Source organism: Brevundimonas lutea (assembly GCF_003704105.1).
In the GTDB taxonomy this organism is placed as follows: Bacteria; Pseudomonadota; Alphaproteobacteria; order Caulobacterales; family Caulobacteraceae; genus Brevundimonas; species Brevundimonas lutea.
The window spans coordinates 282,416-393,555 of record NZ_QUOQ01000003.1 but is presented as its reverse complement, the minus strand read 5'-3'; the positions used below and the strand labels follow the sequence as shown (position 1 = coordinate 393,555).

At 67.9% G+C, this 111,140-nt stretch carries 104 protein-coding genes, 6 tRNA genes and 1 other RNA gene (2 of these 111 running past the window's edge); 57 read left to right on the top strand and 54 right to left on the bottom strand.

Annotation, left to right across the window (positions count from 1 at the left end):
* On the bottom strand, positions 1 to 1,074 hold the 5' portion of the coding sequence (locus tag EES48_RS05890; RefSeq protein WP_240623236.1) for a DUF2336 domain-containing protein. 18 nt of this gene lie to the left of the window's left edge; only the first 1,074 of its 1,092 coding nucleotides appear in the window; the start codon lies at positions 1,072 to 1,074; its stop codon lies beyond the left edge, outside the window.
* A gap of 167 nt (positions 1,075 to 1,241) precedes the next feature.
* Between EES48_RS05890 and EES48_RS05885 the strand changes: the two genes are divergently transcribed.
* The 4 genes from EES48_RS05885 to EES48_RS05870 all read left to right on the top strand — a co-directional run bounded on the left by EES48_RS05885 (position 1,242) and on the right by EES48_RS05870 (position 7,249).
* A complete protein-coding gene (locus EES48_RS05885; protein ID WP_122465446.1) occupies positions 1,242 to 2,006 on the top strand; it encodes a class II aldolase/adducin family protein in 765 nt (254 codons plus the stop codon).
* Positions 2,007 to 2,043: 37 nt separating this feature from the next.
* On the top strand, positions 2,044 to 2,799 hold the full coding sequence (locus EES48_RS05880; RefSeq protein ID WP_122465445.1) for a hypothetical protein: 756 nt from the start codon (positions 2,044 to 2,046) through the stop codon (positions 2,797 to 2,799).
* Between the two features lie 110 nt (positions 2,800 to 2,909).
* Positions 2,910 to 4,052: an efflux RND transporter periplasmic adaptor subunit gene (locus tag EES48_RS05875; protein WP_122465444.1), complete on the top strand. Its 1,143-nt coding sequence runs from the start codon at positions 2,910 to 2,912 to the stop codon at positions 4,050 to 4,052.
* The gene (locus EES48_RS05870; protein ID WP_205679389.1) at positions 4,052 to 7,249 is read left to right on the top strand and encodes an efflux RND transporter permease subunit; all 3,198 of its coding nucleotides are present in this window, start codon (positions 4,052 to 4,054) and stop codon (positions 7,247 to 7,249) included. Before EES48_RS05875 ends, EES48_RS05870 begins: the two co-directional genes overlap by 1 nt.
* A gap of 3 nt (positions 7,250 to 7,252) precedes the next feature.
* Here the strand turns inward: EES48_RS05870 and EES48_RS05865 are convergent, their stop codons facing one another.
* The gene (locus EES48_RS05865; protein WP_122465442.1) at positions 7,253 to 7,810 is read right to left on the bottom strand and encodes a c-type cytochrome; all 558 of its coding nucleotides are present in this window, start codon (positions 7,808 to 7,810) and stop codon (positions 7,253 to 7,255) included.
* Positions 7,811 to 7,884: 74 nt separating this feature from the next.
* Between EES48_RS05865 and EES48_RS05860 the strand changes: the two genes are divergently transcribed.
* Positions 7,885 to 9,684 (top strand): hypothetical protein, encoded by a 1,800-nt coding sequence (locus EES48_RS05860; protein ID WP_122465441.1) that lies wholly within the window; start codon positions 7,885 to 7,887, stop codon positions 9,682 to 9,684.
* Between the two features lie 4 nt (positions 9,685 to 9,688).
* Here the strand turns inward: EES48_RS05860 and fumC are convergent, their stop codons facing one another.
* A complete protein-coding gene (gene fumC, locus EES48_RS05855; protein WP_122465440.1) occupies positions 9,689 to 11,080 on the bottom strand; it encodes a class II fumarate hydratase in 1,392 nt (463 codons plus the stop codon).
* A gap of 78 nt (positions 11,081 to 11,158) precedes the next feature.
* Here fumC and EES48_RS05850 point away from each other — a divergent pair, with 78 nt between their 5' ends.
* Positions 11,159 to 11,527, top strand: coding sequence for a RusA family crossover junction endodeoxyribonuclease (locus EES48_RS05850; RefSeq protein ID WP_122465439.1), 369 nt, complete (start codon positions 11,159 to 11,161; stop codon positions 11,525 to 11,527).
* Here the strand turns inward: EES48_RS05850 and EES48_RS05845 are convergent.
* The 6 genes from EES48_RS05845 to miaA form a co-directional block, all read right to left on the bottom strand.
* Positions 11,509 to 11,925, bottom strand: a complete 417-nt coding sequence (locus EES48_RS05845; protein WP_205679372.1) for a GFA family protein — start codon at positions 11,923 to 11,925, stop codon at positions 11,509 to 11,511. The two genes, EES48_RS05850 and EES48_RS05845, sit on opposite strands and share 19 nt — an antisense overlap.
* 76 nt (positions 11,926 to 12,001) lie before the next feature.
* The gene (locus EES48_RS05840; protein ID WP_122465438.1) at positions 12,002 to 13,036 is read right to left on the bottom strand and encodes an endonuclease/exonuclease/phosphatase family protein; all 1,035 of its coding nucleotides are present in this window, start codon (positions 13,034 to 13,036) and stop codon (positions 12,002 to 12,004) included.
* On the bottom strand, positions 13,033 to 14,304 hold the full coding sequence (locus tag EES48_RS05835; RefSeq protein WP_122465437.1) for a hypothetical protein: 1,272 nt from the start codon (positions 14,302 to 14,304) through the stop codon (positions 13,033 to 13,035). The genes EES48_RS05840 and EES48_RS05835 overlap by 4 nt, the downstream gene beginning before the upstream one ends.
* A 38-nt stretch (positions 14,305 to 14,342) precedes the next feature.
* The gene (locus tag EES48_RS05830) at positions 14,343 to 14,825 is read right to left on the bottom strand and encodes an SspB family protein (RefSeq protein ID WP_122465436.1); all 483 of its coding nucleotides are present in this window, start codon (positions 14,823 to 14,825) and stop codon (positions 14,343 to 14,345) included.
* A 102-nt stretch (positions 14,826 to 14,927) separates the two neighbouring features.
* Positions 14,928 to 15,292: a transfer-messenger RNA gene (gene ssrA, locus EES48_RS05825) on the bottom strand.
* Positions 15,281 to 16,195, bottom strand: coding sequence for a tRNA (adenosine(37)-N6)-dimethylallyltransferase MiaA (gene miaA, locus EES48_RS05820; protein ID WP_162998042.1), 915 nt, complete (start codon positions 16,193 to 16,195; stop codon positions 15,281 to 15,283). The genes ssrA and miaA overlap by 12 nt, the downstream gene beginning before the upstream one ends.
* A gap of 51 nt (positions 16,196 to 16,246) precedes the next feature.
* Here miaA and EES48_RS05815 point away from each other — a divergent pair, with 51 nt between their 5' ends.
* Complete coding sequence (locus EES48_RS05815) at positions 16,247 to 17,347, top strand: Mrp/NBP35 family ATP-binding protein (protein ID WP_122465435.1); 1,101 nt, start codon at positions 16,247 to 16,249, stop codon at positions 17,345 to 17,347.
* Here EES48_RS05815 and EES48_RS05810 read toward each other — a convergent pair.
* The 3 genes from EES48_RS05810 to EES48_RS05800 are packed head-to-tail and all read right to left on the bottom strand — an operon-like array spanning position 17,314 to position 19,034.
* A complete protein-coding gene (locus EES48_RS05810; protein WP_122465434.1) occupies positions 17,314 to 17,634 on the bottom strand; it encodes a YbjQ family protein in 321 nt (106 codons plus the stop codon). The two genes, EES48_RS05815 and EES48_RS05810, sit on opposite strands and share 34 nt — an antisense overlap.
* Before the next feature lie 15 nt (positions 17,635 to 17,649).
* Positions 17,650 to 18,165, bottom strand: a complete 516-nt coding sequence (locus EES48_RS05805) for a dihydrofolate reductase (protein ID WP_122465433.1) — start codon at positions 18,163 to 18,165, stop codon at positions 17,650 to 17,652.
* A gap of 2 nt (positions 18,166 to 18,167) precedes the next feature.
* Positions 18,168 to 19,034, bottom strand: coding sequence for a thymidylate synthase (locus tag EES48_RS05800; RefSeq protein ID WP_122465432.1), 867 nt, complete (start codon positions 19,032 to 19,034; stop codon positions 18,168 to 18,170).
* Between the two features lie 111 nt (positions 19,035 to 19,145).
* Between EES48_RS05800 and EES48_RS05795 the strand changes: the two genes are divergently transcribed.
* Entirely contained in the window at positions 19,146 to 19,484 is a 339-nt protein-coding gene (locus EES48_RS05795; RefSeq protein ID WP_122465431.1) for a hypothetical protein, read from the top strand.
* Here EES48_RS05795 and EES48_RS05790 read toward each other — a convergent pair.
* Both EES48_RS05790 and EES48_RS05785 read right to left on the bottom strand, forming a co-directional pair.
* Positions 19,481 to 20,035, bottom strand: a complete 555-nt coding sequence (locus EES48_RS05790) for a DUF924 family protein (protein WP_162998041.1) — start codon at positions 20,033 to 20,035, stop codon at positions 19,481 to 19,483. The two genes, EES48_RS05795 and EES48_RS05790, sit on opposite strands and share 4 nt — an antisense overlap.
* Positions 20,036 to 20,126: 91 nt before the next feature.
* Positions 20,127 to 20,203 (bottom strand) — tRNA-Pro (locus EES48_RS05785).
* Positions 20,204 to 20,357: 154 nt separating this feature from the next.
* Here EES48_RS05785 and EES48_RS05780 point away from each other — a divergent pair.
* Together EES48_RS05780 and EES48_RS05775 are read left to right on the top strand one after the other, a co-directional pair.
* Positions 20,358 to 20,431, top strand: a tRNA-Gln gene (locus EES48_RS05780).
* 216 nt (positions 20,432 to 20,647) lie between these two features.
* Positions 20,648 to 23,887, top strand: a complete 3,240-nt coding sequence (locus tag EES48_RS05775; RefSeq protein ID WP_122465429.1) for a M10 family metallopeptidase C-terminal domain-containing protein — start codon at positions 20,648 to 20,650, stop codon at positions 23,885 to 23,887.
* 62 nt (positions 23,888 to 23,949) lie between these two features.
* On the opposite strand, the gene EES48_RS05770 is transcribed toward EES48_RS05775, so the two are convergent.
* A tRNA-Ser gene (locus tag EES48_RS05770) sits at positions 23,950 to 24,041 on the bottom strand.
* 60 nt (positions 24,042 to 24,101) lie between these two features.
* Positions 24,102 to 27,365, bottom strand: a complete 3,264-nt coding sequence (locus tag EES48_RS05765; RefSeq protein ID WP_122465428.1) for an autotransporter outer membrane beta-barrel domain-containing protein — start codon at positions 27,363 to 27,365, stop codon at positions 24,102 to 24,104.
* Positions 27,366 to 27,627: 262 nt separating this feature from the next.
* On the opposite strand from EES48_RS05765, the gene EES48_RS05760 reads away from it, so the two are divergent.
* The 3 genes from EES48_RS05760 to EES48_RS05750 are packed head-to-tail and all read left to right on the top strand — an operon-like array spanning position 27,628 to position 29,877.
* Positions 27,628 to 28,869 carry a glycosyltransferase gene (locus EES48_RS05760; protein ID WP_122465427.1) on the top strand — a complete coding sequence of 414 codons (1,242 nt, stop codon included), beginning with the start codon at positions 27,628 to 27,630 and terminating at the stop codon, positions 28,867 to 28,869.
* Between the two features lie 40 nt (positions 28,870 to 28,909).
* Positions 28,910 to 29,431 (top strand): SixA phosphatase family protein, encoded by a 522-nt coding sequence (locus tag EES48_RS05755; RefSeq protein WP_122465426.1) that lies wholly within the window; start codon positions 28,910 to 28,912, stop codon positions 29,429 to 29,431.
* Complete coding sequence (locus EES48_RS05750; protein ID WP_122465425.1) at positions 29,416 to 29,877, top strand: hypothetical protein; 462 nt, start codon at positions 29,416 to 29,418, stop codon at positions 29,875 to 29,877. The genes EES48_RS05755 and EES48_RS05750 overlap by 16 nt, the downstream gene beginning before the upstream one ends.
* A gap of 59 nt (positions 29,878 to 29,936) precedes the next feature.
* Here the strand turns inward: EES48_RS05750 and EES48_RS05745 are convergent.
* Positions 29,937 to 30,013: transfer RNA gene (locus tag EES48_RS05745), tRNA-Asp, on the bottom strand.
* 274 nt (positions 30,014 to 30,287) lie between these two features.
* Here EES48_RS05745 and dnaG point away from each other — a divergent pair.
* Positions 30,288 to 32,171, top strand: a complete 1,884-nt coding sequence (dnaG, locus tag EES48_RS05740; protein ID WP_122465424.1) for a DNA primase — start codon at positions 30,288 to 30,290, stop codon at positions 32,169 to 32,171.
* 383 nt (positions 32,172 to 32,554) lie between these two features.
* Complete coding sequence (rpoD, locus tag EES48_RS05735) at positions 32,555 to 34,492, top strand: RNA polymerase sigma factor RpoD (RefSeq protein WP_122465423.1); 1,938 nt, start codon at positions 32,555 to 32,557, stop codon at positions 34,490 to 34,492.
* A 24-nt stretch (positions 34,493 to 34,516) separates the two neighbouring features.
* Here rpoD and EES48_RS05730 read toward each other — a convergent pair whose 3' ends face one another.
* Positions 34,517 to 34,726 carry a flagellar basal body rod C-terminal domain-containing protein gene (locus tag EES48_RS05730; RefSeq protein WP_122465422.1) on the bottom strand — a complete coding sequence of 70 codons (210 nt, stop codon included), beginning with the start codon at positions 34,724 to 34,726 and terminating at the stop codon, positions 34,517 to 34,519.
* Between the two features lie 340 nt (positions 34,727 to 35,066).
* Here EES48_RS05730 and EES48_RS05725 point away from each other — a divergent pair, with 340 nt between their 5' ends.
* Positions 35,067 to 35,624 (top strand): 3D domain-containing protein, encoded by a 558-nt coding sequence (locus tag EES48_RS05725; protein WP_122465421.1) that lies wholly within the window; start codon positions 35,067 to 35,069, stop codon positions 35,622 to 35,624.
* Between the two features lie 2 nt (positions 35,625 to 35,626).
* Here the strand turns inward: EES48_RS05725 and EES48_RS14790 are convergent, their stop codons facing one another.
* Complete coding sequence (locus EES48_RS14790; RefSeq protein ID WP_162998040.1) at positions 35,627 to 35,797, bottom strand: hypothetical protein; 171 nt, start codon at positions 35,795 to 35,797, stop codon at positions 35,627 to 35,629.
* 79 nt (positions 35,798 to 35,876) lie between these two features.
* Between EES48_RS14790 and EES48_RS15250 the strand changes: the two genes are divergently transcribed.
* Entirely contained in the window at positions 35,877 to 36,008 is a 132-nt protein-coding gene (locus EES48_RS15250; protein WP_276309596.1) for a hypothetical protein, read from the top strand.
* A 1-nt stretch (position 36,009) separates the two neighbouring features.
* On the opposite strand, the gene EES48_RS05720 is transcribed toward EES48_RS15250, so the two are convergent.
* Entirely contained in the window at positions 36,010 to 37,611 is a 1,602-nt protein-coding gene (locus EES48_RS05720) for an ABC-F family ATP-binding cassette domain-containing protein (protein WP_122465420.1), read from the bottom strand.
* Between EES48_RS05720 and EES48_RS14785 the strand changes: the two genes are divergently transcribed.
* The 7 genes from EES48_RS14785 to hflX all read left to right on the top strand — a co-directional run bounded on the left by EES48_RS14785 (position 37,610) and on the right by hflX (position 42,949).
* Complete coding sequence (locus tag EES48_RS14785; RefSeq protein ID WP_162998039.1) at positions 37,610 to 37,783, top strand: hypothetical protein; 174 nt, start codon at positions 37,610 to 37,612, stop codon at positions 37,781 to 37,783. The two genes, EES48_RS05720 and EES48_RS14785, sit on opposite strands and share 2 nt — an antisense overlap.
* Positions 37,784 to 37,832: 49 nt before the next feature.
* Positions 37,833 to 38,276: a hypothetical protein gene (locus EES48_RS05715; protein WP_122465419.1), complete on the top strand. Its 444-nt coding sequence runs from the start codon at positions 37,833 to 37,835 to the stop codon at positions 38,274 to 38,276.
* A gap of 132 nt (positions 38,277 to 38,408) precedes the next feature.
* The gene (dksA, locus tag EES48_RS05710) at positions 38,409 to 38,831 is read left to right on the top strand and encodes an RNA polymerase-binding protein DksA (protein ID WP_122465418.1); all 423 of its coding nucleotides are present in this window, start codon (positions 38,409 to 38,411) and stop codon (positions 38,829 to 38,831) included.
* A 105-nt stretch (positions 38,832 to 38,936) separates the two neighbouring features.
* Entirely contained in the window at positions 38,937 to 39,680 is a 744-nt protein-coding gene (locus tag EES48_RS05705) for an alpha/beta hydrolase (protein ID WP_205679370.1), read from the top strand.
* A gap of 200 nt (positions 39,681 to 39,880) precedes the next feature.
* Positions 39,881 to 41,230: a glutamate--tRNA ligase gene (gltX, locus tag EES48_RS05700; protein WP_122465416.1), complete on the top strand. Its 1,350-nt coding sequence runs from the start codon at positions 39,881 to 39,883 to the stop codon at positions 41,228 to 41,230.
* Positions 41,231 to 41,334: 104 nt separating this feature from the next.
* On the top strand, positions 41,335 to 41,583 hold the full coding sequence (gene hfq, locus EES48_RS05695) for an RNA chaperone Hfq (RefSeq protein WP_122465415.1): 249 nt from the start codon (positions 41,335 to 41,337) through the stop codon (positions 41,581 to 41,583).
* Between the two features lie 49 nt (positions 41,584 to 41,632).
* Complete coding sequence (gene hflX, locus EES48_RS05690; RefSeq protein ID WP_122465414.1) at positions 41,633 to 42,949, top strand: GTPase HflX; 1,317 nt, start codon at positions 41,633 to 41,635, stop codon at positions 42,947 to 42,949.
* Positions 42,950 to 42,952: 3 nt separating this feature from the next.
* Here the strand turns inward: hflX and EES48_RS05685 are convergent, their stop codons facing one another.
* Entirely contained in the window at positions 42,953 to 44,092 is a 1,140-nt protein-coding gene (locus tag EES48_RS05685; RefSeq protein WP_122465413.1) for a bifunctional 2-C-methyl-D-erythritol 4-phosphate cytidylyltransferase/2-C-methyl-D-erythritol 2,4-cyclodiphosphate synthase, read from the bottom strand.
* A gap of 43 nt (positions 44,093 to 44,135) precedes the next feature.
* Between EES48_RS05685 and dusB the strand changes: the two genes are divergently transcribed.
* The 4 genes from dusB to dat are packed head-to-tail and all read left to right on the top strand — an operon-like array spanning position 44,136 to position 49,743.
* Positions 44,136 to 45,197 (top strand): tRNA dihydrouridine synthase DusB, encoded by a 1,062-nt coding sequence (dusB, locus tag EES48_RS05680; RefSeq protein ID WP_122465412.1) that lies wholly within the window; start codon positions 44,136 to 44,138, stop codon positions 45,195 to 45,197.
* Positions 45,194 to 47,461, top strand: a complete 2,268-nt coding sequence (locus EES48_RS05675; RefSeq protein WP_122465411.1) for a sensor histidine kinase NtrY-like — start codon at positions 45,194 to 45,196, stop codon at positions 47,459 to 47,461. Before dusB ends, EES48_RS05675 begins: the two co-directional genes overlap by 4 nt.
* A 9-nt stretch (positions 47,462 to 47,470) precedes the next feature.
* Positions 47,471 to 48,880: a nitrogen assimilation response regulator NtrX gene (gene ntrX / locus EES48_RS05670; RefSeq protein ID WP_122465410.1), complete on the top strand. Its 1,410-nt coding sequence runs from the start codon at positions 47,471 to 47,473 to the stop codon at positions 48,878 to 48,880.
* Positions 48,880 to 49,743, top strand: a complete 864-nt coding sequence (gene dat / locus EES48_RS05665; protein ID WP_122465409.1) for a D-amino-acid transaminase — start codon at positions 48,880 to 48,882, stop codon at positions 49,741 to 49,743. Before ntrX ends, dat begins: the two co-directional genes overlap by 1 nt.
* 19 nt (positions 49,744 to 49,762) lie before the next feature.
* Here the strand turns inward: dat and EES48_RS05660 are convergent, their stop codons facing one another.
* Positions 49,763 to 50,059: a CC_3452 family protein gene (locus EES48_RS05660; protein ID WP_122465408.1), complete on the bottom strand. Its 297-nt coding sequence runs from the start codon at positions 50,057 to 50,059 to the stop codon at positions 49,763 to 49,765.
* Between the two features lie 82 nt (positions 50,060 to 50,141).
* Positions 50,142 to 50,732, bottom strand: a complete 591-nt coding sequence (locus tag EES48_RS05655; RefSeq protein WP_122465407.1) for an LOG family protein — start codon at positions 50,730 to 50,732, stop codon at positions 50,142 to 50,144.
* Positions 50,733 to 50,862: 130 nt separating this feature from the next.
* Between EES48_RS05655 and EES48_RS05650 the strand changes: the two genes are divergently transcribed.
* Positions 50,863 to 51,591 (top strand): hypothetical protein, encoded by a 729-nt coding sequence (locus EES48_RS05650; protein ID WP_162998038.1) that lies wholly within the window; start codon positions 50,863 to 50,865, stop codon positions 51,589 to 51,591.
* Between the two features lie 60 nt (positions 51,592 to 51,651).
* Positions 51,652 to 51,726: transfer RNA gene (locus EES48_RS05645), tRNA-Asn, on the top strand.
* A 21-nt stretch (positions 51,727 to 51,747) separates the two neighbouring features.
* Here the strand turns inward: EES48_RS05645 and neuB are convergent.
* A complete protein-coding gene (neuB, locus tag EES48_RS05640; protein WP_122465405.1) occupies positions 51,748 to 52,761 on the bottom strand; it encodes an N-acetylneuraminate synthase in 1,014 nt (337 codons plus the stop codon).
* Positions 52,748 to 53,932 (bottom strand): UDP-N-acetylglucosamine 2-epimerase, encoded by a 1,185-nt coding sequence (neuC, locus tag EES48_RS05635; protein ID WP_122465404.1) that lies wholly within the window; start codon positions 53,930 to 53,932, stop codon positions 52,748 to 52,750. The genes neuB and neuC overlap by 14 nt, the downstream gene beginning before the upstream one ends.
* Positions 53,933 to 54,060: 128 nt before the next feature.
* Between neuC and EES48_RS05630 the strand changes: the two genes are divergently transcribed.
* Genes EES48_RS05630 through EES48_RS05615 form a run of 4 tightly spaced genes read left to right on the top strand, consistent with a single transcriptional unit; the run spans position 54,061 to position 57,963 of the window.
* Entirely contained in the window at positions 54,061 to 55,146 is a 1,086-nt protein-coding gene (locus EES48_RS05630) for a nucleotidyltransferase family protein (RefSeq protein WP_122465403.1), read from the top strand.
* The gene (locus tag EES48_RS05625) at positions 55,143 to 56,126 is read left to right on the top strand and encodes a GDP-mannose 4,6-dehydratase (RefSeq protein ID WP_122465402.1); all 984 of its coding nucleotides are present in this window, start codon (positions 55,143 to 55,145) and stop codon (positions 56,124 to 56,126) included. The genes EES48_RS05630 and EES48_RS05625 overlap by 4 nt, the downstream gene beginning before the upstream one ends.
* Entirely contained in the window at positions 56,123 to 57,274 is a 1,152-nt protein-coding gene (locus EES48_RS05620) for an aminotransferase class I/II-fold pyridoxal phosphate-dependent enzyme (RefSeq protein WP_122465401.1), read from the top strand. Before EES48_RS05625 ends, EES48_RS05620 begins: the two co-directional genes overlap by 4 nt.
* A complete protein-coding gene (locus EES48_RS05615) occupies positions 57,271 to 57,963 on the top strand; it encodes an acylneuraminate cytidylyltransferase family protein (protein WP_122465400.1) in 693 nt (230 codons plus the stop codon). The genes EES48_RS05620 and EES48_RS05615 overlap by 4 nt, the downstream gene beginning before the upstream one ends.
* A 3-nt stretch (positions 57,964 to 57,966) precedes the next feature.
* Here the strand turns inward: EES48_RS05615 and EES48_RS05610 are convergent, their stop codons facing one another.
* Positions 57,967 to 59,538, bottom strand: a complete 1,572-nt coding sequence (locus tag EES48_RS05610) for an alkaline phosphatase D family protein (protein WP_420807942.1) — start codon at positions 59,536 to 59,538, stop codon at positions 57,967 to 57,969.
* A 216-nt stretch (positions 59,539 to 59,754) separates the two neighbouring features.
* On the opposite strand from EES48_RS05610, the gene wrbA reads away from it, so the two are divergent.
* Both wrbA and ygiD read left to right on the top strand, forming a co-directional pair.
* A complete protein-coding gene (wrbA, locus tag EES48_RS05605; RefSeq protein ID WP_122465399.1) occupies positions 59,755 to 60,357 on the top strand; it encodes an NAD(P)H:quinone oxidoreductase in 603 nt (200 codons plus the stop codon).
* A 3-nt stretch (positions 60,358 to 60,360) separates the two neighbouring features.
* The gene (ygiD, locus tag EES48_RS05600; protein WP_122465398.1) at positions 60,361 to 61,116 is read left to right on the top strand and encodes a 4,5-DOPA-extradiol-dioxygenase; all 756 of its coding nucleotides are present in this window, start codon (positions 60,361 to 60,363) and stop codon (positions 61,114 to 61,116) included.
* On the opposite strand, the gene EES48_RS05595 is transcribed toward ygiD, so the two are convergent.
* The 3 genes from EES48_RS05595 to EES48_RS05585 form a co-directional block, all read right to left on the bottom strand.
* A complete protein-coding gene (locus tag EES48_RS05595; RefSeq protein WP_122465397.1) occupies positions 61,070 to 61,840 on the bottom strand; it encodes a hypothetical protein in 771 nt (256 codons plus the stop codon). The genes ygiD and EES48_RS05595 overlap by 47 nt on opposite strands.
* Positions 61,841 to 61,983: 143 nt before the next feature.
* The gene (locus EES48_RS05590) at positions 61,984 to 63,576 is read right to left on the bottom strand and encodes a carboxyl transferase domain-containing protein (RefSeq protein ID WP_122465396.1); all 1,593 of its coding nucleotides are present in this window, start codon (positions 63,574 to 63,576) and stop codon (positions 61,984 to 61,986) included.
* A gap of 188 nt (positions 63,577 to 63,764) precedes the next feature.
* Positions 63,765 to 65,243: a hypothetical protein gene (locus tag EES48_RS05585; RefSeq protein ID WP_122465709.1), complete on the bottom strand. Its 1,479-nt coding sequence runs from the start codon at positions 65,241 to 65,243 to the stop codon at positions 63,765 to 63,767.
* A gap of 187 nt (positions 65,244 to 65,430) precedes the next feature.
* Between EES48_RS05585 and EES48_RS05580 the strand changes: the two genes are divergently transcribed.
* Both EES48_RS05580 and EES48_RS05575 read left to right on the top strand, forming a co-directional pair.
* Positions 65,431 to 67,413, top strand: coding sequence for an acetyl-CoA carboxylase biotin carboxylase subunit (locus tag EES48_RS05580; RefSeq protein WP_122465395.1), 1,983 nt, complete (start codon positions 65,431 to 65,433; stop codon positions 67,411 to 67,413).
* A 253-nt stretch (positions 67,414 to 67,666) separates the two neighbouring features.
* On the top strand, positions 67,667 to 69,877 hold the full coding sequence (locus EES48_RS05575) for a TonB-dependent receptor (RefSeq protein WP_122465394.1): 2,211 nt from the start codon (positions 67,667 to 67,669) through the stop codon (positions 69,875 to 69,877).
* On the opposite strand, the gene EES48_RS05570 is transcribed toward EES48_RS05575, so the two are convergent.
* Together EES48_RS05570 and EES48_RS05565 are read right to left on the bottom strand one after the other, a co-directional pair.
* Entirely contained in the window at positions 69,874 to 70,992 is a 1,119-nt protein-coding gene (locus tag EES48_RS05570; RefSeq protein ID WP_122465393.1) for a PepSY-associated TM helix domain-containing protein, read from the bottom strand. The two genes, EES48_RS05575 and EES48_RS05570, sit on opposite strands and share 4 nt — an antisense overlap.
* On the bottom strand, positions 70,992 to 73,046 hold the full coding sequence (locus EES48_RS05565; protein ID WP_122465392.1) for a TonB-dependent receptor domain-containing protein: 2,055 nt from the start codon (positions 73,044 to 73,046) through the stop codon (positions 70,992 to 70,994). Before EES48_RS05565 ends, EES48_RS05570 begins: the two co-directional genes overlap by 1 nt.
* Before the next feature lie 179 nt (positions 73,047 to 73,225).
* Here EES48_RS05565 and EES48_RS05560 point away from each other — a divergent pair, with 179 nt between their 5' ends.
* Both EES48_RS05560 and EES48_RS05555 read left to right on the top strand, forming a co-directional pair.
* Positions 73,226 to 73,603, top strand: a complete 378-nt coding sequence (locus EES48_RS05560; RefSeq protein ID WP_122465391.1) for a BlaI/MecI/CopY family transcriptional regulator — start codon at positions 73,226 to 73,228, stop codon at positions 73,601 to 73,603.
* Positions 73,603 to 75,234, top strand: coding sequence for a M56 family metallopeptidase (locus EES48_RS05555; protein ID WP_122465390.1), 1,632 nt, complete (start codon positions 73,603 to 73,605; stop codon positions 75,232 to 75,234). The genes EES48_RS05560 and EES48_RS05555 overlap by 1 nt, the downstream gene beginning before the upstream one ends.
* 15 nt (positions 75,235 to 75,249) lie before the next feature.
* Here the strand turns inward: EES48_RS05555 and EES48_RS05550 are convergent, their stop codons facing one another.
* The 5 genes from EES48_RS05550 to EES48_RS05530 all read right to left on the bottom strand — a co-directional run bounded on the left by EES48_RS05550 (position 75,250) and on the right by EES48_RS05530 (position 80,432).
* Positions 75,250 to 76,332: a flavodoxin family protein gene (locus EES48_RS05550; RefSeq protein WP_240623235.1), complete on the bottom strand. Its 1,083-nt coding sequence runs from the start codon at positions 76,330 to 76,332 to the stop codon at positions 75,250 to 75,252.
* The gene (egtD, locus tag EES48_RS15110) at positions 76,329 to 77,321 is read right to left on the bottom strand and encodes an L-histidine N(alpha)-methyltransferase (RefSeq protein WP_122465389.1); all 993 of its coding nucleotides are present in this window, start codon (positions 77,319 to 77,321) and stop codon (positions 76,329 to 76,331) included. The genes EES48_RS05550 and egtD overlap by 4 nt, the downstream gene beginning before the upstream one ends.
* Positions 77,314 to 78,576 (bottom strand): ergothioneine biosynthesis protein EgtB, encoded by a 1,263-nt coding sequence (egtB, locus tag EES48_RS15105; RefSeq protein ID WP_240623234.1) that lies wholly within the window; start codon positions 78,574 to 78,576, stop codon positions 77,314 to 77,316. The genes egtD and egtB overlap by 8 nt, the downstream gene beginning before the upstream one ends.
* A 100-nt stretch (positions 78,577 to 78,676) precedes the next feature.
* A complete protein-coding gene (locus EES48_RS05535) occupies positions 78,677 to 79,432 on the bottom strand; it encodes an arginyltransferase (RefSeq protein WP_122465388.1) in 756 nt (251 codons plus the stop codon).
* 97 nt (positions 79,433 to 79,529) lie between these two features.
* Positions 79,530 to 80,432 (bottom strand): flagellar motor protein MotB, encoded by a 903-nt coding sequence (locus tag EES48_RS05530; RefSeq protein WP_122465387.1) that lies wholly within the window; start codon positions 80,430 to 80,432, stop codon positions 79,530 to 79,532.
* Between the two features lie 119 nt (positions 80,433 to 80,551).
* On the opposite strand from EES48_RS05530, the gene EES48_RS05525 reads away from it, so the two are divergent.
* From EES48_RS05525 to EES48_RS05510, 4 genes are all read left to right on the top strand, one after another.
* Positions 80,552 to 81,082, top strand: coding sequence for a DUF922 domain-containing protein (locus EES48_RS05525; protein ID WP_122465386.1), 531 nt, complete (start codon positions 80,552 to 80,554; stop codon positions 81,080 to 81,082).
* 60 nt (positions 81,083 to 81,142) lie between these two features.
* A complete protein-coding gene (locus tag EES48_RS05520) occupies positions 81,143 to 81,646 on the top strand; it encodes a flavin reductase family protein (RefSeq protein WP_122465385.1) in 504 nt (167 codons plus the stop codon).
* Complete coding sequence (locus tag EES48_RS05515) at positions 81,643 to 82,521, top strand: NAD(P)-dependent oxidoreductase (protein WP_122465384.1); 879 nt, start codon at positions 81,643 to 81,645, stop codon at positions 82,519 to 82,521. Before EES48_RS05520 ends, EES48_RS05515 begins: the two co-directional genes overlap by 4 nt.
* Before the next feature lie 74 nt (positions 82,522 to 82,595).
* Complete coding sequence (locus EES48_RS05510) at positions 82,596 to 83,039, top strand: hypothetical protein (protein WP_162998037.1); 444 nt, start codon at positions 82,596 to 82,598, stop codon at positions 83,037 to 83,039.
* Here EES48_RS05510 and EES48_RS05505 read toward each other — a convergent pair.
* From EES48_RS05505 to hemB, 6 genes are all read right to left on the bottom strand, one after another.
* Positions 83,002 to 83,397: a DoxX family protein gene (locus tag EES48_RS05505; RefSeq protein WP_122465706.1), complete on the bottom strand. Its 396-nt coding sequence runs from the start codon at positions 83,395 to 83,397 to the stop codon at positions 83,002 to 83,004. The two genes, EES48_RS05510 and EES48_RS05505, sit on opposite strands and share 38 nt — an antisense overlap.
* An 11-nt stretch (positions 83,398 to 83,408) precedes the next feature.
* Positions 83,409 to 83,837, bottom strand: coding sequence for a VOC family protein (locus EES48_RS05500; RefSeq protein ID WP_122465382.1), 429 nt, complete (start codon positions 83,835 to 83,837; stop codon positions 83,409 to 83,411).
* The gene (locus tag EES48_RS05495) at positions 83,834 to 84,331 is read right to left on the bottom strand and encodes an SRPBCC family protein (RefSeq protein WP_122465381.1); all 498 of its coding nucleotides are present in this window, start codon (positions 84,329 to 84,331) and stop codon (positions 83,834 to 83,836) included. The genes EES48_RS05500 and EES48_RS05495 overlap by 4 nt, the downstream gene beginning before the upstream one ends.
* Positions 84,332 to 84,506: 175 nt before the next feature.
* Positions 84,507 to 85,010 (bottom strand): SRPBCC family protein, encoded by a 504-nt coding sequence (locus EES48_RS05490; protein WP_122465380.1) that lies wholly within the window; start codon positions 85,008 to 85,010, stop codon positions 84,507 to 84,509.
* A complete protein-coding gene (locus EES48_RS05485; RefSeq protein WP_122465379.1) occupies positions 84,994 to 85,347 on the bottom strand; it encodes an ArsR/SmtB family transcription factor in 354 nt (117 codons plus the stop codon). Before EES48_RS05485 ends, EES48_RS05490 begins: the two co-directional genes overlap by 17 nt.
* 69 nt (positions 85,348 to 85,416) lie before the next feature.
* Positions 85,417 to 86,421, bottom strand: a complete 1,005-nt coding sequence (hemB, locus tag EES48_RS05480; protein WP_122465378.1) for a porphobilinogen synthase — start codon at positions 86,419 to 86,421, stop codon at positions 85,417 to 85,419.
* 79 nt (positions 86,422 to 86,500) lie between these two features.
* Here hemB and EES48_RS05475 point away from each other — a divergent pair, with 79 nt between their 5' ends.
* The 5 genes from EES48_RS05475 (at position 86,501) to EES48_RS05455 (ending at position 91,601) form a co-directional block, all read left to right on the top strand.
* Positions 86,501 to 87,640 (top strand): acyl-CoA dehydrogenase family protein, encoded by a 1,140-nt coding sequence (locus EES48_RS05475; protein WP_122465377.1) that lies wholly within the window; start codon positions 86,501 to 86,503, stop codon positions 87,638 to 87,640.
* Positions 87,637 to 89,142, top strand: a complete 1,506-nt coding sequence (locus tag EES48_RS05470; protein ID WP_205679368.1) for a tryptophan halogenase family protein — start codon at positions 87,637 to 87,639, stop codon at positions 89,140 to 89,142. The genes EES48_RS05475 and EES48_RS05470 overlap by 4 nt, the downstream gene beginning before the upstream one ends.
* 60 nt (positions 89,143 to 89,202) lie before the next feature.
* Positions 89,203 to 90,249, top strand: coding sequence for an enoyl-CoA hydratase/isomerase family protein (locus tag EES48_RS05465; RefSeq protein ID WP_122465376.1), 1,047 nt, complete (start codon positions 89,203 to 89,205; stop codon positions 90,247 to 90,249).
* A 58-nt stretch (positions 90,250 to 90,307) separates the two neighbouring features.
* Complete coding sequence (locus tag EES48_RS05460; RefSeq protein ID WP_122465375.1) at positions 90,308 to 91,096, top strand: class I SAM-dependent methyltransferase; 789 nt, start codon at positions 90,308 to 90,310, stop codon at positions 91,094 to 91,096.
* Between the two features lie 67 nt (positions 91,097 to 91,163).
* Positions 91,164 to 91,601 (top strand): HIT family protein, encoded by a 438-nt coding sequence (locus EES48_RS05455; RefSeq protein WP_122465374.1) that lies wholly within the window; start codon positions 91,164 to 91,166, stop codon positions 91,599 to 91,601.
* Here the strand turns inward: EES48_RS05455 and EES48_RS05450 are convergent.
* Together EES48_RS05450 and EES48_RS05445 are read right to left on the bottom strand one after the other, a co-directional pair.
* Positions 91,598 to 92,836 (bottom strand): MFS transporter, encoded by a 1,239-nt coding sequence (locus tag EES48_RS05450; RefSeq protein ID WP_122465373.1) that lies wholly within the window; start codon positions 92,834 to 92,836, stop codon positions 91,598 to 91,600. The genes EES48_RS05455 and EES48_RS05450 overlap by 4 nt on opposite strands.
* A complete protein-coding gene (locus tag EES48_RS05445; protein ID WP_162998036.1) occupies positions 92,833 to 93,189 on the bottom strand; it encodes a DMT family protein in 357 nt (118 codons plus the stop codon). Before EES48_RS05445 ends, EES48_RS05450 begins: the two co-directional genes overlap by 4 nt.
* 155 nt (positions 93,190 to 93,344) lie before the next feature.
* On the opposite strand from EES48_RS05445, the gene EES48_RS05440 reads away from it, so the two are divergent.
* Together EES48_RS05440 and EES48_RS05435 are read left to right on the top strand one after the other, a co-directional pair.
* Positions 93,345 to 93,420 (top strand) — tRNA-Thr (locus tag EES48_RS05440).
* Between the two features lie 18 nt (positions 93,421 to 93,438).
* The gene (locus EES48_RS05435) at positions 93,439 to 93,627 is read left to right on the top strand and encodes a DUF4169 family protein (RefSeq protein WP_122465371.1); all 189 of its coding nucleotides are present in this window, start codon (positions 93,439 to 93,441) and stop codon (positions 93,625 to 93,627) included.
* Here the strand turns inward: EES48_RS05435 and EES48_RS05430 are convergent.
* Genes EES48_RS05430 through dapA form a run of 5 tightly spaced genes read right to left on the bottom strand, consistent with a single transcriptional unit; the run spans position 93,624 to position 98,573 of the window.
* On the bottom strand, positions 93,624 to 94,322 hold the full coding sequence (locus EES48_RS05430) for an NUDIX hydrolase (protein ID WP_122465370.1): 699 nt from the start codon (positions 94,320 to 94,322) through the stop codon (positions 93,624 to 93,626). The genes EES48_RS05435 and EES48_RS05430 overlap by 4 nt on opposite strands.
* Positions 94,322 to 96,682, bottom strand: a complete 2,361-nt coding sequence (gene rnr, locus EES48_RS05425; protein ID WP_122465369.1) for a ribonuclease R — start codon at positions 96,680 to 96,682, stop codon at positions 94,322 to 94,324. Before rnr ends, EES48_RS05430 begins: the two co-directional genes overlap by 1 nt.
* Positions 96,683 to 96,725: 43 nt before the next feature.
* Entirely contained in the window at positions 96,726 to 97,169 is a 444-nt protein-coding gene (locus EES48_RS05420) for a DUF1622 domain-containing protein (protein ID WP_122465368.1), read from the bottom strand.
* Between the two features lie 49 nt (positions 97,170 to 97,218).
* On the bottom strand, positions 97,219 to 97,689 hold the full coding sequence (gene smpB / locus EES48_RS05415) for an SsrA-binding protein SmpB (RefSeq protein ID WP_122465367.1): 471 nt from the start codon (positions 97,687 to 97,689) through the stop codon (positions 97,219 to 97,221).
* The gene (gene dapA, locus EES48_RS05410; RefSeq protein WP_122465366.1) at positions 97,689 to 98,573 is read right to left on the bottom strand and encodes a 4-hydroxy-tetrahydrodipicolinate synthase; all 885 of its coding nucleotides are present in this window, start codon (positions 98,571 to 98,573) and stop codon (positions 97,689 to 97,691) included. Before dapA ends, smpB begins: the two co-directional genes overlap by 1 nt.
* Positions 98,574 to 98,692: 119 nt before the next feature.
* On the opposite strand from dapA, the gene EES48_RS05405 reads away from it, so the two are divergent.
* Both EES48_RS05405 and EES48_RS05400 read left to right on the top strand, forming a co-directional pair.
* Entirely contained in the window at positions 98,693 to 100,756 is a 2,064-nt protein-coding gene (locus tag EES48_RS05405) for a lytic transglycosylase domain-containing protein (protein WP_240623233.1), read from the top strand.
* A 110-nt stretch (positions 100,757 to 100,866) separates the two neighbouring features.
* Positions 100,867 to 101,508, top strand: a complete 642-nt coding sequence (locus EES48_RS05400) for an ATP-dependent Clp protease proteolytic subunit (RefSeq protein ID WP_122465364.1) — start codon at positions 100,867 to 100,869, stop codon at positions 101,506 to 101,508.
* A 6-nt stretch (positions 101,509 to 101,514) separates the two neighbouring features.
* Here the strand turns inward: EES48_RS05400 and EES48_RS05395 are convergent, their stop codons facing one another.
* Positions 101,515 to 102,165 carry an HAD-IB family hydrolase gene (locus EES48_RS05395; RefSeq protein ID WP_122465363.1) on the bottom strand — a complete coding sequence of 217 codons (651 nt, stop codon included), beginning with the start codon at positions 102,163 to 102,165 and terminating at the stop codon, positions 101,515 to 101,517.
* Between the two features lie 200 nt (positions 102,166 to 102,365).
* Between EES48_RS05395 and clpX the strand changes: the two genes are divergently transcribed.
* A complete protein-coding gene (clpX, locus tag EES48_RS05390) occupies positions 102,366 to 103,634 on the top strand; it encodes an ATP-dependent Clp protease ATP-binding subunit ClpX (RefSeq protein ID WP_122465362.1) in 1,269 nt (422 codons plus the stop codon).
* A 70-nt stretch (positions 103,635 to 103,704) separates the two neighbouring features.
* Here clpX and EES48_RS05385 read toward each other — a convergent pair whose 3' ends face one another.
* Positions 103,705 to 104,016 (bottom strand): hypothetical protein, encoded by a 312-nt coding sequence (locus EES48_RS05385; protein WP_122465361.1) that lies wholly within the window; start codon positions 104,014 to 104,016, stop codon positions 103,705 to 103,707.
* 363 nt (positions 104,017 to 104,379) lie between these two features.
* Between EES48_RS05385 and lon the strand changes: the two genes are divergently transcribed.
* From lon to EES48_RS05370, 3 genes are all read left to right on the top strand, one after another.
* Positions 104,380 to 106,776 carry an endopeptidase La gene (gene lon / locus EES48_RS05380; protein ID WP_122465360.1) on the top strand — a complete coding sequence of 799 codons (2,397 nt, stop codon included), beginning with the start codon at positions 104,380 to 104,382 and terminating at the stop codon, positions 106,774 to 106,776.
* A 109-nt stretch (positions 106,777 to 106,885) separates the two neighbouring features.
* Positions 106,886 to 107,878, top strand: coding sequence for a cupin-like domain-containing protein (locus EES48_RS05375; protein WP_240623232.1), 993 nt, complete (start codon positions 106,886 to 106,888; stop codon positions 107,876 to 107,878).
* A gap of 85 nt (positions 107,879 to 107,963) precedes the next feature.
* Positions 107,964 to 108,563: a fasciclin domain-containing protein gene (locus tag EES48_RS05370; RefSeq protein WP_122465358.1), complete on the top strand. Its 600-nt coding sequence runs from the start codon at positions 107,964 to 107,966 to the stop codon at positions 108,561 to 108,563.
* Between the two features lie 101 nt (positions 108,564 to 108,664).
* Here EES48_RS05370 and EES48_RS05365 read toward each other — a convergent pair whose 3' ends face one another.
* The 3 genes in view from EES48_RS05365 to EES48_RS05355 are tightly spaced (at most 54 nt apart) and all read right to left on the bottom strand, a layout consistent with a single transcriptional unit that may run on beyond the window.
* Entirely contained in the window at positions 108,665 to 109,906 is a 1,242-nt protein-coding gene (locus EES48_RS05365) for a mechanosensitive ion channel family protein (protein WP_122465357.1), read from the bottom strand.
* 54 nt (positions 109,907 to 109,960) lie between these two features.
* Entirely contained in the window at positions 109,961 to 111,124 is a 1,164-nt protein-coding gene (locus tag EES48_RS05360; RefSeq protein ID WP_122465356.1) for a cystathionine gamma-synthase, read from the bottom strand.
* Positions 111,125 to 111,132: 8 nt separating this feature from the next.
* A protein-coding gene (locus tag EES48_RS05355; protein WP_162998035.1) for a dienelactone hydrolase family protein crosses the window boundary here: on the bottom strand, positions 111,133 to 111,140 show its end. The gene runs 610 nt beyond the window's last position; 8 of the gene's 618 nt are visible here — the last part of the coding sequence; its start codon lies off the right edge, out of view; the stop codon is at positions 111,133 to 111,135.

Sequence of the window (111,140 nt, the reverse complement as noted above, 5' to 3'; positions counted from 1 at the left end):
CGCGGCGGCGCCGAGGCCTCGGGTCAGGACGGACGCCGGCAGATCGCCCTTGGGCAGACCGTTGTTGAGACGGCGGATTTCCTGAAGCAGGGCCGGAAACACCGCCCGGTCGATGCCCACGGAGGCGCAGGCCAGGAGCAGCGGATTAGCGGATTCTGAGTGCATCGCCCGGCGCACCTGTTCGGCGCTGAAGCCGCCCAATTCGGCCAGGGCATGTTGAAACAGACTGAGCCGGCCCTCGCGGATCGCGCGGATCAGATAGCCGGGGCGCAGTTGATTGGAGGCCTTGAGCTTGGCGACGAGGCGGCGGTCCATCTCCTGACGCTCGGCGTCGGTGATCGGGGGGGCGGCGTGGGCTTCGGGCGGAGCCGGCGTCGCCTGGCGCGCGGCGTGGGCGACAGCCGAGGCCAGGTCCGGGTCGTCGACCCTGAAACGCTCGCCGATGCTCTGGCGCAGGGCGTCGCCGACATAGGCGTAGAGGCGCTCGGCCATGGCGGCGTTCAGACGGGGATGGCGGGCGAGCGGAGACCGCAGGGCGGCGATCTTCTCCGACGCCTCGATCAGCCGGTGGAGGGCGTTGTCGCCGATGCGCGCCGTTGGGTTCGAGGCCAGGGCGCTGAGGACCGCCATCTGGCCCAGATCGACGACCGCTTCGCAGACGTCATTGGGCAGATCCGGCCGGCGGGCGACCTCGATCTGGTGATCCAGCGTGGTCTCGATCAGCACACGCAGAAGGGCCGGGGCGTCGAGCACCGGACTGCGCGCGATGATCGGCCGGGCGATCTCGATCTCGTCCAGCGCCAGCATGTTGATGAGGGCCGGCGGCGCCCAGGCGGCTTCGGCCAGACATTCGGACAGGGTGCGGCGGATGTCGCGCTCGGCCTGGCCGGCCAGCAGCAGGAAGATTTCGCCCAGGACCGCGTGGCCGGGATCGCCGGGCGTCGGCGGCGCGGCGTCGCACAGGGCGGCGACGCCGAGCAGCAGGCGCTGGCGGTCCGGCAGGGCGCGGCTGCGGGCCAGGGCCACGAGCTCGGTCGGCGAGGGCGGCGCGGCGAGATGGACCGGGGCGTTCACGCGGAGCTTTCCTGACGCGGGCGCGTCGAGTCGCGACGCTGAGAAGGATGAGGCCAGAGGGAAGTGAATCGCCGGTTAACCATGTTCGGCCAATGCGACGCGCGCTTGACCCTCTGACGCGGCGGGGAGAAGGTCAGGGAAGTCTGCAAGCTGCACGGGAGGCGATCATGGCCGATGGATCGACGGTGTCCCTCAAGAATCGGGTGTCCGAGGCTGAGTGGAAGACGCGGGTCGAGTTGGCTGCGCTGTACCGGCTGGTCGCGCTGCAGGGGTGGGATGACATGATCTTCACCCACATCTCGGCCCGGGTGCCGGGGCCGGAGCATCACTTTCTGATCAATCCCTACGGCTGGTACTTCGAGGAGATGACGGCCTCGGCCCTGGTCAAGGTCGATCTGGAGGGGAACATCGTCCAGGAGACGTCGAGCTTCATCAATCCGGCGGGCTTCACCATCCATTCGGCGATCCATGCGGCGCGCGAGGATGCGAAGTTCGTCATCCATCTGCACACCGTGGCCGGTGTGGGCGTGGCGGCGCAGCAGGAGGGGTTGCTGCCGATCGGCCAGAACGCCTGCCTGCTGCAGCATCAGGTGGCCTATCACGGCTATGAGGGGCTGGCGCTGAACCACGACGAGCGCGAACGGCTGGTGGCGGACCTGGGCGACAAGCCGCTGATGCTGCTCAGGAACCACGGCACGCTGGCGGTGGGGGAGACGGCCGCGGCGGCCTGGGTCGCGATGTTCTTCCTGGAGCGCGCCTGTGCCCAGCAGATCGCCGCGCTTTCGGTCGGTCGGGACCACGTGCTGATGGCGCCCGACGCGGCGCAGGAAGAGACCCGCGAGCAGGGCAAGGGGATCGGCTTCGTGTCGTCCCTCGCCTGGCCGGGCGCGCTGAGACAGCTGGATCGGCGGTCGCCCGGCTACGACGCCTAGGATTGCGCCGTTGGGGGGTTGGGCGCGGATAGGGCCGATGATGGCGGGCGCGCTTCTGGCGACGCCGGCGACGGCCGGCCCGTGGGCCATCGGTGACGGCGAGGCCCAGGTCATTCTCAAGGCCGAGCACATGACCGCCGATCAGGGCTTTGATCCAGACGGCGTGCGGCGCGATCTGCCGGCGGACCGTCGCGACAGTTCGGTCGGCGTGTTTGCGGAATACGGCGTGACCGACCGGCTGACCCTGCAGATCAAGGGCGACTGGCAGTGGGGCGACGACGCCTTCGTCGACTATGAGGGGCGCGGGCCGATCGAGGTCGGGGTGTGGTGGCAGGCCTGGCGTGACGATCGCTGGGCGGTCAGCGGCTACGTCGGCTACGCGGACGGCGGCGAGGGGCGCAACGCCGGCTATGCGGCACCGGGGCAGGGCGACGAGGATGTCGAGGTCCGGGTTGGCGTGGGGCGCTCGTTCGGCGAATCGGACGGCGGAGGCTGGCGGCCGCAAAGATCCTTTGCGGATGTGCAGCTGGCGCGGCGGATGCGCGCAGGCCTGCCCGATGAGGTGCGGCTGGACGCGACCCTGGGCGGACATTTCGGCGAGGATTGGATGATCTTGGGCCAGGCCTTTGCGGGCCAGGCGGATGATGGCGGCCCGCGCTGGCTAAACCTGGAAACCTCGGTTGTCAGGCGCTTTGGCGACTGGAGCGTGCAGGCCGGATGGCGCGAAACCGTGGCGGGCCGCGAGACGCCGGCGGCCTCTGGACCCCTGATCGCGGTGTGGCGCCGTTTCTGATTGTCGCAGGGCGACGGAAACCGGAACGGTCTACGTTACATAGACTTTATTTGCGTCGGGCCGTGCTCGGCGCATAGCGGTGCGCGCCCATTCCTCTGTCGAGTCCTCCCTTGCTGAAACGCCACTTTTTCCTCGTCGCCGCAGCCGGCGTGCTCGCCCTGATGGTGCTCGCCGTGGTGTTGAGAATGGCGTTCGCCGGCGACGGAGAGAGTGGCGGCGGCGGACCGGGCGGGCCCGGCGGCCGAGCTCAGCTGGTGTCGGTGACCACGGCGTCCGAACGCGCGTTCAGCGACCCGATCTCGGTGCTGGGCGTGGCGCGGGGACGCCGTTCCGTCGACATCACCTCGGCGACCACCGAACTGATCACGCGGGTGATGTTCGCCGACGGCCAGACGGTCGGCGCGGGCGCGGCGCTGGTCGAGCTTCAGGCCGACGAGGAAGACGCCGACATCATCCAGGCCCGGGCGGCGGTGGCCCAGGCCCAGCGCAACTATGAACGCTATGCCGAGCTGGCCGAGCGGGGCATCGCGCCGCGCGTCACCGCCGAACTGGCCGAAACGGAGCTGGACACCGCCCGCGCGCAACTGAACGCGGCCGAGGCGCGCCGTGGCGACCGGATGATCCGCGCGCCCTTCGCCGGTGTCCTGGGCCTCAGCGACGTGACGGCCGGCACGCTGATCAATCCGGGCACGACCATCGCCACGCTGGACGACATTTCGGTGATCCGCGTCGACTTTCCGGTGCCGGAGCGGTTTGTGTCGCTGCTGAGCCCCGGCGTGCCGATCACGGCCACAGCCGACGCCTATCCGGGTCAGACGTTCACAGGCCGCATCGCCCTCATCGACACGCGCATCGACCCACAGACCCGGGCCCTGACGGCGCGGGCGGAGTTCGCCAATCCCGGAATGCGCATCCGGCCCGGAATGATGATGCGTGTGCAGGTCGAGCAAGGCCGTCGCCAGGCCGTCGCCGTGCCCGAGGCCGCCGTCCAGTATGAGGGCGACGGCGCCTTCGTCTATCAGATCGCCCGTAACGGCGAGGCCGCGACGGCGCAGCGCATGGAAGTCCAGGCCGGCGCGGTGTCCGACGGCTTCGTCGAGATCAGTTCTGGTCTCGACGCCGGTGACCAGGTGGTCGCGGCGGGTCTGAACCGGATCCAGCCCGGCGCGGCCGTGACCGTAGGCCAGCCGCCCGCCGCCGGTCAGACGCGCACGGCGCAGACCGCGGCGCCCCAGAAGGCCGCCGCGTCATGATGATTTCCGATCTCGCTGTCCGGCGTCCGGTGTTCGCGGCCGTGGCCGCGATCGCCATCTGCGTGATCGGCTTCGCGTCCTTCTTCTTCTTGCCGGTGCGCGAGCTGCCGGACGTCGATCCGCCGGTGGTTTCGGTCAGCACCAACTACGCCGGCGCCTCGGCCGAGGTGATCGAGAGCCGCATCACCGAGCCGGTCGAGCAGCAGGTCGCCGGCATCCAGGGCATCGAGCGGATCACCTCGTCCAGCCGTGACGGACGATCCAGCGTCAACATCGAGTTTTCGCTGGACCGCAACATCGACGACGCCGCCAACGACGTCCGCGACCGGGTCAGCCGCGTGGTCGGGAACCTGCCTGATCAGGCCGACCCGCCCGAGGTGTCGAAGTCTGACTCCGACAGCTCGCCGATCATCATCCTGTTCCTGCGCTCGACGGTTATGGATCGGCTGGAGCTGACCGACTACGCCGACCGCTACATGCTGGACCGCCTGGCCACCGTGCCGGGCGTGGCGGCTGTGAACATCTATGGCGACCAGACCTACGCCATGCGCATCTGGCTGGATCCGGCGGCCATGGCGGCGCGCGGTCTGACCGTGACGGATGTCGAGAGCGCCCTGACCCGCCAGAACGTGGAGTTGCCGGCCGGCGCCCTCGATTCCGGACCCAAGAACTACACGGTTCGCGTGGCGCGGGCCTATTCGACGCCCCAGGACTTCGCCAGCCTGCCCGTGTCGTCGACCGGCATCGGCGGCATGACGTCAGGCGACCAGGCGATGGGTTCCGGCGGCATGATGACCACCGGGGGCGCCGGCGGCTATGTCACGCGTCTGGGCGATGTCGCCCGGGTTGAGGAGGCGCCGGAGGAAGATCGACGGACCTTCCGCGGCAACGGCATGGACCAGATCGGCCTGGCCATCACCCGTCAGGCCCAGGCCAACGACCTGGAGATCTCCGACGGCGTGCGCGAGCTAATGGAGGAGATCCAGCCGACCCTGCCGGAGGGGACGACCCTTGAGGTCGGCTCGGACAACTCTGTGTTCACTTCCCACGCCATCGACGAGGTGTGGATCACCATCGGCATCTCGCTGGTTCTCGTGGCGCTGGTGAACTTCATTTTCCTGGGCACGCTCAGGGCGGCGCTGATCCCCTCGATCGTGGCCCCGATCTGTCTGTTGGCGACCTTCATCGTGCTGGCCCCCATGGGCTTTTCGCTGAACCTGCTCACCTTGCTTGCGCTCGTTCTCGCCATTGGCCTGGTGGTCGATGACGCCATCGTGGTGACCGAGAACATCCAGCGTCGCATTGACTTGGGCGAGCCGCCACTGGTCGCCGCCGAACGCGGGGCGCGCCAGGTATTCTTCGCGGTGGTGGCGACGACCGTCGTGCTGATCTCGGTGTTCGCGCCGCTGATGTTCCTGCCGGGCTATGTCGGACGGCTGTTCGTCGAGCTGGCGGCCGCCATCGCCGCGGCGATCTTCTTCTCGGCCTTCCTGGCCCTGACCCTGTCGCCGATGATGGCGTCCAAGATCCTGAGGCCGGCGTCAGGCTCGGGCTGGGTGGCTCGCCGTGTCGACAAGGCGATGGATGCGCTCAAGAATTCTTATCAGGACAGCCTGAACGCCATGGTCGGCGCGCGTGTTGCGGTGATCGGCGTGGCGGTGCTGACCCTGGTGGTGGCGCTGGGCGCTGTCGGGATGTTCATGACCCTGCCCAACGAACTGGTGCCCCAGGAGGACAGGGGCCGCGTCATGGTCCGGGTGCAGGGGCCGGAAGGCGCAGGATATGACTACACCCGCGAGATCATGCTGGGGCTCGAACCCCTGCTGGCCGAATATCGCGAGAGCGGAGAGGCCGACAGCACCATGATCTCGGCGCCCGGCTGGGGCGGCGGGTTCAGCAGCGGCAACGCCATCATCACCCTGGCCGACTGGAGCGAGCGGGAGCGCTCCGCCGACGAGATCGCCCAGGAGCTGAACCAGCGCCTGCGCGATCAGACCTCGGCACAGGTCAACGCCTCGACGCCCGGCGCCTTCCGCGGCGGGGGCGGCGGCAATTCGGTCGACATGATCGTCACCGGCTCGGATTACGAGGCGATGTTCCGGTGGCTTCAGCCGATCCTGAACGCCTCGCTGCAGAATCCCGGCTTTTCGCGGCCACGCCTGAACTATGAGCCGAACTCACCGCGCCTGCTGGTCGACGTCGACCCGCAGCAGGCGGCGGCCGCGGGCGTGTCTTCACAGGACATCGGGCGCACGCTGGAGACCATGTTCGGGTCGCGCCGCGCCACCACCTACATCAAGGGCGGCCAGGAGTACGACGTCATCCTGCAGACCGATCTTGAGGACCGCCGCAGCGTTCAGGACCTGGAGCGCCTTTACGTCGGCACCGGTACGGGCGCTCTGGTGCCGCTGTCGTCGGTCACGACCACTCAGACCACGGGCGACACGCCGGACCGCCGGCGCCTCGATCGGGCCCGCGCCATCACCCTGCAGGCCGACCTGAACCCGGGCTACACCATCACCGAGGCGGTGGATTTCCTGACCGAGCAGGCGGCGCAACAGCCCCAGGGCGTGGCCACGCTGCGTTGGGGTGGGGCGGCCCGCGACCAGCGCGAGGCCGGCGGCGCCGTGCTGGCGGCGTTCGGTTTCGCCCTGCTGCTGGTGTTCCTGGTGCTGGCGGCGCAGTTCGAGAGCTGGATCACTCCCGCGGTGATCATGCTGACCGTGCCCCTGGCGGCGGCGGGCGGGCTGTTCGGCCTGTTGATGGCGGGCTCCAGCCTGAACATCTATTCCCAGATCGGGCTGATCATCCTGATCGGGGTGGCGGCCAAGAACGGCATCCTGATCGTGGAGTTCGCAAACCAGCTGCGCGATCAGGGCCGATCGATCAAGGAGGCCATCGTTGAGAGCTCGGCGCTGCGCCTGCGGCCCATCATCATGACCTCGATCGCCACCGCCTTCGGCGCCCTGCCTCTGGTGCTGTGGCAGGGGGCGGGCGCGGCCAGCCGCCAGACCATCGGCGTGGTGATCTTTGGCGGGGCGCTGTTCGCCACCCTGCTGACCCTTTTCATCGTGCCGGTGATCTATGGCGCCCTGGCGCGGTTCACCAAGTCGCCGGAATTCACGGCCCGCAAGATCGAGGAGTGGGAAGCCAAGGAGCAGACCGCCAACGATCCGCTTCCCCAGGCGGCCGAGTAGAGCTCAAGTCGCCGGGGCGTCGGCTTCGGCGATGGGCGTTTCGGCGGGCATCGGCGCATAGCCGGTTTCGACCTTGAGATAGGCGATCAGGTCGCGGCGCTCGTCCGGCATGGGAATGCCGGCGAAGCTCATCTTGTTGCCGGGCAGGAAGTCGCGCGGGCGTGTCAGCCACTGATCCAGCCGCTCGGCGTCCCAGCCGAATCCGGCCTGCCGCACGGCGTTCGAGTAGGTGTAGCCGGGGTGGGTCCCGGCGGTTCGGCCGAAGACGCCGAACAGATTGGGTCCGGTCATGTTCGGGCCCCCTTCGACAATCGTGTGGCAGGACCGGCAGCGGGCGAACACGCGACGCCCGTTCTCCAGATCGCCGGCGCTGTAGGGCGCGGGCAGGGAGGCCAGTAGCGCCTGCCGCTCGGCATCCGTTTTCTCACGCGCGGGCTGCGGCGGGGCGGCGGAGGACTCGTCGCTGGGGCCGGAACAGGCGGCCAAGGTGAATACCAGCCCTGCGGCCGCGACACGGCGCAGGGTTGCTGTGTGCCATGAGGGCGGGAGACGCTTCCACATAACGGCGGCTTTCAAGCTAGGCATGAGACTCAGCGCGAGATAAGGTCCGAGCCAACGGGGCAGGGGTCAAGCCGATGATGTCGTGGACGGTTCGCGGGGGCGGCCTGTTGCTGGCTCTCGTCGTGGCTCTGACCGCCCTGCCGGCGGCCGCGCAGTTGCCGGCCATGCGGGACCGCCCGCTGTCGGCGGCGGAGCGGACGCGACTGCAGGCGCTGGAAGGCGACATCCAGAGGATCTCGCGCGCGAGGAACACCTCGGCCGCCGCGGTAAGGACGATCGCCGGCAAGCTCGGCGCCCGGCTGACCACCACCGATCCCGCCCAGATCATTCGCCTGATCGACGAACGCGCCGGGGAGCTGGCCGAAGCCAAGGCCCGGATCGGGGCGCTCGAGGAGCAATTGGTTCAGCTGGATTCGATGCGGTTGGCGCGAGCGGTATCGCCGCTGCTGGAGGCCGCGCAGACGGCGATCGACGAAGGCGATCTCGACCTCGCCGAAGCCAAGCTGGCGGCGGCGGCGGACCAGTTCGGGTCCGCACGCGCCAATCTGGAAGGGCAGCTGGAGGCGGTCTCCACGCAGGAGGCCAATGTTCTGGCTCAGCGGGCGGTCGTGCGGCGGGCCTCGTTCGACGCCTTGGGCGCCGCGGAACTTTACGCCCAGGCGGCGGCCCTGATCCCTGCCGAGAACCGAGAGCTGCGCTGGCGCTATTTGAAGGGACAGGGTGATTCCCTGACCGAAGCCGGAGGGGACGCGGGGGATGCGGCGATTCTGACGCGCGCCGTGGCGGTTCTTCGAGACGAGGCTCTCCCGCTCGTGTCGAGGGAGGAGCGGCTGGACGACTGGCTGGATACGCAGGACGACCTCTCGCATGCCCTCCGTCGTCTGGGCGGCGTCAGCAACGACCCGGTCATCGTGGCGGAAGCGGCAGCCGTGGCGCGTGCGGCGGCCGATGCGACGCCATCCGGAGATGAGCGCCAGAACGCTCGGCGCTTCCAGCTGGCCGCGGCGCTGTCAGACCAAGCGGCCGTGGGCAGCGACATGGGCGCGCGCGACGAGGCCCTGGCCATATACAGCGACCTGCTGCCGCGCGTGGAAGCGCCGTCCGCGGCGATCGTGTTGAACTACGGCGTCATCCTGGCCCGCACGGCGTCCGTCAAACGGGATGCGGCGCTGGCGCGACTGGGCGCCGACACCATGGCCCAGGCAGCGGCCAGTATCGATCGCGAGGCGGAGCCCCGGCTGTGGCGACAGGCTCAGAGCAATCGCGCGCTTGCCCTCGGTCTTGTGGCCAGCCTGACCAATGACGCGGCCGCGCGACGCGAAGGCATCGCCGTGCTGGAACAGACGCTCGCCGCCATCGACCGCGATCAGTTCAACGACGCCTGGATCCGCCTGCATGGCGAACTGGCCAGCGCCTATGGTCAGTTGGCGGCGGCCGAGGATGCCGAGGGCCGAGCGTCGGCTGAAAAGGCCGTGGAGCACGCCCGCACCGCGACCCAGGCCGTCGATGCAGCGGCCAGCCCGGCGCTGTACACGCGCAGCCTCTATTTCGAAGGCCAGGCCATCCGGATCGCCGCTGATCTGCAACCGGACCTGTCGAACTACGACCTGGCGCTGGCCACGTTCGAGCGGGCGAGGGCCATCTCCACGGCCGATCGCAATCTGGGCGAATGGGCCGAGCTGACCGTGTGCATGGCTGAAACCTGGTTGCAGAAGGCCGTGCGTCTGTCAGGCGCCGAGCGTGAGGCGGCCCTGGCCGCGGCCGAGGGTCACCTGAAGGAGCTGGAGCCGCGACTGGCCACGATCAATGACGCGGGCATGGGACCGCGTATCGCCAACGCCCGGGAGGCCGCTCGCATCATCGCGGCAAGCTGACTTCTCAGCCCGGCGAGATCATCTTCTCGGGCCGCACCGCCTCGTCGAACTCCGCGTCGGTCAGATAGCCGCCGCCGACCGCTTCTTCGCGCAGGGTGGTGCCGTTCTTGTGGGCGGTCTTGGCGATCTTGGCGCAGGCGTCGTAGCCCAGCTTGCCGTTCAGGGCGGTGACCAGCATCAGCGAATTGTTCAGGCCGCGCTCGATGTTGTCGCGGCGCGGCTCGATGCCGACGACGCAGTTGTCAGTGAAGCTGACCGCCGCGTCGGCCATCAGCCGCACGGACTGCAGGAAGTTGTAGGCCATCACCGGGTTGAAGACGTTCAGTTCAAAATGCCCCTGTGACCCGGCGAAGGTTATGGCGGCGTGGTTGCCGAACACCTGGACGCAGACCTGGGTCAGGGCTTCGCACTGGGTCGGATTGACCTTGCCCGGCATGATGGAGCTGCCGGGCTCATTCTCCGGCAGGGCCAGTTCGCCCAGACCCGAACGGGGGCCGGAGCCCAAAAACCGGATGTCATTGGCGATCTTGAACAGCGAGGCGGCGACCGTGTTGATCGCGCCGTGGCTCATGACCATGGCGTCGTGGGCGGCCAGGGCCTCGAACTTGTTCGGCGCGGTGGTGAAGGGCAGGCCGGTGATCTGGGCGATCTTGTCGGCCACGCCCTCAGCAAAGCCAATCGGCGCGTTCAGGCCGGTGCCGACGGCGGTGCCGCCCTGGGCCAGCTGCATCAGGTCGGGCAGGGTGCTCTCGATCCGCTCGATGCCCTTGGTGACCTGCTGGACGTAGCCGCCGAACTCCTGGCCGAGCGTCAGGGGGGTGGCGTCCTGGGTGTGGGTGCGGCCGATCTTGATGATGTCTTTCCACGCCTCCGCCTTGTCGTTCAGGGCGTTGCGCAGGGTCTGCAGCGCCGGCAGCAGACGGTGAACGACCTCCTCGGCGCAGGCGACGTGCATGGCCGTCGGATAGGTGTCGTTGGACGACTGGCTCATATTGACGTGGTCATTGGGATGGACCGGCTTCTTGGACCCCATCTCGCCGCCCAGCATCTCGATGGCCCGGTTCGAGATCACCTCATTGGCGTTCATGTTCGACTGGGTGCCCGAGCCGGTCTGCCAGACCACCAGCGGGAAGTGGTCGTTCAGCTTGCCCTCGATCACCTCGTCGGCGGCGCGGACGATGGCGTCGCCGATGGCGGCGTCCAGCTTGCCGAGCGACATGTTGGTTTCGGCCGCCGCGCGCTTGACGATGCCGAGGGCGCGGACGACTGGCAGGGGCTGCTTCTCCCAGCCGATCTTGAAATTGCCGAGGCTGCGCTGCGCCTGGGCGCCCCAATAGCGATCCGCCGGAACTTCGATGGGGCCGAAGGTGTCGGATTCGGTGCGGACGTCGGTCATGGCGAACTCATGAGGCGTGGCGAACAGAGGTGCGGCCGTGTAGCACGCGAGGATGAGGCTTCAAGGCGAGCACCCGAAATGACCACCGGCTGGGTCGGGACCGGCAAGGTGCGGGCGCGCGAGGATGGCAAGGCGGTCGAGATCGTCATCGACGGCCTGACCACCCAGGCCAAATACTACAAGCCCCTGGTCTATGAGTTCATGCGCAAGGAGTGGCGCGGCGCCCGTCCGTCATGGGGCGACCATGTGGTCGAGATTCGCATGGAGCATGTCGGCGATCCGCCGTGGATGGATCTGGACAATCTGGCCAAGGCGCTGCTGGACGCCATCAAGGGCTATCTGTTCCACGACGACGCCCAGGTGGCGCGGCTGCTGGTCGAGCGGCACGAAGGCGAGCGCGAGCGGATCGTGATCCGCGCCTATCCGCGTCAGCCCGCGGGCGGATAGCGCTCGAAACTGGGCAAGTCGTCCAGCCGCGTCATCCAGCCGATGCGATCGGCGGTCTGGATCTGGGCCTGAAGGGGCAGGGCGTCGGGGTCGTTCAGCGTCGCCGACTGGATGTCGATCATGCCGGGGAAGATCGCCTCGTTCGTATAGAACAGCCCGGCGCCGCAATTTCCGCAGAAGTGCCGGCGCCCATGCTCCGATGAGGCATAGACGTGCGGTTCACCCTCGATCTCGATCTGCTCCTGGGCCAGCAACGCCCAGGCCACCGCCGGAGCGCCGGCCGCGCGCCGACAGTCCTGGCAGTGACAGAGCGCGTGCCGCGCCTCGCCGGTGATCCGATAGACGATGGCTCCACAATGGCAGCGGCCTTCCAGCATGTACGCCTCCTCCAGGTTCATGAAATGTTCCGCTTCGGATGGCGCCCTGTCAACGCATTCGTCGGCGCTTCCCCATCTTTCGGAAATGACAGAGGTGTCAGCGAGGGCGGAGCTCGACACGGACGGGCTGGTGGTCGCTATGCTCGAACGCCAGATCGGTCCCGGCGACACGCACGACCTCGACATCGGGCGCGAGAAGGAAGCCGTCGATCACGGTGGTGTAGTTCTCGGCGGGTCGATAGGGGCGTTCATTGGTGCGAACCGTTGCCACCGTGGAATCGGCCGCGATCGTCCAGCCTTCGGGAAGCAGATCGGCCGGAAAGTCGTGCACCCAGAACAGGTACCGGGCCTCGGTCGTGTGCGGATTGTCGGTCTGGGCCAGACGCAGATTCCAGTCGCCTCCGATGACGACACGTCGCCCGAGCGCGCGCTCGGCCTGGGCGTGTTGGAGCAGGGTCGAGATCTGTCTCCTGCGCAGGGCCGCGCCCTCGTCGAACGCGGCCAGGTGGACATTGATGACCGTCCAGCCGCCGCCCGGGCCGTCGATGCGGGCGGCGACGGCGGCGTAATGCCGTCTCAGCGCACCGTCATAGGGATCGCCATCGTTCGGCAGGGGCCATAGCTGAACGTCCGTAACGCCCAGGCGTGAGTAGGTGGCCAGGCCATTGCGGATACGCAGGGGCGGCGGCAGCCATCGCGTCCGGAAGTCGGCGTAGAAGGCCTGGGTATGGTCGGGCAGGCGTGAGGCGATGGCGCCCTTCAGATCGACCCACCAGTTGACCACGCTGGCCGAGGCGTTCTCCTGGGTCAGGATCACATCGGCGTCCGAGGCCGCCAGCCACGCGGCGATGGCGTCGCGATTGGCTTTCGTGTCGGCGCGGCCAGGCGGCAGATAGGCCTTGCCGCCGTCGGCGAAGAAGTCCGCGTTCCGGCCCAGCCCCGCATAGCCCAGATTCCATGTGACGATGGACAGGGTGTCGGTCGGGGAAGCGGGGGCTGTCGTGGGGCGAACGATGCTGAGATCGGTGGCGGTCGAGGGGGTCGCTCCCGTGGCTTGGATCGAGGCGCAGGCATAGGCGCCGCGGATCAGAAACAGCGCCAGAGCGGCGATGATGCGGCGCCGCGCCTTCACCAGAGTTTGCTGATGTCGGGAAAGAGCCGCGCGAGACGCTCATTCTCCTGCGGCGATCGGCGCAGCCTGGCCAATTTGAATTTCAGCCGACGCCAGGCCGTGACCGGCCGTTGCGCCTTGGGCGTGCGACGCCGCTGGGCCCGCTCCTCGCGCTTGAGCGTCCAGGCATACCGTCCGTCGTGCGGCCTGAACTTGCGCAACGGCATGTGAACGGGCTCCTTGTCACCGGTGTCGCCGATTTTCTCCAGCGCGGTCTGGACGCCCCAGGCCAGGATGGCGAAGCCGCCGCCTTCGCCGGCCACGGTGGTGGCGAAGCCGAAGATGTTGCGGGCGTTGGACAACTCGGTGACCATCTCGGCGTGACGATTGGACATCTGCCAATCGGCCAGGCTCGCCGGCGGCGTGAAGGCCTGGAGCGAGGTCAGGGAAGCGGTCAGCATCGTCTCATAGTGGTTGAGATAGACCCACAGACCCACCGCCCCGATGATCACCAGGGGGCCGTAGGTGAAGATCGCCGTCATGCTGACGGCGCCGCCGGTGAACATCGCCTTCAGGCTGGTCATGTTGATGGCGATGTTGATCATGATCAGGGTGCCGGCGAACACGAACATCGGGTTGAACTGGTTCTGTAGCGCCTTGCCGGACAGGGCGATGCCGCTGAAGCCCTGCTCGGCCGTGGCGATGGCCTGGGCGTAGGCTTCGGGAGTAGCCGCTGATGCAATCAGTCGGGCCGTTTCGAAGTTTTCGGTGATGCGGCGAGATTCGGCCGCGAAGATCGCTCCGTCATGCATAAACTGGGCGATCAGCATCATCACGATCATCGCGCCCATGCCGAAAAGACAGATGCTGTAGATGTTGTAGATGCGGTAGGTGCCGGCCAGCCGACCGCAGTAGATGGGCGGTCGCCCTGACAGTTTGGCGCGGGCGACCTCCAGGCGGCAGTGCAGCACAACCCAGAACGACACGAACGCCAGGAAGGCCAGCGCGCCCAGCGGCCACATGGCCAGCATGCCGACCAGGGTGACGTCGTTGGTGAAGAAGATCACGACCCAGGCTGACATCATGGCCAGGGTGACGATGACCAGTTCGCCGAACTCGCCCGGCCAGACGTCGCGGTGGCCGTCGGCATTGTTGCTGATGACGCCATGGCGCAGCAGCCACAGACGTCCCGCATGACCATAGGCCCAGACCAGAGCGGTGGCCGCGATCAGGTAGACGCCGAGCACCAATCCGGCGTCGATGAGGAATTCGGCAAGCTTGTCGTCCATCGAGCCCTCCCCAGAGCGCGAACGACGTTAGCCGAAATCTATTTCTTTCGGAACTGGTCGAGCGAGACCACCTTGGGACCGTCCGAGACCGGCTCCGGCGTAGTGTGCTGCGCGGACCGTTCGGTCTCGGGCTCCGGTTCAGGGGCCAGGGCAGGCGGATCGAACTGCAGCAGGAAGCCCACGGAGGGGTCGTAGAAGCGGGTGACGGCCGAATAGGCCACGGCCAGAACCTTGGGCACGCCGCCGAATTTGAGCATCACGGAAAAACCGTCGACGCCGACGTCGAGGTCCCAGAACTGATGCTGGAGAACGATGGTCATCTCATCGGGATATTTGGCCACCACATCCGGCGGACAGGTGACGCCGACGCCTCGAGTCTTGAACGTCACATAGAAATGGTGGGCGCCGGGCATTCCCTCCTCGGCGATGCGCGACAGGGCCGAGCGCACAACGCCGCGCAGGGCTTCCTGCGCAAGGCGTTCGTAGCCCATCTCGTCCTTGGACGGCGTGTCGTCGGTCATCGGATCCCCGTCGGCCTGATCGCGACTGATAGCGGGGCGGTGGGCCGGGCGTAAAGGCGCGTTCGGTTCGAGAACCGAACAAACCGGCGTCATGTGAGGAAAAGCGCCGGGATTCTGTTGGCAGGCTCCCGGACAGGCCCCGCCCGAGGATCTGAACCCCCGGGACTTAGGTCGGAATTACCGGAACCGCATTACGCGGCGACGGCGAATTCCTCAGCGAAGTTATCGTTCGCAGGTAGTTTAAAGGCCCGATGCGCTGGGCCAACACGAGCGAAAGCAATCCTCTTTACACGTCCGTCGATGCTGGTCGGCCCCGCACAGTCCCGCCGATAACGCGGAAGAGATTGGTGGAGCCGCCGGGAATCGCACCCGGGTCCGGTCCGCTTATTACAGGCGCGTTTATCGCCATAGTCCGGGCGAACCCGGACGCGTGGAATATAGGCGAAAGCCAGGCATTATTGAAGAGCTTGGACGCGAAGCCAGTTGGGGGTTTGATTTCGGAACCAGGTGAGCTGGCGCTTGGCGTACCGCCGCGTGGCTTGGGACAGCGCGGTCAGTGTGGTGGCTCGGTCTGTCAGGTCCCCGAGAAAGCCTCTGATCTCGCGCACGCCGACAGCCTTCATGGCCGGGAGATCAGGAGACAGATCGCGATCGAGAAGGCGCCGCACCTCCTCAATCGCGCCCTCGTTCAGCATCTGACCCGCCCGGCGATCGCACGCCGCGTAGAGCGCGACGCGATCCGGTTCGAGCAGATGGGCGTCATGAAGCTCGGGACCGATAGCGGGGCGGGTAGCCGCCTGCCAGTCGCCGAGCGTCCGTCCGGTCGTGGTCGCCACCGAATAGGCGCGGATCAGGCGCTGGCGGTCGCCTGGGGCGATACGGGTGGCGGAGGCCGCGTCCAGCGTCGCCAGCCGCGCGCGAAAATCGGGTTCGCCCTTGGCGTCGAACAGCGCCGAGGCGGCGTCGCGGTCCGATGCGGGGATCGCGGGAATGTCGGCGAGCCCCTCGGTCAGCGCACGAAAATACAGACCCGTGCCGCCGACGACGATGGCGGGGCGGCCTTCTCGGGTAAGGGCCGCGAGTTCGGCCTCGATGGCCCGGAGCCATCGCCCCACCGACCAGGCGTCGGCGGCGTCGGCGACGCCGTAGAGGCGGTGCTCGGCCAGGACCTCGTCCTCGATGCTGGGCCGGGCGGTCAGCACGCGCAGGTCGGCGTAGAGCTGCTGGCTGTCGGCGTTCAGGATCACCGCGTCTCGGCGCCGCGCCAGCTCCAGCGCCAGGCGCGACTTGCCCGACGCCGTCGGCCCCGCCAGCAGCAGGATCGGCCTGGTCCACTCAATGCTGTCGGCGCGGGGGTCGCTCTCGGCCATGGGCGGGGATAGAAGGCGCCCGACGCCTTTTCGCAACCGGAGTTTCCTCGCGTGATCGATCGCGCCGCCGTCGAAGCCGTGCTGGACGGGATCCCTGACCCCAAGTCGGGGCGGGGTCTGGTAAGCGCCGGACTGGTCCAGGGACTGGTCGTGGGTGAGGACCGCGCCGGCTTCGCCATGGAGGTTCCGGCGGCCGAGGCGGCCCTCTATGCGCCCGTGCGCGACGCCGCCGAGGCCGCTCTGAAGGCCATGCCGGGCATGGCGCGGGTGTCGGTGGTGCTGAGCGCCGAAGCCGCGCCGGACCGTCCGCGCCGCACTGCCGGCCTGTCGCCCGCCGCCCAGGACCAGACCCGCGCCAAGGCCCCGGTCCCGACCGATCGTCCCGCCCATGTGCGCCGGGTGATCGCCGTGGCCAGCGGCAAGGGCGGGGTCGGCAAGTCGACCGTGGCGACCAATCTGGCGGTGGCCCTGGCCCATGCCGGCTGGCGCGCGGGCCTGCTGGACGCCGATGTCTATGGGCCGTCGACTCCGACCATGCTGGGGATCGCCGGCAAGCCTGCCTATGAGGACGGGACCATGGTCCCGGCAGAGGCCTGGGGGATCACCGCGATGTCAGTCGGCCTGCTGACTGGCGCGTCGGACGCCATGGTATGGCGCGGGCCCATGGCCAGCCAGGCCCTGACCCAGATGCTGACCCAGACCCGTTGGGGGACGGAGGCCGCGCCGCTGGACGTGCTGGTGGTCGACATGCCGCCCGGCACGGGTGACGTGGCCCTGACCCTGATCCAGAAGACGCCACTGGATGGAGCGGTGATCGTCTCGACGCCGCAGGAGGTCGCCCTGGCCGACGCGCGCCGCGCCCACGCCCTGTTCGCCCGGGTCGGCACGCCGGTGCTGGGCCTGGTGGAGAATATGTCGGGCGAGGTGTTCGGTCGCGGCGGCGCGCGGCGCGAGGCCGAGCGTCTGGGCGTTCCGGTGCTGGGCGAACTGCCGCTGGACGCCGCTCTGCGCGAGGGCGGCGACGCCGGACGGCCATTGATGGCGAGCGACCCCGACAGCGAGGCGGGCCAGGTGTTTGCAACGATCGCGGCCGAGGTGGCGCGGGCGCTGGGCCTGGATCAGGCCGGCTCGACCACCACGGCGGTGCCGTAGGCTAGGACCTCGGTGACGCCGGGCATGATCTCGGTGGCGTCGTAACGCATGGCCAGGATGGCGTTGGCGCCGATCGACTGGGCGTGGGCGACCAGCTCGACATAGGCCTCCTGGCGACCGGCCTCGGCCAGCTTCACATAGGCGCCGACGCGGCCGCCGATCATCGACTGGACCCCGCCGATGGCGTCGGAGACGACATTGCGCGAGCGCACGGTGACGCCGCGCACCAGGCCAAGCTGGCGGGTGATGCGATGGCCGGGCAGGTCGTTGGTGGTGACGACGATCATCGGGGGCTCCGGGGCTCAGCGTCGCTCAAGGACGCGGAAGGTGAAGGCGTGATCGTCCTTGTCGCTCGCCGGGTGGCGTTCGGCCAGGGTTTCTTCGAACGCGGTTTCGTCGAAGGCGGGGAACAGGGCGTCGCCCCCGGGTTCGGCTTCGACCTCGGTGATATACAGCCGCCGCGCGCGGGGCATTGCGGCGGCGTACAACTGGGCTCCGCCGATCACGCAGACCTCGTCGACGCCGTCCTCGACCGCCGTCTCCTTGGCGATGGACAGGGCCTCGGCCAGGCTCTCGCACACCACCGCGCCCCTGGCCTCGTAGGACAGGTCGCGGGTCAGCACCAGATTGAGACGGCCGGGCAGGGGCCGCAGCGGCAGGCTGTCCCAGGTCTTGCGGCCCATCAGGCAGGGCTTGCCCAGGGTGATGGCCTTGAACCGCTGCATATCCGAGCGGAGATGCCAGGGCAGATCGCCATCCCGGCCGATGACGCCGTTGCGGGCGCGGGCGACGACGAGGGCTATGTGGGGCTGAGCCAACGCTAGACCGCCACCGAGGCCTTGATGTGCGGCCAGGGGTCGTATCCATCAAGCAGGAAGTCGGACAGCTCGAAGGCATGCAGGTCGGGCTTGTCGGCGACGGTCATGGTGGGCAGGGGGCGGGGGTCGCGGGCCAGCTGTTCGCGGGCCTGGTCGAGGTGGTTCAGATACAGGTGGGCGTCGCCCAGGGTGTGGACGAAGTCGCCGGGCTGAAGTCCCGTCACCTTGCACAGCATCAGGGTCAGCAGGGCGTAGCTGGCGATGTTGAAGGGCACGCCCAGGAACACGTCGGCCGAGCGCTGATAAAGCTGGCAGCTCAGCTTGCCGTCGGCGACGAAGAACTGGAACAGGCAGTGGCAGGGCGGCAGGGCCATGTCCTCGACATCGGCCGGGTTCCAGGCCGAGACGATGTGGCGGCGGCTGTTGGGGTTGGTGCGCAGCCCCTCGACCAGACGGTCGATCTGGTCGATCACCCGGCCGTCCGGCGCGGCCCAGGAGCGCCACTGCTTGCCATAGACCGGGCCCAGGTCGCCCTTGTCGTCGGCCCATTCGTCCCAGATGCGGACGCCGTTCTCCTTGAGCCAGCCGATGTTGGTGTCGCCACGCAGGAACCACAGCAGCTCGATGATGATCGAGCGCAGGTGCAGTTTCTTGGTGGTCAGCAGCGGAAAGCCCTGGGACAGGTCGAACCGCATCTGGCGGCCGAACAGGCCCAGGGTGCCGGTGCCGGTGCGGTCCTCGCGCCGGGCGCCGCGTTCCAGAATGTCGCGCAGCAGGCCGAGGTACTGAAGCTCGGGATGGTCCGGGCCGACCGGCGCGCGCGGGGCCTCGGTGTCATAGGCGTCGACGAGGGCGGCGAGGGCGGTCATGGCGGACGGACTGATTCGCTGGTTTCGATCTGAGGCGACAGGGTCGCTCCGGACTGGCCTCGCGACAACCGCCGGGGTTAAGGTCGGACAGCAATAGCTGGGGAGCGATCGATGGACGTCAGCATCTGGACCGGACTGGCCGCGCTGGTGGTGTTCGCCGCGGGCTATCTGCTGGGCCGCAGCCAGTCGCGGGGCGAGCCGTCCCGGATGGGCCGCCGCCGACGCCGGGACCGGGCCGACAACACCGTAGTGCGCCGTCCTCAGCCCAAGCGAGAGAGCAACCAGACCTATGGCTACATCAAGCCGGCCACGGACCAGAACGCCGAGGTCAAGGCGCTGCTGGCCGAGGGCAAGACGCTGGAAGCGGTCAAGGCGCTGCGTCGGGCCAATCCGGAGATGACGCTGGAGGCCGCGACGCGGGCGGTTCGGGCCTATCTGACCCCGCGCTAGCCCTTGAAGCCGTCCTGGTCGAGGAAGGCCTGCTCCTCGGGCGTGGTTTCGCGCCCCAGGGCGCGATTGCGGTGAGGGAAGCGGCCGAAGCGAACGATGACCGCGTGGTGGTGTTCGGCCCAACGGTCGTCGTTGTCCCGGTCCAGCGACTGAAACAGCGCCAGAGCCCGGTCCTGATCGGCCCGATCCTCGGAATGCTGGAACGGCAGATAGATGAAGCGGCGCAGGGCGTTGTCGATCATCCCGTCCAGGCCCTGATCCACGGCCAGGGTGGCGAAGTGCCGGGCCAGGGGATCGGTGGCGAAGGCGTGGCCCGTGCCCCGCCAGACGTTGCGTGGAAACTGGTCCAGCAGGATCAGCAGCGCCAGCATGCCGTCGGCGCTCTCGGCCCAATGATCCAGTTCGCGGCGGGCGGCCATCAGGTGAGCGGTCTCGAAACGGCGACGGAATTCAGCGTCGAACGCCTCGTCCTTGGCGAACCACTTGGCAGGGCCGGCGTCGCGCCAGAAGTCCAGGACGGCGATCGGGGAGGGGGCGGTGTGATCGGTCATGGCGGCACAACGCCGGGGCTGCGGCCGCGGATGCATCAGCCGGCGCGGTTGGCGCCGCCCGCTCAGGGCATTTCGAGTTTCGGGAAAGGAATGGTCGGAGTGGCAGGATTCGAACCTGCGACCCCCGCGTCCCGAACGCGGTGCTCTACCAGACTGAGCCACACTCCGACGTGAGGCGCGGCTTATAGCTAGGCGATTCCGCCGCCGCAAGCGGCGTTTCGCACCTTGTCGCGACGCCTTCCAGATGGTGTTGCAAGGCCCGCGAGGTTGAGCTATTCGACCGCCTCCCCGGGCCCCGGCCCTGGGACAGCGCCGGACCTGCTGGGGAATGGTGTAATGGTAACACTCCGGTTTTTGGTACCGTCATTCTAGGTTCGAGTCCTAGTTCCCCAGCCACCGTCGCTCCATCAATATTTCAGGCAGAAGTCACGTGCGTAGTCAGGGCGACGAGCCCCGGCTGTGCAAATGCGCCACACCACGCAACTGTAGCGCGTTGCAATCTCGCCCGGAGATTGGAGTTTCGCGTGAGCGGCAGTACGGAGGCCTTCGGGGCTCTAACATCCGGCATGCCGTCGATCACGACAAGCGAGCCGGCGATCGGGAAACCGTGACATGTGCATCGTTTGCGCCGGCGTCGACAGCGGTCTTGGCGAGGGGCTGGCCGCCGCGGCCAAGCCCAGTTTTGCCATCGCTCAGATCATTGCGCAGCTTGATCGCTGGAATGTCGGCTGGACCAATGGCGTGGTCACCTATGCCTTCTTCCAGAACCTCACTGGCGAGAACGCCAATGATCCCGACTATGCGGGGTTCGAGCCCTTCACCATTCTGCAGAAGCAGGCGGTTGAGCAGATTTTCGCCCTGTTTGGCGATGTGGCGAATCTGACTTTCGTGGCGGCGAGCGACAACGGAAGCTCCGCCAACCGCCTGACCTTCGCCAATTCCGACACCATGCCTGACTATGTCTGGGGACATGCAGTTGTCAGCCATCAGGACCAGCCGGGCGAGGGGCGCGATCCGCTGACCGGCGCCGAAGTGTGGGTCAATTCGAGTGGCTACTTCGGCACCTATGCGCCGGGCAGCTACAACTTCATGGCCCTGATGCACGAAGTCATGCACGGGCTCGGCGTGCCACATCCCGGTGACTACAACGCGACTGGCAGTGGCGGCATCAAGTACGAGAGCCATGCAGAGTACCGGCAGGATTCACGCCAATATACGGTGATGTCATACTTTTCGGAGACGAAGACAGGCGCCGCGCACAGCGGAGAATACGCGCGCACTCCTCTGCTGCACGACATCCTGATTTTGCAGCACATCTACGGCGTCAACACCACGACGCGTGTGGGGGACACGGTCTACGGCTTCAACTCTAACGCCGGAGCAACCTACACCTTCGCCGCCGATGACGAGCCGGTTCTCGCCATCTGGGATGCAGGTGGCGTCGATACCATCGACCTGTCCGGTTACATGCGCGACGCAGTGCTTGATCTGCGGGAGGGAAGCTTCTCGAGCTTCAATGGCTTGAAGGACAACATGGCCATTGCGCACGGCGCGGTCATCGAGAACGGCTCCGGCGGGCTAGGCAACGACAGCATTATCGGCAACGGCGTGGCCAACGTGCTGTGGGGCGGCGGCGGCCATGACGAGATGAGGGGCGGAGCCGGGGACGATACCTACCATGTGAGCGCCGGCGGTAGCGCCTACATCACCGAAACCACAGGCCAGGGCGATGACATCGTCTATTCCGCAGGTGATGTCGGACTGAACGGCGAGATCGAGAAAGTCGTCCTGACAGGGACCGCGGACGCATCAGTTTCCGGCACGGCGGGCGTCATCGAAGTCATCGGCAACGCGGGCGACAATGTCTTTTACATCACCGCCCAGTCGCTTCGGGTTGTGGGCGGCGCGGGTGACGACACCTACCATCTGGTGTCCGGCGCCATTGAGATTGTGGAGCTCGCAAATGGGGGCTCGGATACCCTTGTCGCCTATGCTGACTACTCGCTTGAGGGGACCGATTTCGAGAATCTCGTCCTCGACGATGTCCTTGCGGCGGGTTTGCGCGCGACCGGCAACCACCTGAGCAACACGATTACCGGCAACACGCGCAACAATGTCCTGGACGGCCGCAGCGGCGCCGATGTCATGCGCGGCATGGGCGGAAATGACGTCTATATCGTCGATCACGCCGGGGACGTGGTCGATGAAACCTCAGGAGATGGCCTCGACCACGTTCTCGCCTCGGTCAGTTTCGTCCTGTCCCACGGGGTCGAGTGGCTGACCCTGACCGGCAGCGCCGACATCAATGCGACCGGCAATTGGATGAACAATCTGCTGACCGGAAACGCCGGCCGAAACGTGCTCGTTGGCGGCGCTGGCAATGACACCTACCGGATTCAGAGCCTGGACGACCGCGTGGTCGAGGTAGACGGCGAAGGCATTGACACCATCGAGGTGGCCATCAGCTACTCCCTCTCCGGCATCTACGTCGAAAACCTGACCCTAACGGGAACGGCGAGGGTCGACGGAACCGGAAACACTCTGAACAACCTGCTTACTGGAAATGCCGGCGTAAACCTTCTGACCGGGGGGCGCGGCGACGACACCTACGTAATCCAAACGGTCGGCGATCGTGTGGTGGAGAAGGCGGGAGAAGGGTACGATCACATCTTGAGTTCGGTCAGCTTCGATTTGGCCGGAGCCTATGTCGAGGCTCTCACCCTGACCGGGACGGCCGATCTCGACGCGGTCGGCAACAGTCTCGCCAACAGGCTGACGGGGAATTCAGGGCGGAACGTTCTGGATGGGCGCGGCGGCGCGGATCTGATGCTCGGCGGGTTGGGGGACGACACCTATTACGTCGATCATATTGAAGACCAGGTCGTCGAACTGTCGGGCGAGGGCGCCGATCGGGTCTTCGCCTCGGTGACCTTTTCCATCGCGGGCGCTCAGGTCGAACGGCTGACGCTCGCGGGAGTCGCCGACATCGACGCGACAGGGAATGAACTCGACAACGCCCTGGTGGGCAACAGTGGAGACAACGAGCTGCGCGGCGGTCGTGGGGCCGACGACATGGCTGGCGGGCTCGGGGACGATATCTATTTCGTCGACGACATTCGCGACCGTGTCTTCGAAAGCTCGGGCCAGGGTCGCGACGAGGTGCGATCCTCGGTCAGTTACAGCCTCGGCGGTCGCTTCGTGGAAGTCCTGACGCTGACGGGATCGGCGGATATCGACGGGACTGGCAACAGCCTTGCCAACGTCCTGACGGGCAACTCGGGCGTGAACCGGCTGATTGGCGGGGGCGGCAACGACATCTACTACGTCCAGACAGAGGGCGACGTAGCAGTGGAGCATAACGGCCAGGGCTCCGATCACGTCTACTCTTCCGTGAGCTACGATCTGCGGGGCCAGTATGTCGAGCATCTGACCTTGGTCGGCGAGGCGGATTTGACGGCGGTCGGCAACAGCCTGGCGAACTTCCTTGCGGGCAATGCGGGCGACAACCGCATCTGGGGCGCGGGTGGCCAAGACAGGCTCACCGGCGGCGGTGGCGCAGACACCTTCGTTTACCTGAGCGTCGGAGAGTCAACAGCGGCTCTCTCAGACCGCATCACCGACCTTTCGTGGAATGACTCCATCGATCTAAGCCGCATCGATGCTGACACCACCCGCGACGGCGATCAGGCGTTCGATCTGGTGGACGTCTTTTCGGGGGCAGCCGGGCAGGCGACCCTGACCTTGCAGGGCGGCGTCACTTTCCTGAACCTGGATATCGACGGCGACGGGAGCTCGGACTTCCTGCTGCGGCTGCAGGGCGATCATCGGGATCACGACAACTGGGCCTGGTAGGCGGCTAAGGCCCCCGGCATCGGCGCTCGTCCGCGATGCACACCGGCCGAGAGCGAAGAGGCTGGCGGAGACGGAGGGATTCGAACCCTCGGTACCCCTTACAGGGTACGACGATTTAGCAAACCGTTGCCTTCAGCCACTCGGCCACGTCTCCGGCAGGCGCACCCGATAGCGGCTCGTCGCGTTGGGCGCAACGGCCGCTTTCGGGGTTTCGTCAGAAGCGGAAGCTGGCCCTGAGCAGCAGGGCGTAGCGGATGTAGTCGTCGATCATTTCGGCATCCCCCTCGATCGACAGCATGCCCAGTTCGTTGCCCAGGTTCATGCGGAAGCCGAGGATGGGACCGCCGCCTTCGATGGTGTCGCCCATCAGCACGAACGGCGCGCCGCCGGACGTGAAGCGGGCAACGGTCTCGCCCGGATCGAACGAGATGTTCTGCTTCCAGCCCACGCGCAGCTCGGGGCGGAACCAGTAGTTCTCGCCGAAGCCCACGCCGAGATTGACGGCGGCCGTCGCCGCGAACAGGTGGCCGTCGCGATCGTCGATGGTCAGGTCGAAGCCGTCACCGCCGCCTTCTTCGGTGCGTCCGTCCTCGCTGAGCGAGAAGTATTCGACGATGGCCTCGGGGCGGATCGAGTAACGGCCGAAGTGGCGTTCGTAGTTGGCCCCCGCGGCGGCCGCGAGGGAGAAGCCGTTCCATTCCGCCTCATTGGTGCGGAACACGCCGCCGCCGACGAAGCTGCGGCTGGCGTCGAAGAAGGCGTAGCCCGCCGCCGCGCGGCCCCAGACGTTCCAGTTCTGACCCTGGGCGCGGTAGTAAAGGCCCAGTTCGACCAGGTTGGCGGACAGCACTTCCTCGGCGCGCGAGGAGTCGTCCTCCAGGTCCGAGGAGGTGAAGGCGGTCGAGATGCCGAAGGCCCCCATCGACGTGCCGCGTTCGATGCCGCCGGCGATGCCGAAGCCTTCGGATTCGAAACCGTAGGACTGGCCGCGATCCTTCTCGGCGTAGAAGTTGATCTCCTGCAGCCAGGCGCTGGTTTCACCCGGTCGCGCGGTGTCATTGCGGCCGTTCAGGGCGCGGGTGACGGCGTCCACGCCGCTGGCCAGGGAGAGGAGGGGGCCACCTGAGTGGTCCGGCAGCATCTGCTCGTAAAGTTCGATGAAGCCTTCGCGCTCGATCTGGGCAAGGAAGACGTCGCGGAGTTCCTCGTCGGTCCGCAGGGCGTCATAGACACCGTCGTAGGCCGCGTTTTCGGCGTCGATGAAGCCGATCTCGTCGCCGGTGCGGCGGCGGGCGTCGATGTAGATCTGGCCGGCGGCCTGATCGATGCCTGCCTCGGTCACGAAGAGATAGGGCGAGTTCTCCGCCAGGGATCCAGCGTCGAGATCACCCACCACGAGATTGTCGGCGTCGACCACGACAAAGCGTTCGGCGTCGTCGAGCAGGGAGGCGAACTGCAGTCCCAGGCCGGCGCCATCGGCGAAAGTCGCCGTCCCGTTGACGCGGAACCCGCCGCGCGTGTCGTTCTCGGGATCGACCGTCAGAACCAGATCGCCGTCGGCGCCGACGTTGAGGCCGGTGACATCGATGGTTTCGGTCTGGCGAGCATCGAGCACACCATTCGAGATGTCGATGTCCAGCAGGCCGTCGCTATCGGACAGGGCTCCGGTGATGCGGGCGCCGCCGGACACGAGAAGCGAATCCTGGCCGTCGCCGAAGCTGATATCACCGCGTACGACGCCATTGCGAATATCGACGAGGTCGGAGCCGGATCCGAGAAGCACGTCACCGGAGATAAGGGGTTCATCGGTGTCGGCGACACCGTCGTCATCGGCGTCCGGCGGCTGCGGCGTGTCCTCGTCGCCGTCGTCCTCGAACGGCACGCCGTTCTGGGTGATCGTCACACCGGACGTGTTGGCGCTGACGTCGATGGCGATCGCGCGCGCAGTGATAGGCTCGTCGCCGGTTTGGTCTCCGGTGATCGTGCGCGCCACGACGGCGTTGATCACGCCCGTGTTGGAGATGTCGGTCAGCGTTCCGCTGAGGTCGCGAATCGCGACAGCCTCGCCGGACTCGCCTCCGAGACGAACACCAATGACGCCCTGAGCATTTGAAAGACTCGCCACGGACGCGCCCTGGCCAATCAGCACGCCATAGGCGCCGTGATCGGCCGAGTCGGAAATGGCGTTGGTCTGCATTTCTCCCGCATTGACCAACTGATCGAACGTGGCTCCGTCGCCGATGGCGATGGCCGTCGCGCTTTCCTCGAAGGCGGTGGACGCAATCGTTCCCTCATTGCGCACGCCGCCCGCGATATCGACGCCGAAGCCTCCATCGACGCCGATCCGCACCGCAGTGGCCTCGAAGCCGTCGTACACACCGTTCGCGGCGATATCGCCGCGATTGATGAAGCCGAAGGCCTCGTCGCCCTCCCCGACCGCGCCGAGAACGATATCCCGATCTGACGAGCCGATTTCTACAGCGGGACCGCTGCCCAACGACGTGATCGTGGAGGCGCGTTCCTGTGCGTCCGGGATGCCGTTGCCGTCGGTATCGGCATCCGCATCGTCTTCGTCTTCGTCTTCGTCTTCGTCCTCATCGTCATCCCCGTCGTCTTCCGGCGCGGGCGGGGGGATGTCGAGAAGCACGCCGCCTCCGACGTTGCCGGCGATCTGAAGGGCGGGACCGCTGAGGAGCAGGTCGTCGGGATCCAAACCTTCCAGAACCTCCTCGAGTTGGGGACGGCTGGTGTAGCGAAAGCCGTTGGCGGTAATGCCCGCTTGGACAATCAGCGCGCCGTCGATGTCGCCGACGATCGAGGCGCCCATGGCGCCTTCGCCGAGGCCCGAGATGGCGCCACTGAGCACAGCGTCACCCGTTACTCCGCCCGAAATGCGAATCGCAGCCGAATCCGTTCCGATGGTGTTGACGGACCCGAACGTCCGGAAATCGCCGTCGAGGATGTTTTCGATCCATACGCCATAGGCATTGGCGCCTTCGGCGGTGATCGTGCCCGAGCGTTCCACGGTGAGGTCGCCGATAAGCGGTTGGTCCCCGGTGATCCGGACGCCGTAGCGATCCGCGCCCTCGGCGAAGGGGCCGTCGAGATCGCCGTCTTCATCCTCGTCTTCGTATTCGTCGACGCCATCCGTAACACGGATACTGCCGCCGATGGTGATGGAGCCGGAATTACCCCCAAGACCCAGAATGCCCGTCGAGCCGTCGGCGGAATCGGTCATCACGATCGACCCCCCCGATTCCACCGTGACGTCATTGTCGGAGTCGAGCGTGACCGCCACCCCTTCGTCCAGAGTGATGGTCCCGCCGCTTTCCAGGATCACGTCTTCCGGACCGTCGCCGTCCGGGTTCGACGTCAGCACCGGCGTCGTGCGATCGTCGTCGATCTGGGTCTGCGCCATCGCGCCGGAGGCGATGGCGAGCGGAGCCAGGGCGACCGCGGTCACAAGCAGTTTACGCATGAACAAAGAAACCCCTCTCGGCGCGATCGCGCGGGCGTAGCGCCGGGTCTTACACGACCCTGGCCCGACAGGCGTCAAGTTTCGCGAATTTGAGGCGAATGCAAGGCCGCAGGACCAATCGGCGAGCCGCCCTTGCCATAAGGTCAGCTTGGCCTTAGCCATCCGCACCCGGCGTCTCGAACCGACCCGCCGAACGCATCCAACAGGCGCCAGCCGCGTTTCGGCCCCGCATTCGCCGCCCTTCCCCAAGAGTTCTGATCGCATGGTTGAGGTTCACGAGAGCGAGCTTCGCATTCTGCCCCGTCACGATGACGAGGTCGTGAGGACGCTCGGGCGGCTGAAGGCCACCATGGGCGACGCGCGCGCACGGCTGGTCGACACCACCATGCTGTATGCGCCGCGTTCCGGCGGGGTGAAGCGGTATCTACTGGCCAAACAGGCATGGTTGCAGGCGAATCGCCCGGCGATCGACCACGCACTGGTGGTGCCGGGCGCCAGGCACGCGTTCCGGCCGTCGTCCGGCATCGTGACCCTGCAGTCGCCCAAGCTGCCGTTCGGCGACGGCTATCGCTGGCCGACCTCGGTGAAGCGCTGGGGCGCCTGGGTCGCCGCGACCAATCCGACGGTGATCGAGGCGGGCGACCCTTATACGCCCGGGCAGGGGGCCCTGGAGGCCGGCCAACGGGCAGGCGTGCCGGTCATCGGCTTCTGCCATTCGGACCCGGCGGCGCTGGCGGCGCTGCACTTCGGCGAATGGGCGAAAAAGCCGGTGCAAAAGCGCTGGGCGCGGCTGTTCAAACAGTTCGACCGGGTCGTTTCGCCCAGCGCCTTCATCGCGCGACGGCTGGAGGAGGCGGGGGTGCCGGACATCGTGGTCCAGCCTCTGGGGGTCGAGATCGACACCTTCCGGCCCGACCGCCGGGATCGCGAATGGCTGCTCCAGAAGCTGGGCCTGCCCGCCTCGGCGCGGCTGCTGTGCTTCGCCGGCCGCCCCGCGCGCGAGAAGAACATCGACGTGCTGATCGAAGCCGTTCAGGCGCTGGGTGATCCCTATCACCTGGTGCTGGTCGGCGCAGGCACCGGCCTGCCGCCCGAGGACCGGGTCATCCCCTTGCCGTACGAGCGAGATCCCAAGGCCGTGGCGCGGATCATCGCCAGCTGCGACGCCTTCGTACACGCCAACGACAAGGAGCCGTTCGGCCTGATCGTGCTGGAGGCCATGGCCTGTGGCCGGCCGGTGGTGGGCGTCAACGCGGGCGGGGTGGCCGAGACGGTGGACGACACGGTCGGCCAGCTGGCCCAGCGCGCAGACCCGAAGGTCTATGCCGAGGCGATCGAGGCGCTGTTCGAGCGAGACATCGACGCCGTCGGCATGGCCGCACGACACAAGGCTGTCGAGCGCTTCAGCTGGAACAGCGTGTTCGAGGGCCTGTTCACCGTCTATGCCGAGGCGACCGGGCGTGGCGAGTTCGTCACCCCGGCCGAGCAGCCGGCTTACCAATAAGACACTCGACAGTCGGCGGCGCGCGGGCCAGCGTGACGGCATGATCCGCACGCTTTGTCTCTCGGGGGCGCTGGCCCTCATGGCTGCGCCGGCCCTGGCCCAGACGGTCGTCATCGTTCGTCACGCGGAAAAGGCCGACGCCTCGTCCGACCCGGACCTGTCTGAAGCGGGCAGGGCGCGCGCCGAGGCCCTGGCCGGCGTGGTCGCCGGGCTTGGGGTCGATCACGTCCTGATCAGCCCCCTGAAGCGGACCGGGCAGACAGCCGCGCCCGCGACCGAGGCGGCCGGGCTCACGCCGGAGGGCGTCAGCCTTGAGGGCGGCGGCGAGGCGCATGTGGCGGCGGTGGCCGCGCGGGCGCGCCAGGCGGGTCCGGGCGAGACAGTCCTGATCGCCGGCCACTCCAACACCGTGCCGTCCATCGCCCGGGCCCTGGGCGGGCAGGGGATCGCCGACATGGAGGATTGCGAATACGACCGGCTGATCGTGTTGCGGCTCGCGGAGGATGCGGCGGACACGCTGGTGGCCCGATACGGCGAGCCGACCGAATGCCCGCGCGACTGAAGGTCTTCACCTGGTCGGACGGGTTTCACGCCTTCACCGTGGCGGCCTCGTCGCGACCCAAGGCGCTGGAGGCCTGGGGGGTCGAACAGGATCTGTTCAAGACCGGCCTGGCGAAGGAGATCACCTCGGGTGAGGGCCACGACGCCGCGCTGGCCGCGCCCGGAGACGTGATCGAGACCGGCCTCGCGGTCGACATCGGCAAGACCGGCAAGGCCGAGAAGCCCGCGGCGAAATCCCTGAAATCGGACAAGGCGGTTCGTAAACGCGAGGTCGAGCGTCTGGAGGCTAAGCGAGACACACTGGATGCGCGCCACTCGGAAGCAATCGAGGCTCTACGCCATGAGGCAGGGCGCATAGAGAAGCGGATCGACGACGCCGAAAGCGATCACGCCACGGCGCTCAAGGCCTTGGAAGCCAAGTTGAAGGCCGCGCGAAAAGCGCTCTGACTTTCGACTGTGAGAGGCGGTGGGCGCCATCCCGATCGACCGTTCGGATCGATGAGGGATGGCGCGAGTGACGGGGCTCGAACCCGCGACCTCCGGCGTGACAGGCCGGCACTCTAACCAACTGAGCTACACCCGCGTATCCTCTCGCTTCAGGGCGCTGCCCCGCGGCGAGGGGCGTCGTTTAGGCGGCGCCGCCTTGGCCTGTCAAGCGACCGTCACGGCTTATTTCCCGGAAAGCCGGCCCATATCGCGTCGGGGTTCGATCCGGCCTCGGGCACGTCCGTTCCTGGCGCAAGCGAGCCCGATACGTCCCCAGAGTTTTCCCCAGGTCGGAATCACGATCTTGGACGGCTTGGGATCGCGGTCGCCCACGATTCGCGTTTCCTTATCCCCCTCCGCATGGCTCGGTCGTGAAATTCTCCGAAAGCTTCATCGACGAGCTGAAACAGCGGCTGCGGCCGTCCGACGTGATCGGGCGGTCGGTCAAGCTGAAGCGGCAGGGGCGCGAGTGGGCGGGCCTCAGCCCCTTCACCAAGGAAAAGTCGCCCAGCTTCTTCGTCAACGACGACAAGGGCTTCTTCCACGATTTCAGCTCGGGCAAGCACGGCGACATCATCTCCTTCCTGCAGGAGACAGAGCGACTGAGCTTCGTCGAGGCGGTCAGCCGGCTGGCGGCGGAGGCGGGGATGGCCCTGCCGGCCGAGGATCCTCAAGCCGCCGCGCGGGAGGAGAAGAGGAAGGGCCTCGCCGACTGGATGGAGCTGGCCCAGAAGTGGTTCGCCGCCAATCTGCGCCGCTCGACCGGGGCCGCCGCGCGCGAGACGCTGATCCGGCGCGGGCTGCCGGAGGATCAGTGGGACCGGTTCGGCCTGGGCTATGCACCAGAGGGGCGGACCGGACTGAAGGACGCCCTGACCCAGCGTGGGGCCAAGCCGTCGGACCTGGTCGAGGCCGGACTGCTGATCCAGCCCGAGGGCGGCGGTCAGCCCTATGACCGGTTCCGCGACCGGCTGATCTTCCCGATCCTGGACGCGCGCGGTCGCATCGTCTCGTTCGGCGGCCGGGCCATGAACCCCGATGACCGGGCCAAGTATCTGAACGGGCCGGAGACGACGCTCTTTCACAAGGGCGCGACCCTGTACGGCCTGCCCGAGGCGCGGCGTCTGTTGGGCGCGGCCGGTAAGGACGACGCGACCATCGTGGTGGTCGAAGGCTATATGGACGTCATCGCCTGCCAGCGGGCGGGAGTGGCGGCGGTGGCGCCGATGGGCACCGCCCTGACCGAGGAGCAGATGGCTCTGCTGTGGCGCATCAGCCCGGAGCCTGTGCTCTGCTTCGACGGTGACAAGGCGGGACAGAGAGCGGCGTATCGCGCCATCGAGCGGGCCCTGCCGCTGCTGAAGCCGGATCGCAGTTTCGCCTTTGTCACTCTGGCGGGCGGCCACGACCCCGACGACCTGCTGCGCGAGAAGGGCGCGCCGGCGCTGCGCGAGGCGCTGAAGGCGACCACGCCCTTTGCGCGGATGCTGTTCGACCGCGAGCTCGCCGAGGCCGGGGCGCTGGATACGCCGGAGAAGGAGGCAGGTCTCAAGGCGCGGCTGCGCAAGGCGGCGGCCACCATCGCCGACTCCGACCTGGCGCGCACCTACAAGGACTATCTGATTGGGCTGTTTTTCGAACGGGCGCGCCCCAGCGAGGGCGAGCGGAAACAGGCCTATCGCACGATCTATAAGGAGCGGCAGTTCCGCCGAGGCGCGCCACCCGCCGGGATCACGCCGGAGGCGCGGGCCTCGCTGCCCGGCCTGGCTCTGGATCCCAAACCGCTGACCGCGGCGGTGGTCGAGGGGCTGATCGCCCATCCGGAGGTGCTGCACGATCGGGCCGAGGTGCTGGAGACGCAGGGGGTCGGTGACCCGGCGCTGGACCGGATGGTCTCGGACCTGGTGGCGCTGACCTATGAAGCCGACGATCTGGGCCGCGACCTGATCCGGGCGCGACTGAAGGCCATGGGGCACGCCCCCGCGCTGGAGCGGGTCGATCGCATGGCGGGGCGGGCCCACGCGCCGTTCCTGACGGCCGCGCTGGAGACCGAGCGAGCGGTGCAGGGCCTGACCACGGCGATCGACGCCCTGTTGCAGACCCTGGCCCTGAGCCGGGCGCTGGACGAACTGAAGCGGGATGATGAGCATTTCGACCACGCCGCCTTCGCCGGACTGAAGGCTCAGCGTGACGCCTTGACCCGCAGCCTGACCAGCGGATCGATCTGGGGCGAAGCCACAGGTGCGCCGCACTGATTTGACGGTGCCCAACGCCTTGACACCCGGGGCCTCCGACGCCATCTGGCGCGCTCGGGTCATCACGTCATGGCGCGCGAGGAAGAGGAGGCGGCTGATCAGCCGACCGTCCGGGCCGCGACAAGCGCCCCTCGCCCTGATGGAGCCCGGTGTCGCAGATCGACCGTCGTCAGACGCAGCCGATCCGGCCCAGACCTTCGATCCTGGCCTTGCGTGCGCGCGGAGCCGGGTGGTCGCCGTTGCGATAGATCGCCGTACCGAACCGCTCCCGGGCCTTAGGTCCGCTTCGTAACCAACGAAGTCGTCGGGCGTTGTATTTTTGTCGCGAGGCCCGCGCGTTCCCCCTGGAGCGTGGTTGGGAACCGCGGCCGGAGAAAGACTGAATGAGCGCTCAGACCGAGACCCAGGACGCCGAGACGACCAATGATGGTCCGCTGCTCGACCTGACCGACGCCGGGGTCAAGAAGTTCATCAAACAGGCCAAGGCCCGCGGCTACGTCACCATGGACGAGCTGAATAAGGTCATGCCGTCCGAGGAGGTCACGCCCGACCAGATCGAGGACACCCTGGCCATGTTGTCCGAGATGGGCGTCAATGTGGTCGAGGCCGAGGAGGACGCCCAGGAGGCGCAGTCCACCGAAGTCGCCGAACGCGCCGAGACTTCCGTCGCCGAGACCCCGTCCAAGCCCGCCTATGACCGCACCGACGATCCGGTGCGGATGTATCTGCGTGAAATGGGCTCGGTCGAACTGCTGAGCCGCGAGGGCGAGATCGCCATCGCCAAGCGGATCGAGGCCGGCCGCGACGCCATGATCTCGGGCCTGTGCGAGAGCGCCCTGACGTTCGAGGCCATCATGGTGTGGCGCGACGAACTGGCGAACAACCGCATCCTGCTGCGCGAGGTCATCGACCTGGACCAGACCTACGGTGGTCAGAACCAGGGCGAGGAGGGCGAGGGCGAGGCTGAAGAAGAAAAGCCTGAAGCCGAATCCCAGGGCGGCGAAGAAAAGCCCGAAGATGACGACGAGGACGACGACGATTTCGACGACGGTGGCGGCCTGTCGATCTCGGCGATGGAAGCCGAGCTGCGCGACGGTGTCATGGAGACGCTGGACGCCGTGGCCGCCGACTTCGACGCCTTCCGCCGACTGCAGGACAAGCTGGTCGAGGCGCGTTTGAAGGGCGAGACCCTCAGCACCAAGGACCAGAATGCCTATGAGGGCCTGACCGTGGCGATCTCGGATCGCCTCAAGACACTGAAGCTGAACAACAACCGTATCGAAGCGCTGGTCGAGCAGCTTTACGCCATCAACAAGCGGCTGATCGGGCTGGAGGGACGTCTGCTGCGTCTGGCCGACAGCTATGGCATCTCGCGGCCCGAGTTCCTCAAGGCCTATTTCGGCTCGGAGCTGAACCCGACCTGGACCGAGACCGTCAAGGACATGGGCGTGCGCTGGACCAAGTTCAGCGAGAACGAAGCCGCACAGATCGCCGACATCCGCGGCAAGGTCGCGGCTGTGGCTACCGAGGCCGGTCTGCCGATCGACGACTATCGCCGCATCGTCCAGACGGTGCAGAAGGGTGAGCGCGAGGCGCGTCAGGCCAAGAAGGAGATGGTTGAGGCCAACCTGCGCCTGGTGATCTCCATCGCCAAAAAATACACCAACCGCGGCCTGCAGTTCCTTGATCTCATTCAGGAAGGCAACATCGGCCTGATGAAGGCGGTCGACAAGTTCGAGTACCGCCGCGGCTACAAGTTCTCGACCTACGCCACCTGGTGGATCCGTCAGGCCATCACCCGCTCGATCGCCGACCAGGCCCGCACCATCCGTATCCCGGTGCACATGATCGAGACGATCAACAAGATCGTCCGCACCCAGCGCCAGATGCTGCACGAGATCGGCCGTGAGGCGACGCCGGAAGAATTGGCCGAACGGCTGGCCATGCCGCTGGAGAAGGTCCGCAAGGTCCTGAAGATCGCCAAGGAGCCGATTTCGCTCGAAACGCCGATCGGCGACGAGGAAGACAGCCACCTGGGTGACTTCATCGAGGACAAAAACGCGATCCTGCCCATCGACGCAGCGATCCAGTCGAACCTGCGCGAGACCACCACCCGCGTGCTGGCGTCCCTGACGCCGCGCGAGGAGCGGGTTCTGCGCATGCGCTTCGGCATCGGCATGAATACCGACCACACGCTGGAGGAGGTCGGCCAGCAGTTCTCGGTGACACGCGAGCGCATTCGTCAGATCGAGGCCAAGGCGCTGAGGAAGCTGAAGCACCCCAGCCGGTCGCGGAAGCTGCGTTCCTTCCTGGATAGCTGAGTCGAGACCCGGCCGTTCGGCTGGTCAGGCCATCATGTCGAGCAGCATGCCGGTAATGTCGTCGGCGGCGCGGACGACGCTGGCGTTGGCCTCGACCGCGCGCTGGGCTTGAAGCCTCTCGACGGTTTCCTGAGCCAGATTGGCCAGGGGCGCGGCCGCCGTGCGCTGGGCGCTCGCCTCAAAGCGGGCGAGAGCGGTCTGAATACCGGCTGAGGCGATGCCGAGACTGTCCATGGCGGCATGGTGCAGCTGATACCGTTAGGGTCTCATCAACGGATAGAGTAAATGCGGTGTCGTTCCGCGGCCGACAACTGACTGGGTGTCGGGAACGCGTGAGGTCGATGGCGACGAGATCAAAACGAGCCAACGACACTGTATTCGATGTCTGATCTGGTTCAGGCTCTATGCCTGTGTTCATCATGTTTTCGGCGCGCGTCGAACGACCTTCGGTGACCGTGGCTGCATTGTGGGCAACCTGGCGCCATTCCGGGGCTGCCCGGATTTCGCCTCATTTCGGAGTCACCCAGGCCGGGTCGGCGCGCTTTGGGGGCCGATGCCTCCAAGAGACGCGCATATGCTGACCACCGCCGCGATGGCCCTTTTCATGGCGTTCGCTTCGAACGCCGCCGCTAATGAGAACGCGCTCCCCACGGGACCGGTTCCTTATGAGCAGGTTGTGGCCGTCGAGCGGGCGGAAGAAGCCGCTGAACTGGAGCGGATGGCGGCGATCGCCGCGACCGCCGCGGAATTCGCCAACGAGGACGCCGACTGGCGGCTGTCGGCACGGCTGTATCACGCCGGCGGCGGTGGCGCGACGGGCAACGATTCGCTCGGCTGCCGCCCTGTCGCCATGCGCACCGTGGCCACCGATCCTCGCGTGGTCCCGCGCCGCACCCGACTGTTCATCCGCGAAACGGTCGGCATGGAGATGCCGGACGGCACCCTGCACGACGGCTTCTGGTACGCCTCGGACACCGGTGGGGCGATCAAGGGGTCCAAGATCGACCTCTACACCGGCCACGGCCGCGGTTCGATGAGCCCGGCGATGAAGCACAACATGAAGACCCTGACGGTCGTCGAGGCCGGCACCTTCGACGGCTGCCCGCCAGACTGGCAGACCGCTTCGAACTGACGTCAGTCCGCGCCGCGTGGCGGCGTGTCTGGCCGGTCATCCTGGCTGGGATTGAGCGACAGGGCTTCATAGGACCGGGCGAGTTCCAGCGAGCGGTCGCGATCCGCGCCGCTCTCGCGCTCAGCCTGCCGGCGCCAGGCCCGCGCCTTTTCCCGCAGCCTTTCCCTGTCCATGGCCGTTACCCTAGCACGAAGCGTCACCGTTGGCGCGCGTGTCGATGGCGCATGACCATCAGATTGGCGTGAGGGCACTATGGGGTTCGCCTGGGCTGTGGCGGGATTGGTGGTCGTGGTGCTGGGCGCCCTGGCGACCCCACGCAAGGGAGGCGGCCGTCGGCGAGGGCGAGACCGCTTCGCCGAACGCATGAAGCGGCTGGAAGACTAGGTCATAGGGACAGCCGCTGCTGAATCCCGACTCCCTTGAGGAAATCTTCGTCGTGGCTGACGATCACCAGGGCGCCGTCGTAGGCGGCCAGCGCCTGTTCCACAGCCGTCAGCGAGTCTAGGTCGAGATGGTTGGTCGGTTCATCGAGGATCAGCAGTTGAGGCGGGCGGACCCCGCTCAGGACGCAGGCTAGGGCCGCGCGGAGGCGCTCGCCGCCTGACAGTGTCTGAACGGTGCGCTGGGCGACGGTGTTGCGAAACAGGAAGCGCGCCAGCGCGGCCTGCGCCTGATTGGGCGTGCTGTCGGGATTGATGCGCCGATAGGCGTCCAGCAGGGTTTCCTGCGGGCGCAGGACGGCGACATTCTGGTCGAGCAGCGCGGCCTGCACCGGCCGCGACACGGTCCCCGCGTCCGGGCTCTGAAGCCCGGCCATGACCCGCAGTAGGCTGGATTTGCCCGATCCGTTGCGGCCGGTGATCGCCAGCCGTTCGGGGCCGATCAGTGACAGGTCCAGCGGACCGATCAGGCGACAATCGCCAGCGAAAACCTCCACCGCGTGGAGTTCGAGCACAGACCGTCCCGTCGGGAGGCGCGTGGGCGGCATCGGCGGCGCGAGTGTCCGAACGCGTTCGACGCGCGATTGCGCTTCGATCAGGGCATCGGCGGTGTCTCCGGCGAGCCGGTCGTTGACGCGGGATATGCGCGCACCGGTGGCCTCGGCCTGCTGAGCCCGGGCGTCCAGCAGGATCTTGGGATCGGAAGAATGACGCCGCGACAGCTTGCCGGCGCGGTCGCGGCGGGCCTGGCGTTCCGTCGCCGCCTGGGCCCGGCGCGCCGCCTGGTCGGCATGCCGACGGGCGGCCTCCAGGTCACGGTCGGCGGCCTCGACCTCGACCGCTTTGCGTTCGGCGTAGAAATCCCAGCCCCCGCCATACAGGCGCGGACCGAGGCTGGAGAGATCGAGGATACGATCCATGCGGCGGAGCAGGGCGCGATCGTGGCTGACCACGACGGCGCCGCCTGGCCAGCGCTCGACGATTTCGCCGATCAGTTCCCGGCCCTCGGCGTCGAGGTGATTGGTGGGTTCGTCCAGCAGGATCAGGTCGGGGGCCGCCAGGATCAACCGGGCCAGCCCGAGGCGGGTCCGCTCGCCGCCGCTCAGCGTCGCGACTGGGCGTCGCGGGTCGATGGGCGGAACGCCGACCTGCGCCAGGGCCGTCTCGATCCGACTTTCAAGCGTCCAGTCGGCCTCGGCCAGATCGTTGTCGCTGGCTCGGCCCGCGAGAATACGATCCAGTCTGTCGAGGTCATCGGCAACGCCGAGCGCGTGCGCGATCGATCCGCTCGCAGGCGGCGTCTGCTCAAGCCTCGCGATCGATGCGTTGCGGCTGACGGTTCCCTCGGCCGGCGGGATAAGGCCCTGGATCAGGTCGAGCAGGGTGGTCTTGCCGGCTCCATTGCGGCCGACGACGCCCAGGCGTTCCCGCCCGAGGCCTAGACTCAGATTGTCGAGGAGCGTGAGGCCGTCAGGCGTGCGGGCCGCGACGGCGTCGAGCGTCGCGAATGCGGACGCGGAGGGGCTTGGGCTGGGGACGCGAGACATGAAGAAGGATCAGCGCAACGGCGGCCGCGGCGGCCGGGAAAAGGGCGAAACCAATTTCCATTGCGTCGATCATGAGCGTCCAAGCCTCCTTCAGGCGTCGGGTCTGGAGCGAATGTGGGTCCAAACAGCCGATCTGGCAAGCGGCCGCGACCGAACGCCTCATCCGGCATAGCGCGGAGCGGCGTTCCGTGAGAGCGTCCATGGGCGTTGGGAGGGGTGACATGCGCGCGCAGTTCGGAATGCTTTTGGCGGCTCTGGCGGCGGGAGCCTGCGCCAGCGGACCCGACACGCCGCTGGGTCCTCCCACAGTTGTTTCGGCGCCCGGCGAGCCGCCGCCGGCCCAGGCCAGGTTCTACGCCGACTGCGTCGCCCAGGCGGCGGGCGCGGGGACCTATGACCGCGAGCCCGGCGCGGACTGGCTGCGCTTTACCTGCACCGACGATCCGGCGCGGCGTTTCTATGAAGGTCTGGCGGCGTGGAGCGAGGCGATCGACAGCCGACTGGAAGATCAGGGCCGATCATGGCGCTTCACACAGAAGCTCGAGCGCGATCCGTCCGGCGTCGATCACTGCTCGACCGACGGCGACGGCAACTACCGCTGTGTCGTCGTGCTCAACGTCGGCGAGTTCCTGAGCTGGCCCGGACAGGTTAACGCCGGTCAGTGAGGCGCCGGGACCACGGTTCGCGCTCTCGGCGATCACGGCTTCGCGAAGCGGTTGCGGCGACTCGTCGCGATAGGTAAACGCCCTCTCACGCCAGAGGGGGCGTCAGTGGGGTAGCGTCGCATGTTGAATGCAATGGCGTCTGTCATGTCCATCGAGGAGGCCTATCGGCCCCACGACGGCGAGCCGTTCATGAGTGACCGGCAATTGGCCTATTTCAAACAGAAGCTGCTGGACTGGAAGGACGACATCCTGCGCGAGTCGCGCGGCACTGTCGTCAATCTCCAGGCCGAGACCGAGAACCACCCGGATCTGGTGGACCGCGCTTCGTCGGAATCCGATCGGGCGCTGGAGCTGCGAACCCGGGACCGACAGCGCAAGCTGATCTCCAAGATCGACGACGCGCTGCGTCGGATCGAGGACGGGTCGTACGGCTATTGCGAGGACACGGGCGAGCCGATCAGCCTGGGTCGTCTCGAGGCCCGGCCGACCGCGACCCTGTCGGTCGAGGCTCAGGAGCGTCACGAGCGCCGCGAGCGCGTCCACCGCGACGACTGACCGTCAATGCCGGCCCGCCTCGCAGCCCTGATCATGGGATGTCTGGCGACGGTCGGCTGCGCAAGCGCGGTCCGCGGCAGCGATCCGGCCGTATCGGCGCGCCCCATGATGGAGACGCCCGCGTCGCTGCGTGGGGGCGTGTTCCGGATTGAGGCGGAAGACCTTGGCCGAGGCTTCGACATCTATGTCCGGCTGCCGGACGGCTACGAGCGCTCGGGCGCGCGGTATCCCACCGTCTATCTGACGGACGGCGACAGCCTGTTCCCCGTGTTGGCCACCAACCATCTGTTCCTGACCTATGACGACGGCCTGCCGGAGGCGATTGTCGTCGGGGTGGCCTATGGCGGGTTCGATCCCGCGATTAACCTGCGCAACATCGACTTCCAGACCCCTGGAGAGGGCGTCGATCGGGCCGGGGCGGCGGCGTTCCAGAAATTCCTTGAGACCGAACTGATCCCCGGGGTCGAGGCGCGGTATCGCTCCGATCCGCAGCGCCGCATCCTGTTTGGCCAGTCGCGCGGCGGCGCCTTCGTGCTGTGGTCGGCGATTCATGCGCCGGACGTGTTCTGGGGCCGGATCGCCAGCAATCCGTCCATGACGCCGGGTCTGGAATCCCTGCTGGAGGCCCCAGCGGCGACGGATCGGGACGACCTGACCCTGGTCCTCACCAGTGGAACCCGAGATCGCGCCGACCTGCAAGTCGAGGCCGCTGAGTGGCTGGCCGCCTGGGAGGCGCGCGACGACCGTCCCTGGGCCCTGCACGGAGTACGGATCGAGGGCGCAACCCACGCCGCCAACGCCACCGACGCCTATCGCATCGGCCTAGCGCGAATGTTCGCTGGGGACTGACCTACGACGTGATGATAGGACCCCCTGAGCGTGGAGGGTGACTCCGCCCGGTCCTTGGTTGCGTCCCAGGTACGCGTCGGGCGGTCCTCAGATTACTCTGGGCCGGTCGGATGGCGGATCGACGGCGTCACCTAGGCCGCGCTTGACTTCACGGGGACGTGGGACGACCTAGCGGCCCTCGCGTCTCCAAGGTTGTCCGCATGTCCGTCAAGGTCCGCTTCGCCCCATCGCCCACCGGACGCCTGCACGTCGGCAACGTGCGCACCGCCCTGGTCAACTGGCTGTTCGCCCAGAATGCGAGGATTGGGGGACAGGGCGGGCAGTTCGTGCTGCGCATCGACGACACCGACCTGGCCCGCTCGACTCCCGAGTTCGAGCAGGGGATCGAGGATGATCTGCGCTGGCTCGGCCTGGAGTGGGACGAGCGCCACAATCAGTCAAAGCGGTTCGACGCCTACCATGCCACCGCCGATCGGCTGAAGGCGGCCGGGCGGCTGTATCCCTGTTATGAAACCGGCGATGAGCTGGATCGCCGCCGCAAGGTGCAGCTGTCACGCGGCCTGCCGCCCATCTATGACCGCGCCGCCCTGAGCCTGACCGAAGACGACAAGGCCAAGCTGGAGGCCGAGGGTCGTCGCCCGCACTGGCGCTTCAAGCTGGATGGCCGCCGGGTGGCCTGGGAAGACCTGGCGCGGGGCCATGCCGAGGTGGACACCGCCTCCATGTCCGATCCGGTGCTGATCCGCGAGGACGGGCTCTATCTCTACACCCTGCCTTCGGTGGTGGACGACATCGACATGGGCGTCACCCACGTGATCCGCGGCGAGGACCACGTCACCAACACCGGCGCCCAGATCGAGATTTTCGAGGCGCTGGGTGGGCCCGTCCCGTCGTTCGCTCACATGCCGCTGCTGGTCGACGCCAATGGGGATGCGCTGTCCAAGCGCTTGGGGTCGCTGTCCATCGCTCAGCTTCGGGAAGAGGGCGTCGAACCGATCGCCATCACCAGCCACCTGGGCCGCATCGGCACCTCCGACCCGCTGGAGGTCGCGGAGTCGATCGAGGCTTTGGGTCAGGGCTTCGCCTTTTCCAAGATGGGGCGTTCGCCCGCCCGCTATGACGAGGCCGACCTGAAGCGGCTGAACGCCCAGGCGCTGCACGCTATGGACTACAACGCCGCCAAGCCGCGTCTCGCCGCCCTGGGCTGCGACCTGGGAGAGGCGTTCTGGGATGTGGTGCGGCCGAATCTGGAGCTTTTCGGCGACGTCGAGGAGATGGCCCGGATCGTCCAGGGGCCGATCATGCCCGTGATCGAGGACAAGGCCTTCGCCGAGGCCGCCCTGGAAGTGTTGCCCGAGACCTTGGGCGCCGACGCCTGGTCGGTGTGGACCGCCGCCGTCAAGGAGCGGACGGGGGCCAAGGGCAAGGCGCTGTTCATGCCGCTCAGACTGATCCTGACCGGCCAGCCGCACGGGCCGGACATGGCGTCGCTGGTTCCCCTGATCGGCCGCGAGCGGATCGCGGGTCGGCTGCGCGGCGAGACGGTCTGACGCGACATCTCGCCCCGGCGCATTGCACAGCCTGCGGATGCCGTTAGGGTGGCGCCGCCGCCGCGCTCCCTCGCGGACAACAACCAAGACAGGATGAACCTGCCATGTCGCAAGACAAACGTCAGAACCTTCAGGACACCTTCCTGAACACGGTCCGCAAGACAAAGACGCCCCTGACCATCTTCCTCGTCAACGGCGTGAAGCTGCAGGGTATCGTGACCTGGTTCGACAACTTCTGTGTGTTGCTGCGTCGCGACGGCCAGAGCCAGCTGGTCTACAAGCACGCCATTTCGACCATCATGCCCTCCGCGCCGGTGCAGCTGTACGAGCCGGACGCCGAGGACGAAGGCTGACTCCGGCCGAAGGGATGACGAACACGGCGCCGCTTCCTACATTGGCGCCGTGAGTTCCAAATCCATTGATCATCGTCCGCCGGTCCAGCGGGCCCTCGTCGTCCACCCCGCCGGGCGTAGCGCCTCGTCGCGTCTGCCCGAGGAGCGGCTGGAGGAGGCCGTCGGGCTGGCCGCCGCCCTGGACCTGGACATTCGCGGGGCCGAGGTGGCCCGGCTGCGTTCGGTGACGCCCGCCACCCTGTTCGGGCGCGGCAAGGTCGACGAACTGGCCGCTCTGGTGCGGGCCGCCGAGGCCGATGTGGTCATCGTCGATGATGACATCACGCCCATTCAGCAGCGCAATCTGGAGAAGGCCTGGGAGACCAAGGTCATCGACCGGTCTGGCCTGATCCTGGAAATCTTCGGTCGACGGGCGCGGACCCGAGAGGGCCGGCTGCAAGTCGAACTGGCGCGGCTGGAATACGAACGCTCGAGGCTTGTGCGGACCTGGACCCACCTGGAGCGTCAGCGGGGCGGCACCGGCTCGACTGGCGGACCTGGCGAAACCCAGATCGAGCTGGACCGGCGCCAGATCGCCAACCGCATCGACACGCTGAAGGCCGAGCTGGAGGAGGTGCGCCGCACCCGCGCCCTGCACAGGAAGGCCCGAAAGCGCGCGCCCTATCCGGCGGTGGCGCTGGTCGGCTACACCAACGCCGGTAAGTCGACCCTGTTCAATCGGCTGACGGGGTCGGAGGTGCTGGCCAAGGACCTGCTGTTCGCCACCCTGGACACGACCCAGCGCACTATCCGCCTGCCGCAAGGCCGGCCGGCGATCGTGGCCGACACCGTGGGCTTCATCTCCGATCTGCCGCACCAGCTGGTGGCAGCCTTTCGCGCGACGCTGGAGGAGGTCGGGGAGGCCGATCTCATCCTGCACGTCCGCGACATCGCCAGTTCCGACTCGGCGGCTCAGGCGGCGGACGTCGAGGCGGTGCTGGATCGGATCGAAACGCCCGAGGGCAAGGTCCGGCGGGTGCTGGAGGTCTGGAACAAGATCGATCTGATGTCGGGCGAAGATCGCGAGATGCTCGATGAGGCCGCGGCCCGCGCCGAGCGTCTGGGTCAGGCCGTGGCTGTTTCGGCCTGGACCGGCGAGGGGATCGAGCGGCTGCGCGAGATGATCGCCGCCCAGATCGACGACGAACCCGAGTCGCGCCTGACCCTGGCCCCGGACCAGGGCGAGGCCCTGGCCTGGCTTTATCAGCACGGCCGCGTCACCTTCCGGGACACTGATGCGGAGGGCCGGACCCATCTGGAGGTCCGACTGGCGCCGGCCCAGCTGGGCCGGTTCGAACGCCAGTGGCCAGGCGTCGAGTTGCGCTGAGCGTTAGATCTCGATCGACACCACGGCCATCGCCGCCAGGCCTTCCTCGCGGCCGGTGAAGCCGAGACGTTCGGAGGTGGTGGCCTTGACGCTGACGGCGTCCAGGGGCGCGCCGAGCAGCGCGGCCAGTCGTTGGCGCATGGCCAGGCGGTGCGGGCCGACCTTGGGGCGCTCGCAGATCAGGGTGACGTCGGCGTTGACGATCTCGCCGCCGCGCGCGCGCAGCATCTCGACGGCGTGAAGCAGGAAACGATCCGAGGCCGCGCCCTTCCACTGAGGGTCGGAGGGCGGGAAGTGGTCGCCGATATCGCCTTCGCCCAGAGCGCCCAGCAGGGCGTCGGTCAGGGCGTGCAGGCCGGCGTCGGCGTCCGAGTGGCCGACCAGGGTCTGGGTATGGGGGATGGCGACACCGCACAGCCAGACCGTATCGCCGGGCCCGAAGGCATGGACGTCGTAGCCTTGGCCGATCCGGGTGCGGCGGCGTGATGAAGGGGCGATCAGGGCCTCGGCCACGGCGAAATCCTCGGGGTAGGTGAGCTTCATCAGGCGGGGATCGCCGGGCACCAGGGCGACCGACAGGCCGGCCACCTCTGCGACGCGGGCCTCGTCTGTCGGCGGTTCGACAGCCTCCCAAAGCGCGTAGGCCGATTGCAGGGCGCCGGGTCGGAAAGCCTGGGGCGTCTGGGCGCGGTGTAAGGCCTCGCGAGATTCGGTCGAGACGACGCGGGCGCCCTCGGCGCGCTTCAGGGTGTCGGGCACGGGCAGGGCGGGTAGAGCGGCGTCATTGTCAGCCAAGGCTTCCAACAGCCGCTCGATCACCGGGCGGTCGAGCAGAGGTCGTGCGGCGTCGTGGACCAGCAGGGGCAGGTCGTGACGGGTCAGGGCGGCCATTCCGGCGCGCACCGAGGCGGCGCGGTCGGCCCCGCCCTCGACGGCGGTCCAGCCCGAGAGGTCGGCCAGAGCTTGTTCCGCGCGCTTGACCTCGCCGGGCGGAACGACGACCACCACCTCGGCGGCGCCAGCGTCCAGCAGGGCGCCGACCGACCAGGCCAGCACCGGTCGACCGCCGAGATCACGCCACTGTTTTGGCCCGCCGGACCGGCTGCCAGAGCCCGCCGCCGCCACGATCGCCGAGAATTCCATGGTCCGCCTTCTAGATGCCAGACTTGAGCTTGACGAGGGCGGGATGGATCACGGCCTGACCATAGGCGATGTGCGGGTGCCGGGGCGCGTGCTGATGGCGCCCATGACTGGCGTCACCGACCTGCCGTTCCGCCGCGTCGCCTCGCGCCTGGGCGCGCCCTATGTGGCGACCGAGATGGTGGCGGCGGCCGAGCTGTTGCGCGCGCGGCCGGACGTGGTCAGGCGCGCGGCCGTGGGCGACGGCCTGCCCCTGACGGTGATCCAGCTGGTCGGGCGCGATCCGGGCAAGATGGCCGAGGGGGCGAAGGTCGCCGAGCAGGCCGGGGCGGACATCATCGATCTGAACTACGGATGCCCGGCCAAGGAGGTGACGGGCTCGGCCTCGGGGTCGGCTCTGATGCGTGACCTCGACCTGGCCTGCGCCATCATCGGGCGGGTGGTCGAGGCGACCAGCCGGCCTGTGACGGTGAAGATGCGGCTGGGCTGGGACGACACGAGCCGGAACGCCGCCGACCTGGCGCGGCGGGCCGAGGCGCTGGGCGCCAAGGCTGTGACGGTGCATGGCCGCACCCGCCAGCAGTTCTACACCGGTGTCGCCGACTGGGACGCGGTGGCCGAGGTCAAGGCGGCGGTGGCCATTCCGGTGATCGTCAACGGCGACATCACCACGCCGGATCAGGCGCGCGAGGCGCTGGGGCGGTCGGGGGCGGACGGGCTGATGCTGGGGCGGGGCGTCTATGGCCGGCCGTGGCTGGCGGCGCGGCTGGAACGGGCGCTGCGAGGCGAGGCCCAGCCGCCGGAGCCGGACGCCGAGGAACGCCTGGCCATCGTGGTGGATCACTTCCGTCAGGCGCTGGAGTTCTATGGCGAGCGGCTGGGGCTGAAGATGTTCCGCAAGCACCTGGGCTGGTACGTCGAACAGGCGCCGTGGCCCGCCGATGCGCTGGAGCGGCGTCAGGCCAAGGCGCGGCTGTGCCGGCTGGAAACGCCGTACGAGGTCGAAGCCGAGCTGGCGGCCCTTTGGCGTCCGGCGGCGGATCGCGACGTTTCGGCCACAAGTGTGTTGAACCCGGGCCACACCCGCGCCATAGCTGGAGGCGCATGAGCACCACGCCCGCCGCGACGAGCGAGGCCCCCGCCGTGGAACGGGGGGACGGGCGGTTGTCGGCGCTTCCGTCGATCGTGTCCGGAGAGCGCGGACGGGCGCTGTTCATCGCTGCCTATGTGGTCGCCGCCTTGGTCACCGTTGCCGGCATCTGGCTGGTCGCCGTGGCGCCCAACGCCGGCGGCGACGAGGGCCAGCGGGCCGGCGCCGGATCGCTGATTCTGACCGTGTTGCTCGCCAATCTGGTGCTGATCGGATTGCTGGCCGCCATCGTCGGCCTGAGGGTGCTGCGGCTGGCCCGACGCCGAACGACCGATGCGGGGGTAAGGCTTCATCTGCGCTTCGTCACCCTGTTCAGCGGGGCGGCGGTGGCGCCGGCCATCCTGATCGCCCTTGCCTTCGGCGTGCTGGTCAATCGCGGCGTGGACGGCTGGTTCAGCCAGAATGTTCAGACGTCGGTCGAGAACAGCGCCGAGATCGGGCGCGCCTACGTCCGGGACGTCAGCGAGCAGATGGATCGCGACATCCGCTTCATCCAGGGTGAGCTCGAAGCGATCCGGGAGACCTATCCGCAGCGCATCCAGTTCAACGGTTATCTCCAGCAAATCGCCGGCATTTACGACTACGGGGCCCTCTATATCCTGAGCGGCGATGGCGAGGTGCTGGCGCGCGGCGAGCAGCCCGGCGCGCCGCCGTTCCTGATCCCGCCGGCGCAGGATTTCGCTCGGGCCGCGGCGGGAGAGGAAGTGCCGGTGGACGTGGCGCAGAACCCGGATACGATCCGCGCGCTCTATCCCCTGCCCGAATTCGGCGACGCCTATCTCTATCTGGTCCGGCCGCTTCAGCCTGGACTGATCGGCCAGATGTTCGACGCCGAGCAGTCGATCGTCGCCTATCAGGCGGCCGAACGCAGCCGCACCCAGATTCAGACGGCTTTCGCTCTCAGCTATATCGAGACGGCGCTCCTGGTTCTCGTGGGCGCGGTGTGGCTGGGGATGACGGCCGCCAACGCCATCTCGGCGCCGGTTGGGCGGTTGGTGCGCGCGGCGGACAAGGTGGCGAGCGGCGATCTGGGGGTCCGCATCGACACCAGCCAGGACCCCGAGGAGATCGCGGTGTTGTCGCGCGCCTTCAACCGAATGACCGGCGATCTGGAAACCCAGCAGGCGGCTCTGGTATCGGCCAGCGCCGACGCGCAGGCGCGCAGCCGGTTCATCGAGACGGTGCTGTCGGGTGTCAGCGCGGGCGTCATCGGCCTGGATCGCGAGGGGCGGGTGTCCGCCATCAACGAAAGCGCTCTGTCATTGCTGGGGTTGGCGCAGGCCGAGACCCTGGGGCGGCTTTTGACCGAGGCGGCGCCGGAATTCGCTCCGTTCGTCGAACGCGGCGACGCCCATGCCGACGGCGAGATCGATCTGGAGCGTGACGGCGAGGCGCGGCGGCTGCGCGTTCGGGTCGAGGGCGGCCTGGGCGGCGAGATGGTGCTGACCTTCGACGACATGACCCGGCTGGTCACCGCCCAGAGAAACGCCGCCTGGCGGGACGTGGCCCGCCGCATCGCCCACGAGATCAAGAATCCTCTGACGCCGATCCAGCTGTCGGCGGAGCGGCTGCGGCGCAAGTACCGCCAGGTGATCGGGGATGATGTGGAGACCTTCGACCGCTGCACCGACACGATCATCCGCCAGGTCGGCGATATCGGCCGGATGGTCGACGAGTTCTCGGCCTTCGCCCGGATGCCGGCGCCGCGCATCGCTCCGGAGAAGGCCGCCGAGTTGCTGCGCGAGGCGGTGTTCGCTCAGCGCGTGGCTCTGGCGGACGTCGAGGTCTTGTTGGTCGAACCGCTGCCCGAGGTGATGCTGGCCTGCGACGGGCGTATGGTCGGGCAGGCCTTGGCCAATTTGCTCAAGAACGCCGGTGAGGCGGTGACGGCGCGCCGCGCGGCCGATGGCCACGCCGACGGCGGCATCCGCGCCGCTCTGGAGCTGGATGGTCAGCACCTGAGCTTCGTCATCGAGGACGACGGCGTCGGTTTGCCGCCGGCGCGCGAGCGCGAGCGCCTGACCGAACCTTATGTGACGACGCGCGAGAAGGGCACCGGCCTGGGCCTCGCCATCGTAAAGAAGATCCTGGAAGACCACGGCGGCGAGCTGAGGCTCGGCGACGCGGTGGAGCTGCGAGGCGCGCGGATGTGCCTGATGTTCCCCACCAGTCTGGTCCAGACCCCAACCTCGACCGCGCTCCAGAGCGCGGCGGTCGCCTAAGGAGGCCCCATGCGCATCACCGGCGCCGACATTCTGGTCGTGGACGACGAGGCGGACATCCGCGAGCTGGTGTCCGGCATCCTCGAGGACGAGGGGCATGCGGTGCGCACGGCCGCGGACTCGAACGCCGCACTGGCCGCGATCCGTGACCGCAAACCGTCGCTGCTGGTCCTCGACATCTGGATGCAGGGTGGAGGGCTGGACGGGCTTGAGCTGCTGGATCTGGTCAAGGAGCTGGACGCCGACCTGCCGGTGGTGATGATCTCGGGTCACGGCAACATCGAGACGGCGGTGTCGGCGCTGAAGCGCGGCGCCTATGACTTCCTGGAGAAGCCGTTCAAGTCGGATCGACTGCTGGTGGTGATCGAGCGGGCGCTGGAGTCCGCCAGCCTGAAGCGGGAGAACCGCCGCCTGCGCGCCAAGGCCTTCGTGCCGACCGGTCTGATCGGGAAGAGCCAGGCGGCCCAGCAGCTGCGCGCCACCATCGCCAAGGTGGCCGGCGCCAATAGCCGGGTGCTGATCTCCGGGCCTCCGGGTTCGGGAAAGGAGTTGATCGCGCGCCAGATCCACGACGGCAGCCCGCGCGCCCGCAGCGAATTCGTGGCCATCTCCGCGGCCGGCATGACGCCCGAACGGCTGGACGTCGAGCTGTTCGGGGAGGAGGGGGAGGGCGGACGACCCTCGAAGATCGGCGTGTTCGAGCGCGCCCATAACGGCACCCTCTATCTCGACGAGGTCGCCGACATGCCGCGCGAGAGCCAGAGCCGCATCCTGCGGGTTCTGGTCGATCAGCGCTTCCGCCGCGTGGGCGGCGAGCGCGACGTCCAGGTCGATGTCCGGGTCGTCACCTCGACCTCGCGCGATCTCAAGGGAGAGATCGCCGAGGGGCGGTTCCGCGAGGATCTGTTCCACCGGCTGAACGTCGTACCGATCCGCGCGCCGTCCCTGGCCGAGCGCCGAGAGGATATCGGCGAGCTGGTCGATTATTTCATCGACAATCTGGCGGAATCCCAAGGCTTGCCGCGTCGTCGGCTGGGCGAGGACGCCATCGCCGTGCTGCAGGTCCACGACTGGCCCGGCAACGTCCGACAGCTGAGGAACAACGTCGAGCGCCTGCTGATCCTGGCCACAGGCGATCCGTCCGAGCCGATCACGGCCGAGATGCTGCCGACCGAGGTGGCGCAATCGGGGTCAGCCGGTTCCCTGGGCGCGGAGCGGATCATCGCCCTGCCGTTGCGCGAGGCGCGCGAGGTGTTCGAGCGCGAATATCTGACGGCCCAGATCATGCGCTTCGGCGGCAATATCTCGCGAACCGCCAGTTTCATCGGCATGGAGCGCTCAGCCCTGCACCGGAAGCTCAAATCTCTCGGCGTCGCCCCTGCGCGCGGCGGGGATGACGAGGCGGAGGCCAGCGACTGATGTCCCGTGTCGCCTATGTGAACGGGGTCTATGCGCCGCATGGCGAGGCCGTCATCCATGTCGAGGATCGAGGCTTTCAGTTCGCCGACGGGGTCTATGAGGTCTGGTCGGTGTTCGACGGCCGCCTGGCCGATTTCGATGGCCACATGGACCGGCTGTTCCGCAGCCTGGACGAACTGAAGATCGCCCATCCGATGGGACGGGGCGCTCTGGCGGCTGTGCTGCGCGAGACGGTGCGGCGCAACCGGGTCAGGAATGGCATCGTCTATCTGCAGGTCACGCGCGGCACGGCCCGGCGTGACCATCCCTTCCCGTCGGGAGACGTTGCCCCCAGCGTGGTGGTGACGGCGCGCTCGATGAACCGGACCGCCATGGAGGCGGGCGCGCGCAAGGGCGTGGCTGTGATCACCCAGCCCGACATCCGCTGGGGCCGCTGCGACATCAAGTCGGTGGGCTTGCTCGCCAATGTGCTGGCCAAACAGGCGGCCAAGGAGCGGGGCGCCTATGAGGCCTGGATGGTCGACGAGATGGGGCTGGTCACCGAGGGCTCCTCGACTAATGCCTGGATCGTCGACAAGGATGGCAAGCTGCGCACCCGCGACACCCAGGCCAATATCCTGCGCGGCATCACCCGGGCGGCGGTGATGACCCTGATCGCGGAACAGGGTCTGGAGCTGGACGAACGGCCGTTCTCGGTGGAGGAGGCCAAACAGGCGCGCGAGGCCTTCATCACCTCGGCCAGCGCCTATGTGACACCGGTGGTGTCGATCGATGGCGCGACCATAGGCGACGGCAAGCCGGGACCGATCGCCCTCAGGCTGCGCGAGCTCTATCTCGAGAAGGCTCGGGACGAGGCGGCCTGAGCCGCCTCGTGAAGCGCCATCAGGCGGCGGCGTTGCATTCCGCCAGCTGAGCCGCGTCCAGCTCGGTACCCTTCCAGGCGAAGGCGGTCACCGCGCCGACCTTGGCCACCACGCGGCGGCAGGCGCGGGTCGCCGGCTGGCTGCGGCCTCCGTTGGCGACGCATTGTCCATTTTCGTCACAGCTCCACGAGGCGCCGTCGATGATCGTGCGGCCCGAGGGAGCGGAGGCCGGGTCGGCGAGTGTCAGGCGATTCGGCGCTTGGGCCGCGGCGGGGACGGCCAAGGCGAGGGCGGCGGCGGCGATCAGAATACGCATGGAAAAGCTCCGGTCTCGGGAAGGACGGAGCGGACATGACCGTTTCCTTTGAAAACTGTCAAGATAGATTGTCAACGATCACTTATCGCTGATCATACCTGTTCGGGACCGCGCGAGCGCCTGACAGGACGGCGAGAGCGCCGGCCACGTCATCAACCGAATCGTAGGCCTCCAGAAACGCCGCAGGCGTCATGCCTTCCTCGACGCTATGGCGCATCAGCGCGTAGAAATTCTCCCAGAAGCCGTCGAGGTTGATGAAGATCACCGGCTTGGGATGCAGATCCAGGCGCTTCCACGACAGCACCTCGATCGCCTCTTCCAGGGTGCCGACGCCGCCCGGCAGCACGACGAAGGCGTCGCACTCGTCGTACATCATCTGCTTGCGCTCGTGCATCGAAGTGACGACGCGGGTCTCGACCTCGTCGAACAGGCGTTCGCGACTACGCAGGAACTGCGGCATCACGCCCAGGACCTCGCCGCCGGCCCCGTGCGCCGCACGAGCGGCCGCCCCCATCAGGCCGACGCCGCCGCCGCCATAGACCAGCCGCAGGCCGGCCTCGGCCAGAGCCTGGCCGAACGCGCGGGCAGCCTCCAGATACTCGGGCCGGGCGGCGTCGGAAGAGCCGCAGAACAGGCACACCGAACGGATGGCGGCGGAAGTGGCGTCGGTCATGAATCGGGTCCGTGAGCTCGACGGCGACGCAGACGCGCCGCGCGAGCGTGGCTATAAGGGACGACCATCCTTAGCCGCCCCCTGTGACGGAGCCAACGCCCTGAATCGTCCGCGCGGACATGCGCTCCCGGTGCTGCTGGCGTTCCTCGGTCTCGGGGCCTGTCAGGAGACGGCGGCGCCGAACACCGACCCGCGCGCCGCCGCGACGGGAGCCTGGGCGACGCCCCCACGGGTCGCGGGCGTCGCGGCCCGTGGAGACAGCCTGGTCATCTCTGGTTTCGGTCCGCCGGGCGTGCGCGTGGTCCTGACCGCCGAGGACCAGGCGCCGGCGGCCATCTCAGTCGATGACGACGGCCGGTTCGCCCTGCCGATTCCTCGCCCGGCCGCTGCGCGGCTCTATCGTCTGGATCTCGACGAGCCGACGGCTCGGCGTGCCGGAGAACGGCTCTTCATCGCGCCGGACGGTACCGCGGCGGTCCTGGTTCCGGGCGGCGCCAGCCGGGCGCTGAACGAGGTTTCGGGTCTTGTGGCGGCGGACCACGACGGCGTTGAGTTGATTATCTCGGGAAACGCGGCTCCCGGGTCCGTGGTCTCGGTGGTGCTCGACGACCGCCCCGCGCGAGCAGGCCGCGTCGATGCCGCCGGCCGGTATGAGCTGGCGCTGGGCGCTGCCGCCGCCGGACGCCGACGAATCGCCGTGCAGGTCGACGACGGACCACCGATCGTCACAGCAGTCACCCTGGCGCCGCAGGGCGACGGGACCCCGGGCAGCCGCGTCGACACGGAGGGCCTTAGCCTTTGGTGGACCCCGCCCGGCGGGGGCATCCAGCAGACCTGGATTCGACGCCAAAAAGACTGAGGCGGAGCGGTTGCCTTGGCCGCGTTCCCGCTGCTATAGGCCCGCCTCCCGAGCAGCTGTTCCGCGGTAGCTCAGTGGTAGAGCAGCCGACTGTTAATCGGCTGGTCGTAGGTTCGAATCCTACCCGCGGAGCCACTCGGGGCCTTCCCCAAGTCCTCAGGCCAGATCGTTCCAGCCCAGTTTGGCGCCGGCGGCGATATCGCGCGCGGCGGGACGGCCGACGATATCGTCCAGACGGGCTGGCGACAGACCGTCTCCGGGTCGCAGCGCGATCAACTCCTCTTCAGTCACCGTTTGGCCCGCCGCGATCGCCACGCGCGCGAACAGGCTGCGTCGTGCAACGACCGCAGTTTCGCGCTCGGCCTCGGTCGGCGCCTTGCGACCCGAGCCGAGGCTTGCCTCCACATCGCGGATTCGGGCCACCATCGCCCGCAGCTCGTCCGGATTCAGCGACATGGCGTGGTCGGGGCCGGGCAGGGCGGTGTCCAGGGTGAAATGCTTCTCGATCACCGTCGCGCCCCGAGCCACGGCGGCCAGGGTGACGGCGTCACCCAGGGTATGGTCGGACCATCCCACCGGATGACCGAAGGCCGCCCGCAACGTGTCCATGGCCCGGAGATTGGCGGCCTCCGGCGGCGCGGGATAGTTCGACACGCAATGCAGGATCACGATGTCCTCGACCCCTTCCGCCTCGATCCAGCCGACGGCCGCCTCGACGTCGGCCAGTGTGGCCATGCCGGTGGACACGATCACCTGATCGGCCATCCGGGCGATCCGCCGGATCAGGGGAGCGTTGGTGATCTCGCCGGAGGGAATCTTGAACCGACGCATGCCGAGGCCGTGCAGGAAGCGCGCGCTGTCGATATCGAAGGCGGTCGAAAGGAACAGGATGCCGCGCTGCTCGCAGTGGCGCGCGAGCTCGGCGAACTGGTCGTGACCCAGCTCCAGGGCGCGGATCATCTCCACCGCGCTGTCGGCTTCGGCCCCCGCCTTCTGGTACTCCGCCATCGGAGCGGCGTCGCTCATCAGGCTGGCGCTGGTGAAGGTCTGGAACTTGACGGCGTCCGCGCCGGCCTCGGCCGCCACGTCGATCAGTCGCCGGGCCAGGTCCATGTCGCCGTTATGGTTCACGCCGGCCTCGGCGATGATGAAGACGTCAGACTGGGCCATGGTCGGCCTCCGGCTCGGGGTCGTGGAAGCGTTTCGGGCCGGGCGGCGGCGCGTCGGCCAGGCGGATCAGCAGATCGACGATGCGTTGGGACGAACGCCCGTCTCCGTACAAGGACGCAACGTTCTGGGCAGCCGCCAAGAACGTGGGTGAGCGGGCGTCGGCCAAAGCGGCGGCGATGTCGGCCACGGTCGGCGCGCAGCTGATGACGGAGGCGGCCTGGGGTCGTCCCTCCTGACGCGATCCGATGTTGATGGTGGCCTTGCCCAGGAAAGGAGCCTCGATCAGGCCGGATGACGAATTGCCGACCACGGCGTCGCAACGGCACATGGCCGACAGATAGCGATGACGCCCTAGCGACGGCCGGACTCGCACGCGATCGGGATGGGTGTCGGCGAAAGCTGCGAGGCGCCGGTTCAGCGCGTCGCCGCCGGCGTCGGCGTTGGAGCCGGTGATGACGATGCGACGGTCGTCGTCGCCGAGCACGGCCAACAGCGCCTCAATCCCCGCGTCAGTCTCGCCGGGAACGTTGGTGACCGGATGATAGGTCACCAGCAGGAAGGGCGCCGGCTCGGACCAGCCCAGGTCACCAGCCACGGCTTCAGCCGACAGCGGTTCCAGCGCCGCCACATCGTCCAGCCCGGGCGCACCTGTCAGCCAGACCGTCTCTGGCGCCTCCCCCATGCGGATCAGGCGGTCACGAGCTTCGGCGTTTGACACAAAGTGCCATCGCGCCAGCTTGGAAATGGCATGCCGGGTGCTGTCGTCCAGAGAGCCGACCGTCACCTCGCCGCCGTGGATGTGGGCGATCGGGACGTCGAGGAAGAAGGCCGCCTGGGCGGCCGCGAGCGCTTCGAACCGGTCGCCGAGGATGACGACGACAGCGGGGCGGTCGTCGTGCAGCGCCTCTGCGATCCCGGCGACGCCCACACCTACTGCGCGCGCCGTGGCCAGGTCATCCCCGCCGGTCGCGGGTAGCGGAAGGCGGATGTCGACGGTGAAGCCGTCGGCCTCGATCTCGCCCACTGTGGGATTGGCTGGATCCAGGTGCGAGCCGGTGACCAGCAGGCGCAGGCGCCCGACTGCGGCCAGGCCGCGCATCACTCTCGCCAGCAGGCCGTAGTCGGCGCGGCTGCCGGTGACGACGCAGATCGGGGAGGAGCCGGAGGCCATGACCGTTCCGAAGAGACTTTCCCCGCTGAGGTCAAGACCGGGCCTCGTCACGGGCGCGCGACACCGCGATTTGTCTTCCGGTCGCGCAACGGCTAGGTGCGGGCGGCGGGGCGCCAGGAAGTGGGGACATGCGACACTTCAAACAGTTGGAACGCCTGCTGATCACCGGCGATCTCAGTCTGCTCGAAGCACTGAAAGTCGTGGATGCCAGCGCCATCGGCGTGGCCCTGCTGGTCGATGACCACGGCCGCCTGGTCTCGACCGTGACCGATGGCGATCTGCGCCGTGGCCTGATCGCGCGGCAGACGCTGGAGGCGCGTGTCGCCGATGTGCTGCTGGACCACGGCGCCTCTATCACGGCCAGCCATAACGCCTCCAAGGCGCAGCTCAGACAGGTCCTGATTTCTCACCGCGTTCGGCACCTTCCGCTCGTCGATGATGATGGTCGGCCGGTGGATGTGGTGACGCTGGATGGGCTGGCCATGGTGGAGGGTCGCACGCCCCGGGCCCTGATCATGGCCGGAGGGTTCGGCAAGCGGCTCGGCGCCCTGACGCGCGAGACCCCCAAGCCGTTGCTGACCGTCGGAGACCGGCCGATGATGGACTATGTGGTCGAGCGCCTCCGCGAGGCAGGCGTCGACGACATCGCCGTGGCGGTCCACTTCCTGTCCCATCAAATCCGGGAACGCTACGGCGACGGCTCGGCATTCGGCGTGCGGATGACCTATCTGGAAGAGCGCGAACCGCTGGGGACGGCGGGCGCGGTGTCGATGCTGGAACCGGACGACCGGGCCCTGATTGTCACCAATGCCGACGTCATGACCGACCAGCCGTTCGGCCCTCTGGCGGAGTTTCACGAGGAGCAGGGCGCCGACATCACCATCAGCGTGCGACGCGAGGAGCACCGGGTGCCGTTCGGGGTAGTCGAATGCGACGGGCTGATGGTCAAGCGGATCACCGAAAAGCCGACCATGCCCTATCTGGTCAATGCGGGCTTCTACATGCTGAGCCCGCGCGCCCAGGCGGCGGTGCCGTCCCAGAAGCGCTTCGACATGCCGGATCTGATCCAGAGCCTACTGAATGCGGGCTCGACCATCGCGGCCTTCCCGGTCAACGCCTACTGGCTGGACGTGGGCCGACCGGATGAGTATCGCCGCGCCCAGACGGAATTTCCCGGCGCCCTTATCAACTCCCGAGCGAACGAGCCCCAATGAGCCTGAAAGACAAGCGCGTCCTGGTCACCGGCGCCGGCGGCTTCATCGGCAGCCACCTGGCCGAGCGGCTGGTCGAAGAGGCCGGCCACGTCCGCGCCATGGTGCACTACAACGCGCTCAACTCGGCGGGCTGGCTGGAGCATTCGCCGCGCCGCGACGACGTCGAACTCTACTACGGCGACATCGGAGACGCCGGCAGCGTCGAGCGGGCCTGCGAAGACGTGGACGTCATCTTCCACCTCGCCGCCCTGATCGCCATCCCGTACAGCTACGTGGCGCCGGGCGCCTATGTCACGGCCAATATCCTAGGCAGCCAGCACATCCTGAACGCGGCCCGCCGCACCGGCGCGCGGGTGCTTCAGACCTCCACCAGCGAAGTGTACGGCACGGCCCGGATCGCCCCGATCCCGGAAAGCCATCCGCTCCAGGCACAGTCCCCCTACGCCGCCACGAAGATCGGATCGGACAAGTTGGCCGAATCCTATTTCCTGTCGTTTGGCCTGCCGGTGACGGTGGTTCGGCCCTTCAACACCTTCGGCCCGCGTCAGAGTGACCGAGCGATCATCCCGACCATCATCAAGCAGGTTCTGGTGGGCGACGTGGTCAAGATCGGCAATACCAGCCCGACGCGTGACCTCAACTATGTCGACAACACCGTGTCCGCCTTCGTCGCCGTGGCCAAGCGGCCGGACCTGGCGGGGCGAACCATTCACTTCGGCTCGGGCCGGGAAATCTCCATCGGCGACCTGGCCAAGCTGATCGGGCAGCTGGAAGGCAAGGACATCGCCATCGAGTCGGAGGCTCAACGCCAGCGCAAGGCGGGCAGCGAGGTGGAGCGGCTGATCGCCGACGACACCCTGGTTCGCGAACTGGTGCCCGAGTGGCGGCCCGAGATCGACCTTGAGGAAGGCCTGCGCCGCACCATCGAGTGGCAGCGCCAGCGCGGTGATTTCCGCGACGCGGGCAAGTACGTCGTATGATCAACGGCCGCATCCCGCTGGCCGTGCCTGTAGTCGGCGCGGCCGAGGCGGCCAACCTTCAGGCCTGTATCGACACGACCTTCGTTTCGTCCGTGGGTCCGTTCGTGACCGAGTTCGAACGAAAGGTGGCCGAGGCCACGGGCGGGATCGAGGCGGTCGCGACCTCGGCCGGCACGACCGGCCTGCACGCCGCCCTGGTGGCCCTGGGGGTCGAGCGCGACGATCTGGTCATCTGCCCCAGCTTCACCTTCATCGCCTCGGCGAACGCCATCAGTCACGCCGGGGCGACGCCCTGGCTGTTCGACATCGACGAGAGCTGGGTGATCGACCTGGATCAGGTCGAGGCGGCCCTTGATAGGGAGACTGAACGGCGCGGCGGCGACCGTATTCACACGGCCACGGGGCGGCGCGTGGCGGCCATGCTCCCGGTGCTGACCCTTGGCAATGCGTCGCGTCCAGAGCGGCTCCGTGCGCTCGCCGAGCGCTTCGGCCTGCCGGTGCTCGTCGATGCGGCGGCCGCGCTGGGCGGGGACGCCTGGGGCGAGCCCATCGCGGCGCTGGGCGAGTTGGCGGTGATCTCATTCAACGGCAACAAGATCGCCACGGCTGGCGGCGGTGGGGCGGTCGTCGGCCGCGACGGCGATCTGCTGCGGGAGTTGCGCCATCTGACCACAACGGCCCGGGTTTCGGCCGATTACAGCCACGACCGGGTCGGGTTCAATTACCGGATGACCAATCTGCAGGCTGCGGTCGGCTGCGCCCAGATGGATCGCCTGCCTGACTTTGTGGCCGCCAAGCGTCGCATTGCGGCCCGCTACGCGGAGGCCTTGGCCGACCTGCCGGGGATCAGGGGCTTCCCGCAGACGCCAGGATCGAACTGTTGGTTCTCGGGCGTGGTGCTGGACGCCGGCGCGCCGATGGCGGCCGCAGAGCTGGCGGCGCGGCTGAACGGCGACGGCATCGAGGCGCGCACCTTCTGGAAGCCGGTTCACCTCCAGGCGCCCTATGCCGACGCGCCGAGAGTGACGATGGACCGATGCGAGGACCTGTGGTCGCGCATCGTCACCCTGCCGTGCTCGACCAATCTGAGCGACAGCGACCAGGGGCGGGTGATCGCGGCGACCCGCTCGGCGCTCGGCTCGGCATGATCGCCGGCCGCCAGGTCGTCGCCCTGATCCCGGCTCGCGGCGGGAGCAAGGGCCTGCCGGGCAAGAACATCCGGCCGCTGTGCGGTCGCCCCCTGATCGGCTGGAGCATCGCGGCGGCGCGCGAGAGCGGCGTGGTCGATCGCATCGTGGTGTCGACCGATGATGAGGCCATCGCCGCCGTGGCCCTTGCAGAGGGCGCCGAGGTGGCCCCCCGCCCGTCTTCGCTGGCCGGCGACACAGCGCTCGCCGCCGACCTGATGCGCCATCACCTGGCCGAATGGCGGCTGCCTGACGAGGCTCTGGTCGCCTACCTCCAGCCGACCTCGCCGCTGCGTCTGGGCGAGGACATCTCGGGGGGGGCGGCGCGCCTGATCGAGAATGGATGGGATTCGCTGGCGGGCTTCTGCGAGGCCGGCACCCATCCCGACGCCGCCTGGCGGATCGAGGGCGATCAACCCCAGCCGTGGAGCGGCAAGGGCGACTGGCGGCCGCGTCAGGATCGCCCCTCGGCCTGGGCCCTGAACGGCGCCCTCTATCTGTTCCGGGCGTCGGCCTTCCCCGCCGACGGCTCCAGCTTCCTGTTCGGTCGCACCGGCGCCTGGATCATGCCGGCGGATCGGTCCATCGACATCGACGACATCGTCGACTTCACCGTGGCCGAGGCCCTGATGACGCGCCGGCTTGGCTGATCATCAGGCCGCCATGACCCGGGCGTCGCCGGACTGGATGGCGTAGGTGGCGCGGGTCGACAGGGCGCCGTCCTTGTCCGAGACCTTGTCCAGCACCTTGAACTCGGTGCGCCAGACCTCGGGCGTCACGTCGCAGACGACATAGCCGCGCTGGGCGTTGTTGAACTTGAGGAAGGGGTTGTCCTCGAGATAGCGGCGACCGTCGGCGCGCTGGTCCTGGCCGTCGCCGGAGGAGCTGATCGAGGTGGCCACGAACTCCGAGGCGACGGGCGCCCCCTCGGGATTGCGCCCATCCAGATAGAGCTCACCGGCGTAGTTCTGATGCTCATCGCCGGTCAGGACGACGGTGTTCTGGATGCCCCGGTCGCGCAGACGCTCCAGCAGGCGGCGGCGCGGAATGGCGTAGCCGGCCCAGGTGTCGAGGTTGTGCCCGATCTCCGGCCCCGCGCGGCGGTCCAAGTCCATGACCATGATCTGCTGGGCCAAGACCTTCCAGCGGGCGTCGGCGGCCTCCAGGTTGCGGTACAGCCACTGCTCCTGAGCCTCGCCCAGCACCTGGGCCTCGCGCGCCTGAACCCCCTCGCAGGTGGTCGCCCAGCGGTCCTCGCAGGGCTGGTCCGAGCGATACTGGCGGGTGTCGAGGAGATTGAGGTCGAGCAGGTCGCCCCAGGTCGTGTGGCGATAGAGCTGAAGGGAGGCACCGCGCGGGAAGGCCGAGCGCCGCACCGGCATGTTCTCGTACCAGGCCTGCATCGCCGCCTGCTGGCGCAGCATGAAGACCTCGGGCGGGGTGCCGTCCTGATCCAGGGCCGAGACCCAGTTGTTGTCGATCTCGTGGTCGTCCCAGGTGCAGAACCAGGCCGTCGAGGCGTGGCTGGCCTGCAGGTCGGTGTCGAGCTTGTACTGGGCGTAGCGGCGGCGGTAGTCGTCGAGGCTGTAGACCTCGCCGCCCATGTGCTGGCGCGGGTTCTCGATGGTGCCGCCCGAGCCGGTATAGGTGCGGTTTCCGCGCCCCTCGTAGATATAGTCGCCGTAGCAGTAGATGAAGTCGAGCCGCTCCTCGGCGGCGCGGCGGTGGGCGGTGTAGAAGCCCTGCTCATAGGCCTGACAGCCCAGGACGCCGAAGCGGGCGCGGGCCACGGCGCCGGCGGCGGCCGGGGCGGTGACGGCGCGGCCGGGGGCGCTGCGTTCACGACCCGAGGTGAAGCGGTAGAAATATTCGCGGCCGGGCTGGAGGCCCTCGACCTCGACATGGACGCTGTGAGCCAGCTCGGGCCGGGCCACGGCCTCGCCCCGGGCGACGACGTCAGAGAAGCCGGTGTCGGCCGCGACCTCCCAATTGACCGGCACCGGGGCCGAGGGCATTCCGTGGCCCATCTCCAGCGGACGGGGCGCCAGACGGGTCCAGATCACGAAGCCGTCGGGCAGGGGATCGCCGGAGGCCACGCCGAGCTGGAACGGGCTCTCGGCCCAAACGGGCTGGGCCAGGGCCTGGCGGCCGGCGGCCAGGGTTACGCCTCCCAGGCCCATCGAGAGCATCAGGCCGCGGCGGCTGAGGGCGGTGAAGGGGCGCATGGGAACTCTCCGAAGACTCGCGACCGGACGGACCTAGCCCGGAATTGTGACGGTCGTCACGAGCCGCCGCGTGGAAGGCTGATCGAACGGGACCGGCCGACAGGCGTTGGTCTGGCTCAATCCTTCGCGATTTCCCGGACGCGCGCCCTTGCGGGCCGATGTTCGGCGGCTATATCGCCACTGTTGCAGTTTCAAATCCAGCCGGGAGCGTTCCGCATGACCAAGGTCCTCGTCCTCTATCACTCCACCTATGGCCACACCGAGAAGATGGCCGAGGCCGTGGCCGAGGGCGCGCGCTCGGTCGAGGGCGTCACCGTCGACATCAAGCGTGTCGAGGAGACCGTGCCCGAGGAGCTGGCCAGGAAGAGCGGCTACAAGCTGGATCAGGCTGCGCCGATCGCCAAGATCGAGGACTTGGCCGACTATGACGCCGTGATCGTGGGCGCCGGGACCCGCTATGGCACCGCTTCGGCCCAGATGCGCCAGTTCTGGGACCAGACCGGCCCGATGTGGGCCAAGGGCACGCTGGTCGGCAAGGTCGGCGGGGCCTTCGTCTCGACCGCCACCCAGCACGGCGGTCAGGAGACCACCCTGATCGGTTTGATCCAGACCCTGCTGCACCACGGTCTGGTGGTCGTGGGTCTGCCCTACGCCTGGCAGGGACAGATGACCCTGGACGAGATCAGCGGCGGCTCGCCCTATGGCGCCACCACCATCACCGGCGGCGACGGCTCGCGCCAGCCTTCGGAGAACGAACTGGCCGGGGCCCGCTGGCAGGGCGCGCACACCGCCGAGGTTGCGAAGAAGCTGAAGGGCTAAGCCATGCCGACGCCGGCGCTGTTCTTCGGTCACGGCTCGCCCATGAACGCCCTGGGCGGGCCCTACGCCGACACCTGGCGCGCTGTGGGCGAGGCGGTCGGCAAGCCGCGCGGCGCGGTCATGGTCTCGGCCCACTGGGAGACCGAGGGGCCGAGCGTCACCGGCCAGACGGCGCCGCCGACGATCCACGATTTCGGCGGATTTCCCCGGGCGCTGCACGAGATGATCTATCCGGCGCCGGGCTCTCCCGCGCTGGCGACGCGGGTGGCCGAGCTCACAGGCGCCGGGATCACCGATGACTGGGGCCTGGATCACGGAAGCTGGTCGGTGCTGGCCCATGTCTGGCCAGAGGCCGACGTGCCGGTGGTGCAGCTGTCGCTGGATCGGAGACTGGACGCGCGCGGTCATTTCGACCTTGGCCGGCGGCTGAGGCCGTTGCGAGATGAGGGGATCGTGGTCGCGGGCAGCGGCGACTTCGTCCACAATCTCCGCACCTGGAAGCGCGACGGGGGCGAGCCCTATGGCTGGGCGAGCGGCTTCAACGACGCGGTCAAGGCGGCGCTGGAGCGCGGCGACCAGGACGCCCTCATCGACTGGGTCGGCCTTGCCGAGGACGCCCAGATGAGCGTGCCGACCGACGAGCACTTCCTGCCGCTGCTCTATGTTGCGGCGGTGCGAGACCCGGGCGAGCCGGTCGGCTTCTTCAACGACGTCATCGAAGGCGGCTCGATCTCCATGACCGGGGTGCGCATCGGCTGAGCTCCTCACGGCCCGGCGCGTTTTGGGGCTGGTCGCGAAGGAAGGGCGACAGGGCGCTCATGGCGCGGACGGCGTCGGCGAGGTCGGGGTGGGCGGCCAGCTCATCCGCGGAGAAAAATGAGTCCAAGGAGTCCAGCTCGTCGCAGAGCGACTCGGATTGTTCAAGGCGATCAGGAGCTTGGGACAGCGATTGGACCGGGCCGGCGTTGGACTCGGAGTCCATGACGGGGTCCGGATCGAGGAATGCGTCCAGGCCGTCCTTGGGGTCTGCGTCCGGTAGGATCAGGCCCTCGAGGGTCTCGCGGCGGCGCCAGGCGGCTTCGCGGGCCTCGTCCTCGGCCCCGTTGGGGTCAGGGGCGTGGCGCACGCGGACGCAGCGTTCGCGGCGGGCGAAGTCGGTGAGCTGTTCGACCATCTTCATCCATCTGAGCGCGTTCAGGGCGTCGCCCGCGGTGACGGCGCGGCGCAGATGGGCGCGGGCGCGGATCACCAGCAGGTCGGGATCGAAGGGCTCGTCGTCGATCTCATCCGGGTCGAGCGGCGGCGTCGTTTCCGAGGGCTGGTCGCAACGGCGCCAGCCCTCGCGTCTGGCGCGGGCGCGAAAGGTGGACAGGGCGAGGCGATAGTCGGCGCACACGCTCCAGGCCGGTTCGCCGCCCAGATAGCGGTCTCGAACGCGGTCCCAGCGCTCATCGTCGGGATGCAGAGTGTCGGTGATGTCCATCCGGCGATGATGGGGGGATGCCGGGGCGGGGTCGGAGATACGGACGCTGGCGCGGCGCAAGCTGCCGTGGGACGGGCAGATGGCGGTGATGGATGGGGGAATAGGGGTGCGCCCTCACCATCAGGGGAGGGCTATGGAGAGCCTCACATCCTGAACACGCCGAACTTCGTCTCCGAAATCGGGGCGTTCAGGCTCGCGCTGATGGCCAGGCCCAGGACGTCGCGGGTCTGGGCCGGGTCGATGACGCCGTCGTCCCACAGGCGGGCGGTGGCGAAATAGGGGTTGCCCTCGTCCTCGTAGCGCTGGCGGATCGGGGCCTTGAAGGCCTCGGCGTCGGCGTCGGACCAGGTGTCGGCGTCGCGGTGGACGGTGGCGAGGACGCTGGCGGCCTGTTCGCCGCCCATCACCGAGATGCGGCTGTTGGGCCAGGTGAACAGGAAGCGGGGGGAGTAGGCCCGGCCGCACATGCCGTAGTTGCCGGCCCCGAAGCTGCCGCCGATCAGGACGGTGAACTTGGGCACATTGGCGCTGGCGACGGCCGTGACCAGCTTGGCGCCGTGCTTGGCGATGCCCTCGGCCTCGTATTTGCCGCCGACCATGAAGCCGGAGATGTTCTGCAGGAAGACCAGCGGGATCTTTCGCTTGCAGGCCAGCTCGATGAAGTGGGCGCCCTTCATGGCGCTTTCCGAGAACAGCACGCCGTTGTTGGCCAGGATGGCGACGGGATAGCCCCAGATGCGGGCGAAGCCGCAGACCAGGGTGGAGCCGTACAGCGCCTTGAATTCCTCGAACTCGGAGCCGTCGACCAAGCGGGCGATCACCTCCTTGACGTCATAGGGGGCGCGCACGTCTTCGGGGATCAGGCCGTACAGCTGTTCGGGGTCGAAGGCGGGCGGGCGTGGCTCGCGGACGTCGATCTCGACGGACTTGACCGTGTTCAGATGGGCGACGATGTCGCGGACGATCTCCAGCGCGTGCTCGTCGTTTTCGGCGACGTGATCGACCACGCCGGAGCGGCGACCGTGGGTCTCGGCGCCGCCCAGCTCCTCGGCGGAGATGACCTCTCCGGTGGCGGCCTTCACCAGGGGCGGGCCGGCCAGGAAGATGGCGCCCTGGTTGCGGACGATCACCGTCTCGTCCGACATGGCCGGGACATAGGCGCCGCCGGCGGTGGACAGACCCATGACGCAGGCGATCTGGGGGATGTCGGCCGCGCTCATGCGGGCCTGATTGAAGAAGATGCGGCCGAAATGCTCGCGGTCGGGGAAAACCTCGGCCTGGTGCGGCAGGTTGGCCCCGCCGGAATCGACCAGATAGACGCAAGGGAGCCGGTTCTCGGCGGCGATCTCCTGAGCGCGGAGGTGTTTCTTGACGGTCAGGGGGAAGTAGGCGCCGCCCTTCACCGTCGGATCGTTGGCGACGATCATCACCTCGCGACCCGAGACGCGTCCGACGCCGCAGATCAGGCCGGCGCCCGGCGCCTCGTCGTCGTACATGCCGCCCGCCGCCAGCTGGCCGATCTCGAGGAAGGGCGAACCGGGGTCGAGCAGGCGTTCGACCCGGTCACGCGGCAGCAGCTTGCCGCGCGAGACGTGACGATCGCGGGATTTCTCGGGTCCGCCGAGCGCCGCCTTGGCGACGCGGGCGCGCAGGTCGTCTGCGAGGGCGCGGTTGTGGGCGTCGAGCGCCTTGAAGGCGGAACTGGCCGGATCGACGGCGGAGGTCAGCTTGGGCATGGGCCGGGTTTAGAGGCCAAGCGGCGGCGCGCCTAGAGCCTGATCGGTTGAGGTGGGATCGCTTCGCGATCCCACCGATGCCGTGAATCAGGCTCCAGAATTATGCTGGACCGAAATCTAAGCCCAGTTGGATAGCGTCCAACTGGACCGATTTCGGTCTAGGGGATAGGCGCGCCGCCGATCTCGGGTCAGGCGCCGAACAGGCTGGAGACCCAGGTGCGAACGGCCTGCTCGTCGGTGGGCTCGCCGGTGTAGGCAACCTGGGGTGTGACCGGCTGATTGTGGCGGTCGGCCCGACCGGCCCAGGCCTTATGGCCGTAGGTCAGCTCTGTGTAGTTGGAGGGCAGGCGGACCACGGTCGGCTCGACGAACATCGAATAGACGTCGGTCGGCTGGCCGGCCGTGCGCACGTTCGGCAGGCGGGTCAGCAGGTCGAGGATATCCAGGCAGCCGCCCGAGCAGCCCGAATCGACCAGCACCACGACATTGCCCTGGACGGGATTCGGCGCACCGGTATCGGCGGCGGGAGCCGGGGCGTTCAGGGTGAAGCTGGGCTGGTTGGCCGCGATCGCGCGGTCGAAAGCGGCAACGATTTCGCGCGTGTTCTCGATGATCGGCATGTTGTTGGCGACAAAGGCCGGATCGGCCTCCATGCGGCCCAGCGTGTCGACGAACCACTGGCGATTGCCCGGTGTGGCGCGATAGGTGATCTCCTCGGCCGGAGGCTGGCGGCTGACTGTGAATTCCGGCGTCCAGATGGTGTTGGCCAGCACATAGCCGCGCGCCGTCGCGTTCAGGGCCGCGCCGTTCGCGCCGCGCAGATCGATGACGAGGCCATTGGGCGAGCGCACGGCGTCGATCTGCGACTCGACCTGGGCGTAGAAGGCCTCCCAACCGGCGTCGTCGGCCAGGGAATGGACGTGGATCCAGGTGCGGCCATCCACCTGTTCGACACCGAGCGGCTGGGCGGAGGGCCAGTACATGGCCGAGCGGAACCCGACTTCCTGGCCGGCCAGATCGCCATTGATGGTCTCGAGGCGGAATTCGCGCTCGCGGCGGCCGACCTTGAAGCGGCAGCTCTGGGGCACGCCGGCGCCGGTGAAGGCGTTGTTGCGGTTCCACAGCAGATACGGCGCCGAGCGGATTCGCCCCGCTTCGGTCGACAGGTCGGCCTCCCAGCCGTCCAGCCGGTCCTGAGCCATGTCCTCGGCCGAGACGCCGTTGCACGACACCAGCTGGGCGCCGAGCGGCGGGGCGCGACGCACACCCTCCTTCACATGGGTGACGACGTAGGCGCCATTGCGCCAGCCGGTGGCGACGCCAGGCCAGGCGGTGGCGAACCACGGGTCCAGGGTCTCGAAGGTCGGGCGGATCGCGGTGCTGGAATCGTGGAAGCCACGCCCGTACCAGCGCAGCAGATAGGCCTGGGCGTCGCCGCTGTTGGCGCGGCTCGTCATTTCGTTGGCTTCCGCCAGACCGGCGTCGAGCCAGCTGCGGAAGGCGTCTCCCGCCGGACCCTGGACCACGGCCCCGGGGTGATTGTCGCGCAGATTGGCGTGGGCGGCGGTCAGGTCCTGACGCGTGCGGTCGGCCCAGCTTTGCGCGTCGGCCGCGCCGGCGACGGTGATCAGGGCGAGCGCCGAAGCGGCGGCGAGAAGCGTCTTCACGGGATGGGTCTCCGTTTTCTTCACTGGGCAAGGTCGCGGACCAGCCGCGAGCGTGGCGTCGTTAAACCCGATCATGGCCCCGCTTGCAAAGCGCGGATCGGTCGCAGGGGGAAACTCGCAAGGGTTTGATCGGGTTCGACGCTTGGCCTAAGCCGGGCGCATCCTGTTTGGCCAGCTGCGGACGCCGATGTTCTCGAAAATCCTGATCGCCAATCGCGGCGAGATCGCCGTCCGCATCATCAAGACCTGTCGCCGCATGGGGATCGCCACGGTGCAGGTCTATTCCGAGGCGGACGCGGGGTCGCTGGCGGTCGAGATGGCGGACGAGACGGTGCTGATCGGCCCGGCGCCGGCGGCGCAGTCCTATCTGCTGGCCGACAAGATCGTGGAGGCGGTGCGCCAGACGGGCGCCGAGGCCGTGCATCCGGGGTTTGGATTCCTCAGCGAGAACGCCGGCTTCGCCCGTCGCCTGCGCGACGAAGGGATCGCCTTTATCGGACCGAACCCCGAGGCCATCGAGGCCATGGGCGACAAGATCAGCTCCAAGAAGCTGGCGGCCGAGGCGGGGGTGAACACCGTGCCGGGCCACATGGGGCTGATCGACACGCCCGAGGAGGCGGTGAAGATCGCCCAGGGCATCGGCTATCCGGTGATGATCAAGGCCTCGGCGGGGGGCGGGGGCAAGGGCATCCGCGTGGCCAACTCCGACGCCGACATGGCCGAGGGCTTCGCGGCGGTGAAGGCCGAAGCGCTGAACGCCTTTGGCGACGATCGGGTGTTCCTGGAGAAGTTCATCGAGAACCCGCGCCACATCGAGATCCAGGTGCTGGGTGACAAGCGCGGCAATGTGGTGCACCTGTTCGAGCGGGAATGCTCGATCCAGCGGCGCAATCAGAAGGTCATCGAGGAAGCGCCGTCGCCGCTGCTGGATGAGTCCACGCGCACGGCGATGGGCGCCCAGGCCGTGGCGCTGGCCCAGGCGGTGAATTACGACTCGGCCGGTACGGTCGAGTTCGTGGCGGGGCAGGACAAGTCGTTCTATTTCCTAGAGATGAACACCCGGCTTCAGGTGGAGCATCCGGTGACCGAACTGATCACCGGGGTCGATCTGGTCGAGCAGATGATCCGGTCCGCCTATGGCGAACAGCTGGCGTTCGGCCAGGACGATCTGAAAATCGACGGCTGGGCCATCGAGAGCCGGATCTATGCCGAGGACCCCTATCGCGGCTTCCTGCCCTCAATCGGACGCCTGGTGCGCTACGAACAGCCGGAGGAGGGGGATCAGGGGGATTATACAGTCAGGAACGACTCGGGCGTTCGCGAGGGCGACGAGATCAGCATGTTCTACGACCCGATGATCGCCAAGCTGTGCGCCTGGGCGCCGACCCGCGAGGGCGCCATCGACGGCATGGCCCGGGCTCTGGAGGACACGCACCTGGAGGGGCTGGGCCACAACGTCCCCTTCCTTGCGGCGGTGATGGATCAGGCGCGGTTCCGTTCGGGCCAGCTGTCGACCCGCTATATCGGCGACGAGTTCCCGGACGGGTTCAACGGCCTGCCGGTCGAGGGCAGGGGCCGCGACGTGCTGATTGCCGCCGCCGCCGCCATGAACGAAGTCGCCGCCGAACAGTCGGGCGATCCGTCGGACCGCACCGACTGGATCGTGTTGATCGACCGCGAGGCCCACGGGGTGACCCTGGGCTATGACGACGCGGAGGCGCTGATCCTCGACCTGACCGGCGAGGATCGCTCGCTGGTCCTGTCCGACATCGACTGGCGCCCGGGTCTGGCCCAGTTCCGGGGCGTGCTCGACGGCGAACCGTTTACCGCCGAGGTGAAACGGGCCGCCGACGGCTGGGACATCCGCTGGCGCGCCGCCCGGGCGCGGGTGCGGGTGATGAGCCCGCGCGTCGCCGAGCTTTATGCGCGTCTGCCGGAAAAGGCCGCGCCGGACACCTCCAAACTGATCCAGTCACCGATGCCGGGGCTGGTGGTGTCGATCCCGGTGGTGGTCGGCCAGGAGGTCAAGACCGGCGAGACCGTGGCCATCATCGAGGCCATGAAGATGCAGAACATCCTGCGCGCCGAACGGGACGGCGTGGTCAAGGTTGTCAGCGCCAAGGATGGTGACCCGGTGGCGGCCGACGACGTGCTGGTGGAATTCGAGTAGAGCCAGGCTCCGCGCGACCATGTCCGCGCGCCTCTAGCGTTGTGCGCTGCAGCATCCTACATCTGGCGTCACCAATGCATCATACGGCCAAGGTATGGATGCGGCGTCGATGCGCCGCCTTGGCAGTGGGCCGATGAGACGCCGTCCGGAGTAGGGGCGGGCCATCGGCCGATCCGCGCCATTCGGGCGCGTGACCCCTGAACACTCCTGAAGGCGCGGCCCCATGCGCGCGCCCGACCGATTGGATGGTGCGATGAAGGCTCTTCTGTTTGGCGCGTCCGGCGCCGTTCTGCTGGCGTCGCTCGCCGCGCCCGTTCAGGCTCAGGCGACCCAGGAACAGGCGACCCGGCTGGACGAGATCGTGGTGACGGCCCAGCGGCGCGAGGAGGCGGCCCAGGATGTGGGCCAGGCGCTGAGCCTGATCGCCGGCGACGCCCTGGAGGAGCGCGCGGTTCTGGTCATCAACGACATCGAGAACGTCGTGCCGAACATGGAGGTCGACAGCCAGTTCGGGGGCGGGCAGCCGCAGTTCCGCATCCGGGGCATCGGCGCGCGGGAATATTCCTCGAACAACGCCTCGACGGTCGGCGTCTATGTCGATGAGGTGGCGCATCCCTATACGGTGACGACCCAGGGCGCGCTGTTCGACCTGGCCCGGATCGAGGTGCTGCGCGGGCCGCAGGGGACGCTGTATGGCCGCAACACAACCGGCGGGGCGGTCAATCTGGTGACCAACGCCCCGACCGCCGACGCCCGTGTCGGCGCCCTGGTCGAGTACGGGACCTATGACCGCGCCAAGGTCGAGGGATACATTTCAGGCCCGATCGCGCCGGGTCTGCTGGGGCGACTGGCGGCGGTGGCCGAGCAGGGTGGGGCCTGGCAATACAATCGCGACACGGGCGAGGAGCTTGGCGATCTAGACAAGACCGCCGTGCGCGGCCGCCTGACCTGGGACGTGACCGAGGCCCTGACGGCTGACCTTTCGGCGACCTGGAGCCAGGACCGGTCGGACGGGCTCGGCTTCCGTCTGCTCGGCCCGTACACGCCGTCGGGAAGCACGACGACCATTCCCGCCGACACCGCCTGGCGGATCACGGGCTGGGAACTCAGCCCGGAACTGGCCGCCGTGTCCGGTCGTCAGGTCGGCGACAATCCGGGCCGGGACAACGAGGGTCTCGATCTCTCGGCCCGCCTGACGGCCGATCTGGGCTTCGCCGACCTGACCTCGATCACCGCCTGGCAGAGCTTCGAGCGCGATGAGTACAACGACTGGGACGGCACGCGCTTCGCGGAGTCGGACGTCTGGTTCTATAACGATATCGATGTCTTCTCGCAGGAGCTGCGCCTGGCGTCTCAGGGTGGGGGGCGGTTCGACTGGCTGGTCGGCGCGCACTACGCCGACGAGGCCAATGACGGCGGCTTCGTCACCCAGTTCCGCGGCTTTGGGCAAACCCTGATCGAAACGGCCTATGAACAGGACGTCGAGGCGATCGGGGTCTTCACACACAACAGCTATCGTCTCACCGACCGGCTCAGCCTGATCGGCGGGCTGCGGTATGAATATGAGGAGCGCAGCCTGACCAGCGCCGGCACGGCGGTGGGCGGCGTCCCGGGCGGGCCGGAGCTCAGATATGACACCGACCTGTCCGAGGTCTCTGGCCGCGTCGGGCTGGAATACGAGCTGTCGGACGACGCCCTGCTGTACGCCGGCGTGGCGCGCGGGGTGAAGTCCGGCGGTTTCACCACCTACAACGCCACCTCGGCCACGCCCTTCAAGCCCGAGATCGTCATCGCCTATGAGGCCGGCCTGAAGTCGGACTGGCTGGACGACCGGCTGCGGCTGAACGCGGCGGTGTTCTTCTACGATTATACGGACCAGCAGGTTCAGGGGCTGGAGTACGACCGCGAGGTCGGCCGGCTGGGCAAGATCACCAATGTGCCCGAATCCCACATCTTGGGCGGCGAGATCGAACTGACCTGGGTTCCGGTCGACGGCCTGACGATCAGCCAGAGCTTGGGTTACAAGGACGGCGAGTACGACGAGTATGATGCCATCGACGGCGCGGCGACCGACGCGGCCAATCCGCCGGACGGGCCCTGGGACATCATCATCACCAACGACCGGTCGGGCGAGCAGCTGCAGTTTCCGCCCCTGACCTATGCCGGCGCGGTCTCCTACGATTGGCTGGCGGCGGGCTGGGACTGGCGGGCCGAGACCAACTACAGCTATCGCGACGAGCTCTATTCGGTCAGCTCCAGCTCGATCATCGACGACTACTGGCTGGTCAACGCCAGCCTGTCGACGGGGCCCGCGAACGCCAACTGGCGCGTCGGCCTGTGGGCGCGCAATCTGTTCGATGAGTATTACGAAGAGACCCGCAACGGCTTCAACGGCTCGGCGCGGCCGACGACCTCGCCTCGCCAGGGCCGGACCGTGGGCGTGCGGCTGACGATGGACTTCTAGGCCGGTCTCGACCGCCGCCGACGTCGCCACCACAGCAGCACCCCGGTCCAGGCGAGTCCGGCGGTGACCACGCCGCCGAGGAAGACCAGGGCGCGGCCGACCTCGCCGAAGGCCTGGCCTGAATGCAGCGGATATTGCCAGGCGAAGAAGGCGTCGCCGGCGCCATCTCCATTGTCGTGGCGGCGGGCGACGACCGCGCCCGTGGTCATGTCCACATAGGTCCAGAGCCGACCCTGATAGTCGAGGTCGCGCGGATCGAAGGTGCGCACCGCATAGACGCCCTTGTCCGGCAGCGGGCGAAAACTGTCGATCCGGTCCAGGGGCGCCACGGTGGCGAACGCCTGTTCAACGGTCACGGACGGCGTCGCGACGGGTCGATCGGGCAGGGTGAAGTCGAGGCGCTCGGACACCGGGGTGACCCATCGCACGGCGTCGCGGCTGTCGTCGGGCCAGGCCAGGGTGACGCCCGTCAGAGCCAGCACCGCCGTCACCGGCCACGCCCACATGCCGGGCGCCCGATGCCAGTCGAACAGACGGCGGAGGCTGCCGGCCCGCCCCTTCAGCTTGAAGGCGTCGGCCCACAGAGACAGGCGCGGGATGGCCAGGGCCAAGGCCAGTCCATGGTCAATCAGCCAGAACAGGCTGACCAGGCCAAACGCCCAGGTCACCCAGGGCGCCACCAGCAGATCGACATGCAGGCCGTAGAGCAGGTCGGGGATGTGATGGCGATGCAGCGACCAAACCCCGCTCTCGCGCCAACCCAGCAGGTCGCCGGTCGAGGGGTCGGCGAAGGCCTGAACGCCGGTGCGCGCGCCGTCGACCTCCGCCGATCCGATCAGCCAGATCGATTCCCGCGACCGGTCGGGAAGGTCGATGTGTCGGGGCGAGAAGCCCGGCAGCGCGGCCTCCGTCGCCGCCAGCGCCTTGCTCATGGCGGCGGGATCGGCTGGACCGCCGGCGGCGGGCGCCGACCGCAGGTCCGGGTTCAGCGCCCTGTCCAGCTCATCGTAATAGGTGATGGCCGAGCCGGTCACCGCCAGGAGCAGTAGCCAGACCCCGGCCAGCAGGCCGAACCATCGATGCCACAGCCGGATGGCGGGCCGGGCGGCGCGCATCAGAACCGATACGCCACCGTCAGGCGCACGTTGCGGCCCGGCTCATTGACGCCCTGCACGATCTCATAGCCGGGGATGGCGCTGTAGTCCGCCACGCTGGCGTGGTGGCGATAGGTCTCGTCGAACAGGTTGTAGACCGCGGCCAGCACCTCGATGTTCCTGTCCGCGAACGGGGACCAGCGGCCGAACAAGTCGACCACCGTATAGCCCGGCTTGTCCACGAACTGGGTCTGGTCGATGAAGCCCAGCTCGACCTCGCGATACAGCACCTCGATGTCGTTGAGGTCGTCATAGCGGGTCACGCTGGCCTGGAAGCCCAGCCGGTCCGACGGGTCGTAGCTGGCGGTCAGGTTCCAGTTGTCTCCCATAGAATTGCCCAGGGCGATCTGCTCATAGCCCTCGATCCGGCGGCCATTCAGACGCGAATCGTAGCTGTTGAAGAAGCCGTCGACGGCGAAGGGGCCGCTTCGGTAACCGGCGCGCAGTTCGATCCCGTCGGAGCTGTAGCGGCCGACGTTCTCGTAATAGCTCGACCCCTGAGGCGCCGGTCCTGAACCGAGTTGGTCCAGGATCACATCGTCGATAGCCATGTCGTAATAGACGGCCGAGGCGCTCCAGCCGTCGCGGGCCCAATCCAGGCCGATCTCGAAGTTCTCGACCCGTTCGGGACGCAGGTCCGGAGCCAGGGAGATCCGGCCCGGGCGGGTCTCGAGGGTGAAGGCGTCGCCGATCTCCTTGCCGCGGAAGGCCTCGGCATAGCCGATGTTGAAGGTCAGGTCGGGCGTGAGATCGTAGTCGAGACCGCCGTTGAAACTGAAGCCGTCGCTGTCGGTCCCGTCGGCGTAGGTGACCTGATCCAGCTCATAGCTGTCGTACCGGGCGCCGAGGCTGATCAGCAGACGATCAGTCGGCCGCCAGTGGTCCTGGGCATAGACACCGATCAGGCTGCCTTCCTCGGCGAAGCGGCCGATCGCCGGATCCCAGGCCCAGGGCTGCCACATCGCGGGGTCGCCCAGATACTGGCTGACCACCTCGTCGCGGCGGTGCTCGATTCCCGCCGTCAGGCGATGGTCCGCCACATCGAAGCGCCCGCGCAGGTCGGCGCCGTAGGTTTCGATCTCCGCGCCGTAGAGGCCCCAGCGGTCGTAGCGGTCCTGGGTGAACTCAGTGCGGGTGAAATAGCCGGTGGCCTCGATGTCCCAGCCCAGGCCGGCGTCGTAGCCATAGTTGGCCACGGTGGTGCGTCGCTGGGCCTCGCCGGGGAACAGGCGATCGCCTTCCAGCACGGGCCAGTTGGGCCGCTGTCCGAACTCGCCTTCCTCGTCGCGCATCTCGTGGCTGAGGCTGAAGCGGTGGCCGCCGCCCAGGTCGCCGCCGAGCTTGAGGAAGCCCAGCCGCTGTTCCGCCGCCGTGCCGCGCAGCAGGCGGCCGTCGCCGTCCTCCATCTCCTCGCGGTCGACCTGGACATAGGAGGCCAGCAGGCCGACGTCGCCGAACAGGCGGCCGAAGCCGGTCAGGCTGTACTTCTCGCCGTCATTGGAGAACCACCCCGCCTTGGCGATGCCGCCGAAGTCGCGGCCGTCGCGCAGCAGGTCGGTGGGATCGACCGTGCGAAAGCGGATGGCGCCGCCGACCGCGCCGAACCCGGCCGTGGCCTCGCCGGCGCCGGTCTGCAGTTCGACCGTCTCCAGCAGTTCGGGTTCGATGGAGACCCGGCCGATGTGGTGGAACAGGGTGCCGCGCTGGGGCGCGCCGTCGACCGTGACGTTCAGCAGGCTGTCTTCCAGACCCCGGACGTAGATCTTCTGAGCGATGCCCAGCGATCCGCCGACGGCCACCGAGGGCGTCCGGCGAAAGATGTCGCCGATGTCGTTGGCCTGGGTCAGTTCGATCTCGTCGCGCTGGACCACGACGTCGGTCAGGGCTCCGACGACGACGATTTCGTCGAGTTCCGTCGCGCTGGTCGCGATCGCCTCCTGCGCGGCGACCGGCGCCGCGGCGAGCGCGAGGAAGAGGGGGCCGGCGGCGACGGCCGACATCAGGGACTTGGGCATGCGGAACTCCTTTGGCCGCCCCTGATCACGGCCGACAGGCGCGAGTCAATCGCAATGCGAATGATTGTCAGGTGCTGTAATGTCGCGGTCCCAGTCTCCCTAACTCGAATTCATCCTATCGCCACACTTTCGCCACGGTGCGCTACGCTTGTAGCGTTACGCATGTAGCGGAGATGGGCATGATCGAGAGTCTTCCCCGACGGGAGCGCGAAGTGTTCGAGACGCTGTGCCGCCTCGAACACGGAACCGCCGCCACAGTCCGTCACGCCCTATCCGATCCGATCAGCGATTCGGCCGTACGCACGCTTCTCAGTCGATTGGAGGCCAAGGGCTGGGTGTCGCGCGAGCCGGGGACGGACGGGTTCGTCTATCGCCCCGCGCCGCGCACCGACAGCGTGGCCAAGGGGGCGCTGCAGCGGATGATCGACACCTTTTTCGCCGGCTCGGCGGCCAGCGCGGCCACGGCCCTGCTGGGCATGGCGGACCGGCTGTCGCCGGAGGAAGCCAAGGCTCTGGAACAGGCCATCGATCGGGCTCGGACGATGGAGGGCCGGTGATGAGCGCCATTCTCATCGGGTCGCTGCTGGCCAAGTCCAGCATCGTGGCCGGGGCGGGGCTGATCGCCGCGCGGCTGGTCGGCCGACGGGCGATCGACCGGGTGGATGTGCTGCGGGCGGCGGTGATCGCCCTGCTGGTTCTTCCGTTGCTGATGGCCTTTGGTCCGGCTCTGCAGTGGGCCTTGCTGCCGCCGCCCGAGCCCGTGATCGCCGCCGTCTGGCAGGGCGCGGCGCCGCCCGTTGGCGGTGTCACGGTGACCGGGTCGGTGGTCTGGCCCGGCTGGGGCGTCGCCGCCGCGGTGGCCTGGTTGTTCGGCGCGGTGATCGTGGCCGGACGGTTCGGCCTGGGTGTCGCCGCCCTGATGGTCTGGACAGGCGAGGGCAGGGCGGCGCCGGCCGCCTGGCGCCGCGCGCTGGAACGACTGGCGCCGCAGCCTCGACCCCGTCTGGTCGAAAGCGACAGAATCGTCTCGCCGCTCAGCTGGGGCCTGCGTTCCGGGGCCATCCTGATCGACCCCGCCAGCCGCGAGCGCGACGAGGTCGCCGCCTCGGCCATCCTCGCCCACGAACTGGCCCATCTCAGACGTCGCGACTGGCTGTTCCTGCTGCTGTCGCGGCTGGCGCTGGCGCTGTTCTGGTTCAATCCGCTGGTCTGGATGCTTCACCGGACCCTTTCGGAGCAGGCCGAGGAGGCGGCCGACGCCGTCGCCCTCGAGAGCGTCGACCGTCAGGCCTACGCCCGGACGCTGGTCCGTCTCGCCTCCCAACCCTCACCCGTCGCCGCGACCGCCATGGCCGCCGACGTCCGCACCCTCAAGACAAGGATCGCCGCCATCATGACCGACCATCCCGCCCCCCGCCGCCGCCTCGCTGTCGCCCTGACCGCCCTGGGTCTCGTCGCCGTCGCCACGCCGCTCGCCGCCGTGGAGATCGCGAGCCAGGTCGCACCTCAGGCCGAGCCGGAGATCATCTATCTGGGCGACGGCGAAGCGCCGCCCATGCCGCCCGCGCCCCCGGCGCCGCCCGCACCGCCTCCCGCGCCAGCTCTGGTCGGCTTCGCGCCTCCGGCTCCTCCCGCCCCGCCGGCGCCCCCACCCGCGCCGCCCGCGCCGCCGGCTCCGCTGTTCCATCGCACCTCGCATGTGATCGTGCAGGAGGCGACGCCGGAGACCCGCCGCCGGGCCGCCGAGGCCCGGGCGCATGGCGAAGAAGCGCGGCGACGGGGCGAGGAGGCGCGCCGTCATGCGGAGTCTGCGGCCGCGGATGCGCGTCGTCGCGGCGACGAGGCGCGCGCCCACGGCGAACGCATGCGGGTGCACGCGGAGGCGATGGGCGAGCATGCCCGCGTCCTCGCGGCCCGGGCTCAGCAAGACGCCCAGCGACACATGGTCGAGGCGCGCGTGCAGATGCGCAATGGCGCCGAACAGATGCGCAAGGGCGCGGATCAGATGCGGGTCGAGTCCGTGCGGCTGCGCGATCCGGCCTATCGCGCCGAGCAGATCGTCAAGAACCGCGAGCGCGGAAACGAAGTGACCGACGCCGAACTGGCCGCCCTGGCGCCGCGCCTGGCTCAGCAGGCCGACGACCTGGAGCGTCAGGCCGATGATTTGGCGCGTCAGTCGGAGGACTGACGCGCGGCGCCTCGCCTACTTCTGCCGGGGCGTCTCGAGGTCCTGGCTGGGGTCGGTGAGGCGGCCGTCGCGGCGGGCCTGGGTGGCGCGGACCAGACAGCGGGCGGCGTTGCGCACCTCCTCCTGGATATTCTCGTCCGCATCCAGCTCGTCATGGCTAGTGGCGTAGGGCTTCCAGTAGCCGATGTAGCGGTCCAGCTCGGCCTCGGCGCCGGCGGGGATCAGCTTCATGAAGCACAGCCAGTCGTGCAGGCTGCGGCGCACGTTCTCGGCGCCCTCGACATCGCCGTGGACGACGGCGGCGAAGGTGCGCCCGGCCAGGTGGCGGGGATAGTCCCAGCGCTTGAGCTCCTCGGCCTTGGCCTTTTCGGCGTCCTTGCCGTGGGTCAGGGTCGGATCGGGATTGCCGCCGTCGGCGCAGACCAGCCGGTCCATCATCAGCTTGAACGGCGATGAGGTGGCGTACCAGTTGACCGGCGTGACGATCATGACCGCGTGGGCGCGCACCCACATGGGATAGATGTCGTTCATCCAGTCGTGGGTCTGGCCCAGGCTGTAGTTCGGATAGCAGGAGCACGGCCAGTGGCACAGCGGGGCCGCGGTCGAGAAACAGGCCTTGCAGGGATGGATGTCGCGTCCGTACTCCGAGGCCAGCCGGTTGAGTTCCAGAACCTCTATCTCAACGTTTCCGGAGGCTTCGATGATTTCCTTGGCCAGTTGCATCAACCGCCAGGACTTCGACATCTCGCCGGGGCAGGTGTGCTCGCTGCGCGACGAGGCGTTGATCAGCAGATAGCGGAGCGGGCCGTTTTTGGCGTCATGCTGGGCCTGGGCGGCGTCGATTGCGGCCTTGGCGTTGATCCAGTCGACCGCGAGATCGTAGTCGGGGTCAGCGTAACCGGGGCCGGCCTTACGGGTGATGGGCGCCTTTCGGCCGTCGTCATAGGCGTCGAAGGCGATGCCGGCGATGCGGTCGAGCTCGGCCCGCATCGGATCGAAGGCCGGATCGACGAAGGCGCTGAGATAGCGCTCGCGAAAGGTGGCTTCGTCCAGCTTGGGGTCCGGCATCCCCTCGCGAGGCTTGGGCGTCTCGCTCACGGACGGACCCGCATCATGTGGACGCTGAACAAGCCGTCGGGGTCGATCCAGACCGTTTCCGCTTCCCAGCCGGCGCGGTCCGCCAGGGCGCGGAAGCCCGGCAGGGTGTATTTCCAGCTGTCCTCGACGTGCAGGCGCTCGCCCTCTTCGAAGGTGAACCGCCGGCCGTCCAGAGTGACCTCGGTGTCCTTGAGCGCCACCAGGCTAATCTCCACCCGGCCTTCATCGGCCCGGTAGCGGGCCTCGTGGCGGAAGGCCTTGAGGTCGAAGTCGGCGTCGAGTTCCCGGTTTGCCCGGGCCAGCAAATTCAGGCTGAAGGCGGCGGTGACCTTCTGGGCGTCGTCATAGGCGGCTTCAAGGATAGAAGCGTCCTTCTGCAGATCGACGCCGATCAGCATCATGGCGCCGGCGCCCAGGCGTCCGGCCCACAGTTTCAGGAAGGACTCGGCCTCCGCCGGCGTGAAGTTGCCGATGCTGGAGCCGGGGTAGAAGCCGACCCGCTTGCCGGCGCCGCGCGGCGGCAGGTCGAAGGGCTGGGCGAAGTCGGCGGCGATGGCCTCGACCCTCAGGTCCGGATAGGCGTCCTGGATCGCCTGGGCGGCGCCGGCGAGATGGTCGCGGCTGATGTCGATCGGGACGTAGGCGTAAGGGTTGTCCAGGGCATCGAGCAAGATTCGCACCTTGACGCTCGAGCCGCTGCCCAGCTCGACCAGCTGGACGTTCGGCCCCACGCGCGCCGCGATGTCGGCGGCGTTGTCGCGCAGGATGCCGATCTCGGTGCGTGTCGGATAGTATTCCGGCAAGCGGGTTATGCGATCGAACAGGGCCGAGCCCTCGGCGTCGTAGAGGAAGCGATGGGGCAGGGCCTTGGGTGTGCTGGACAGCCCCTTCAGAGCCGCGCCGAGGAAGTCGTCGGCCGTGGGCTCCATGTCGTGCAGGATGGCGCGGCGATCCGATTGGGGCGCCCGCGCGTGGTCGGCGTCATACATCGTCGGCGAGCCTCAGTCCGGTGAAGGGCCAGCGCGCGGCCGGCGGGTAGAAGTTGCGATAGGTGGCTCGGGCATGACCTGGCGGCGTGACGCAGGCGCCGCCGCGCAGCACCATCTGGTTCGACATGAACTTGCCGTTGTACTCGCCCAACGCCCCCTCGGCCGGGCGGTAGCGCGGATAGGCGACATAGGGGCTGGCGGTCCACTGCCAGACCTCGCCCTGCATCTGGCGCAGACCGGGCGTGGGTTCGGCGGGGCGCGGGTGCAGGGCCGGACCGGAATCAGCAGCCATGGCGGCCGTGGCGACCTCCCATTCGGCCTCAGTCGGCAAACGACGGCCGGACCAGCGCGCGAAGGCGTCGGCCTCATAGAAGCTGACGTGGCAGACCGGCTCGGCGGGATTCAGCGGGTGCTGACCGGTGAGGCTGAACAGCGACCACGCCTCGCCGTCTTCGCGCCAGTAGAGCGGCGCGCGCCACTGTTCGGCCTGGACCACGGCCCAGCCGTCCGACAGCCACAGCTCGGCGCGGTGATAGCCGTCGTCCTCGATGAAGCTTAGCCAGTCACCGACCGTGACCAGCCGATCGGCCAGCGCGAAGGGCTCCAGCCAGACCTTGTGACGCGGTCCCTCGTTGTCGAAGGCCCAGCCGTCGCCGTCATGGCCGATCTCGACCAGGCCGCCGTCGAACCGCACCCAGTCCGGATCGCGCGTCGGCTGCACCTCGTGGGGCGCGGAGCGGGCGTAGGCGGGCGACAGCGGATTCATCGACAGGACGTGCTTGATGTCCATCAGCAGCAGCTCCTGGTGCTGCTCCTCATGGTTCAGACCGATCTCGGTGCGGCCGGCGATCTCGTCTGTGTGCCGGGCGGGCGGGTCGGCCAACAGAGTGGTCATGGCGTCATCGACATGGCGTCGATAGGCGACGACCTCGTCGCAGGACGGTCGGGAAATCAGGCCGCGTTCGGCGCGAGGATGACGACTTCCAATGGCTTCGTAGTAGGAGTTGAACAGATAGTCGAAGCGTCCATCCGGGGAGGTGTAACCCTCGAGATAGGGTTTCAGCAGGAAGGTCTCCCAGAACCAGGTGGTGTGGGCCAGATGCCATTTGGTCGGGCTGACGTCCGGCATCGACTGGACTTGCTGGTCTTCGGGCGAGAGCGGCGCGGCGAGGCCGAGGCTGCGGTCGCGAACGGTCCGGAACCGGGCGATCAGGTCGTCCGGCCGCCGAACCTCGGCGGGGTTGGGATTGGTCACGCGCACCCTTTCGTCTGCGAGCCTCGGTCGGCTCGCCGCCACCGGAAGGAAAACTGGACCGCAACGGCCAAGGTTCCGCAAAACCTGACGAAAACCAGCCTTACGCGCCTGGCGCCTCGTTCATGATCCGGGTCCAGCCCAGAAAGGTGAGGGCCTCCAGCGGACGAAAGCGGGCCTTGTAGTCCATCTTGGCCGAGCCCCGGACCCAGTAGCCGAGATAGAGATAGGGCAGGGCGGCCTCGCGGGCCTGAAGGATGTGGTCGAGGATGGCGAAGACGCCGGGACTGCGATCGGCCAAGTCGGGGTCGTAGAAGCTGTAGACCATGGACAGGCCGTCTGAGAGCCGATCCGTCAGGGCGACGCCGACCAGGGGGCCCGGCGCGCCGGCCTCGGCCGAAGGCAGGCGATATTCGATCAGGTGTGTGCGGACCGAGGTGTCCTCGACCATGGCGACATAGTCGAGCCATCCCATGCCGGCCATGCCGCCCTCGGGGTGGCGCGTGTGGAGATAGCGGGACAGCAGGCGGTATTGCTCGACGGTGGCGGCGGGCTCGACGGCCGTGCGGGTGAGGTCGGCGTTCCGGGCCAGGGTCCGCTTCTGGCTTTTCGAGAAGACCACCTCCTCGACCGGGACGCGCACCGAGACGCAGGCGGCGCAGTCGTCGCAGGCGGGCCGATAGGCGATGTTCTGGCTGCGGCGAAACCCGGCCTGGGTCAGGCGATCGTTGACCGCGGGACCGCCGGCGAAGGGCAGGTTGGCGAACACCTTGCGCTCGGTCTTGCCCGGCAAGTACGGGCAGGGGGAGACCCCCGTCATGAAGAAGCGAAGCTGGCGTTGGGGAAAATGCTGGGTCACGGATCGGTCCTGATCCGGAGTTGGCCCTTGAACCCCTGAGTCCGCAAGGGGTTAGTCCGCACTAGGCGCCGGCCGCCGCTGCGGGCCGGCGCATTCGTCACAGGCTGGTGTCCGTGGGCAGGACCGGCGCCTCTCTCAACAGCACGATCGAGATGCGGCGGTTGCCGGCCAGAGTCGGGTCGTCGGGATACAGCGGATCCGAACCGGCCTTGCCCGACACGGCGTAGACCCGGTCGGCATCGACCCCAGCGGCCTGCAGGATGCCGCGCGAGGCGTCGGCGCGGGCGGCCGACAGCGGCCAGTCGCCAGGGGTGGACGCGCGGGACTGGCCCGCCACCGCCGAGGTGTGGCCGGTGATGGTGACGCGGTTCGGCAACTGGTTGACCACCCGGGCCACGGCCCGCAACAGCACACGGGCGCGGTCGTTGGGCTGGGCCGAATTGTTGCCGAACATCGAGCGGCCTTCCTGGTCGACCAGCTGGATGCGCAGGCCCTCGGGCGTCTGATCGACGATCAGCTGTTTCGACAGTTCAGCCAGCTCCGGCATCGACTGCATGGCCTGGCGCAGGGAGGCGGCGGCCGAGGCGAAGTCGGCGGCTTCGCGCCGGGCGATCTCGTCGCGCAACTCCTCCTCGGAGGCGGCGGCGAGGTTCTGATTCTGACCGGCCTCGGGCGGGGCGTCCGGCGGCGCCTCGGGGGCCAGCTGTTCGATCACCGACATGGCGCCGGAGCCCTTGGCCCCGTCGTCGCCCAGGCTGGTGCCGCCCAGGATGCCGCCGGAGCCGGAGGTGGTGGCGCTGACGCTGGCGGGGGCGAAATATTCGGCGATGCCGCGCTTCTGCTCCGGATCCGTGGTGTTGATCAGCCACATCAGCAGGAAGAAGGCCATCATCGCGGTCACGAAGTCCGCATAGGCCACCTTCCAGGCGCCGCCATGATGGCCATGGCCGACGACCTTCTTGACCTTCTTGATCAGGATGGGGCGGTCGCTGGAAGACATTCTCGCTATGGAGCCGTTGACGCTGTTCGTTAGCCATAGTTTCGCAGCCGCGCCGTTAAGAAGGTGTTTGCGATATCCACGTTGAGCGCCGATGTTGGCTCGGGATAAGGGGATCGACCGTGGCTGGAGCTTTATTCCTGGCGTTGCTGCTGCAAGCTTTTGCCGGCGACGTCGAATTCCCAGGCATCGAAATCCAAACCTATACGATCGATGACGCAGCGACCTCGTCGCTTCGCGAAGCAATGCGCGCCGCGAGACTGCACACGGCGGACGGTGGCCGAGCGGTCGTTCGAACTGACTGGCGTTACGATTGGCGTTGGGCCAGGTCTCGAGATGGCGCCTGCGTTGCAGAGTCCGCCCGGACGGAAGCCAAGGTCGTGATGACCGTTCCGGTCATCTCTCTGACCACTAGTTTCGACGACCGAGAGCTTGAACGGTTTGCCACATTTGTCGATGGGCTTATGGATTATGAGCGTGGGCGGCTCGCTTTGATCGATCAGGGTCGCGAGCGATCTGATTCCGCCATGCGTGGCGCTTCCAATTGCGCTGAGATGGAGGCGGCCGCGCGTGCAGTGCACCTCGACACTGTCCGTCGCATCGCAGAATACGAAACGCAGAACACCGCTGCGCGCGACAGGCTAGTCTTTTGATGCTGAAGCGAGTCGGGCGGGGTCCTTGCTCCCCGCAAACCGCTCAGCTAGGCCCAGCCGGTGACCGTTGAACCCACTCCCTATTCGCTCCCGGCCGAGGCCGGTGCGTATCGACGCGCGCTGGGCGCCTTCGCCACAGGGGTGTGTGTGATCACCGCCGACACGGCCGAGGGGCCGTTGGGGATTACGGTCAACTCGTTCACCTCGGTGTCGCTGGAGCCCCGGCTGATCCTGTGGTGCCTCGATGAGCAGTCCGAGCGCTGGCCGGTGTTCGCTGCGGCCGAACGGTTCGCGGTGCATGTGCTGGCCGCCGAGGACGAGGCGGAGGCGCGTCGGTTCGCGCGCGGGGTCTGCCGGCTGGAGCCCGAGGAGTTCACGCGCTCGCCGGACGGCACGCCCCGGCTTCACCGCGCCGCCGCCTGGTTCGACTGCGCCACCCATGATCGGCTGCCCCTGGGCGATCACATGGTCATCGTCGGACGGGTCGAGGCGTTCGAGGCCGAGGACCGGCCGGTGCTGACCTTTCATCGGGGCCGCTACGGACGGCTGGGAGACGCGCAATGAAGATCGGCTTCGTCGGACTGGGTGTGATGGGCGGGCCGATGGCGCGGCATCTGGTCGAGGCCGGCCACGAGGTGCGCGGTTTCAACCGCTCGCCGGACAAGGCGCGGGGCTGGGCCGAGGCGACGGGCGGGACGTTCGCAGCGACGATCGCTGAGGCGGCGCAGGGCACCGAGCTGTTGATCCTGTGCGTCGGCAATGACGACGATGTGCGTGGCGTGGTCGGCGAGGCGCTGAAATCCGTGCCGGACGGGGCGGTGCTCGTGGACCACACCACCACCTCGGCGACCGTGGCGCGGGAGATGGCGAAGGCGGCCGAGGCGCGCGGCTGCGCCTTTCTCGACGCGCCGGTGTCGGGCGGGCAGGCCGGGGCGGAGAACGGCCGGCTGGTCACCATGATCGGCGGCGAGGCCGGGGCGGTGGCGACGGCGCGGCCGGCGCTGGAGACCTATTGCGCCGCCATCCGCCATCTGGGTCCGTCGGGGGCCGGCCAGCTGACCAAGATGGCCAATCAGATCGCCATCGCCGGCGCGGTCCAGGGGATGGCCGAGGCGCTGCACTTCGCCCTGGCGGCCGGTCTGGATACCGATGGCGTGTTCGAGGCCATCTCCAAGGGCTCGGCCCAGAGCTGGCAGATGGACAACCGCTGGAAGACGGCGGCCAAAGGCGAGTTCGAGTTCGGCTTCGCCGTCGACTGGATGCGCAAGGATCTGGGCCTGGTGCTGGACGAGGCGCGACGAAACGGCGCAAGACTGGCCCAGACGGCGCTGGTCGATCAGTTCTACGCCGAGGTGCAGGCCATGGGGGGCAATCGATGGGATACGTCCAGCCTGGCGGCGCGGTTGAACCCGGAAAGCCTGCCGTCGTCGCGGAAGTAGCTCCAGATCCGCTCTGGGGCGCCTGGCGTGCCCTGACGCTCGAGTTCCGGCTGCGGCGTTTGCTGTGGCACCTGATGTTCTCGCCGTCGGGCTGGGGCTTCTTCGGCGCGGATGTGGTGTCCACCCTCAGACGGACCCCGATGGCCAAGGCCGGGCTGGCGCAGCTGGAGCCGCTGTCGGACGCCCTGCTGACCCGGCTGACCGATCTGGCCGCCGTCAACGCCCGGCGCTGCGAGGCGCTGTGGCGGATGTCGGCGCTGTTCTACATCACCGTGCCGGTGACCCTGATCCTGGCTGGGCTGCAGGGCGCGCCGGATGTCCTGCGAGAGTTTGTCGAGGCATTGGGCTGGTTCGGATATGTGATCGTGGTCGGTGTCACCCTCCAGATGCTGCACTACTTCGCCGCCCTGTGGCGGGCGCGCCAGATCGAGGCGGTGATCGACCTGGCGCGCATCGAGCGAGCTGGCTTGGTCGACGATATCAGACGCCGCCGCGTCGCAGCGGCAGAAGCCCTCTGAGCGCCGGGTCTCGAAGCCATAGGCCGCCCCACATGACCAGGCCCAGATAGACGCCGAACAGCGTGTGGCTGAACAGCGGGCTCCCCGCGTTCATGTGGGTGGCGATGGCGCCGCCGAGGACTGCTGTCAGGGCCACGGCTCCCAGGAGCGAGGTCCGGCGCCATGCATAGAGCAGCGTCCCGATCAGCTCTATCGCGCCGATCATCGGGATTCGGGCGTCGGCGATGCCGATAGGGCGCGACGCATCCTGAGCGATTTCCGGCATCAGGAACTTCGGCGCGACCGAAGCCCCCAGCATGAACAAGATGAACAGGCCGCTGAGCACGCGGCCGGTCCACACCATGGGCGACGCCTTCATGAAACCGCCCGTCACGCGCCGGGCTCGCCGTTGGTGTTGATCATCCAGGGCACGCCGAACTTGTCCACGCAGGCTCCGAAGCCGGGAGACCAGAAGGTCTTTTCGAAGGGCATGACCACCTTGCCGCCCTCGGACAGGGCGTCGAACCAGCGGCGCGCCTGATCGGCGTCGTCGGTATGCAGGCTGACGTCGAAGCCGTTCTTGGGTTTGGTGATGTTGGGCGCCCACTGCACGTCCATGTCGGCGCCCATGATCGACTGATCGCCGACGTCCATCCAGCAGTGCATCAGCCAGTCGTTGTACTTGGGATCGCCCTGCATCTCGGGCGGTCCGTCGGCATAGCGCATGGCGGTGGTGATCTTGCCGCCCAGAACCTGGGCGTAGAAGTCAAAGGCCTCGCGGCACTGGCCGTTGAAGCTGAGGCTGGGCACGATCTTCATGGTCGTCTCTCCCTTTGACCCGGTTCAGTGGGATTGGCCGCCAGCCAGGCCTCCAGGCGGTCGATCGTGGAATTCCAGCCGTGTTTGTGGCCGGTCAGGCTGCGTTCGGACTTCAGGCCTTGATGGGTGAAGTCCATGACGGTTCGGCCGTCGTCGGTCTCGGCCAGATCGACGGTGACCAGGGTGTCGACCGGCGGGCCGTCCTCGTGGCTCTCGTCCCACTTGAAGGTGAAGACCAAGCGTTCCGGCTCGGCGATCTCGCGATAGACGCCGCCCTGCCAGAGTTCCTCGCCGGTCTCGGGGGACCTTAGGCCGATGCGCCATTCACCGCCGACGCGGAAGTCGGAGGTGACGCTGAAGGCGGGCCATTCGACCGGACCCATCCACAGCACCAGCACCTCCGGCCGGCTCCAGGCCCGCCAGACCAAGGCGCGCGGGGCGTCGAACGTGCGGCGAAGGGTGAGGGTGGGGCGCAGGTCTTCGGCGAGGGTCATGGCTGTAGAGGCTCCGTCATCCTTCTCCCCTCGGGGGAGAACGTGGCATGCGTAGCATGACGGTTGAGGGGGCTGTCGGACACGGGGGCGAGCGGCAAGCATTGGTTTCGCTTTCACCAGCCCCCTCATCCGAGCCGCTTCGCGGCCCACCTTCTCCCCCGAGGGGAGAAGGGCATCAGAACGTTTGAACGATCTCGTTGAGCTGATCGGCGACCTGGCCCCAGCCTTCGTGGAAGCCCATTTCAACGTGCTGCTTCATGGCCGCCTCGTTCCAGTGGCTGGCGGTGGCGGTGTACTTGGTCTTGCCGTCGGCGGTCGGCTCCAGCTCGATGCGGGCGACCATGAAAGGCTGACCGGACGGCTTCCAGTCGGGCGTGAAGGCGTCGGTGGAGATCAGGCGACGGTTGGGGATCACCTCTAGGAACACCCCCGAGTTCGGAAACCGCTCGCCGTCCGGACCGTGCATGATGAAGTTCATGCGCCCGCCCGGACGCGGCTCGATCACGCAGTCGCTGATCGACCACGGCTTGGGCGCGAACCACTGGCTGAGGATGGCCGGGTCGGTATAGGCGCGGAACACCTTCTCGGGCGGCGCGTCGATGATCCGCTCGAGCACCAGGTCGAAGGCGTGGGCGACGCCGTCGGTATCGCAGGGGTTCGCGTCAGTTTCGTGAGCCATCGTCTTTTCCTTGCTGAACGTTACGCAGATAGGCTTCGAGGCGGTCGAAGCTCTGATCCCAATAGCGGCGGTAGTGTTCGAGCCAGTCGGCGACGCCCTTCAGCGCCATGGGCTCCAGCCGGGCAGGGCGCCACTGGGCCTCGCGCCCCCGGCTGATCAGCCCGGCCTTTTCCAGCACCTTGAGGTGTTTCGATACGGCCGGCAGGCTCATGTCGAAGGGTTCGGCCAGCTCGTTGACGCTGGCTTCGCCCTGGCTCAGCCGCGCCAGGATGGCCCGACGGGTCGGGTCGGCCAGGGCGGCGAACTTGGCGGAAAGAATGTCCGGTTCCGACTGCATAACCGAACAGTTAAATAACGCGGATGGCGTTGTCAACCGATCAGTTAAATGGCGGGACGTTTGGCTTAGTTATCGCCCCAGCAGCTTCGCGGCCTCTGGAGCGAAATAGGTCAGCACCCCCGCGCAGCCGGCCCGCTTGAAGGCGGTCAGGGTCTCGATCATGGCGCGGTCGCGGTCCAGCCAGCCGTTGGCGACGGCGGCCTGGATCATCGCGTACTCGCCCGACACCTGATAGGCGAAGGTCGGCACGCGGAAGGTCTCGGACACGCGCCGCACAATGTCGAGATAGGGCATCCCCGGCTTGACCATCACCGCGTCGGCGCCCTCGGCGATGTCCATGGCGACCTCGCGCAGGGCTTCATCGGAATTGGCGAAACTCATCTGGTATGTTTGCTTGTCGCCGCTCAGCATGGCGGCCGAGCCGACGGCGTCGCGATAGGGGCCATAGAAGGCCGAGGCGTATTTGGCGGCGTAGCTGAGGATCAAGGTGTCGTGAAAGCCGTTGGCCTCCAGAGCCTCGCGGATGGCCTGAACGCGGCCGTCCATCATGTCCGACGGCGCAACCACGTCGGCCCCGGCGTGGGCCTGGATGAAGGCCTGTTCGGCCAGCCGCTCCAGACTGGCGTCGTTCAGGATGCGGCCGTTCTCGACCACGCCGTCATGGCCGTGGTCGGTGTAGCAGTCGAGCGCCACGTCGCACATGACGCCGATCTCGGGCGCGGCGTCCTTGATGGCCTTGATGCAGTCGGGGATCAGGCCGTCGGGGTCGGTGGCGCCGGTTCCGACCGCGTCCTTGGTCGCGGCGTCGACGTTGGGGAACAGCGCGACCAGCGGAATGCCCAGATCTCGAGCCTGGACCGCCGCCCTGGCCGCCTCGGACGGCGACAGGCGGAACACGCCGGGCATGGAGGGCACGGGCACGCGGGCCTCGGCGCCGTCATGCACAATCAGCGGCCATATCAGGTCGGCGGGCGTGAGGGCCGTCTCGGCGACCAGGCTGCGCACCCACGGCGCGGCGCGCAGGCGACGAGGGCGGGCGAGCGGGAAGGGCGCGGGCGAGAGGGGCAGGGACATGGGGGGCGTTTAGCGTCCTTCTCCCATCGTCGGAAGGTTTTGGTTAGAAGGCTGCAAAAGCCGAACGAGGAAACGCTTCATGGACTTCGCCCTCTCCGACGACCAACGCGCCATTCAGGACGCGGCGCGCGCCTTCGCCGAGGCGGAATTCCTGCCCAACTCGGCGCGCTGGGACGAGGACAAGCACTTTCCCGTCAATGTGATGAAGCAGGCCGCCGAGATGGGCTTCTGCGGCATCTATACGGGCGAGGAGCACGGCGGACTGGCCCTGGGGCGGGTCGAGGCGGCGGTGATCTTCGAGGAGCTGTCGCGCGGCGATGTTTCGACGGCCGCCTTCATATCGATCCACAACATGGCGACCTGGATGATCGACAGCTTCGGCTCCGACGATCTGCGCGGCCGTTATGTCCCGGACCTGGTCGGGATGGAGAAGATCGCCAGCTATTGCCTGACCGAGCCGGGCTCGGGGTCGGATGCGGCGGCGCTGCGCACCACGGCGCGGCTGGACGGCGACCACTACGTGCTGAACGGCTCCAAGGCCTTCATCTCGGGGGCCGGGACCTCGGACGTCTATGTGGTCATGGTGCGCACCGGCCAGGACGGGCCGAAGGGCGTGTCGGCGATCGTGGTCGACAAGGATGCGCCGGGGCTGAGCTTCGGCGGCCAGGAGAAGAAGATGGGCTGGAACAGCCAGCCCACCGCCATCGTCCAGTTCGACGACTGTCGCGTGCCGGCGGCGAACCTGCTGGGCAAGGAGGGCGACGGCTTCCGCTACGCCATGGCCGGGCTGGATGGCGGGCGACTGAACATCGCCGCCTGCTCGCTGGGCGGGGCGCGGCTGGCGCTGGAGACGGCGCAGGACTACGTCGCCAGCCGCAAGCAGTTCGGAAAAGCCATCGGCGAGTTCCAGAATACCCAGTTCAAACTGGCCGATATGGCGACGCAGCTGGAGGCGGCGCGGCTGATGGTGCTGCGCGGGGCGTGGGCCATCGACACCGGCCACCCGGAAAAGACCAAATGGTGCGCCATGGCCAAGCGCCTGGCCACCGACGCCTGTTTCCAGATCGCCGACGAGGCGCTGCAACTGCACGGCGGGTATGGGTACCTCAAGGACTATCCGCTGGAGCGGATCGTGCGCGACCTGCGCGTCCACCGCATCCTGGAAGGGACGAACGAGATCATGCGGGTGATCGTGGCGCGGGAGCTGTCGCGGCAGTGACGACAGCGCCCATCAGGTCCGTCCTGATCGTCGGGGGCGGCACGGCCGGGTGGATGGCGGCGGCGGCGATCAAACAGGCAGTGGGGCCTCATGCGCAGGTCCGCCTGGTCGAGTCGGCGGACATCGGCATCGTCGGGGTGGGCGAGGCGACCGTGCCGACCATCCGCGATTTCAACGCCCTGATCCGCCTCGACGAGGCGGAGTTCATGCGCGAGACCAAGGCGACGTTGAAACTGGGCATCCAGTTCAACGGCTGGGGGACCAAGGACAGCAGTTATTTCCATCCGTTCGGCGTCTATGGGCCGGGACCGACGCTGAGCGAGTTCCCCCAGACCTGGATGACCCTGCGGGCGCGGGATCAGGCAGAGCCGCTGGAGGCCTATTCGATCTGCGCCGAGGCGGCGCGGCAGGGCCGGGTGGGGCGTCAGGAGCGCGATCCGCGCTCGCCCTATGGCGGGCTGGTCAGCGCCTATCACTTCGATGCGGTGCTTTACGGCCGGTATCTGCGCAAGGTCTGCGCGGGGCGCGACGTCGAGCGGATCGAGGGCAAGATCGTCGAGGTGGTCCAGCGGCCTGAGGACGGCTTCGTCGATCATGTGCGGCTGGAAGATGGGCGCACCCTGGCGGCCGATCTGTTCATCGACTGCACCGGCTTTCGCGGTCTGCTGATCGAGGGCGCGCTCAAGGCCGGATACGAGGACTGGTCGCATTGGCTGCCGATGAACCGGGCCCTGGCCGTGCCCTGCGCCAAGGCGGGGCCGGCGACACCTTATACGACCTCGACCGCCGAGGCGGCCGGCTGGCGCTGGCGGATCGCCCTGCAGCACCGCACAGGGAATGGCTATGTGTATTGCGCCGACCTGATCGAAGAGGAGGAGGCGCGGCGGGTGTTGCTGGACAGCCTGGACGGCGAGGCGCTGGCGGAGCCGCGACTGCTGTCGTTCACGACCGGCAAACGGAAAAAGCTGTGGGACAGGAATGTCGTGTCGCTCGGTCTGTCGTCGGGGTTCATCGAGCCGCTGGAATCGACCTCGATCCACCTGATCCAGGTCGGGCTGTACCGGCTGTTGCAGCACTGGCCGGACGCGAGCTTCAGCCCGATCAATATCGACAGCTACAACCGGCGGCTGGACCGCGAAATCGCCCAGGTGCGGGACTTTGTGATCCTGCACTACCACGCGACGCAGAGGGACGATTCCGAGCTGTGGCGGCGGGTGGCGACCATGCCGATCCCCGACACCCTGGCCGAGCGGGTGGAAGCCTTTCGCGACCGTGGCATCCTCTATCCGGTGGCGGCCGACGAGTATTTCCAGCCGACCTCCTGGCTAGCGGTCATGGCCGGGCAGGGCCTGACGCCGCGCGCGCCGAACCCTCTGTACGGCTATCAGGACATGGCGCGCACGACGGCGCAGTTCGATGGTCTGAAGGCCGCCTTCGCCGAGGCGGCGGCGCGCCTGCCGGCCCACGAGGACTTCCTGAAATCGCAGCGGATGTGGGCGTGACAGGATTGGAAGGCCCGCCGGCCGTGGACGCGGCCGGTTCGCCCGGCTAGCAACCCCGCCATGACTGAAGAGATCCTCGCGCGAGTCGAGGGCGGCGTCGGCCGTCTGACCCTGAATCGGCCCAAGGCGCTGCACGCCCTGAACCGGCCGATGTGCCTGGCCATGACCGAAGCGCTGCTGGCCTGGCGGGGCGACGATGCGGTGAAGTCCGTGCTGATCGACCACGCGGGCGAACGCGGGTTCTGCGCCGGGGGCGACATCCGCATGATCGCCGAGAGCGGGGCGGGGGATGGGTCGGATGCCCGGGCCTTCTTCGACGCGGAGTACAAGCTGAACGCCCTGCTGTTCGATTATCCCAAGCCGGTGACGGCCATTGCCGACGGCATCGTCATGGGCGGCGGTGTCGGCATCAGCGAGCCGGCCGATGTGCGGATCGCCACCGAGCGGACCACCTACGCCATGCCCGAGACGGGCATCGGCCTGTTTCCCGACGTGGGCGGCGGCTGGTTCCTGCCCCGGCTGGAGGGTGAGGTCGGGACGTGGATCGCCCTGACCGGCGCACGACTGAAGGCGGCGGACACGGTGGCGCTGGGCATCCACACCCACTTCCTGCCGGGCGACGCCATCGAGGCGTTCAGAAGCATCCTCAAGACCGACCCGGCCTATCCGATCGACATCGCCGACAACCTGGCTGCCGATCCGGGCGAGGGGACGGTGGAGCCGCATCTGGAGACCATCGACCGGGTCTTCGCCCATGACAGGATGGAGGCGATCGTGGCGGCCCTGGAGGCCGAAGGCTCGGAGTGGGCCGACAAGCAGCTCTCGATTCTACGCACCAAGTCGCCGCAGTCTCTGAAGGTCACGCTGCGACAGCTTCGGAAAGGGGCTACGCTGGAAACCTTCGCCGAGAACATGGCGATGGAATACGCCCTGGGGGGCAGGGTGGTGCAGACCCATGACTTCCAAGAGGGCGTCCGCGCCGTAATTCTGGACAAGGACAACACGCCGAACTGGAAGCCGGCCCGGCTGGAAGAGGTGACGGACGCCGAACTGGACCGGCTGTTCGCCCCCTTGCCCGACGGAGAGGCGTGGCGGCCGATCGACTAACACCGCTTGCCACGCGCTCCGCTTCGGCGCGACAGTCCGGCCGAACCGGGAGTCCGTCATGTCGAAATCGCTGTTGCTGCTGAGCGCCGCCCTGATCCTGGCCGGCTGCGCCCCCACCGGCGTCGCGGACGAGCCGCTGCGAACCCATTCGCAGATGCGGCCGGGTAACACCGACCCGACCTATGGCCTGCGCCAGATGGCCATCACCGATCCGCTGCGACCAGCCGATGAGGTGGCGCGCGATCCGTTGCGGCGCCCCGATGAGATGCTGGCCTTCATCGGCATCAGTTCCGGTTCCGTCATCGCCGATATCCGGCCGGAAGAGGGCTATTTCACCCGGCTGTTCGCCCGTGTCGTCGGCCCCAGCGGCCACGTCTACGCCGTGGTGCCGACCCGAACGGCCGAGCGCGAGGACGCCCTAGCCGACACCCTGGCCGGCGCCTATCCGAACGTCAGCCGGGTGACGACGCGACTGGAGACGATGACCTTCGACCGGCCGCTGGACGTGGTCTTCACGGCCCAGGAGTATCACGACTTCACCATGCCGCGCTTCGAGGTCGATGTGGCGGCGATGAACCGGGCGGCCTTCGCGGCGCTGAAGCCCGGCGGGCTGTATGTGATCATCGACCATTCCGGGCGGCCAGGCACGGGCGCGACCGAGGCCTCGACCTTGCACCGGATCGAGGGCGCCGAAGTGCGCCGCCAGGTCGAGGCGGCCGGTTTCGTGTTCGATGGCGAGACCAATGCCTTGGCCAATCCCGACGACGACCGGACGATCAATGTGTTCGACGAGGCGATCCGGGGGCGGACGGACCAATTCGTCTATCGGTTCCGGAAGCCCGGCTGACGGTCAAGCTTGCCGGGCCGATGTCCGGCGCCGATGATGGCCCGCCCTTCGCTGACCGGATTCGACGATGAGCCTGCACGGCGCTTATGACCCCGACAACGTCTTCGCCAGGATCCTGCGCGGCGAAATTCCGGCCACCAAGGTGTGGGAGGACGACCACGTCCTGGCCTTCATGGACGTGTTTCCCCAGTCGGAGGGTCACGTGCTGGTGGTCGCCAAGGGGTCGACCGCGCGAAACATTCTCGAGATCGAGGCGGATGAGCTCGCGCGCGTGACGGAGGTCGTGCGGCGCGTGGCCATCGGTGTCGAAAAGGCGCTGAAGCCCGATGGCGTCACGATCAGCCAGTTCAACGGGGAGGCGGGCGGCCAAACCATCTTCCATCTGCATTTCCATGTCGTCCCCCGCTGGGCCGATCGCCCGCTGAAGGGCCACGGTCACGCCCCCATGGCGACCCCCGAGCAGCTTCAGCCCCTGGCCGAGCGCATCCGGGCGGCGATGGGCTAGGCCTCTCGTGGTTCCTCGGTCGCGGGGCGGATGGCGCAGGCGTCACGCATCAGGGGCGTCGCGACCAGCCAGATGAGCAGGGCCAGCACGGCCACGCCGGCCAGCGCGAGGAACGCCTCGCCATAGCCCAGGCGCGCCGCGACCAGACCGGCCAGGGTGGCGCTGAGCGCCGCGCCGATGCGGTGTCCGGTCTCGACCGCCCCATAGCCGGCGTTGATGTGTCCGGTTCCCGCGAGGATGCGCGCGATCAGACCGGGGGTCGCCACCCCGATCAATCCGGCCCCTACGCCGTCGAGCACCTGAACCGGCACGATGGCCCAGGGATCGTCCCAGAAGCCCGCGATCAGGCCGCGCACGGGCAGAACTCCCAGCGCCAGCACCAGGACGATCCAGTAGCCCCGGGACTCCGCCAGACGGGCCGCGAGCAAGGCCATGCCGATCATCGTGAGCTGGGCGATGATGATGGTGAGGGCGGCGAACAGCTCGGGATTGACCAGCTGTCGCGAGGTCGCGGCCTGGCTGAGCAGCGGCAGCATGGCCGCGTTGCCCAGGTGGAACAGGAAGATGACCACGGCGAAGATCATCAGCGGACGGGATGACACCAGGGTGGTCCAGCCCGAAGGGCCGGCGGCGGAGTCCTTGTCGGAGCCGCGCGCCTGGGCGTGATCGATCTCGTCGCCGCGAATGACCTGCGCGAAGATCATCGACAGCAGGGCGAACAGCACCGTCAGTCCGACGATGGCCGCGATGCCGAACTGAAACCCGAGCAGTCCCCCGAGCGCGGCGCCGACGACATTGCCGCCGTGGTTCCAGGCCTGGTTTCGGCCGATGCGGCCGGCCAGGCGCGTCTGGCCGACCAGCCCCAGGGTGATGCCGGCGATCGCCGGGGCGATCGCCGCGCCCGCCGCGCCCATGGCGACCTGGGCCGCCGTGATCACGGGAAAGGCGCTGGAGATCAGCACCGTCGCGGCGCCGACGGCGACGATGAAGGCGCAGACGCTGAGGAACATGCGCTTAGCGCGGGTCCGATCGACCCAGGCGCCCGCCGGCCCCGTCGCCGCCATGGCGGCCAGGCTGGACAGGGTGAAAACATAGCCGATGTGGTCCGGGCTCCACCCCTGAGCCACCAGATAGACCCCAAGGAAGGGGCCCAGGCCATCGCGGACGTCCGCCAGGAAGAAGTTGACGGCGCTCAGCGCCTTGAGCGAGCGCGACGACGCCGAGGGCGGGTTCATCCGATCGGCCCTTTGAAGATGAACCAGGCGCCGCCCGCGATCAGCAGAAAGCCGACGCCGTGGTTCAGCGTCAGTTTTTCACCCAGGTACAGAACCGAGAAGGCCGCGAAGACCACCAGGGTGATCACCTCCTGCATCGTCTTCAGCTCGGCCGCGGAATAGACCTGATGCCCAATGCGATTGGCGGGCACGGCGAACCAGTATTCGAAGAAGGCGATGCCCCAACTGGCCAGGACCACGACCCACAGGGCGCGATTCTCGAACTTGAGATGCCCGTACCAGGCGAAGGTCATGAAGATGTTCGAGCAGATCAGCAGCAGGATCGGCGCGATGGTCGGCCCGGTCAGCGACATGGAAAGGCTCACGATGGACGCTTGGGGAAAAACGCGAGCCGTCCCAAACTCCGGACCCTGCCCGCGTCGGATAGCGGACATAGGGGAAAGGGGTTCCCTGCGACGCTCAGCAGCCGCTTGCCCGCGTCGATCATCCTCGCCATAAGCCTCGGGACGCCGGTTTAGCTCAGCTGGTAGAGCAGCGGTTTTGTAAACCGAAGGTCGCGGGTTCGATTCCTGCAACCGGCACCACCTCCAGGCGGGCGACGCATGGGCGAGATCGTCAATCTCAGGCAGGCGAGAAAGACGCGGGACCGCGTCGAGGCCAGGGCCCGGGCCGCCGAGGCGCGTGCCGCCCATGGCCGCAGCAAGACCGCCCAGCGGGCGACAGACGCCGAGCGTGAGGCCGTGGATCGGGCCCTGGACGGCGCCAGGCGGGACCGACCCGAAGACGCCTAGCCGCGCTCCATCACATGCCTGCCGCGCACCATCCGCACGAAGGGCCGGTCTGGCGATGTGCCCGATAGGCGTTCGGCGACCTCGCCCAGGACGAAGCGCGTGATCGCCGGCAGGTCAAGGGCTCTGGCGTCTTCGAGCGGCAGCCAGGCGATCTCGTCCAGTTCGCCGGATCCGGCTGTCGGGTCCGGATGCAGCAGGGCCTCGGCGGGCGCCATGAAGAAGCGCGCATCGAAGCGGCGGGTGCGGCCGGGCGGGGTGATGGCGCGGGCGATGTAATCCAGCGGCGCCAGGGTCGGCAGGGCTCCGGCGGCCCGGAAACCACGCCACGGACCGGCTACTGAAGCGATAGGCGCCGGACTGGCCAGCATGAGGCCGGTCTCTTCCCAGGTCTCGCGAACGGCGGCCAGGGCCAGGGCTCGGGCGCGGCGGCCATCCACCTCGCGGTTCAGCGCCTGAGCTGTATCGTCGTCGAGGTCGTCCGCGGCGGCGGCGGTGAAGTCGCCGCGCTCGATCCGGCCGCCCGGAAACACCCAGCGCTCGGCCATGAACACGTGGCCGGGGGCGCGGCGGCCCATCAGCACTTCGGGCCGCTGTCCGCCGCGTGTCAGGATCAGGGTGGCGGCGTCCTTGGGCCGCTGGCGGCTGTCGGTGCGGGGCGCATCAGCCAGGTCCCGCTGGGGATCGAAAGGCTCCACTAGCGGCGCTTGCCCTTGCGGACGCCCTTCAGTCCGCCGGACGGACGGCCGCCCTTGGGAGGCTTGGGGCCGCCGGGGCGGTTGGCGCCCCGCTTGGGATAGCCGTCGCCGCCCGGAGATCGCGCCCGCACGCCCAGGCGCGGCGCGGGGGCCTTGGGGTCCATCGGGTCGGGCTCGGACAGCATCTCCAGCACCAGGCCGCCGGTGATCGGGGTGGCTTCGCGCAGCCGCACCTCGACCACCTTGCCCAGCGGCCAGCGGCGGCCCGAACGCTCGCCGACCAGGGCGTGCAGCCGGTCGTCGTGGCGGAAATACTCGTCGCCGAGCGAGGAGATGGGGACCAGGCCATCGGCGCCCGTCTCGCTCAGCCGCACGAACAGGCCAAAGCGCGTCACGCCGGTGATGCGCCCCTGGAAGGTGGCGCCGACCCGATCCTCCAGGAAGGCGGCGACGTAGCGATCGGTGGCGTCGCGCTCGGCGGCCATGGAGCGCCGCTCGGTCATCACCACATGCTCGGCGATCGCCGGCAGTTCGGCGATCTCGCGATCGGTCAGGCCATCGTCGCCCAGCTTCAGCGCCCGGATCAGGCCCCGATGCACGATCAGGTCGGCATAGCGGCGGATCGGCGAGGTGAAATGGGCGTAGCGGTCCAGGTTCAGACCGAAATGGCCGATGTTGTCGGGCGAATAGATGGCCTGCATCTGGCTGCGCAGCACCACCTCATTGACCACCTCGGCGTGCTCGGTGTCGCGGGTCTCCTCGAGCAGGCGGTTGAAGCGGTCGGTGGTCGCCGGCTGCCCCTTGGCCCAGGGCTTGCCGAGGCCGTGCAGGAAGTCCGACAGGTTGAACAGCTTCTCCTGGCTGGGCGTGTCGTGGACGCGATAGATCAGCGGCGTCTTCTTCTGCTCCAGGGTCTCGGCCGCCGCCACATTGGCCTGGATCATCATCTCCTCGATCAGGCGATGGGCCTCCAGCGACTGGCGCGGCTCGATCGAAACGATCTCTCCGGCCTCGTTGAAGCGGATGCGGCGCTCCATGCTTTCGATCGACAGCGGACTGCGCTTCTGCCGGCCCTTCAGCATGGCGCGGTAGGCGTTCCACAGCGGATAGAGGATCGGCTCCATCAGCGGGCCGGTCAGCTCGGCGACGTCCTCGGTCCACAGCTCCGAGTGCGGACCGTCGATGGCGGCCTGGGCCTGCTCATAGGCCAGCTTGGCGTGGGAGCGCATCAGGCCCCGCGCGAAGCGGTGTGACAGCTTCCTGCCGTCCCTGGTGAACACCATGCGCACGGCCAGGCAGGCGCGGTTCTCACCCTGCTTCAGGCTGCACAGGCCGTTGGACAGCCGCTCGGGCAGCATCGGCTCGACCCGGTCCGGGAAGTAGGTCGAATTGCCCTTGTTGCGCGCCTCGCGATCCAGGGCGGTGCCGGGGCGGACATAGGCGGCGACATCCGCGATGGCGACCCAGACGATCCAGCCGCCCTCGTTGTTGGGATCGTCGTCGCGCTGGGCATAGACGGCGTCGTCGTGGTCGCGGGCGTCCATCGGATCGATGGTGATGAAGGGAATGTCGCGCAGGTCCTCGCGGCCCTTCAGGGTCGGCAGTTCCTGGTCCTCGGCCTCGGCGTCGACCGTTTCGGAAAAGCCGGTCGGGACCCCGTGGGCGTGGATGGCCAGCAGGGACGCCGCGCGGGGATCGTCCTCGCGCCCGACGATCTCCAGCACCTTGCCGGGTTTGGGGCCATAGCGATGGGCGCCCGGCAGTATGGTGGCCACAACCAGATCGCCGTCGCGCAGGGGCCCGGCCGCATCGCGATCGATGACCAGAACATCCTTGGAGCGGCGATCGACCGGCTCGACCCGGGTCTCGCGGCCGCCCTTGCGCACCACGCCCAGCACCTTGTGGGCGCTCTGGCCCAGACGTTTGACGATGCGCGCGGTCCAGTCGCTGTCCTGTTGTTCGAATTTGACCAGCAGTCGGTCGCCGACGCCGGGGGCTGGGCCGGACTTCGCGTCGCGGTCGGGCAGCAGCAGGGCCTTGGGCGCGTCGTCGCCCCCCTTGGCCAGCCTGACGAACAGATCGCCGTCGACGTCTTTTTCCACCACGTCGGCCACGCCCACGGGCGGCAGGGCGCCGGCCTCGGCGAAGCCCTTGCGGCCGCGCTTGCCGAGACGGCCCTCCGCCTCCAGCTCACGCAGCATTTCGCGCAGTTGCCGACGCTCGGCGCCCTTCAGGCCGAAGGCGCGGGCGATGTCGGCCTTCTCCGCTTCGCCGGCCTCCGCCAGGAAGCGGACGAGCGTGTCCTTGTCGGGGAGGCCTTGGGCGCGGGTCTTGGCGGGGCGGCGAGGAGGGCGGCTCATGGATCACTCTAACGCCTGAGTCGGGTGCGGGAAAACCGGGCGGTCAGCGAGGGGAGGGCGCCTTGCGACGGGGTGCGCGCGTCGGCTTGGCGTCCGGCTCGGGGTGGCTTCGCTCGGCGGAGCGCCGGTCCCACGGCCATTGGCCTTCGATCTCGGTCTCCAGGGCGAAGCTGAGGAAGGTCCGGATCAACACCACCACGGCCAGCAGGCCGACGCTTTCGAAGGTCAGGGGCGCGGTGACGGTGGCGATGATGTCGGCGCCGACCAGCAGTTCCAGGCCCAGGAGGATGCCGCGGCCCAGGTTCGCCCGGCACTTGTCATAGGCGGCCGCCCAATCGCCGGCGACGCCGGTGCGGATGTAGCCGGCGCCGGCCGCGATCACCGAGACCAGGATGACCGCCACGCCCGCCAGCTCCAGACCGGCGGCGACGTAGCGGGCGGCGGTGATCAGCCAGCCCGCCGACCCAAGAATTTCAACAGCGCCCATGCCTGAGGGATCGTCGATCTCCGGCTAAGGTTCCCTCGAGACCGTGACGTCAGCCGTGATCCTTCAGCAGGCGGGCCTTGTCGCGTTGCCAGTCGCGTTCGGCCGCGACCTCGCGCTTGTCATGGGCCTTCTTGCCCTTGGCGACGGCGATCTCGAGCTTGGCCTTGCCGGCGGCGTTCAGATAGAGCCGGGTCGGGATCAGGGTGCGGCCCTCGCGCTGGACGGCGCCGATCAGCTTGTCGATCTGGCGGCGATGCAGCAGCAGCTTCCGATGGCGGCGCGGCTCGTGGTTGAAACGGTTGGCCTGTTTGAATGGCGGGATGTCGGCGTTGACCAGCATGATCTCGCGACCTTCAACCGCCGCATAGCTCTCGGCGATGTTGGCGCGGCCCTGGCGCAGCGACTTGATCTCGGTCCCGGTCAGGACGAGGCCGGCCTCGATGGTCTCCTCGAGGAAATAGTCGAAGCGCGCCCGCCGGTTCTCGGCGAGGGTCTTGGCCTGGCTGTCCTTGTCGACCATCAGATCAGGCCCGCGTCCCGCAGAGCGGCATCGACCGCGCCGCGCCCGCCGTCACTGATCGACACCATCGGCAGGCGCAGTTCGTCGGCGCAAAGACCCAGTTTCGACAGCGCATACTTGGCCGGGCCGGGCGAGGCCTCGACGAACATGGCCTTGTGCAGGGCGATCAGACGGTCCTGCCAGTGACGGGCGGTCGTCCAGTCCCCGGCGTTCATGGCGTCGCGCAGGGCGACCATCGCCTCGGGCGCGACATTGGCGGTCACCGAGATGACGCCGTGACCGCCTTGCGCCTGATAGCCGGGCCAACTGGGGTCGTCGCCGGAGATCAGGGCGAAGGGCTTGTCGATGCGGGCTCGCTGATTCGACACCCGACCGAGATCGCCCGTGGCGTCCTTGATGCCGACGATGTTGGGGTGTTTCGCGAGGTGGATGACCGTGTCGTCGGTCATGTCGATGCCGGTGCGGCCTGGCACGTTGTAGAGCACGAGCGGCAGCTGCACCGCCTCGGCGATCGCCTCGAAATGGGCGATCAGGCCGGGCTGGCCGGGGCGGTTGTAATAGGGGGTGACCACCAGGGCGCCGTCCGCCCCCACGGTCTTGGCGTGACGGACGCGCTCGATGGCCTTGGCGGTGGACGGGCTGCCGCAGCCGGCGATGACGCGCACACGGCCGGCGGCGATCTGGATCGTCCGCTCGACCACGCGATCGGCCTCTGCATCAGTCAGGGTGGCGCCTTCGCCGGTGGTGCCGACTGGCACGACAGCGTCCACCCCGGCGGCGATCTGGCGCTCCAACAGGCGCGTGAAAGCCTCCTCGTCGAGGGTTCCGTCACGAAGAGGTGTGATCAGGGCGGGGATCACACCCTTGAACAAAGGGCCGGTCATCGGGAAAAAGCCAAAGTCTTGCGTGATGTGGACGGCGATCGGGGGGCCGTCGCCGCGGCGCGGAAGGGTAGGTTGGCGGCGATCCCGCCGCAACCGACATCATGGAGACAAGGCTGAAGATGCTCATCACGACCCTGGCGGCCGCCCTGGCCGGTTCGCTCGCGCCCTCGGCCCAGGATCTGGCGCCGTCCGCCGGGCCCCAGCCCTATGCCGTCCAGTCGCAGGTCGCCCAGACCCAGGGCTATCAACCGCGCGTGCTGAACGACATGGACGCCATGGCCTTCCGCGACGGCCTGGCCGCCGCGCGCTCACGCGACATTCCCGCAACCCAGGCCGCCATGGCGCGGATCGGCGATCCGACCGCGAGGAAGCTGGTGCAGTGGGCCCTGGTCGACACATCCGGCTCGCAGATGAGCTATGTCGAACTGGCGCGGTTCAAGCGCGAGATGGCGGGCTGGCCGCGCGCCGATAGCCGAATCAGCGACGCCGAGATCGCCCTGGATCGCGCCGGAGCGCCGCCGACGGAGGTGATCGCCTTCTTCGACGGGGCCGAGCCGGTCACGGCCCAGGGCATGATCGCCCTGGCCAGCGCGCTGGAGGCGACCGGCCGGTCGGGCGAGGCGACCGAACTGGTGCGCCGCTGGTGGCGGGATCAGTCGTTCGACGCGGCGGAGCAGTCGCGCATTCTGAGCCGCTGGGGCGGTCAGTTGTCTCAGGCCGACCACGACGCCCGCCTGACGATGCTGCTCAGCGGCCCACACGGCCCGGCGACCCAGGCCATGGTCAATCTCGCCTCGCCGACCAAGGCGGCGGCGGCTACTGCGGCGATGTCGCTGCGGGGGGCCTATGCGCCCGACACCATCGTGGCGGGACGCAGCCCGTCGGTCGCGGCTGACCCCAATGTCGCGCTGGAGCGGGTCAAGCTGCTGCGCAGCCAGGGCCGCCAGTCCGAGGCCTGGTCGCTGCTGTCGATGCTGCCGCCGGCGCCCAGCCATTCGGATGGCCAGAGCAGCCTGTGGAGCGAGCGTCGCAACTATTTCCTCGACGCCCTGCAGCTCAACAACTGGCGCGGCGCCTATGATTCCATGGCTGGCCACGGCTTCCCCGGCGGCGAACGCATGGTCGATGCGGAGTTCTTCGCCGGCTGGGTGGCCCTGACCAAACTGAACGATCCCGCCACGGCGGCCCGGCATTTCGAAGCGCTGCGCGGCGCCTCCTCGACCCCGATCACCCAGGGGCGGGCGCTGTACTGGCTGGGCCGGGCGGCCGAAGCGAGGGGCGACACGGCCGCGGCCCAGGCCTTCTACACCGAGGGCGCCCAGCACATTCAGAGCTTCTACGGTCAGCTGGCGGCCGAGAAGGCTGGTCAGACTTCCATCACTTTGCCGGGCGATCCCGCGCCGTCGGATCAGGACGTCGCCGCCTTCGAGGCCAATGAGGTGGTGCGCGCCATGCGCATCCTCGGCGAGACGGGCGAGACCAGCCTGTTCCGCGTCTTCGCCTATCAGCTGGACGACGACGTGCCGACGCCGGCCCAGCTGGCGCTCCTGATGGACATGGCCAACGGCTATGGCGAGGGCTTCACCGCCATGATGATCGGCCGCGCCGCCAGTCAGCGCGGCGTACTGATGCCCGAGCGCCAGTATCCGATCCGCATCCCGACCGCCGTGCCGGGAGCCGCGCCGATCGAGTTCACCCTGGCCATCACCCGTCAGGAATCCAGCTTCGATCCCCGCGCCCGTTCCTCGGCCGACGCGCGCGGCATGATGCAGTTTCTGCCGGCCACCGCCTCAGGCGTCGCGCGCCGCCTGGGCATGCCCTATTCGCCCGAAATGCTGTGGGAGCCTGACTACAACATGCAGCTGGGCAGCTATCACCTGGCCGAGCTGATGAACAATTTCGGCGGCTCGATGCTGCTGGCGACGGTCGGCTACAACGCCGGGCCGGGCAGGGCGCGGGACTGGCCCATCCGCTGCGGCGACCCGCGCGGAAATCTGGTGAACCCCGTCGATTTCATCGAATGCGCGCCCTTCACCGAGACGCGGAACTACATGATGCGGGTGATGGAGAATATGCAGATCTACCGCGCCCGACTGAACGGCGGCACGGGCGCCCTGACCCTGTCGTCCGATCTGGCGCGCGGGGTGTCACCCCGGGCCGGGCCCCAGCCTTACCAGCCCTGACACGTCTCAGGACAATCACCCAACCTTGCATCGCTCGCGACGCGACGCGATATCCCATTGATCGGCGCGACCCGCGATGAGTCGCGCCCTCTCTTCCTCGAAGGCCATCCATGCGCGAACTCGTCGATAATCTCACCATGAACCTCGTGCCCATGGTGGTGGAGCAGTCCAGCCGGGGCGAACGCGCCTTCGACATCTTCTCGCGGCTGCTGCGCGAGCGGATCATCTTCCTGACCGGACCGGTCGAAGATGGGATGGCGTCACTGATTTGCGCCCAGCTGCTCTTTCTGGAGTCCGAGAACCCCAAGAAGGAGATCGCCATGTACATCAACTCGCCGGGCGGCGTGGTGACCTCGGGTCTCGCGATCTACGACACCATGCAGTACATCAAGTCGCCGGTGACGACGGTGTGCATGGGCATGGCGGCGTCGATGGGCTCTCTGCTGCTGACCGCCGGCGCGCCGGGTCAGCGCGTGGCCCTGCCGAACGCACGGGTCATGGTGCACCAGCCCTCGGGCGGCTTCCGCGGCCAGGCCTCGGACATCGAGCGCCACGCCGAGGACATCGTCAAGACCAAGCGCCGGCTCAACGAAATCTACGTCAAACACACCGGCCGGACCTATGAGGAGGTCGAAAAGACGCTGGATCGCGACCACTTCATGTCGGCCGACGAGGCCAAGGAGTGGGGCATCGTCGATCACGTCTACGACAGGCGCGAGCAGGCCGAGGGCGACGGCGTCAAGAGCGTCTGACTCCGTTCAGGGCTTGCCGCGAAAGCGCCGGAAGCCCGCCTCTTCCGCAATGGCCAGCATGTCGTGGTCGCCCGAGGTGTCGCCGTAGGCGGCGATGATGCGGACATCGTCGCCGTAGGCCGCCCGAAGACGGCGCACCTTTTCTTCGCCCCGGCAATTCGGGCTGGCGAAGGCGCCCGTCACCCGATCCTGGCCGTCGAACACCAGATGGGTGCCCAGCAGCGCCTCGGCGCCGAGCCGTTTGGCGAAGGGCGCGACGGTCGTTTCCGGCGAGGCGGTCACGATCACGCGATGCGCGCCGCGCCGATTCCAGTCCTCCCACGTCGCCAAGGCGTCAGGTCGCATCAGATCCGCCCATGCCTCATCGGCGAACCGCTTGGCTTCGCTCTCCAGGGTCCGGCGATCCAGACCTCCAAGGAATTCGTGCACTGAAGCGGCCTTGATCGCGCCCCGGTCGCGGTCCCGGGCATAGCGCGCCATCGCGGGGGCGAGCCGAACCAGACCCTTGGTCCAACCCCGCTTTCCCGCCTTCCAGCGCAGAAAGGCGGTGAAGCTGTCGCGTACCGTCAGAGTGCCGTCGAAATCGAAGGCGACGACCTCTCGGGGCGTTCCATCCCCGGACTGGCGCGATCCTTGCGGGCTACCCATGTCAGACATCCGCCGCGATCTCCTGCCACGATGCGCCTCGCCCACAGTCCCGACCGAAGGCGTCGGCTGCGTCATCCGTGGGGTTGTGGCCGGGCTCCCGATGGGGGATTGTCATTTTTTGAAGACCTTCGCGCCCAGAGTCGGGCTTCGCATGCGAGGGAAACGCGCCCGCCCCATATCGGGTCGAACGCGAGAGTGAGAAGGGTCGAATGACCAAAGCCGCCGGCACGGACGCCAAGAGCACGCTGTACTGTTCCTTCTGCGGGAAGAGTCAGCACGAGGTGCGCAAACTCATCGCGGGGCCGACCGTGTTCATCTGCGATGAATGCGTCGAGCTGTGCATGGACATCATCCGCGAAGAGCACAAGATCGCCTTCGTGAAGTCCAAGGACGGCGTGCCCACGCCCAAGGAAATCCGCGAGGTCCTGGACGACTATGTGATCGGCCAGGCGCACGCCAAGAAGGTGCTGAGCGTCGCGGTCCACAATCACTACAAGCGCTTGAACCACGCGACGAAGAACAACGACGTCGAGCTGGCCAAGTCGAACATCATGCTGATCGGGCCGACCGGCTCGGGCAAGACGCTGCTGGCCCAGACGCTGGCGCGCATCATTGACGTGCCCTTCACCATGGCCGACGCCACGACCCTGACCGAAGCCGGTTATGTGGGCGAGGACGTCGAAAACATCATCCTGAAGCTGCTGCAGTCGTCCGACTACAACGTCGAGCGGGCCCAGCGCGGCATCGTCTACATCGACGAAATCGACAAGATTTCGCGCAAATCCGACAACCCTTCCATCACCCGCGATGTGTCGGGGGAGGGCGTGCAGCAGGCCCTGCTGAAGATCATGGAGGGCACCGTCGCCTCGGTTCCGCCGCAGGGCGGACGCAAGCACCCGCAGCAGGAATTCCTGCAGGTCGACACGGCGAACATCCTGTTCATCGTCGGCGGCGCCTTCGCGGGGCTGGAGAAGGTGATCTCGGCGCGCGGCGTGGGGGCCTCGATCGGCTTCGGCGCCAAGGTCAAGGACATGGACGAGCGCCGCATGGGGGACATCCTCAAGGAGGTTGAGCCCGACGATCTGATGCGGTTCGGCCTGATCCCGGAGTTCATCGGCCGTTTGCCCGTGCTGGCGACCCTGGAGGACCTGGACGAGGAAGCCCTGGTCAAGATCCTGACCGAGCCCAAGAACGCCTTGGTCAAGCAGTACAAGCGCCTGTTCGAGATGGAGAACGTCGGCCTGACCTTCACCGACGACGCCCTGTCGGCGGTGGCCAGGAAGGCCATCACGAGGAAGACCGGCGCGCGGGGCCTGCGCTCGATCCTGGAAGGCATCCTGCTGGAGACCATGTTCGAACTGCCGACCTTCGACGGTGTCGAGGAAGTGGTGGTCAATGCCGAGGTGATCGAGGGCAAGGCTCAGCCGCTGCTGATCTACTCCGAAGCGTCAAAGAAGAAGGCCGACGGCGCGGCCTGACGGCGGCGCGGCGCTACAGGAAAGGGGCGGAGCCGGCCGGCTCCGCCCCTTTTTTTGTCCTTCAGTCGGCTCAGGGCCTGAGGTTGGTGGCCTCGGCGTCGGCCTGGGCCGTCTCCTTCGTCGCAGCCGTGGGTCCGGAGGGCTGGGCCGCCATGCCGTCGGCGGCTGGGTCGGCCGGCGGAGTCTCTTCCGGCGGCATCGGCGGCGATTCGGTCATCTCACTCATGCCGGCCGCGCCAGCCGTAGCCGCCGCATCCGTGGCGGCGTCCGACGCCGCGGCGGCGTTCTCGGCGCTGGCGTCGGTCGGCTCGGTGCTCGACTGCTGGCAGCCCGCCAGGCCGACAAGGGCGGCCGCGCTGGCGGCCAAGGTCAGAAAGCGCATGGGTAAAACTCCTCCCGAAAACGTGGTCGTCACGTGAACGAGCCCGTTCGGTCAAGGTTGCGCCGCCACACCACTGAGGATTTCACGCCACAGACGGTTAGGGGCCAGAAATCGTTCGGGATGGGCGTGAACGAGCATGGTTGTCCCGCACTCGGCTGGGAGCCGAAACGCCTCAATCGCTTCACAGGAGATTGGCCGCAATGTCCGTGCGACCGGCGGCCACGCTTGAACCGGGAGCCGAGGGAACCACATACTCGGATGAAATGCCGCCGGAATCGGCGGGCCGCTTCGGGACGACCGGCAGATCGCCGGTAACGCCCGGGGCCGGCGGGCCAGAGATAAACGAAGGCCCCGGAGAGCATCATGTCCGAGACCCTCACGCTGCCTGTCCTGCCGCTTCGCGACATCGTCGTCTTCCCGCACATGGTCGTGCCGCTGTTCGTCGGCCGCGAGAAATCCGTGCGCGCGCTGGACGAGATCATGAAGGGCGACAAGCAGATCTTGCTGGCCACCCAGAAGAACTCGACCGACGACGATCCGCAGCCTTCCGCCATCTATCAGGTCGGGGTGATCGCCACCGTCCTGCAACTGCTCAAGCTTCCCGACGGCACGGTGAAGGTGCTGGTCGAGGGCAAGGGCCGCGCCCGCCTGACCCAGTTCACTGGGCGCGAGGAGTATTTCGAGGCCGCGGCCGAGCTGATCGAGGAAGACGCCGGCGACCCGGCCGAAACCGAAGCCATGGTCCGCGCCGTGGTTGAACAGTTCGACGGCTATGTGAAGCTGAACAAGAAGGTGCCCCCTGAGGCCCTGAGCTCTATTCCGCAAATCACCGATCCAGCCCATCTGGCCGACAGCGTCGCCGCGCATCTTGCGGTCAAGATCGCCGACAAGCAGGCGCTGCTGGAAACCATCGACGTCGGCCGGCGCCTGGAGAAGGTGTTCGGTCTGATGGAGGGTGAGATCAGCGTCCTGCAGGTCGAGAAGAAGATCCGCAGCCGCGTGAAGCGGCAGATGGAGAAGACCCAGCGCGAATATTACCTGAACGAGCAGATGAAGGCGATCCAGCGCGAGCTGGGCGAGACCGACGAGGCCCGTGACGAGATCATGGAGCTTGAGAAGCGCATCCGGAAGACCAAGCTGTCCAAGGAGGCGCGCACCAAGGCGGAGGCCGAGGTCAAGAAGCTGCGCAACATGAGTCCGATGTCGGCCGAATCGACTGTGGTGCGGAACTATCTCGACTGGCTGCTGTCGATTCCGTGGGGCAAGGCCAAGACCAAGCCGATCGACCTGACCGAGGCAGAACGCATCCTGGAAGAGGATCACTATGGCCTGGAGAAGGTGAAGGAGCGGATCGTCGAATATCTGGCGGTCCAGGCCCGCACGGGCAGCCTGAAGGGGCCGATCCTGTGCCTGGTCGGTCCTCCGGGTGTCGGCAAGACCTCCCTGGCCGCCTCGATCGCCAAGGCGACCGGGCGCGAATACGTCCGCATGTCGCTGGGCGGCGTGCGTGACGAGGCCGAGATCCGCGGTCACCGCCGGACCTACATTGGCTCAATGCCCGGCAAGATCATCCAGTCGATGAAGAAGGCCAAGACCACCAACGCCTTCGTCCTGCTGGACGAGATCGACAAGCTGGGCGCCGACTGGCGGGGCGATCCGTCCTCGGCTCTGCTCGAGGTGCTGGACCCGGCCCAGAACTCGACCTTCGGCGACCATTATCTGGAGGTCGATTACGACCTGTCGCAGGTCATGTTCGTGACCACGGCGAACAGCCTCAACATGCCTCAGCCCCTGATGGACCGGATGGAGATCATCCGGGTCTCTGGCTACACCGAGGACGAAAAGGTCGAGATCGCCAAGCGTCACCTGCTGCCCAAACTGGCCAAGGACCACGGCCTGAAGGACGGCGAATGGGTGGTGCCTGACAGCTCGATCCGTGACCTGATCCGGTACTACACCCGCGAAGCCGGCGTCCGGTCGCTGGAGCGCGAACTGGGTCGGTTGGCCCGCAAGGCGGTGCGCGAGATGGCCAAGGGTCAGACCGTGGCCATCACCGTCGATGGCGCCAAGCTGGCCGAATACGCCGGGGTGAAGAAGTACCGCTATGGCGAGACCGACGCCGAGGATCAGGTCGGCATCGTCACCGGCCTGGCCTGGACCGAGTTCGGCGGCGACATCCTGACCATCGAGGCGATCCGGATGCCGGGGCGCGGTCGCATGACCGTGACCGGCAACCTCAAGGAGGTGATGAAGGAATCGATCTCTGCCGCCGCCAGCTATGTGCGGGCGCGATCGCTGGCCTTCGGCGTCAAGCCGCCGGTGTTCGAGAAGACCGATATCCACGTGCACGTTCCGGACGGCGCCACGCCCAAGGATGGTCCGTCGGCCGGCGTGGCCATGACGGTCGCCATGGTCTCGGTTCTGACCGGCATCCCGATCAGGAAGGACATCGCCATGACTGGCGAGATCACCCTGCGCGGCCGGGTCACCGCCATCGGGGGCCTGAAGGAGAAGCTGCTGGCGGCGCTGCGCAGCGGCGTGAAGACGGTGCTGATCCCCGAGGAGAACGAGAAAGACCTCCAGGACGTGCCCGAGAACGTCAAGGCGGCGCTGGAGATCGTGCCGGTATCGACCGCCGACGAAGCCCTGAAATGGGCCCTGACCGGCCCGCTGACGCCGACCGAGTGGGATGAGGCGACCGATCCCCTGCCGGAGCCCCGCCCGGTGCAGGATCCCGGCACCGTCGTGGCGACACACTGAGGGCGCCGCTTCTCCCTGAACGAGAGAAGCGGTAGCGTTTGAGCTGGCGCCTCCCAGCCGGACGGGCGCCGCGCGGGACGTCGTGATGTGGTGGGATGAGCTGGAGTGTTTGCCCGAGGCCCGGGGGGTCGATCGAGCGCGGTTCGAGGCGGAGATCAAGCCGGCGGCCGAGCCTGTGGTCATGCGCGGGCTTGTCTCCGACTGGCCAGCGATCGCGGCGGCGCGGGAGGGGACAGAGGCGCTGGCCGGCCATCTAAAGGTTCGATCGCGTGAGCAGCCTTTGGATGTTTGGATCGCCGAGGCGGGACTGAACGGACGGTTCTTCTATGGAGAGGGCCTGACGGGGCTGAACCATAGGCGCGAGCGATCGACGGTGGGCGGACTGCTTGACCGGCTGGTCCGGGATGAGACGTCGGCGGCGCCGGAGGCGGTCTATGCGGGGGGCGTTCCGCTGGACCGCCATCTGCCGGAGCTGCTGGGCGAGGTTCCGATGCCGTTGCTGGCCCCGGAGACCGAGCGGTTGACCTCGCTGTGGCTGGGGAACCGGGTGCGGACGGCGGCGCATTGGGATCTGGCGCAGAATCTGGCGGGGGTGATCGCGGGGCGGCGGCGCTTCATCCTGTTTACGCCCGAGAGCATCGGCGACCTGTATGTCGGGCCGATCGACGTCACCCTGGCCGGGCAGCCGACCAGCCTGGTCGATTTCCACGCCCCCGATTTCGAGGCCTTTCCGCGCTTTCGCGAGGCGATGAAGGCGGCGCGGGTGGCCGAGCTGGGGCCGGGGGACGTGATCTACATCCCCAGCCTGTGGTTCCATCATGTCGAGACCCTGAGCCCCGTGGGGGCGATGGTGAACGTCTGGTGGCGCGACGGGCCGGCGTGGATGAAGACGCCGCAGCTGACCCTGATGCACGCCCTGCTGACGATGCGCGACCTGCCGCCGCCGGAGAAGCGGGCGTGGCGCGCCTTCTTCGACCACTACATCTTCGGCGAGGACGCGGTGGACCATATCCCGGAGGCGGCGCGGGGCGTGCTGGGGCCGATGACATCCGAACGGCGCCAGAGTTTGTCGGCAGTTTTGGCGCGGTCGCTGGCTCGCTGAGAGCCCCGATCCCCGTCGGCATCCTGCACGGCTCCGTTCGCGTAACTGCGTCCGCCGCGAGATGCGGCGCCAAGGATATCAGACCATGAAAAAGATCACTCTACGCGGCGCCGCCGTTTGCGCGCTGCTGGCTGGCGCTCTGACCGTCTCCGCCTGCGCCTCCATGGATAACGACATGGGCGGAATGGACTCGGGCAGCGAAGCCACCGTGATGGTGGGGGGCGCCGCGATGTATCCCAGCCGGAACATCGTCGAGAATGCGGCGAACTCCGCCGACCACACCACCCTGGTTGCCGCGGTGCAGGCCGCCGGACTGGCCGAGACGCTGGCGAGCCCCGGCCCGTTCACAGTCTTCGCGCCGACTAACGCCGCCTTCGCAAAACTGCCGGCAGGTACGGTCGATAGCCTGGTCATGCCGGCGAACAAGGCGACGTTGACCAAAATCCTGACCTATCACGTGGTGCCCGGCCGCATGAGCGCCGCCGACCTTATGACCGCGATCCGTGCAGGAAACGGTTCGGCTCGCTTGACCACCGTCGAGGGCAGCGTGCTGACGGCGCGGATGCAGGGGTCAAACATCGTGTTGACCGACGAGATGGGAGGCATGGCGCGCGTCAGTCAGGCTGACGTCTTCCAGTCCAACGGCGTGATCCACGTTACGGACACGGTCTCGATGCCCAACTGACGAGACGGCGGCGGAGCTCAGGCTCCGCCGCCTTACTGTGCGGCGGGCAAGACCGGTCCTTGTTCCCGGTCATCGCTAGCCCGTCGGCCTGGTGTGCCGCGCTAGGCGGCGCGCGCCAGACCCAAGCGGTCCAGGTCGGCGCCGGAGGGCTGTTGGAACAGGCGCAGGCCGAATTCCGGCAGGATGGCGATCAGGTGGTCGAAGATGTCGGACTGGATGCCCTCGTAGTCGTTCCAGGCCACGGTGGAGGTGAAGCAGTAGATCTCGAGCGGCAGGCCGCAGGGCGTGGGCTCCAGCTGGCGAACCAGCAGGGTCATCTGCTGATGGATGCGTGGATGGGTGCGCAGGTAGTTGTCGACATAGGCGCGGAAGGCGCCGAGGTTGGTCTGGCGTCGGGCGTTGACGGCGTCGCGGCCCGCCTCGCGCAGGCGGGCGTTGAAGCTCTCGATTTCCCCGGACTTACGCTCCAGATATTCGTCCAGCACCGCGAAGCGGGCGAGGCGCGCCTTGGCCTCGGGGTCGAGGAAGCCCACGCTGGTCTGGTCGATCAGCAGGCTGCGCTTGATCCGGCGGCCGCCGGCCTCCTGCATGCCGCGCCAGTTCTTGAAGGGCTCGGCGATCAGCCGCCAGGTCGGGATGGTGGTGATGGTCTTGTCCCAGTTCTGGACCTTGACCGTGTGCAGGGCGATGTCGACCACGTCGCCGTCGGCCTCCAGCTTGGGCATTTCGATCCAGTCGCCGACGCGCAGCATGTCGTTGGCGTTCAGCTGCACCGAGGCCACCAGGCTCAGGATCGTGTCCTTGAACACCAGCATCAGAACCGCCGCGAGGGCGCCGAGGCCGGACAGGAGCAGCAGCGGCGACCGCTCGATCAGGGCCGAGATAGCCAGTATGGCGGCGACGGCGAAAACGAGGATCTTGGCCAGTTCCAGATAGCCCTTGATCGGCCGGGCTGCCGCCTCGGGGCGTTGGGCGTAGACGCGGTTGATCAGGCTGAGCGTCGCCGCCACCGACATGGCCAGGGTGATGATGGCGAAGGCGGAGGCCACGTTGCGGGTTACCGCCGTCGCTCCGGGCGAGAGGTGCGGGACCAGCATCACGCCGTGATGGATCACCAGGGCCGGCGCGACCCGTCCCAGAGTGCGCACGATCGGGTAGACCGAGCCCCTCACATTGCTGGTGGGGAAGATGCGGGCCACCGCGCGCCGCACCAGCCTGACCAGCACCTGGCGCAGGATGAAATCCGTTGCGAAGGCGGCAAGCAACAGCAGGCAGAGCCCGATCAGCGTCTCCGCCATCGGCTGCTCCGCCAGGCGATCACGCATGGCGTTCAGATTTTGCATGCGCGAAGGCTAACGGCTTGGCGCGGCCGTTTGAACCCCTAGCGGACCATGACCTCAGGCCAGCGCCTGATCCAGGTCCGCGATCAGGTCGTCGATGTCCTCGACCCCGACCGACAGGCGGATCAGGCTGTCGGTGACGCCGCCGGCCTCGCGCACCTCTTTCGGGACGCTGGCGTGGGTCATGATGGCGGGGTGGTTGACCAGGCTTTCGACGCCGCCGAGGGACTCGGCCAGGGTGAAGACCTGAACCCGCTCCAGCACCTGTTTGGTGCGCGCCAGATCGCCGTCGAGGATGACCGTGACCATGCCGCCGAAGCCGCCGGTCATCTGACGCGCGGCCAGTTCGTGCTGGGGGTGGGCAATTAGGCCGGGGTAGATCACCTTGGCGACCCCGGCGCGGCTCTCCAGCCAGCGGGCGACGCCCAGGGCGTTCTCGCAGTGGGCCTTCATGCGCAGGGCCAGGGTCTTGAGCCCCCGGTTGGCAAGGAAGGCATCGAACGGGCCCATGACGCCGCCGACCGAGTTCTGCAGGAACTTGATCCGGGTCGCGAGATCGGCGTCCCGGGTAACCAGCACGCCGCCGATGATGTCGGAATGGCCGTTCAGGTATTTGGTCGCCGAATGCATGACGATGTCGGCGCCCAGGCTCAGCGGCTGCTGACAGAAGGGGGTGGCGAAGGTGTTGTCGACAATCAGCATCAGGCCGCGCGCCTTGGCGATCTTCGACAGGGCGGCGATATCGGCCAGCTTCATCAGCGGATTGGTGGGCGTCTCGACCCAGAGTAGCCGGGTCTTGTCGGTGATGGCGGCCTCGACGGCGGCCGGGTCGCTCATGTCGACATAGGCGAAGTCCAGACCCATGGAGCGACGGCGCACCCGCTCGAACAGCCGCCAGGACCCGCCGTAGAGGTCGTCGCCGGTGACGACGTGGTCGCCCGCGTCCAGCAGCTCCAGGGCTGTCGAGGTGGCGGCCATGCCACTGGCGAAGCCGAAGCCGTGGGTTCCGCCTTCCAGATCGGCGATACAGGCCTCGAAGGCTTCCCGCGTCGGGTTCTTGCCGCGCGCATACTCATAGCCCTTGTTCACGCCCGGGCTCTCCTGGGCGTAGGTCGAGGTGGCGTAGATCGGCGTCATCACGGCGCCCGTGGTCGGGTCGGGGCGCTGGCCGGCGTGAATGGCGCGGGTTGAGAAGCCCTGGCTGTTGGTCAGTTTGGTCATGCGGTCCGTCAGACAA

What these genes read in the sequence shown, in the direction of transcription:
- EES48_RS05885 (WP_122465446.1), top strand. Translation starts at nt 1,242, where the DNA reads ATGGCCGATGGATCGACGGTGTCCCTCAAGAATCGGGTGTCCGAGGCT.
- EES48_RS05880 (WP_122465445.1), top strand. Translation starts at nt 2,044, where the DNA reads ATGATGGCGGGCGCGCTTCTGGCGACGCCGGCGACGGCCGGCCCGTGG.
- EES48_RS05870 (WP_205679389.1), top strand. Translation starts at nt 4,052, where the DNA reads ATGATTTCCGATCTCGCTGTCCGGCGTCCGGTGTTCGCGGCCGTGGCC.
- EES48_RS05865 (WP_122465442.1), bottom strand. Translation starts at nt 7,810, where the DNA reads ATGTGGAAGCGTCTCCCGCCCTCATGGCACACAGCAACCCTGCGCCGT.
- EES48_RS05860 (WP_122465441.1), top strand. Translation starts at nt 7,885, where the DNA reads ATGATGTCGTGGACGGTTCGCGGGGGCGGCCTGTTGCTGGCTCTCGTC.
- fumC (WP_122465440.1), bottom strand. Translation starts at nt 11,080, where the DNA reads ATGACCGACGTCCGCACCGAATCCGACACCTTCGGCCCCATCGAAGTT.
- EES48_RS05850 (WP_122465439.1), top strand. Translation starts at nt 11,159, where the DNA reads ATGACCACCGGCTGGGTCGGGACCGGCAAGGTGCGGGCGCGCGAGGAT.
- EES48_RS05845 (WP_205679372.1), bottom strand. Translation starts at nt 11,925, where the DNA reads ATGAACCTGGAGGAGGCGTACATGCTGGAAGGCCGCTGCCATTGTGGA.
- EES48_RS05835 (WP_122465437.1), bottom strand. Translation starts at nt 14,304, where the DNA reads ATGGACGACAAGCTTGCCGAATTCCTCATCGACGCCGGATTGGTGCTC.
- EES48_RS05830 (WP_122465436.1), bottom strand. Translation starts at nt 14,825, where the DNA reads ATGACCGACGACACGCCGTCCAAGGACGAGATGGGCTACGAACGCCTT.
- miaA (WP_162998042.1), bottom strand. Translation starts at nt 16,195, where the DNA reads ATGGCCGAGAGCGACCCCCGCGCCGACAGCATTGAGTGGACCAGGCCG.
- EES48_RS05810 (WP_122465434.1), bottom strand. Translation starts at nt 17,634, where the DNA reads ATGATCGTCGTCACCACCAACGACCTGCCCGGCCATCGCATCACCCGC.
- EES48_RS05800 (WP_122465432.1), bottom strand. Translation starts at nt 19,034, where the DNA reads ATGACCGCCCTCGCCGCCCTCGTCGACGCCTATGACACCGAGGCCCCG.
- EES48_RS05795 (WP_122465431.1), top strand. Translation starts at nt 19,146, where the DNA reads ATGGACGTCAGCATCTGGACCGGACTGGCCGCGCTGGTGGTGTTCGCC.
- EES48_RS05790 (WP_162998041.1), bottom strand. Translation starts at nt 20,035, where the DNA reads ATGACCGATCACACCGCCCCCTCCCCGATCGCCGTCCTGGACTTCTGG.
- EES48_RS05775 (WP_122465429.1), top strand. Translation starts at nt 20,648, where the DNA reads ATGTGCATCGTTTGCGCCGGCGTCGACAGCGGTCTTGGCGAGGGGCTG.
- EES48_RS05765 (WP_122465428.1), bottom strand. Translation starts at nt 27,365, where the DNA reads ATGCGTAAACTGCTTGTGACCGCGGTCGCCCTGGCTCCGCTCGCCATC.
- EES48_RS05760 (WP_122465427.1), top strand. Translation starts at nt 27,628, where the DNA reads ATGGTTGAGGTTCACGAGAGCGAGCTTCGCATTCTGCCCCGTCACGAT.
- EES48_RS05755 (WP_122465426.1), top strand. Translation starts at nt 28,910, where the DNA reads ATGATCCGCACGCTTTGTCTCTCGGGGGCGCTGGCCCTCATGGCTGCG.
- EES48_RS05750 (WP_122465425.1), top strand. Translation starts at nt 29,416, where the DNA reads ATGCCCGCGCGACTGAAGGTCTTCACCTGGTCGGACGGGTTTCACGCC.
- rpoD (WP_122465423.1), top strand. Translation starts at nt 32,555, where the DNA reads ATGAGCGCTCAGACCGAGACCCAGGACGCCGAGACGACCAATGATGGT.
- EES48_RS05730 (WP_122465422.1), bottom strand. Translation starts at nt 34,726, where the DNA reads ATGGACAGTCTCGGCATCGCCTCAGCCGGTATTCAGACCGCTCTCGCC.
- EES48_RS05725 (WP_122465421.1), top strand. Translation starts at nt 35,067, where the DNA reads ATGCTGACCACCGCCGCGATGGCCCTTTTCATGGCGTTCGCTTCGAAC.
- EES48_RS14790 (WP_162998040.1), bottom strand. Translation starts at nt 35,797, where the DNA reads ATGGACAGGGAAAGGCTGCGGGAAAAGGCGCGGGCCTGGCGCCGGCAG.
- EES48_RS15250 (WP_276309596.1), top strand. Translation starts at nt 35,877, where the DNA reads ATGGGGTTCGCCTGGGCTGTGGCGGGATTGGTGGTCGTGGTGCTGGGC.
- EES48_RS14785 (WP_162998039.1), top strand. Translation starts at nt 37,610, where the DNA reads ATGAAGAAGGATCAGCGCAACGGCGGCCGCGGCGGCCGGGAAAAGGGC.
- EES48_RS05720 (WP_122465420.1), bottom strand. Translation starts at nt 37,611, where the DNA reads ATGTCTCGCGTCCCCAGCCCAAGCCCCTCCGCGTCCGCATTCGCGACG.
- EES48_RS05715 (WP_122465419.1), top strand. Translation starts at nt 37,833, where the DNA reads ATGCGCGCGCAGTTCGGAATGCTTTTGGCGGCTCTGGCGGCGGGAGCC.
- dksA (WP_122465418.1), top strand. Translation starts at nt 38,409, where the DNA reads ATGGCGTCTGTCATGTCCATCGAGGAGGCCTATCGGCCCCACGACGGC.
- EES48_RS05705 (WP_205679370.1), top strand. Translation starts at nt 38,937, where the DNA reads ATGATGGAGACGCCCGCGTCGCTGCGTGGGGGCGTGTTCCGGATTGAG.
- gltX (WP_122465416.1), top strand. Translation starts at nt 39,881, where the DNA reads ATGTCCGTCAAGGTCCGCTTCGCCCCATCGCCCACCGGACGCCTGCAC.
- hfq (WP_122465415.1), top strand. Translation starts at nt 41,335, where the DNA reads ATGTCGCAAGACAAACGTCAGAACCTTCAGGACACCTTCCTGAACACG.
- EES48_RS05685 (WP_122465413.1), bottom strand. Translation starts at nt 44,092, where the DNA reads ATGGAATTCTCGGCGATCGTGGCGGCGGCGGGCTCTGGCAGCCGGTCC.
- dusB (WP_122465412.1), top strand. Translation starts at nt 44,136, where the DNA reads ATGGATCACGGCCTGACCATAGGCGATGTGCGGGTGCCGGGGCGCGTG.
- EES48_RS05675 (WP_122465411.1), top strand. Translation starts at nt 45,194, where the DNA reads ATGAGCACCACGCCCGCCGCGACGAGCGAGGCCCCCGCCGTGGAACGG.
- ntrX (WP_122465410.1), top strand. Translation starts at nt 47,471, where the DNA reads ATGCGCATCACCGGCGCCGACATTCTGGTCGTGGACGACGAGGCGGAC.
- dat (WP_122465409.1), top strand. Translation starts at nt 48,880, where the DNA reads ATGTCCCGTGTCGCCTATGTGAACGGGGTCTATGCGCCGCATGGCGAG.
- EES48_RS05660 (WP_122465408.1), bottom strand. Translation starts at nt 50,059, where the DNA reads ATGCGTATTCTGATCGCCGCCGCCGCCCTCGCCTTGGCCGTCCCCGCC.
- EES48_RS05655 (WP_122465407.1), bottom strand. Translation starts at nt 50,732, where the DNA reads ATGACCGACGCCACTTCCGCCGCCATCCGTTCGGTGTGCCTGTTCTGC.
- neuB (WP_122465405.1), bottom strand. Translation starts at nt 52,761, where the DNA reads ATGGCCCAGTCTGACGTCTTCATCATCGCCGAGGCCGGCGTGAACCAT.
- neuC (WP_122465404.1), bottom strand. Translation starts at nt 53,932, where the DNA reads ATGGCCTCCGGCTCCTCCCCGATCTGCGTCGTCACCGGCAGCCGCGCC.
- EES48_RS05630 (WP_122465403.1), top strand. Translation starts at nt 54,061, where the DNA reads ATGCGACACTTCAAACAGTTGGAACGCCTGCTGATCACCGGCGATCTC.
- EES48_RS05625 (WP_122465402.1), top strand. Translation starts at nt 55,143, where the DNA reads ATGAGCCTGAAAGACAAGCGCGTCCTGGTCACCGGCGCCGGCGGCTTC.
- EES48_RS05620 (WP_122465401.1), top strand. Translation starts at nt 56,123, where the DNA reads ATGATCAACGGCCGCATCCCGCTGGCCGTGCCTGTAGTCGGCGCGGCC.
- EES48_RS05615 (WP_122465400.1), top strand. Translation starts at nt 57,271, where the DNA reads ATGATCGCCGGCCGCCAGGTCGTCGCCCTGATCCCGGCTCGCGGCGGG.
- EES48_RS05610 (WP_420807942.1), bottom strand. Translation starts at nt 59,538, where the DNA reads ATGCGCCCCTTCACCGCCCTCAGCCGCCGCGGCCTGATGCTCTCGATG.
- wrbA (WP_122465399.1), top strand. Translation starts at nt 59,755, where the DNA reads ATGACCAAGGTCCTCGTCCTCTATCACTCCACCTATGGCCACACCGAG.
- ygiD (WP_122465398.1), top strand. Translation starts at nt 60,361, where the DNA reads ATGCCGACGCCGGCGCTGTTCTTCGGTCACGGCTCGCCCATGAACGCC.
- EES48_RS05595 (WP_122465397.1), bottom strand. Translation starts at nt 61,840, where the DNA reads ATGGACATCACCGACACTCTGCATCCCGACGATGAGCGCTGGGACCGC.
- EES48_RS05590 (WP_122465396.1), bottom strand. Translation starts at nt 63,576, where the DNA reads ATGCCCAAGCTGACCTCCGCCGTCGATCCGGCCAGTTCCGCCTTCAAG.
- EES48_RS05580 (WP_122465395.1), top strand. Translation starts at nt 65,431, where the DNA reads ATGTTCTCGAAAATCCTGATCGCCAATCGCGGCGAGATCGCCGTCCGC.
- EES48_RS05575 (WP_122465394.1), top strand. Translation starts at nt 67,667, where the DNA reads ATGAAGGCTCTTCTGTTTGGCGCGTCCGGCGCCGTTCTGCTGGCGTCG.
- EES48_RS05570 (WP_122465393.1), bottom strand. Translation starts at nt 70,992, where the DNA reads ATGCGCGCCGCCCGGCCCGCCATCCGGCTGTGGCATCGATGGTTCGGC.
- EES48_RS05565 (WP_122465392.1), bottom strand. Translation starts at nt 73,046, where the DNA reads ATGCCCAAGTCCCTGATGTCGGCCGTCGCCGCCGGCCCCCTCTTCCTC.
- EES48_RS05560 (WP_122465391.1), top strand. Translation starts at nt 73,226, where the DNA reads ATGATCGAGAGTCTTCCCCGACGGGAGCGCGAAGTGTTCGAGACGCTG.
- EES48_RS05555 (WP_122465390.1), top strand. Translation starts at nt 73,603, where the DNA reads ATGAGCGCCATTCTCATCGGGTCGCTGCTGGCCAAGTCCAGCATCGTG.
- egtD (WP_122465389.1), bottom strand. Translation starts at nt 77,321, where the DNA reads ATGTATGACGCCGACCACGCGCGGGCGCCCCAATCGGATCGCCGCGCC.
- EES48_RS05530 (WP_122465387.1), bottom strand. Translation starts at nt 80,432, where the DNA reads ATGTCTTCCAGCGACCGCCCCATCCTGATCAAGAAGGTCAAGAAGGTC.
- EES48_RS05515 (WP_122465384.1), top strand. Translation starts at nt 81,643, where the DNA reads ATGAAGATCGGCTTCGTCGGACTGGGTGTGATGGGCGGGCCGATGGCG.
- EES48_RS05510 (WP_162998037.1), top strand. Translation starts at nt 82,596, where the DNA reads ATGTTCTCGCCGTCGGGCTGGGGCTTCTTCGGCGCGGATGTGGTGTCC.
- EES48_RS05505 (WP_122465706.1), bottom strand. Translation starts at nt 83,397, where the DNA reads ATGAAGGCGTCGCCCATGGTGTGGACCGGCCGCGTGCTCAGCGGCCTG.
- EES48_RS05500 (WP_122465382.1), bottom strand. Translation starts at nt 83,837, where the DNA reads ATGAAGATCGTGCCCAGCCTCAGCTTCAACGGCCAGTGCCGCGAGGCC.
- EES48_RS05495 (WP_122465381.1), bottom strand. Translation starts at nt 84,331, where the DNA reads ATGACCCTCGCCGAAGACCTGCGCCCCACCCTCACCCTTCGCCGCACG.
- EES48_RS05490 (WP_122465380.1), bottom strand. Translation starts at nt 85,010, where the DNA reads ATGGCTCACGAAACTGACGCGAACCCCTGCGATACCGACGGCGTCGCC.
- EES48_RS05485 (WP_122465379.1), bottom strand. Translation starts at nt 85,347, where the DNA reads ATGCAGTCGGAACCGGACATTCTTTCCGCCAAGTTCGCCGCCCTGGCC.
- hemB (WP_122465378.1), bottom strand. Translation starts at nt 86,421, where the DNA reads ATGTCCCTGCCCCTCTCGCCCGCGCCCTTCCCGCTCGCCCGCCCTCGT.
- EES48_RS05475 (WP_122465377.1), top strand. Translation starts at nt 86,501, where the DNA reads ATGGACTTCGCCCTCTCCGACGACCAACGCGCCATTCAGGACGCGGCG.
- EES48_RS05465 (WP_122465376.1), top strand. Translation starts at nt 89,203, where the DNA reads ATGACTGAAGAGATCCTCGCGCGAGTCGAGGGCGGCGTCGGCCGTCTG.
- EES48_RS05460 (WP_122465375.1), top strand. Translation starts at nt 90,308, where the DNA reads ATGTCGAAATCGCTGTTGCTGCTGAGCGCCGCCCTGATCCTGGCCGGC.
- EES48_RS05455 (WP_122465374.1), top strand. Translation starts at nt 91,164, where the DNA reads ATGAGCCTGCACGGCGCTTATGACCCCGACAACGTCTTCGCCAGGATC.
- EES48_RS05450 (WP_122465373.1), bottom strand. Translation starts at nt 92,836, where the DNA reads ATGAACCCGCCCTCGGCGTCGTCGCGCTCGCTCAAGGCGCTGAGCGCC.
- EES48_RS05445 (WP_162998036.1), bottom strand. Translation starts at nt 93,189, where the DNA reads ATGTCGCTGACCGGGCCGACCATCGCGCCGATCCTGCTGCTGATCTGC.
- EES48_RS05435 (WP_122465371.1), top strand. Translation starts at nt 93,439, where the DNA reads ATGGGCGAGATCGTCAATCTCAGGCAGGCGAGAAAGACGCGGGACCGC.
- rnr (WP_122465369.1), bottom strand. Translation starts at nt 96,682, where the DNA reads ATGAGCCGCCCTCCTCGCCGCCCCGCCAAGACCCGCGCCCAAGGCCTC.
- EES48_RS05420 (WP_122465368.1), bottom strand. Translation starts at nt 97,169, where the DNA reads ATGGGCGCTGTTGAAATTCTTGGGTCGGCGGGCTGGCTGATCACCGCC.
- smpB (WP_122465367.1), bottom strand. Translation starts at nt 97,689, where the DNA reads ATGGTCGACAAGGACAGCCAGGCCAAGACCCTCGCCGAGAACCGGCGG.
- dapA (WP_122465366.1), bottom strand. Translation starts at nt 98,573, where the DNA reads ATGACCGGCCCTTTGTTCAAGGGTGTGATCCCCGCCCTGATCACACCT.
- EES48_RS05405 (WP_240623233.1), top strand. Translation starts at nt 98,693, where the DNA reads ATGCTCATCACGACCCTGGCGGCCGCCCTGGCCGGTTCGCTCGCGCCC.
- EES48_RS05400 (WP_122465364.1), top strand. Translation starts at nt 100,867, where the DNA reads ATGCGCGAACTCGTCGATAATCTCACCATGAACCTCGTGCCCATGGTG.
- EES48_RS05395 (WP_122465363.1), bottom strand. Translation starts at nt 102,165, where the DNA reads ATGTCTGACATGGGTAGCCCGCAAGGATCGCGCCAGTCCGGGGATGGA.
- clpX (WP_122465362.1), top strand. Translation starts at nt 102,366, where the DNA reads ATGACCAAAGCCGCCGGCACGGACGCCAAGAGCACGCTGTACTGTTCC.
- EES48_RS05385 (WP_122465361.1), bottom strand. Translation starts at nt 104,016, where the DNA reads ATGCGCTTTCTGACCTTGGCCGCCAGCGCGGCCGCCCTTGTCGGCCTG.
- lon (WP_122465360.1), top strand. Translation starts at nt 104,380, where the DNA reads ATGTCCGAGACCCTCACGCTGCCTGTCCTGCCGCTTCGCGACATCGTC.
- EES48_RS05370 (WP_122465358.1), top strand. Translation starts at nt 107,964, where the DNA reads ATGAAAAAGATCACTCTACGCGGCGCCGCCGTTTGCGCGCTGCTGGCT.
- EES48_RS05365 (WP_122465357.1), bottom strand. Translation starts at nt 109,906, where the DNA reads ATGCAAAATCTGAACGCCATGCGTGATCGCCTGGCGGAGCAGCCGATG.
- EES48_RS05360 (WP_122465356.1), bottom strand. Translation starts at nt 111,124, where the DNA reads ATGACCAAACTGACCAACAGCCAGGGCTTCTCAACCCGCGCCATTCAC.